The organism is Klebsiella sp. K4 (assembly GCF_014596785.2).
Taxonomy (GTDB): domain Bacteria; phylum Pseudomonadota; class Gammaproteobacteria; order Enterobacterales; family Enterobacteriaceae; genus Klebsiella; species Klebsiella pneumoniae.
On sequence record NZ_CP115021.1, the window covers coordinates 4,683,774 to 4,798,359 of the forward strand.

General features: G+C 56.5%; 103 protein-coding genes, 1 tRNA gene and 2 pseudogenes (1 of these 106 running past the window's edge). 44 read left to right on the top strand and 62 right to left on the bottom strand.

From position 1 onward, the window contains the following. Positions 1 to 194: 194 nt before the first annotated feature. The gene (locus IB144_RS23125; protein WP_032418128.1) at positions 195 to 1,682 is read left to right on the top strand and encodes a HEPN domain-containing protein; all 1,488 of its coding nucleotides are present in this window, start codon (positions 195 to 197) and stop codon (positions 1,680 to 1,682) included. Positions 1,683 to 1,964: 282 nt separating this feature from the next. Here IB144_RS23125 and IB144_RS23130 read toward each other — a convergent pair. The 9 genes and pseudogenes from IB144_RS23130 to IB144_RS23170 form a co-directional block, all read right to left on the bottom strand. Then, positions 1,965 to 3,076, bottom strand: a pseudogene (locus IB144_RS23130) (IS3 family transposase). Positions 3,077 to 3,486: 410 nt separating this feature from the next. Beyond that, complete coding sequence (locus IB144_RS23135; RefSeq protein ID WP_117101816.1) at positions 3,487 to 3,828, bottom strand: TA system toxin CbtA family protein; 342 nt, start codon at positions 3,826 to 3,828, stop codon at positions 3,487 to 3,489. 34 nt (positions 3,829 to 3,862) lie between these two features. Further along, positions 3,863 to 4,213: a type IV toxin-antitoxin system YeeU family antitoxin gene (locus IB144_RS23140; protein ID WP_004129347.1), complete on the bottom strand. Its 351-nt coding sequence runs from the start codon at positions 4,211 to 4,213 to the stop codon at positions 3,863 to 3,865. Positions 4,214 to 4,233: 20 nt separating this feature from the next. Continuing rightward, positions 4,234 to 4,455 (bottom strand): DUF987 domain-containing protein, encoded by a 222-nt coding sequence (locus IB144_RS23145; RefSeq protein WP_004129348.1) that lies wholly within the window; start codon positions 4,453 to 4,455, stop codon positions 4,234 to 4,236. A 15-nt stretch (positions 4,456 to 4,470) separates the two neighbouring features. Continuing rightward, positions 4,471 to 4,944 (bottom strand): DNA repair protein RadC, encoded by a 474-nt coding sequence (radC, locus tag IB144_RS23150; RefSeq protein WP_117101815.1) that lies wholly within the window; start codon positions 4,942 to 4,944, stop codon positions 4,471 to 4,473. A gap of 70 nt (positions 4,945 to 5,014) precedes the next feature. Then, positions 5,015 to 5,833 carry a DUF932 domain-containing protein gene (locus tag IB144_RS23155; RefSeq protein WP_117101814.1) on the bottom strand — a complete coding sequence of 273 codons (819 nt, stop codon included), beginning with the start codon at positions 5,831 to 5,833 and terminating at the stop codon, positions 5,015 to 5,017. Between the two features lie 98 nt (positions 5,834 to 5,931). Beyond that, a complete protein-coding gene (locus IB144_RS23160; protein ID WP_117101813.1) occupies positions 5,932 to 6,609 on the bottom strand; it encodes a hypothetical protein in 678 nt (225 codons plus the stop codon). Positions 6,610 to 6,893: 284 nt separating this feature from the next. Continuing rightward, positions 6,894 to 7,787, bottom strand: a complete 894-nt coding sequence (locus tag IB144_RS23165) for a GTPase (protein ID WP_117101812.1) — start codon at positions 7,785 to 7,787, stop codon at positions 6,894 to 6,896. 98 nt (positions 7,788 to 7,885) lie between these two features. Then, positions 7,886 to 8,983 carry a hypothetical protein gene (locus tag IB144_RS23170; RefSeq protein WP_117101811.1) on the bottom strand — a complete coding sequence of 366 codons (1,098 nt, stop codon included), beginning with the start codon at positions 8,981 to 8,983 and terminating at the stop codon, positions 7,886 to 7,888. Between the two features lie 453 nt (positions 8,984 to 9,436). Between IB144_RS23170 and IB144_RS23175 the strand changes: the two genes are divergently transcribed. From IB144_RS23175 to IB144_RS23195, 5 genes are all read left to right on the top strand, one after another. Then, positions 9,437 to 9,676 (top strand): AlpA family phage regulatory protein, encoded by a 240-nt coding sequence (locus IB144_RS23175; RefSeq protein WP_117101810.1) that lies wholly within the window; start codon positions 9,437 to 9,439, stop codon positions 9,674 to 9,676. Positions 9,677 to 9,953: 277 nt separating this feature from the next. Beyond that, positions 9,954 to 10,532 carry an inovirus-type Gp2 protein gene (locus IB144_RS23180; protein ID WP_117101809.1) on the top strand — a complete coding sequence of 193 codons (579 nt, stop codon included), beginning with the start codon at positions 9,954 to 9,956 and terminating at the stop codon, positions 10,530 to 10,532. A 204-nt stretch (positions 10,533 to 10,736) separates the two neighbouring features. After that, positions 10,737 to 11,042: a hypothetical protein gene (locus IB144_RS23185; RefSeq protein ID WP_117101808.1), complete on the top strand. Its 306-nt coding sequence runs from the start codon at positions 10,737 to 10,739 to the stop codon at positions 11,040 to 11,042. A gap of 9 nt (positions 11,043 to 11,051) precedes the next feature. Beyond that, positions 11,052 to 11,273, top strand: a complete 222-nt coding sequence (locus IB144_RS23190; protein WP_181963547.1) for a hypothetical protein — start codon at positions 11,052 to 11,054, stop codon at positions 11,271 to 11,273. A 98-nt stretch (positions 11,274 to 11,371) separates the two neighbouring features. Continuing rightward, a complete protein-coding gene (locus IB144_RS23195; protein ID WP_117101806.1) occupies positions 11,372 to 11,944 on the top strand; it encodes a hypothetical protein in 573 nt (190 codons plus the stop codon). A 336-nt stretch (positions 11,945 to 12,280) separates the two neighbouring features. Here IB144_RS23195 and IB144_RS23200 read toward each other — a convergent pair whose 3' ends face one another. Both IB144_RS23200 and IB144_RS23205 read right to left on the bottom strand, forming a co-directional pair. Beyond that, positions 12,281 to 14,062, bottom strand: coding sequence for an ATP-dependent helicase (locus IB144_RS23200; RefSeq protein WP_117101805.1), 1,782 nt, complete (start codon positions 14,060 to 14,062; stop codon positions 12,281 to 12,283). Further along, on the bottom strand, positions 14,055 to 15,839 hold the full coding sequence (locus IB144_RS23205) for an AAA family ATPase (RefSeq protein WP_117101804.1): 1,785 nt from the start codon (positions 15,837 to 15,839) through the stop codon (positions 14,055 to 14,057). Before IB144_RS23205 ends, IB144_RS23200 begins: the two co-directional genes overlap by 8 nt. Before the next feature lie 701 nt (positions 15,840 to 16,540). Here IB144_RS23205 and IB144_RS23210 point away from each other — a divergent pair. Next, positions 16,541 to 16,828, top strand: coding sequence for a hypothetical protein (locus IB144_RS23210; protein WP_134894625.1), 288 nt, complete (start codon positions 16,541 to 16,543; stop codon positions 16,826 to 16,828). 298 nt (positions 16,829 to 17,126) lie between these two features. On the opposite strand, the gene IB144_RS23215 is transcribed toward IB144_RS23210, so the two are convergent. From IB144_RS23215 to IB144_RS23235, 5 genes are all read right to left on the bottom strand, one after another. Then, positions 17,127 to 18,383 carry an HNH endonuclease gene (locus IB144_RS23215; protein ID WP_149359020.1) on the bottom strand — a complete coding sequence of 419 codons (1,257 nt, stop codon included), beginning with the start codon at positions 18,381 to 18,383 and terminating at the stop codon, positions 17,127 to 17,129. A 63-nt stretch (positions 18,384 to 18,446) separates the two neighbouring features. Further along, positions 18,447 to 19,379, bottom strand: a complete 933-nt coding sequence (locus IB144_RS23220; RefSeq protein WP_106902696.1) for a DNA cytosine methyltransferase — start codon at positions 19,377 to 19,379, stop codon at positions 18,447 to 18,449. Beyond that, on the bottom strand, positions 19,376 to 20,323 hold the full coding sequence (locus tag IB144_RS23225; protein WP_106902697.1) for a DNA cytosine methyltransferase: 948 nt from the start codon (positions 20,321 to 20,323) through the stop codon (positions 19,376 to 19,378). The genes IB144_RS23220 and IB144_RS23225 overlap by 4 nt, the downstream gene beginning before the upstream one ends. Positions 20,324 to 20,410: 87 nt before the next feature. Continuing rightward, complete coding sequence (locus IB144_RS23230) at positions 20,411 to 21,670, bottom strand: integrase arm-type DNA-binding domain-containing protein (protein WP_117101799.1); 1,260 nt, start codon at positions 21,668 to 21,670, stop codon at positions 20,411 to 20,413. Between the two features lie 199 nt (positions 21,671 to 21,869). Further along, positions 21,870 to 21,954, bottom strand: a tRNA-Leu gene (locus tag IB144_RS23235). 593 nt (positions 21,955 to 22,547) lie between these two features. Between IB144_RS23235 and IB144_RS23240 the strand changes: the two genes are divergently transcribed. From IB144_RS23240 to IB144_RS23275, 8 genes are all read left to right on the top strand, one after another. Beyond that, a complete protein-coding gene (locus IB144_RS23240; RefSeq protein WP_065888770.1) occupies positions 22,548 to 23,228 on the top strand; it encodes a carbonic anhydrase in 681 nt (226 codons plus the stop codon). Then, positions 23,225 to 24,694 (top strand): SulP family inorganic anion transporter, encoded by a 1,470-nt coding sequence (locus tag IB144_RS23245; RefSeq protein WP_065888771.1) that lies wholly within the window; start codon positions 23,225 to 23,227, stop codon positions 24,692 to 24,694. Before IB144_RS23240 ends, IB144_RS23245 begins: the two co-directional genes overlap by 4 nt. A 111-nt stretch (positions 24,695 to 24,805) precedes the next feature. Next, on the top strand, positions 24,806 to 25,825 hold the full coding sequence (locus IB144_RS23250; RefSeq protein WP_065888772.1) for an NAD(P)-dependent alcohol dehydrogenase: 1,020 nt from the start codon (positions 24,806 to 24,808) through the stop codon (positions 25,823 to 25,825). A gap of 130 nt (positions 25,826 to 25,955) precedes the next feature. Further along, positions 25,956 to 26,840, top strand: a complete 885-nt coding sequence (locus IB144_RS23255; protein ID WP_012737244.1) for a sugar ABC transporter permease — start codon at positions 25,956 to 25,958, stop codon at positions 26,838 to 26,840. Then, entirely contained in the window at positions 26,830 to 27,717 is an 888-nt protein-coding gene (locus tag IB144_RS23260; RefSeq protein ID WP_009484068.1) for a carbohydrate ABC transporter permease, read from the top strand. Before IB144_RS23255 ends, IB144_RS23260 begins: the two co-directional genes overlap by 11 nt. Positions 27,718 to 27,727: 10 nt before the next feature. Continuing rightward, positions 27,728 to 28,552 carry a phosphodiesterase gene (locus IB144_RS23265; RefSeq protein ID WP_064839899.1) on the top strand — a complete coding sequence of 275 codons (825 nt, stop codon included), beginning with the start codon at positions 27,728 to 27,730 and terminating at the stop codon, positions 28,550 to 28,552. 5 nt (positions 28,553 to 28,557) lie between these two features. Further along, positions 28,558 to 29,631 (top strand): ABC transporter ATP-binding protein, encoded by a 1,074-nt coding sequence (locus IB144_RS23270; protein ID WP_040025164.1) that lies wholly within the window; start codon positions 28,558 to 28,560, stop codon positions 29,629 to 29,631. Beyond that, positions 29,624 to 30,934 (top strand): ABC transporter substrate-binding protein, encoded by a 1,311-nt coding sequence (locus tag IB144_RS23275; protein ID WP_065888773.1) that lies wholly within the window; start codon positions 29,624 to 29,626, stop codon positions 30,932 to 30,934. Before IB144_RS23270 ends, IB144_RS23275 begins: the two co-directional genes overlap by 8 nt. Positions 30,935 to 31,077: 143 nt before the next feature. Here the strand turns inward: IB144_RS23275 and iolE are convergent, their stop codons facing one another. From iolE to iolD, 4 genes are read right to left on the bottom strand one after another with little or no spacing between them, the layout of a single operon-like run. After that, on the bottom strand, positions 31,078 to 31,977 hold the full coding sequence (gene iolE / locus IB144_RS23280) for a myo-inosose-2 dehydratase (protein ID WP_004192343.1): 900 nt from the start codon (positions 31,975 to 31,977) through the stop codon (positions 31,078 to 31,080). Positions 31,978 to 32,000: 23 nt separating this feature from the next. Next, positions 32,001 to 32,885, bottom strand: coding sequence for a sugar phosphate isomerase/epimerase (locus IB144_RS23285; protein WP_004152193.1), 885 nt, complete (start codon positions 32,883 to 32,885; stop codon positions 32,001 to 32,003). A gap of 41 nt (positions 32,886 to 32,926) precedes the next feature. Next, complete coding sequence (locus tag IB144_RS23290) at positions 32,927 to 33,940, bottom strand: Gfo/Idh/MocA family oxidoreductase (RefSeq protein WP_004152192.1); 1,014 nt, start codon at positions 33,938 to 33,940, stop codon at positions 32,927 to 32,929. A 46-nt stretch (positions 33,941 to 33,986) separates the two neighbouring features. Then, entirely contained in the window at positions 33,987 to 35,927 is a 1,941-nt protein-coding gene (gene iolD, locus IB144_RS23295) for a 3D-(3,5/4)-trihydroxycyclohexane-1,2-dione acylhydrolase (decyclizing) (protein ID WP_004152191.1), read from the bottom strand. A 505-nt stretch (positions 35,928 to 36,432) separates the two neighbouring features. Between iolD and iolC the strand changes: the two genes are divergently transcribed. After that, entirely contained in the window at positions 36,433 to 38,346 is a 1,914-nt protein-coding gene (iolC, locus tag IB144_RS23300; RefSeq protein WP_031590889.1) for a 5-dehydro-2-deoxygluconokinase, read from the top strand. Between the two features lie 151 nt (positions 38,347 to 38,497). Continuing rightward, positions 38,498 to 39,355 carry a MurR/RpiR family transcriptional regulator gene (locus tag IB144_RS23305; protein ID WP_004152190.1) on the top strand — a complete coding sequence of 286 codons (858 nt, stop codon included), beginning with the start codon at positions 38,498 to 38,500 and terminating at the stop codon, positions 39,353 to 39,355. A 1,840-nt stretch (positions 39,356 to 41,195) separates the two neighbouring features. On the opposite strand, the gene iolB is transcribed toward IB144_RS23305, so the two are convergent. Together iolB and IB144_RS23315 are read right to left on the bottom strand one after the other, a co-directional pair. Next, positions 41,196 to 42,005 carry a 5-deoxy-glucuronate isomerase gene (gene iolB / locus IB144_RS23310; RefSeq protein WP_004177654.1) on the bottom strand — a complete coding sequence of 270 codons (810 nt, stop codon included), beginning with the start codon at positions 42,003 to 42,005 and terminating at the stop codon, positions 41,196 to 41,198. 18 nt (positions 42,006 to 42,023) lie between these two features. After that, positions 42,024 to 43,529 (bottom strand): CoA-acylating methylmalonate-semialdehyde dehydrogenase, encoded by a 1,506-nt coding sequence (locus IB144_RS23315; RefSeq protein ID WP_009486529.1) that lies wholly within the window; start codon positions 43,527 to 43,529, stop codon positions 42,024 to 42,026. A gap of 351 nt (positions 43,530 to 43,880) precedes the next feature. Between IB144_RS23315 and IB144_RS23320 the strand changes: the two genes are divergently transcribed. Together IB144_RS23320 and IB144_RS23325 are read left to right on the top strand one after the other, a co-directional pair. Continuing rightward, positions 43,881 to 44,702, top strand: coding sequence for a TIM barrel protein (locus tag IB144_RS23320; protein ID WP_057222665.1), 822 nt, complete (start codon positions 43,881 to 43,883; stop codon positions 44,700 to 44,702). Between the two features lie 98 nt (positions 44,703 to 44,800). Further along, positions 44,801 to 46,303 carry a helicase HerA-like C-terminal domain-containing protein gene (locus tag IB144_RS23325; RefSeq protein WP_002886957.1) on the top strand — a complete coding sequence of 501 codons (1,503 nt, stop codon included), beginning with the start codon at positions 44,801 to 44,803 and terminating at the stop codon, positions 46,301 to 46,303. Between the two features lie 48 nt (positions 46,304 to 46,351). Here the strand turns inward: IB144_RS23325 and lptG are convergent, their stop codons facing one another. Then, positions 46,352 to 47,434 carry an LPS export ABC transporter permease LptG gene (lptG, locus tag IB144_RS23330; RefSeq protein ID WP_002886956.1) on the bottom strand — a complete coding sequence of 361 codons (1,083 nt, stop codon included), beginning with the start codon at positions 47,432 to 47,434 and terminating at the stop codon, positions 46,352 to 46,354. Next, a complete protein-coding gene (gene lptF / locus IB144_RS23335) occupies positions 47,434 to 48,531 on the bottom strand; it encodes an LPS export ABC transporter permease LptF (RefSeq protein WP_002886955.1) in 1,098 nt (365 codons plus the stop codon). The genes lptG and lptF overlap by 1 nt, the downstream gene beginning before the upstream one ends. A 389-nt stretch (positions 48,532 to 48,920) precedes the next feature. Here lptF and pepA point away from each other — a divergent pair, with 389 nt between their 5' ends. The 4 genes from pepA to IB144_RS23355 all read left to right on the top strand — a co-directional run bounded on the left by pepA (position 48,921) and on the right by IB144_RS23355 (position 54,474). Then, the gene (pepA, locus tag IB144_RS23340; RefSeq protein ID WP_002886954.1) at positions 48,921 to 50,432 is read left to right on the top strand and encodes a leucyl aminopeptidase; all 1,512 of its coding nucleotides are present in this window, start codon (positions 48,921 to 48,923) and stop codon (positions 50,430 to 50,432) included. Between the two features lie 119 nt (positions 50,433 to 50,551). After that, entirely contained in the window at positions 50,552 to 50,995 is a 444-nt protein-coding gene (holC, locus tag IB144_RS23345; protein ID WP_002886953.1) for a DNA polymerase III subunit chi, read from the top strand. Continuing rightward, entirely contained in the window at positions 50,995 to 53,850 is a 2,856-nt protein-coding gene (locus tag IB144_RS23350; RefSeq protein ID WP_009486532.1) for a valine--tRNA ligase, read from the top strand. Before holC ends, IB144_RS23350 begins: the two co-directional genes overlap by 1 nt. A 120-nt stretch (positions 53,851 to 53,970) precedes the next feature. Beyond that, positions 53,971 to 54,474: a GNAT family N-acetyltransferase gene (locus IB144_RS23355; protein WP_004152275.1), complete on the top strand. Its 504-nt coding sequence runs from the start codon at positions 53,971 to 53,973 to the stop codon at positions 54,472 to 54,474. Positions 54,475 to 54,734: 260 nt separating this feature from the next. On the opposite strand, the gene miaE is transcribed toward IB144_RS23355, so the two are convergent. Both miaE and rraB read right to left on the bottom strand, forming a co-directional pair. Next, positions 54,735 to 55,499: a tRNA isopentenyl-2-thiomethyl-A-37 hydroxylase MiaE gene (miaE, locus tag IB144_RS23360; protein ID WP_004178389.1), complete on the bottom strand. Its 765-nt coding sequence runs from the start codon at positions 55,497 to 55,499 to the stop codon at positions 54,735 to 54,737. Positions 55,500 to 55,557: 58 nt separating this feature from the next. Further along, positions 55,558 to 55,950 (bottom strand): ribonuclease E inhibitor RraB, encoded by a 393-nt coding sequence (gene rraB, locus IB144_RS23365; RefSeq protein ID WP_149358944.1) that lies wholly within the window; start codon positions 55,948 to 55,950, stop codon positions 55,558 to 55,560. Positions 55,951 to 56,113: 163 nt separating this feature from the next. Here rraB and argF point away from each other — a divergent pair, with 163 nt between their 5' ends. Then, positions 56,114 to 57,118 (top strand): ornithine carbamoyltransferase, encoded by a 1,005-nt coding sequence (argF, locus tag IB144_RS23370; RefSeq protein WP_004178387.1) that lies wholly within the window; start codon positions 56,114 to 56,116, stop codon positions 57,116 to 57,118. A 61-nt stretch (positions 57,119 to 57,179) separates the two neighbouring features. Here argF and IB144_RS23375 read toward each other — a convergent pair whose 3' ends face one another. Beyond that, the gene (locus IB144_RS23375; protein ID WP_016529390.1) at positions 57,180 to 57,632 is read right to left on the bottom strand and encodes a YhcH/YjgK/YiaL family protein; all 453 of its coding nucleotides are present in this window, start codon (positions 57,630 to 57,632) and stop codon (positions 57,180 to 57,182) included. Between the two features lie 194 nt (positions 57,633 to 57,826). On the opposite strand from IB144_RS23375, the gene IB144_RS23380 reads away from it, so the two are divergent. The 5 genes from IB144_RS23380 (at position 57,827) to ridA (ending at position 59,917) form a co-directional block, all read left to right on the top strand. After that, complete coding sequence (locus tag IB144_RS23380; protein ID WP_002886930.1) at positions 57,827 to 57,931, top strand: pyrBI operon leader peptide; 105 nt, start codon at positions 57,827 to 57,829, stop codon at positions 57,929 to 57,931. Next, entirely contained in the window at positions 57,906 to 57,965 is a 60-nt protein-coding gene (locus IB144_RS23385) for a pyrBI operon leader peptide (protein WP_227650304.1), read from the top strand. The genes IB144_RS23380 and IB144_RS23385 overlap by 26 nt, the downstream gene beginning before the upstream one ends. A 2-nt stretch (positions 57,966 to 57,967) precedes the next feature. Beyond that, on the top strand, positions 57,968 to 58,903 hold the full coding sequence (pyrB, locus tag IB144_RS23390) for an aspartate carbamoyltransferase (RefSeq protein WP_002886928.1): 936 nt from the start codon (positions 57,968 to 57,970) through the stop codon (positions 58,901 to 58,903). A gap of 13 nt (positions 58,904 to 58,916) precedes the next feature. Continuing rightward, the gene (gene pyrI, locus IB144_RS23395; protein ID WP_002886927.1) at positions 58,917 to 59,378 is read left to right on the top strand and encodes an aspartate carbamoyltransferase regulatory subunit; all 462 of its coding nucleotides are present in this window, start codon (positions 58,917 to 58,919) and stop codon (positions 59,376 to 59,378) included. Between the two features lie 152 nt (positions 59,379 to 59,530). Beyond that, entirely contained in the window at positions 59,531 to 59,917 is a 387-nt protein-coding gene (gene ridA, locus IB144_RS23400) for a 2-iminobutanoate/2-iminopropanoate deaminase (RefSeq protein WP_040190179.1), read from the top strand. 73 nt (positions 59,918 to 59,990) lie between these two features. Here the strand turns inward: ridA and mgtA are convergent, their stop codons facing one another. Next, positions 59,991 to 62,699 carry a magnesium-translocating P-type ATPase gene (mgtA, locus tag IB144_RS23405; protein ID WP_009309303.1) on the bottom strand — a complete coding sequence of 903 codons (2,709 nt, stop codon included), beginning with the start codon at positions 62,697 to 62,699 and terminating at the stop codon, positions 59,991 to 59,993. Between the two features lie 379 nt (positions 62,700 to 63,078). Between mgtA and treR the strand changes: the two genes are divergently transcribed. The 3 genes from treR to treC all read left to right on the top strand — a co-directional run bounded on the left by treR (position 63,079) and on the right by treC (position 67,282). Beyond that, positions 63,079 to 64,026, top strand: coding sequence for a trehalose operon repressor TreR (gene treR, locus IB144_RS23410; RefSeq protein ID WP_004192384.1), 948 nt, complete (start codon positions 63,079 to 63,081; stop codon positions 64,024 to 64,026). 130 nt (positions 64,027 to 64,156) lie between these two features. After that, positions 64,157 to 65,575, top strand: a complete 1,419-nt coding sequence (gene treB, locus IB144_RS23415; RefSeq protein WP_004186710.1) for a PTS trehalose transporter subunit IIBC — start codon at positions 64,157 to 64,159, stop codon at positions 65,573 to 65,575. 51 nt (positions 65,576 to 65,626) lie between these two features. Continuing rightward, a complete protein-coding gene (gene treC, locus IB144_RS23420) occupies positions 65,627 to 67,282 on the top strand; it encodes an alpha,alpha-phosphotrehalase (protein WP_021463204.1) in 1,656 nt (551 codons plus the stop codon). 55 nt (positions 67,283 to 67,337) lie between these two features. Here treC and celB read toward each other — a convergent pair whose 3' ends face one another. The 3 genes from celB to IB144_RS23435 form a co-directional block, all read right to left on the bottom strand. Beyond that, the gene (gene celB, locus IB144_RS23425; RefSeq protein ID WP_004146783.1) at positions 67,338 to 68,690 is read right to left on the bottom strand and encodes a PTS cellobiose transporter subunit IIC; all 1,353 of its coding nucleotides are present in this window, start codon (positions 68,688 to 68,690) and stop codon (positions 67,338 to 67,340) included. Positions 68,691 to 68,716: 26 nt separating this feature from the next. Beyond that, positions 68,717 to 70,024, bottom strand: coding sequence for a 6-phospho-beta-glucosidase (locus IB144_RS23430; protein WP_004192387.1), 1,308 nt, complete (start codon positions 70,022 to 70,024; stop codon positions 68,717 to 68,719). Positions 70,025 to 70,114: 90 nt separating this feature from the next. Beyond that, on the bottom strand, positions 70,115 to 70,378 hold the full coding sequence (locus IB144_RS23435) for a PTS sugar transporter subunit IIB (protein WP_014908078.1): 264 nt from the start codon (positions 70,376 to 70,378) through the stop codon (positions 70,115 to 70,117). Positions 70,379 to 70,507: 129 nt separating this feature from the next. Here IB144_RS23435 and IB144_RS23440 point away from each other — a divergent pair, with 129 nt between their 5' ends. From IB144_RS23440 to nrdG, 4 genes are all read left to right on the top strand, one after another. After that, entirely contained in the window at positions 70,508 to 70,681 is a 174-nt protein-coding gene (locus tag IB144_RS23440) for a hypothetical protein (RefSeq protein WP_032425422.1), read from the top strand. A 2-nt stretch (positions 70,682 to 70,683) separates the two neighbouring features. Further along, positions 70,684 to 71,427, top strand: coding sequence for a MurR/RpiR family transcriptional regulator (locus IB144_RS23445; RefSeq protein ID WP_002886905.1), 744 nt, complete (start codon positions 70,684 to 70,686; stop codon positions 71,425 to 71,427). Positions 71,428 to 71,783: 356 nt separating this feature from the next. After that, entirely contained in the window at positions 71,784 to 73,922 is a 2,139-nt protein-coding gene (gene nrdD / locus IB144_RS23450) for an anaerobic ribonucleoside-triphosphate reductase (protein WP_004186701.1), read from the top strand. Positions 73,923 to 74,229: 307 nt separating this feature from the next. Further along, complete coding sequence (nrdG, locus tag IB144_RS23455) at positions 74,230 to 74,694, top strand: anaerobic ribonucleoside-triphosphate reductase-activating protein (RefSeq protein WP_032418146.1); 465 nt, start codon at positions 74,230 to 74,232, stop codon at positions 74,692 to 74,694. A gap of 3 nt (positions 74,695 to 74,697) precedes the next feature. Here the strand turns inward: nrdG and IB144_RS23460 are convergent, their stop codons facing one another. The 14 genes from IB144_RS23460 to pmbA form a co-directional block, all read right to left on the bottom strand. After that, positions 74,698 to 74,982, bottom strand: coding sequence for a type II toxin-antitoxin system RelE/ParE family toxin (locus tag IB144_RS23460; protein WP_040216106.1), 285 nt, complete (start codon positions 74,980 to 74,982; stop codon positions 74,698 to 74,700). Then, positions 74,972 to 75,214 carry a type II toxin-antitoxin system RelB/DinJ family antitoxin gene (locus tag IB144_RS23465; RefSeq protein ID WP_002886901.1) on the bottom strand — a complete coding sequence of 81 codons (243 nt, stop codon included), beginning with the start codon at positions 75,212 to 75,214 and terminating at the stop codon, positions 74,972 to 74,974. The genes IB144_RS23460 and IB144_RS23465 overlap by 11 nt, the downstream gene beginning before the upstream one ends. Positions 75,215 to 75,291: 77 nt before the next feature. Continuing rightward, positions 75,292 to 77,202 carry a PRD domain-containing protein gene (locus IB144_RS23470; RefSeq protein ID WP_040216105.1) on the bottom strand — a complete coding sequence of 637 codons (1,911 nt, stop codon included), beginning with the start codon at positions 77,200 to 77,202 and terminating at the stop codon, positions 75,292 to 75,294. Between the two features lie 22 nt (positions 77,203 to 77,224). Then, positions 77,225 to 78,379, bottom strand: a complete 1,155-nt coding sequence (locus tag IB144_RS23475) for a lactonase family protein (protein WP_040216103.1) — start codon at positions 78,377 to 78,379, stop codon at positions 77,225 to 77,227. A gap of 66 nt (positions 78,380 to 78,445) precedes the next feature. Next, positions 78,446 to 79,186, bottom strand: coding sequence for a KDGP aldolase family protein (locus IB144_RS23480; protein ID WP_004186692.1), 741 nt, complete (start codon positions 79,184 to 79,186; stop codon positions 78,446 to 78,448). Further along, entirely contained in the window at positions 79,183 to 80,301 is a 1,119-nt protein-coding gene (locus IB144_RS23485; RefSeq protein ID WP_040216101.1) for a DgaE family pyridoxal phosphate-dependent ammonia lyase, read from the bottom strand. The genes IB144_RS23480 and IB144_RS23485 overlap by 4 nt, the downstream gene beginning before the upstream one ends. Beyond that, the gene (locus IB144_RS23490) at positions 80,285 to 81,418 is read right to left on the bottom strand and encodes an amidohydrolase/deacetylase family metallohydrolase (RefSeq protein ID WP_040216098.1); all 1,134 of its coding nucleotides are present in this window, start codon (positions 81,416 to 81,418) and stop codon (positions 80,285 to 80,287) included. The genes IB144_RS23485 and IB144_RS23490 overlap by 17 nt, the downstream gene beginning before the upstream one ends. 105 nt (positions 81,419 to 81,523) lie before the next feature. Continuing rightward, positions 81,524 to 82,168: a DUF4310 family protein gene (locus IB144_RS23495; RefSeq protein ID WP_004152267.1), complete on the bottom strand. Its 645-nt coding sequence runs from the start codon at positions 82,166 to 82,168 to the stop codon at positions 81,524 to 81,526. A 13-nt stretch (positions 82,169 to 82,181) separates the two neighbouring features. Next, positions 82,182 to 82,958 carry a DUF4311 domain-containing protein gene (locus tag IB144_RS23500; RefSeq protein ID WP_002886897.1) on the bottom strand — a complete coding sequence of 259 codons (777 nt, stop codon included), beginning with the start codon at positions 82,956 to 82,958 and terminating at the stop codon, positions 82,182 to 82,184. A gap of 21 nt (positions 82,959 to 82,979) precedes the next feature. Beyond that, on the bottom strand, positions 82,980 to 83,279 hold the full coding sequence (locus tag IB144_RS23505; RefSeq protein ID WP_002886896.1) for a DUF4312 family protein: 300 nt from the start codon (positions 83,277 to 83,279) through the stop codon (positions 82,980 to 82,982). A 2-nt stretch (positions 83,280 to 83,281) separates the two neighbouring features. Next, complete coding sequence (locus IB144_RS23510) at positions 83,282 to 83,644, bottom strand: SFCGS family glycine-rich protein (protein ID WP_002886895.1); 363 nt, start codon at positions 83,642 to 83,644, stop codon at positions 83,282 to 83,284. 10 nt (positions 83,645 to 83,654) lie between these two features. Further along, a complete protein-coding gene (locus IB144_RS23515; RefSeq protein WP_002886894.1) occupies positions 83,655 to 83,993 on the bottom strand; it encodes a PRD domain-containing protein in 339 nt (112 codons plus the stop codon). Positions 83,994 to 84,282: 289 nt separating this feature from the next. Next, on the bottom strand, positions 84,283 to 84,669 hold the full coding sequence (gene cybC, locus IB144_RS23520) for a cytochrome b562 (protein ID WP_002886893.1): 387 nt from the start codon (positions 84,667 to 84,669) through the stop codon (positions 84,283 to 84,285). A 36-nt stretch (positions 84,670 to 84,705) separates the two neighbouring features. Continuing rightward, the gene (gene pmbA, locus IB144_RS23525; protein ID WP_004152265.1) at positions 84,706 to 86,058 is read right to left on the bottom strand and encodes a metalloprotease PmbA; all 1,353 of its coding nucleotides are present in this window, start codon (positions 86,056 to 86,058) and stop codon (positions 84,706 to 84,708) included. 95 nt (positions 86,059 to 86,153) lie between these two features. Between pmbA and yjgA the strand changes: the two genes are divergently transcribed. Next, positions 86,154 to 86,705: a ribosome biogenesis factor YjgA gene (yjgA, locus tag IB144_RS23530; protein WP_004177664.1), complete on the top strand. Its 552-nt coding sequence runs from the start codon at positions 86,154 to 86,156 to the stop codon at positions 86,703 to 86,705. Positions 86,706 to 87,161: 456 nt separating this feature from the next. On the opposite strand, the gene IB144_RS23535 is transcribed toward yjgA, so the two are convergent. Next, positions 87,162 to 87,260: a hypothetical protein gene (locus IB144_RS23535; RefSeq protein WP_226331121.1), complete on the bottom strand. Its 99-nt coding sequence runs from the start codon at positions 87,258 to 87,260 to the stop codon at positions 87,162 to 87,164. Between the two features lie 202 nt (positions 87,261 to 87,462). Here IB144_RS23535 and IB144_RS23540 point away from each other — a divergent pair, with 202 nt between their 5' ends. Beyond that, positions 87,463 to 88,671 carry an aldose 1-epimerase family protein gene (locus IB144_RS23540; RefSeq protein ID WP_065888775.1) on the top strand — a complete coding sequence of 403 codons (1,209 nt, stop codon included), beginning with the start codon at positions 87,463 to 87,465 and terminating at the stop codon, positions 88,669 to 88,671. A 43-nt stretch (positions 88,672 to 88,714) separates the two neighbouring features. On the opposite strand, the gene IB144_RS23545 is transcribed toward IB144_RS23540, so the two are convergent. Both IB144_RS23545 and mpl read right to left on the bottom strand, forming a co-directional pair. Then, positions 88,715 to 89,242 (bottom strand): GNAT family N-acetyltransferase, encoded by a 528-nt coding sequence (locus IB144_RS23545; protein WP_004177666.1) that lies wholly within the window; start codon positions 89,240 to 89,242, stop codon positions 88,715 to 88,717. Positions 89,243 to 89,310: 68 nt separating this feature from the next. Continuing rightward, entirely contained in the window at positions 89,311 to 90,684 is a 1,374-nt protein-coding gene (gene mpl / locus IB144_RS23550) for a UDP-N-acetylmuramate:L-alanyl-gamma-D-glutamyl-meso-diaminopimelate ligase (protein WP_046654742.1), read from the bottom strand. 175 nt (positions 90,685 to 90,859) lie between these two features. On the opposite strand from mpl, the gene fbp reads away from it, so the two are divergent. Then, entirely contained in the window at positions 90,860 to 91,858 is a 999-nt protein-coding gene (gene fbp / locus IB144_RS23555; RefSeq protein ID WP_002886827.1) for a class 1 fructose-bisphosphatase, read from the top strand. Positions 91,859 to 91,900: 42 nt separating this feature from the next. Here fbp and yjfF read toward each other — a convergent pair whose 3' ends face one another. The 4 genes from yjfF to ytfQ all read right to left on the bottom strand — a co-directional run bounded on the left by yjfF (position 91,901) and on the right by ytfQ (position 96,504). Next, positions 91,901 to 92,899 carry a galactofuranose ABC transporter, permease protein YjfF gene (gene yjfF, locus IB144_RS23560; protein ID WP_002886825.1) on the bottom strand — a complete coding sequence of 333 codons (999 nt, stop codon included), beginning with the start codon at positions 92,897 to 92,899 and terminating at the stop codon, positions 91,901 to 91,903. Continuing rightward, positions 92,886 to 93,911, bottom strand: coding sequence for a galactofuranose ABC transporter, ATP-binding protein YtfT (gene ytfT / locus IB144_RS23565; protein WP_004152011.1), 1,026 nt, complete (start codon positions 93,909 to 93,911; stop codon positions 92,886 to 92,888). Before ytfT ends, yjfF begins: the two co-directional genes overlap by 14 nt. A gap of 10 nt (positions 93,912 to 93,921) precedes the next feature. Continuing rightward, positions 93,922 to 95,424, bottom strand: a complete 1,503-nt coding sequence (gene ytfR / locus IB144_RS23570; RefSeq protein ID WP_002886772.1) for a galactofuranose ABC transporter, ATP-binding protein YtfR — start codon at positions 95,422 to 95,424, stop codon at positions 93,922 to 93,924. A gap of 123 nt (positions 95,425 to 95,547) precedes the next feature. Then, positions 95,548 to 96,504, bottom strand: a complete 957-nt coding sequence (ytfQ, locus tag IB144_RS23575; protein ID WP_002886769.1) for a galactofuranose ABC transporter, galactofuranose-binding protein YtfQ — start codon at positions 96,502 to 96,504, stop codon at positions 95,548 to 95,550. A gap of 403 nt (positions 96,505 to 96,907) precedes the next feature. Between ytfQ and ppa the strand changes: the two genes are divergently transcribed. Beyond that, positions 96,908 to 97,438: an inorganic diphosphatase gene (ppa, locus tag IB144_RS23580; RefSeq protein ID WP_002886766.1), complete on the top strand. Its 531-nt coding sequence runs from the start codon at positions 96,908 to 96,910 to the stop codon at positions 97,436 to 97,438. 74 nt (positions 97,439 to 97,512) lie between these two features. After that, a pseudogene (locus IB144_RS23585) lies at positions 97,513 to 97,683 on the top strand (hypothetical protein); the annotation flags it as partial. A 134-nt stretch (positions 97,684 to 97,817) separates the two neighbouring features. Here IB144_RS23585 and IB144_RS23590 read toward each other — a convergent pair. The 3 genes from IB144_RS23590 to tamA are packed head-to-tail and all read right to left on the bottom strand — an operon-like array spanning position 97,818 to position 103,671. Further along, positions 97,818 to 98,162 carry a gamma-glutamylcyclotransferase gene (locus IB144_RS23590; RefSeq protein ID WP_002886724.1) on the bottom strand — a complete coding sequence of 115 codons (345 nt, stop codon included), beginning with the start codon at positions 98,160 to 98,162 and terminating at the stop codon, positions 97,818 to 97,820. 2 nt (positions 98,163 to 98,164) lie between these two features. Next, entirely contained in the window at positions 98,165 to 101,941 is a 3,777-nt protein-coding gene (tamB, locus tag IB144_RS23595) for an autotransporter assembly complex protein TamB (RefSeq protein WP_102016905.1), read from the bottom strand. After that, positions 101,938 to 103,671 carry an autotransporter assembly complex protein TamA gene (gene tamA / locus IB144_RS23600; RefSeq protein WP_065888777.1) on the bottom strand — a complete coding sequence of 578 codons (1,734 nt, stop codon included), beginning with the start codon at positions 103,669 to 103,671 and terminating at the stop codon, positions 101,938 to 101,940. The genes tamB and tamA overlap by 4 nt, the downstream gene beginning before the upstream one ends. 208 nt (positions 103,672 to 103,879) lie before the next feature. On the opposite strand from tamA, the gene msrA reads away from it, so the two are divergent. Further along, positions 103,880 to 104,515 (top strand): peptide-methionine (S)-S-oxide reductase MsrA, encoded by a 636-nt coding sequence (gene msrA / locus IB144_RS23605; protein WP_065888778.1) that lies wholly within the window; start codon positions 103,880 to 103,882, stop codon positions 104,513 to 104,515. A gap of 28 nt (positions 104,516 to 104,543) precedes the next feature. On the opposite strand, the gene IB144_RS23610 is transcribed toward msrA, so the two are convergent. From IB144_RS23610 to IB144_RS23635, 6 genes are all read right to left on the bottom strand, one after another. Then, positions 104,544 to 105,215 carry a hypothetical protein gene (locus IB144_RS23610; RefSeq protein ID WP_023159538.1) on the bottom strand — a complete coding sequence of 224 codons (672 nt, stop codon included), beginning with the start codon at positions 105,213 to 105,215 and terminating at the stop codon, positions 104,544 to 104,546. Between the two features lie 15 nt (positions 105,216 to 105,230). Beyond that, entirely contained in the window at positions 105,231 to 106,532 is a 1,302-nt protein-coding gene (locus tag IB144_RS23615) for an oxaloacetate decarboxylase subunit beta (RefSeq protein ID WP_134894627.1), read from the bottom strand. A gap of 15 nt (positions 106,533 to 106,547) precedes the next feature. Further along, the gene (gene oadA, locus IB144_RS23620; RefSeq protein ID WP_134894628.1) at positions 106,548 to 108,317 is read right to left on the bottom strand and encodes a sodium-extruding oxaloacetate decarboxylase subunit alpha; all 1,770 of its coding nucleotides are present in this window, start codon (positions 108,315 to 108,317) and stop codon (positions 106,548 to 106,550) included. A gap of 15 nt (positions 108,318 to 108,332) precedes the next feature. Beyond that, complete coding sequence (locus IB144_RS23625) at positions 108,333 to 108,581, bottom strand: oxaloacetate decarboxylase subunit gamma (RefSeq protein WP_188200930.1); 249 nt, start codon at positions 108,579 to 108,581, stop codon at positions 108,333 to 108,335. A gap of 8 nt (positions 108,582 to 108,589) precedes the next feature. Next, positions 108,590 to 109,879 carry an Nramp family divalent metal transporter gene (locus IB144_RS23630; protein ID WP_032418153.1) on the bottom strand — a complete coding sequence of 430 codons (1,290 nt, stop codon included), beginning with the start codon at positions 109,877 to 109,879 and terminating at the stop codon, positions 108,590 to 108,592. Between the two features lie 129 nt (positions 109,880 to 110,008). Next, positions 110,009 to 110,941 carry a dihydrodipicolinate synthase family protein gene (locus tag IB144_RS23635; protein ID WP_032418154.1) on the bottom strand — a complete coding sequence of 311 codons (933 nt, stop codon included), beginning with the start codon at positions 110,939 to 110,941 and terminating at the stop codon, positions 110,009 to 110,011. Positions 110,942 to 111,233: 292 nt separating this feature from the next. On the opposite strand from IB144_RS23635, the gene IB144_RS23640 reads away from it, so the two are divergent. Then, positions 111,234 to 112,256 carry a LacI family DNA-binding transcriptional regulator gene (locus tag IB144_RS23640; protein WP_032418155.1) on the top strand — a complete coding sequence of 341 codons (1,023 nt, stop codon included), beginning with the start codon at positions 111,234 to 111,236 and terminating at the stop codon, positions 112,254 to 112,256. A gap of 105 nt (positions 112,257 to 112,361) precedes the next feature. Here the strand turns inward: IB144_RS23640 and IB144_RS23645 are convergent, their stop codons facing one another. Next, on the bottom strand, positions 112,362 to 113,114 hold the full coding sequence (locus IB144_RS23645; RefSeq protein ID WP_023158563.1) for an oligogalacturonate-specific porin KdgM family protein: 753 nt from the start codon (positions 113,112 to 113,114) through the stop codon (positions 112,362 to 112,364). 518 nt (positions 113,115 to 113,632) lie between these two features. On the opposite strand from IB144_RS23645, the gene IB144_RS23650 reads away from it, so the two are divergent. Then, positions 113,633 to 114,586, top strand: partial view of a hemolysin family protein gene (locus IB144_RS23650; protein WP_002886718.1) — the 5' portion only. Its footprint extends 384 nt past the window's final position; only the first 954 of its 1,338 coding nucleotides appear in the window; the start codon lies at positions 113,633 to 113,635; the stop codon falls past the right edge of the window.

Sequence of the window (114,586 nt, forward strand, 5' to 3'; positions counted from 1 at the left end):
AAGACTGATAATACCAAAGCACTGGCCGTTGATAATTGTTTTTTTGTGAAAAAATCGACTAATTAACACGCTGGTCAAAAGCATATGTTTTTGTAGTAAAATCAATACAATTTGACTCCTAACAAGATATAATGGCTGTTCGTTTTATCTAATAAGTTACTCAAATTATTTTCAGCGGAGTGGATATTCATTAAATGAGCTTACCTGAGGAAAAAATAGCTAAACGAGCACTGAAAGCCATTGAATTTATTTGTCGACAGCTCTCGCGCTTTGCAAAAATGACACCCGTTGAGCTTATGGCTTACTTACGAAAGAATCCCAAAGATGCCTTTTGTAATATTCCCCATCCGAAAGGAAATGGACATATCCATTGTGGTTCTCTTGCCTGGAACAAGCTGAATGAGCTTGTAGACCTCACTATCGAATTGGATCACGGTCTTGGGCGACGAGTAGGCCGCAAACTCGCAAAGGAAGCCGTAATAAATGCTTTTGTTAAAAGAGTATTACAGGAGGCACGTGGAGTTGATCAGGAAACCGCAATGCTGCTTCTTAAAGACGCTTTAACGATTTTGAGAGAAAAGCTTGTAGTTATCGAACATTACCTACCGTGTGTGCTTTTCCCTGGGGATACACCTACTGAATTCAGCGTTGGTCCTGTCACATTCGTCCGTCGCTCCAAGTTCTTCGATGAAAAAAAATCAGTACTAAAACATAGTATTCATGTTAACACGAAGGCGCATATTCAGTGCGTAAAGGAAGCGATTGCTCAAGGTTTCCCACAAGAACGCACGCACACTAAAGATGAATCAAGACAACTAGTGCGTAAATTACAGTCCCGAGCAGTCAAAGCCTACAAAGACTATCCATGGATTGCTTGTGTGAAAGTGAGTGAGTGTGATGAAGCAATCTCTAAAGAACGAGCGATCCAAGCTACAGAGATGGCGCTTCACATCATCCGTATCCTCTTGGGAGCTAAACCGACAAGGGAAATTAGGCTAGCATGGTCACGCAGCGGAGCTCTGCGCTCGGCACATTTGCACGCTGATGTACATGGTGTGATTCACGCAAGTCTCTGCGCTGATTCTTTAGAACCGGTTGGTGTAATAAACTGGCATGAAGCATTGATAAGGGCAAATTTAGAATTAGACATCCTCGGTTCTGCTTTGATACCCATAGTCAATCCAGTAGAAACTACTCACCTTCACCAGCGCCTTATTGACGCTATCAATTGGTTTGGGGACGCGGTTACAGATCCAAATATACATTCGAGTATAGTGAAATACGTTTCTGCAATTGAGCGGTTGTTCTTCGGTAAATTCGAAGCAGGGCGGACAAAATTGTTTGGCGGTCGGGTTAGGGATGTGTTGAAAGCATTCAGTTGTGATGAAGGGGATCGTGTTTATTCTCAAGCTCTGGAACTATACAAAACTCGTTCGACTTTGGTACATGGAGAACAATTTCGTACCGAAGATGAATCCTTTAACATTATTAATCTTGCATCAGAGTTAAGTAGGATGTGCCTTCTATGCTCTGCACAGCTTTACTCCATGATGCTACAAGCATTCGAAAATCCTGATAGTGCAAAATTAGAAGAAATCATGAAGCGCATAAACGATGAAGGGTTGAATTGGCTGGCAGAGGCTGCAGCATTAGGCTGTGCAAAACACTCCCCAATCAGATAAACCATGAACCTTATTAGAAACGGGCGTTCAAAAGCATATTTTTAGCGCCCTGTTATCAATAAACCATTCAGATAAATCATTATATTGAGTCTGTGATATCTTACTTAGTAATTTACATTCCACAGGGCACGGTATCATTCTCCAAAAAGCAATAAAGTAAAGGAACATATCCACAATAGCTATATATAATATAAAATATTCTCAAACAGAAATGTATTCACACCTATAAATGGGCAATATAAAAGATAAAATGCCGAGAGTCGGAATGTAAGCGCACCCGTTTTAGTTCCACGCACTTTTTGAGATTTCCGGGGTTTCAGCCATCAGCCGGTATTCTTCCGGCGTCAGGCTTTTCAGGGATTCATGGGGGCGCTCGCTGTTATATTCAGCCAGCCAGCGCTCTGTAATTTCACGTGCTTCGTTCAGGGTTCTGAACAGATAAAAATCCAGTATTTCTGTCCGGTACGTCCGGTTGAATCATTCGATAAAGGCATTCTGTGTTGGCTTGCCGGGCCTGAGAAATTCCAGCATCACACCATGCTCTTCTGCCCATTGTGCCAGCGTCAGCAAGACCAGCTCCGGACCGTTATCCATCCGCATCTTCAGCGGATATCCGCGGTTTGCCACGATCCTGCCCAGCACTCTGACAACCCGCTGCGCCGGGATATTCAGGTCAATTTCGATCGCCAGCGCTTCCCGGTTATAACCATCCACCACGTTGAAGGTTCTGAAACGTCTGCCGCACACCAGCGCATCGTGCATAAAATCGATGGACCAGCTCTGGTTCATCGCCTCTGGCGTTGCCAGCGGAGCCGGATTGCGCACCGGCAGGTGCTGTTTTCCCTTACGGCGAAAATTCAGTTTCAGCAGGAAGTAAATCCGGTGAACGCGCTTATGGTTCCAGGCGTTGCCCTGCCTGCGAAGGACCTGAAAAAACCTTTTATATCCGTATCGCGGATAGCGTTCAGCCGCCACGGTCAGCGCCATAATGACTGGCTCATCACGTTGCGTATCCGGCTGATAACGAAATACCGTCCTGCTCAGCGACAATATCCTGCATGCCTGACGTAAGCTCATGGCAAACTGCGCGGTCAGATAGCTGACCAACTCACGCTTTATCGCTGATTTTAAAGCTTTTTTTCAATAACGTCTTTCAATGCGCGGCACTCGAGGCTCAGGTCCGCAAACATCTGTTTCAACCGGCGGTTTTCATCTTCGAGGTCCTTCATCTTTTTGATATCAGAGGCTTCCATACCGCCGAACTTCGCTTTCCAGTTGTAGTACGAGGCCTCAGAAATCCCGGCTTCGCGGCACACATCTTTGACGGTGCGTCCGGCTTCGACGGACTTCAGAACGGCGATGATCTGGTGTTCGGTGAATCGGGCTTTGCGTATGGCGATCTCCTCCAAGGATATATTCAGTATGCCGGAAGATCTCTAAATGTGAATGGTCCGGTTTACCGGGATGCTTACAGGTTGACTCAGATTGACTTCTGTTGAAAGGAGAATCGCGAAAAGCCTTGCGTAGCGCGGATTTCAGGCACAAAAAAGACGTCCGTCGACGTCTATTGATGTTCCGATGGTGCGAAGGCCGGACTCGCCGTTCAATGGTAATCAACTGAATTTTAAGTGATTAACAACAAATGAGTTTCATATGTATACTCAGTTGTATACTCAACTACTTTCTTTTGAAAATCAGCGAATAACAAAGTATCAGAATCAACTCAAAGATGATGCAGCGATTATACTGGGTAGAATCATTTCAGCCAGGGATGTTTTAACTATCGGGAGGATGTCTGCAAGTTTCACATTGCTGCAGTGTGGTTGCAGCCTCGCAACAGCCCCATGTCCCGACGCATTCGCAGAATGTCTACAGCTCGCAAGTATGGAGATGGTTCCAACCAGCCAAACGCCCTGCGGTCGATACGAACTAGCTCGTACTTTTCCACCAAGAAGTTAACAGTATCAACGAGTGTAATACCGGCATCGATATGTTCCTGAATGACGCTTTCATCACCGAACGGTGTGTCGTTCAGCGCCAGCCCGTAGTGTTGTTCCAGTAAACGAGTTAGAAACGTTTGCCAGATAGTTACGGGCGATGGGCATAACTGAACAGCCCACTGGTTTATTGCAGGTAAAGTATTCATGAGTTGTTCTCGTAAAAGTGAGTTCTAAAGTTAATTAGCGTTGAGTAGGATAAATGGAGATATAGACGTGACCACAGGAACCCAGCGTATCAGCTTCGCAGGTCAACCCCTTTGCATAGAGGGTGACGCTATGCTGGTGTCGGGGATTCAGTTCGCCGCTAGTAAGCATGAGCTCCGCCTGCTTCAGCAGAACAGGAAATGCCTGGTCAAGATGGAGCAAATCCGCTTTATTGAACTGACCTGTTATGCTGGCGCGGTCAGACAGGTAATGTAGGCGGTTACCTTCCTGGACCAGACGTGCACCAAAACAAGGAATGACATTACGATTCAGCCCCCACCAAGGCTCAGCGGTATCATCATTCACTGTCAGTGTCTTACTCGACATCTGATGCTCCTTTAATAAGGTTAATTGAGAGTGACGCTGCGCAGAGAGACATACGGTCCGTTCCGGTCCTTGCGTCGCTCGGCAAAGACAGCCAGAACACCCTTGATATCCGGAACTTCACGACCGTAGTAATGGCAGACGCTCCCGGACCAGCAATATTTCCCGGTACAGAATTGAAACAATCGGGATTCAGGATGCAGACGATAAATTGCCATCGCCTGACGCTTACTGATGATTTTCATTAGCCCTTCCTCTTCTTATAGCCATCCATGCTCAGCAAACGACAACGCTTCACCATCACCAATGATGAAATGATCCAGTAGCCGGACATCGACCAGACCCAGCGCCTCTCTAATCCTGGACGTAATAGCTCTGTCAGCTTTACTGGCATCGGTAATGCCAGAGGGGTGGTTATGAGAGATGATTACCGCAGCTGCATTATGACGTAGTGCAGATTTCACAATTTCGCGAGGATGAATTTCGGTATGGTTAATCGTGCCGAGGAAGAGCGTTTCATGCTCCAGCAGACGATGTTGATTATCGAGATAGATAACAACAAAGACTTCGCGCTCCTGCTTTGCCAAATAGAGCTGTAACCATTTTTTCGCGAAACTAGCGGCTAGGAACGACTCACTTGGCTGCCGCTGATATTTCTCCAGTAATCGCAGGGCACGACGGATGGTACGTTGTTCATTCATCGGGAAGACCGAAGGTAAAATCAGTTCGGACATGGTGGCTCCTTAAAAGAAAAAGCCCCGTAACAACCAGCTACAGGGCTATAAACAAACACGGAGATATCATTCATGAGACGAGTTGCAGCATATTTTCTGCCATCACCCACAGAGCTCGATTCAGCTTCACATCACCATCAATACCTTTAATTGCACGTGTATGTGTGCGTCCTCCTTTTGCATTGTGACCGTTCAAACCACCTTTGATTAGGTTCTCCTGAATACGCTGATAAGTTGTCCAGAGATCTCCGGACTCATCCTGCCAGCGACGAGGGGCCAATAGCTGTGATTCCGTCACAGGTTGATGCTCCTCGCCAAAGCGATATGTCAGAGCAGCTTTTGCCAGTGCCTGTTGTGCTGGTGGCGGAAGCATTAGTGACTGCATGGCGTCGCGTTTTTCCTCCACCCTGTCAAACACCCCAAGCACCTCGTAAGCCCCTTCGATAACCTTTTCCACCACGTTGCCCTTATGGGGCACTCGCACCTCTCCAAAGCTCTCGCCGCAAATCAGTCCGTTCTGACAGACCGAGCGGAACAGTCCCGGCAGCATCTGGTATGAACTAGAACCGTCATGGCTGTTAAGCAGGATAATTTCCGGCACCTGTTTACCGGTAATCTGCCCTTCGCGGCGCAGACGCAGCATATGTTTGGTGTGTTCCCGCTTGTCGGGGTTACGCACACGGGTCTGGCAGGCAAAGAACGGCTGAAAACCTTCGCGCTGCAGGTTATCCAGCAGAGTGATGGTCGGGATGCAGGTATAGCGCTCGCTGCGCGATTCATGCTTTTCCTCACTGAACACGCTGGGAACATAGTGAGCAAGTTCATCACGGGTTAAGGGGCGGTCACGGCGAACAAGGTTCACCGCACCAAAGCGGGATGCTAATCGCATAACTCACTCCTTTGTGTGTTTATCGGTATAAAAAGAAAAGACCACGCTCCCGAAAGAACATGGCCTTTAACATTAAAAATGGCGTGGCGGATAAGACGTTATTGCCCCATGTATTCAACCCTGGCACCGGTGGCCTTACCATCAGCACCAACGGTCACCACCACCTTATCGTAGGTACGATACCCGGCATTGTAGACCTCATAAACCACAGTATTTCCCTCCACTTTGTAGCTGCCAAAATCAGCGGCCTCAGCCGTGTCACGGTCATACTCTTTCGTGTACGCTTCTTTGGCCGCTTTCATGACTGAGCCTTTGTTAATCTCCGGCGCTCGACTCCCGGCACTGGCATCAAGGGCAGATACGTATTTCGGGCAGACCGTCATCATGTCCCCACGGGTGAATGTCAGTTGCGCACCAAAGACCTGAAGGGTCGATGTTTCCTGACCTGCAATCGAAGCAATTGCCTTTCTGGCGGCTGCAGGAGCCTGCCCACCTTCAACCTCAACAGCCTTAAATCCTGTTTGCTGGTTGCACAACTGAGATGTGGGTACCAGATTGCCGTTTACACTGATGCGACTCCCCATCAGTTCCTGCGGGCCATTGGGGCAGCCCTGCAACTGACCAAAGATGCCAATGGTGTTGTTTTTCAGCATCACCAGTGCCTGACCATTATCGGTCAGCGTCTGGCACCAGCCGTTTTTCACAGCCCAGTTACCCGCCTGAGCAGAAACCGAAATGGCTGACAAAACAAGTGCAATCACGGTCTGAATTTTCATATGTCACCTTATTAATGAATCAGAAGCGGCAACGGAGGACGCGGTACACAGAACCTGATGCATCTTTGTATCCGGACCATCACGTCAACGTCCCTGTTCGTCGTGCTCATGAACACTTTTGAAAAAGAAATATCCCTTTGCTTTGATAGGTAAAAGCGATCAATAGGGGGCTTATACATCGATATTTTAATAGATAAAAACGATCGATATTCTATTATCGATCGTTTTTACAGATCAATATACTGTTTTTTGAATGTGGTAATTGAGGGGTAAAGCGGCAGATTTCAGCCAAATACTCGGTCCCATAATGTCGTGGCAAGTTGCACTAATTTTTGTCGGAGACACCTTAACAGAGCAGTCCAGACAGAAGGCAGGTGGTCAGGATTAATCACCGAGTCAAAAGCCTTACCCGCTGCCTCACCAAACTGCTGCCGTACAGCGGCGTCAGTGTCCGGGGTCTGATGCTCTGGTTTCAGCTGGCAATACACGGCACTGCTGGCCTGTACGGGCAAGGCATGCACAATCAACTCCACCAGGGCGGGCAGGTTATAGCCGGTATGTGCAGAGACAGCCATGACCGGGAAAGAGGACGGCAACTGACCGGCAACCTGCGCACTGACTGAAGCCAGTGAAAGGCATTGCTCAGAAGAAGGTGATGCCTGCCAGGGCTCACCATCCCTGAGGGGTGGAATGCGGTCGGCCTGAGTCAGTACAAACAGGAAACGTGAAGGGTCGGCACCGGCTTCCATCAGTGCCCTGTATGCCGTGATATCCGTTGCCCGGGCACGGTCATCGGCACGCAGCACCCAGATAATCAAATCCAGCTCAACCAGCAACGCCTTATAGAGCGCCAGATATTCCTCGTCGTATTCCGGTGTCTCGCCCACCCCAGGCAAATCCACCAGTGTCATGCTGCGCTCACCAACGGTGAGTAACAGACGCTGGGGTTCCCGGGTGCAGCCTAGCAAATCACTGGTCAGACAGACGGGTTGCTGAAAAAGCGCGTTGCATAATGAACTCTTGCCCGCTCCACTTTTGCCCATGATGCCTATCACGGGTTCATAGTTAATCGCCTCCTTGAGGCGGGACAGAATACGTTCAGTAGCTTGCCGGGGTAAGAGATTGAGACAGGTACGCACCGCATCACTGGTATCCTGCGAATCGGGGATTTGAGGCATGATTTACTCCTGTGAAAAAACTATGCCGGGAAATTTTTCTCCCGGCGACTCACATGAGTAATGTAGGCGTTATATTTTTTGGAGTTATCGTTACCTATTTAGGATGGATTTTTGTAATCAAAAAGCTTGCTTTTATATCTTAGATACTCATCATGAATAAGTTGTTCAATAACTTTAATCTCTTTTTTATCAAGTGCCACTGCTAACACAGATAATTCCTTGCTGGCTTTGGCAGAGATTGTCAAATCATTTTTTCCAGACCTTCTTTTTCGTTGCTTAAAAGAATCACTCATTTTTTTCAGGAGTGCATCTTTGTCATCCAGAAATTTTCTATAATTTCCCACATCCAATTTATTCGGGATGGCCCAGCAATCAATCGCGCCCATTACACCAATATATCGCTCATTAAGATCTGCTGGTTTGAACCATGACAGAACATTTCCTTTTATATCCTTTTTCTTTGACAAATATGACCACGCCCACTCAATGCCTTCATTATCATTTTTCTTTAACCATTTGGGGCTTTGAACCTGGCTATTAAAAACAAGCCAGACACCACGAATATAATCGAATGTTTTCTTACTTTGTTCTGGACTGAGGGAACAAGAAAGTTCATTCATGAAGGTAATAATCACCCGGCTTCTTTCAGCTGAACTAGTTGGATTACCAGGGAGTCTGAAAAAAGAGTATAAGTTTTCCTCTTTTCGATCCCATTCCGGAATTAACCCCGCAGTGTTTTCAGGTAAACAAAGCTCCCGCGCAGAGGCTTTTCGTATATACGCCCAAAACCAAAAAATAGCACGTGAATTAACCGCCCCCTTCAACCACTTTAAATCGACGTCTTGTAGACATGAAGAATCTCCACCATGAAGACTTTTACTTTTAACATTGCGTTTTTCCCCAGCCTGTATATTTTGCATCAAACGCTTAATAGCTTCATCAGCCCCAGTGGCGTTTTTGCTGCTTTCAGATATCGGATTGCCTGAGGCCGTTTCTCCTGTCCTGTCTTCAATATCACAATCCTCGGCTGCCTGCGCAGACTCGTCTTCTGGCAAAGAATCGACACTAAATTTGCTCTCAGGACTGGTAAAGCGGTTCCCTCCCTCATAAGGAGATTCTTCTGGCCTTGCTAATTCTTCAGCGCCCAGTTTACCAATCCTTTTTAGATAATAATTCTCATTATCACCATCGCTCACCGTTACCTCCTGTAGTAAAATCCACCATAAATAGTACTTACAATGAATCGATTATGAAGTAAACAAGTTTTCATTTTGAATGAAAATAGCTCGAAAACTGTAAGTTTTTTGTAAGAGTAAAATCGACGCTAACCTCTAAAAAAAGGACTTTCAGCGGTTTGCCGGGTAAAAATGATCATTCATAAAACTTGTACAGCATACAGAAATTTGTAGCAGGCATTCACTATGTTTTACATTGTCACATGCTCCGCGAACGTAGCTCACGGCAGTTCTGTTCTTATTATCAGACGTTACAGAACCGGACACGTTATGTACTGATAGCACTACTAGCTGGTGAAAACCAGCTGATGTAATTTTCTACTTATCAGCTAATGGTATGAGAAGGATGCCCGTTCCTCCATTGATGGCAACAGGCCCTCTCCCGACATCACTCTAAATTGCGGGAGCATTTCCATGACAAACAAAACTCATCCGATATCATCCAGCACCCAGACAACCACATCTTTACTGAATGATCAGCTCGTTGATATGACGTTCATCACCGCCTATACAAACATGACAGACAAATGGTTCTACCGATTAATTTCAGAGAATGCGTTCCCTGCACCAATTAAACTGGGTCGCAGTTCACGCTGGCTAAAAAGCGAAGTGGAAAAATGGATACTGGATAGAATACAAGCATCTCGAGGTTAGAACCTTTAGTGTTGGTGTTTTACACAGGAAGGTTACGTAATTTAATATAGGTTTTTAATATAATTATACTCACTCTCATTTGTTCTTATATTCACCGCTTACTGTCAATGTCTCTTTTAAACACCCTCGCAAATACTATTGGAACAACCAGTCTCGTCTTTAAAGCAATAATTAATTTAAGTATCAGCTCAGCATTACCTTAAAGAAAAGTCTTGCATGAAACATCATTAACTTAGTGCTTGCACTGGCCTCTCTCATCATCAGCAGTGGAATAATTATGCTCAAAAATTCAGATAGAAATTTTAATGAAGACTGGTTCCTGGCTTCAGTTCTTAATGCACACATCGATGAAATGATAAACAGATACTCATGCCTTTTGGCATTACGTATGGATTTTTTCTACCAAAAGGAAAGTGCCAGGTATTCACACTTAAATCACCAAACACTTGAACATGACTTGCGTGAACTAATGGAAAAAATGACAAAAGAGAAAGGTGTGGTGGGCTATTTCTGGGTTGTCGAATGGACTGAACGACATAGATACCATGCGCATGTCGTATTCTGGCTGGACAGACAAAAAACACAGCACTCTTATCCCTTTGCCCTTACAGCAAATACACTTTGGGAGGAAATAACGCACCGGGACGGCGTATCGCACCGATGTGAATATCGGCCGCAGTATTCTAGAAATATCAATATACCTGTTCGGTATAACGATCCGGAAAGCATTAACAATATCCGTCATGTTCTGAGCTATCTGGCTAAGGAAGAACAAAAAGAAGGTTTGTGTGCATACGGCTGTAATGACGTTCCTCCACGCTCAGCGGCAGGGCGTCCACGTAAGCCAGGCCCCTGATGCTACGGCTACGCAACTGGCTCTGCATCCTGTACAAACCCCGTTATTACGGCGACAAATAATGTCCTCGCAGTCGTGACTAAACCTGCCCCTGGAAGCCTGACGTTCCGACCTTTACTGAATCAACTATTCCACAACTCCATTTATTCCCGGCAGCTCACCTGTCGGGTATTTCTCATACCTGTCAAACAAGGGAAATCAAAAATGAAACAGCCAGAGAACACAATCGCGGTAAAAGTGGCGGAATACCGTTTACACATCACCCGGCTAAGGATCTGCCGGGATAGCCTGGCTGGATGTTGCAGTGATGCCGAGCGGCGTGGCTGGCGTTTGAGAGCTCTTGAGCAGTTAAGTAAAGCCTCACTGCTCTACTGCCGATGGGCAAGTTCTGCCGATACCTGCAAGTTTCAACAGGCCTGTGAAGGTCTCCAGCAACACATCAGCAGAGTTTTACCAGAAGGCCAGTGGTGCGGTGATTTGCCTGCATCCCCTGCCCAGGCAAAATTTTAAGGTATCGGTATGAAACAACAACCTGCTAAATGCGCGGTCGATGAATGGGGGAATCTGGTCAATGCAGAAGATTTTCGCTCTCCCTCATTCTGGAAACTGTACTGCTTCCACTGCAAGAGTCCGGTAGTACTGGTTCTTGCCCCGAACGGGCAGGCATCGCATTTTCTGCATGATGAAACCTTTATGGCATCAGCAGATTTCATTGCATGCCCGAACGTGGAATGTTCCTAACCGCAGTAACCCGCGTCAAAAGCAGAAAACGACTTATCTGGCTTGCCTTACTCCTTTTAAAAAGCCAACCCTAACTTACATTTTTGAAAGAGAAACCGATGAATAATTACGCTGAAAATGGTGTGTCGAGGACAAACTCTGGTGGTAACGATGTCATGCTTATCCGTGGTGTGTTGAAGCAGGCGACTGATCATTATCCACGGCTGGCTGCGCTGGGTTTTACAGTTCAGGAGAGTAGTACCTGTTTCTGTGACAAAGTACGACATGATAGTGCCCAATTATTGCGTTTTCATGCTGAAACGTATTGCATTATAAGCGACTACTCAAAGAAGCGTATCGAAGCGGGTAAACCGTCTCAGCCTACGCTTCTTCGCTGGTTATGGGAGGCTGGAAGTATTTCAACATGTCGGATGATGATGCTATTCAATCAGGCTGTTTGCAGTCATCCCCGACATGACTCTTCAGCAATGTATGGAATTCAGGAAGTCATGTCGTTGCTGGTGGCTGCATGGCGTGAAGTAGAACCGGGCGGGGAATTAACGGAAATAAAAGCACATCGGGCAGAGAGAACGATGCCAGCAGCTTTCGATAAACGTTATGCAGAGTTACGAGATGCAGCATTGCAAATGACCTCACCTGTTGCTTTTGCCAAGAGTTGTTCGACAGTGTAATTATTACATCCCATTTTTTCTGAGTTCGAAGTTCTACCCCTTATGTATCGAGCTTTTTCTTATTTGACTTTAAAGATCACTTGTTGAGTGATTCAGATCCTGTTTAACGTCTGCTTTGTGCCAAAAGCGGAGGTTGTTACTGCGGTTAGTCTTAGCCAATGGGGAACAGGTCAATCGCTATCTGAGTCAAACAATAACTGTCCTCATTTGGCACCTTCGTCACGCAGCAGTTTCATGGCGATAAAGAGCCGTACACACAGATGAACCACTGCACGGCACTCACGATGATTCGTAAGCTATGTCTTATAACGACTGAACAACGCGTCAGACCGGATGCTACGTCTGCTGGCTTCGATGATAGAGTTCAGCAATCCAAGGGGAATGTTCACCTTTTTTATAAACCATGTGCAACTCTTTGCGTGGGCGCGTAACGCCTACATAAAACAGCCGCCGAGCCTCACGTAATGCATTATCTGAAACAAGGTCGCGTTTACCCGGAAAATCATACTTGTTGACGCCAAACATAATGGCCACATCAAATTCGCGGCCTTTTGCACTGTGAAGAGTGCTCAGCGTAACTCGTCTGGCACTTTCCTCCTTTCCGGCAAATACGATCAGAGCCATATCCAGCTTTAATGCAGGATCGGTTCGTTTCAGTAACTCAGTAACGACGTCCCACTCCACCTGGGGATTCTGCGCGATAATCCGCCAGCTGGAAATAAGTTCTTTGTCGAATCGCCGAAGCCATTCATGGGCAGTTTCAGCCTGATCAATTCCGCTTCGTAAAAATGTGATGAGTTGTACGGTGAGCAGTTGTTCTTCAGTACTGCTTGCACGGCGGCCATAAACTACAGAAAGTGCCTGACCCAGCAGCAAATTAAATGCAGGGGACGCCTCTTTCCATCCCCCTGTAACCCACTGGCTGCAGGCTTCAATGAAGCGGGCAAGGCGTGAATTGCGTTTTATTAACGCATTAGTATCGGTACGGATGAAGGCGATGCTTTCGGCCTTAAGCGCATCCGCAACTTTATCTCCGAGCCAGGCTGCCCGGTAGAGTACTCCGATGCGTTCAGGCTTAAATCCCCGGGCTGTCAGCGAGGGGATTAAATCCTGAGCGATATAACGCGCCTGTGTTTCATAATCGCCTATGACTCCGTGAAATCCTATTTCCCCTTCTGCCGTTCCGTCTGGTCCACGATAATCACGCTCTTCTCCCAACGCCCCCATTGATGCCCTGATGATTTTCGCGCCGGACCGATAGTTGAAACGAAGACGGAACGTTTTCACCTCATCCCGTAAAACAAGGCTGTCCAGTAACCGCGGATTTGCACCATTGAATCCATAAATGGACTGGTCGGCATCACCAACCGCAAACAGCCGTATTCCACCGTTAAAGCACAGCAGCAGCACTAGTTCATGAAGGGCATGCCCTAGATCCTGATATTCGTCTACGAATAAGACGGGATAGCGCGACCGGATAGCATTACGGATCCAGTCATGTTCCCTGATCATACGAAAGGCTATGAGCGGCATATCATCAAAATCAATAAGACCTAAACGCCGAAGATGTGCTTCATACGTTTCGATGAAATCTGCCAGCTCCGGGTTGTTATTTCGCCACGAGGGTAACAGTCGGTTCACGTCCCGACGCCGTTTTTCTTCTGCAAACTTCCATCGGGCATGAGGCTCCCCGTTTGCACCGAATTTTGCCAAATAAGCAGCCTCAACTGCGGCACGGCACTCATCTCGGGTCGCTACCCGAAAGCCATTGGGTAGCAAGTCTGGTATACAACGCGAGTAGGGGATTAAAACCTGGTTTAAAGCAAAGCTGTGCACGGTACCAATAAAGTTTCGTTCGCTGCTGGCTATGCTAAAGTAGACCAGACGTTCCTCGAGTTCAGTTGCACACTCATTATTGTAGGTAATGCAGGCCACACCACGAGGGTCAGTCACGTCATCCATGAGGGCGCGAGCCATGGCGGTCGTCAGTGTTTTAGTCTTTCCACTCCCAGGCCCGGCAATGACAACGCAGTGTCCTCGCTCGGTTGCAGCGCCGTACTGCTCTTTGTTCGGTAAGAGCTCACTTAACGCCATTGACAGCGCGTGCCGGTCAGACATTGGACACCACATACTGAATTGCTGCTGCGATGTATTCCGGTGGTACAAGCCCGGGAGCTTTTTTCTTGAGTTTCGCTGCCAGCCGACCTTTGCCAATATCAGATATCATCGCGAGGAGTTGAGCAGGGTCAGGAGTCTGGCCGGCTCGCCAGGATGCAATTCTTGAGGAGCGAAGTGATCCAAAACCCTGTTCATCGAGAATATTAAGCAGTGCGTCTTTTAGTCTCGGGGTATTTGCTACAGAAACTTCAAATGTTTGTGAACTAAGAAATATACCAGCTGTTTTCCATACATCGCTACACTCATCAAAACCTTTATCCACAAACCAGGTCCTCTCATCAGCAGTCAGCTTGTGTATATCAGGACGGACAGCACAGATTGAATCCCAGATACTAATAGCTCGTGCTTTACCCAAAGGTGGTTTGCTTCCGTCGAGTGGGTCCCAGTCAGTGATAACAGCAATGCTGATCCCCAAACTTCCTGCCAGCTTAACGTAAGGTTCAAAATTCACCCCTGCAACGCTGCATACAGTGATACCAAGCTCGTCAAGATTGATCCCCATGGCTTCCGCGAAGCCCGGAATTAAAACCTCCTCGGCATCTCCTTCCACAAATATAACTCCCTTTGCAAAAAGTAGTTCTGCTCTGGTTGCAGTGAGGTATCGCTCAATGTCATCGAGTTCATCACTGGTTACAGGAAGTTTAGCCAAAGAAAAAGCCCTAGTGCGCCCATCCTGATCCCTGCAAAGACGTACAACGGAACGGAGAGGAGCAATACTTGCCAGAGTGGGGGAGTGGCTTGTTACAATCAAGGACTGCGTTTCATCGGCATTATTGAAGAGCTTATTAAAAACAGCCCGTTGAAGCTGAGGGTGCAGGTGTGCTTCAGGTTCTTCAATACAAAGTAGTGAGAAATTTCGTTCGTTCTTGGCGCGGCGCCAGGCAAACTCAGCCAGTTTAAGAGAAATTAATGCCACATTAGCAGATCCAAGACTTGCTTCAGTAATTCCTCTTTTTCCATCATCAATGAACATTGATATTGAGCGCATCAATCTGAGCGGGTCTGTCGGTGCAAAACGAAGACGTGCATCAAGATCGTGGGCAGTACCGGCAAGATTAAGTATGCCGCCACGCAGAGATTCCTCAAGCTCCTTAATAGGTGGGAATGTCTCCATTGTCTCCGTTGCGGATTCAAGGGCGCTGGCAACTCTGTTCAGATCTACACGGCTCAATGACGCGAACGCATCTTCAAGTAAAGGACGTAGCGGAGAGCTACGCCATGATGCGAGTTGTGCTTCAGCGTCTCGTAAGGCATCCAGCATATCTATGGCTATCCGACGACGAACGCGACTAGCGATGGCACGTGATTCCTGACCTCCGCCATATACGATAAACTCACAATCCTCACTCGAGCTAGGTTCTCCGGCAATATCATCCTTCTTTCGAAAGACGTAGCTGAGTCTTGCCAAGTCTGGGTTTTCTGCGATACGAAAATCGGTCAGCAGAGCTGAGAGTGAGGGGTCACTGTCAAAATCGGCGAACTCAAGATGTATCTCAATTTGAGGGGCCGTGGATAAATCGCAGCCATCCCAGAAATCTGACAGCTTTAGCTGTCTGGCTGAATCAGGCAATGTGGGGTCAATCACCAGGCGGATAGCGAACAGCAGATTGCTCTTACCTACTCGATTTTCGCCCAGCAAAACAATGTTACCACTCAGGGGAATGTCTACCGTCTCGAAATTTCGGAAGTTGGCTATCCTTAAATTAGACAGATACATTATGATCCTTTTTTCAGTAAGTAAGGTTCTCGTGCAATTGCTCTTCACACTATTGCTAGCGCCTAGTTCAAGACGCATTGTTGACCTGTCCTGATAAGCTCCCGGCTGGCACTTGGCGAATTATTCGGGCTGGCGTTTTTAGCCCATACACGTTTCAGGTACGTCTGGCTGCTTAACCAAGAGCAGACTGCTACTATAAAACCTCATCAAATGCCGAATTCCCCCCACTCAGGCTCTAGCCCTCGGAGAAAACAATATTTATTATCACTTCTTCCACGACGCTATCCACCTTGGCGGAATGAGCTTCACACTATTACGCCATCGCTCTGAGAGCACGGCCTGAAACCAGTCGTCCTTGAGGTCAGCATGCCCCATGACGATTATGTATAAATCAGGCGTGAGCGTTTGCACTGCGTGGCTTATCAGGCAGAACGACTGGTTTACAGCGTTTATCCACTTGGTACCTATATCGCCTCCTCGGCAACAGGATACTCAGCGGGCGACGAAGTATTTATTAATATTATTCTGGCAGACTTGCGTGTCAACGATAATCTGGACCGTAAGTTAGTCATGTAGTAGTTGGAGTTGCGAACTTCTGCTCCTCGCTCATAGCGGACCTTCAGCTCAGGTAACTTGTCCACTTCGTGCCAGGAGCCGACGTTGCCAACATCTACCTGCATCAATCTGTGGGGAGCAGGTCAATGCCCCTTTGTACCATGGTTGAATATTGTAATGCACTAAGTGAGGCGCTTGAGCATCAAGGGGAGTTTCGAGGATGGGTAGCGGCGATGCTGTACAAAGATAAGCTATATGGTACATTTGAGCGCAAAGATGAAGAGCCAGGCCCATTTAAAGTATTTGCATATTTACTTCTTGAAAAATGGTTTATATCACCGGAAGGAGATGTATTTAAAACCGATACCGAAGTTCAAGCTAAGTTAAATGAAGAGATAATCAAATACAACCAAAATAAAATCAGACCGCGATGATTTCCTTGGGACAATTAAAAACTGGTATGACGCAAAAAACTCAGACTTCAAAACACTAATAAATAGACTTATTGAAAAATAATTACAAATACTTTTAAGCATCCAAAAGCAACTAATTATAAAAACACTTTTCATCTAATTGTTTTTGTTTTGTAAATTCCCCCCAGGATACTACCTAACAACCACTTTGCCTTCACATTCATTGACAAATAATATTTAAGCAATATGCAAAACTTAGCTAAAACCACAAATGCTATTCATTTACAATGACTAACATTTGTGGCTCTCTATATACATATCACATATTGTATTCATTCCTAATTCGTATGTTTTCAATATTAAGGAATGACGGTAACTTTATCTTACTGGGTAAGGTTTTTCTGTAAAAAGTGTCTTTTTTCAAGTAATCAGATAATGTAACGGTGCCATCTTCATGTATTTTTATATGGCCTGAATCGTATAAAAGATGGAGATCAGAGCGCAAAATAAAACCATTTTCAACAGAATCATTACCACTGTTTTTCACAGGGATAATATGGCATGCCTGAAGTACCTCACTTACACTTGCATTAGACAATAAACATTTCCCTGAATATGCCTCCATCAGCTTTCTTCTGAACTCAGCCTGTTTTGGTCGTAAAGTGATTTCTGTGAGAACTCGTTTTCTAGCGATTACCTCTGTAGCTTCTGCAAGTTTCGGTACAGCTTGTTCAGGCGACATTGATTTATATGATATTTCAGGAGAATCAATGAGTGATTTAGCTAAAGAACACTGGTCGTCTGTTAGATAAAACTCTTGATTTAGATTGGTTGCCCTTTCATTCTGAGATTGTCTCGAATTTAAATATCCATAATTTTCGAGAAAAAGCAGAAACTCCCTGGCTATTCTTTTATCATTAGATTTTTCATTAGCTATCCAAGAATCAGGTCCTAAAGTTGTGCCATGTCGACAATCAAGTATTACTTTAAAGATGTCATAAGCGGTGGCTTTGTTACCAGCCATTGGTATCACTATTTCAATTAACTCTTTAGTGGTTAAATATCCATGTTCGCATTTGAAATTGTAAAGGTGATAAATAATACATAAAATTAGTTCTAATGGTTTAATCTTAACACCTTCATGATACCACTCAGAAATAACTTCATCATCTTCAATAAATGGATTAGGAAGCTCCATACTCTTAATTACAATAGCAGAAAATTCATCTTTAGTAATTAGCCCTGAAGAATAAGAACGCCCAAAATCAGTCAGTTCTATTCCATGTTCTGTGCTTAACAGGGTACCCGTATTTTTCCAATACTGACCGGAGTTTCTAAAAAGGTTCCTGTTTTCAGAACGTGCTAATGACACGTTTAAGTCATTATAATCCTTAATATCTTTTTCTACTTGTTGTAGTAATTCAAAAACATGTTTACTGTTTACATGTTCACCTTCATTCAATGAAAGAACACGTAAACAGCCAAAGTAGACTTCTGGAATATTCAAACTTTCGGATGGTGTCATCGAAGCCCATCTCCAACGATATTGAGGAAATGGTTTAACAAAAGAATACATAAGTCCCCCTCCTTGACTAAACACTTGTTGAGACTATCAGACAAGGAAGGGAAAGGGCAATTGCTATTCTATCGTTTTATGATGCTCAGTTAACATTTTACCTAAGGCTAAACCTAGTTTTGGTGGGACAGCATTAGCGATTTGTCGATATCCAGACGTCTTACTACCACAGAAAAAGAAGTCATCCGGGAATGATTGAACTGCCGCAATTTCTCTGACAGTCATTCTTCTCTCATTATTAGGGTGGTGTAATACAACTACACCACCTTTCTCATCTCCACGACCTGTTACTGTCGGAGCTGGTTTATCCGGATCCATAAACCTATGTCCTAGATGCCCATTGAATGTAAGCTTATACAACGAATGCTCATGATTTTTGAACTCACTATTCCCCCCCGGCTCAGTAAACCTTTTCAAGGCTTGGCCTACAGAAATCCATTTAGGTAGATTTATCCCATCTTTTTCATGAGTCTTAGGCGGTGGAAAGTTTTCAATATCAGGCAAATCTTTCCTTACGCCTAATATAATAACTCTCATTCGAGTTTGTGGAACACCATAATCAGCACAATTTAGAAGACTGTATTTAACATTATATCCTAACGATTCAAAATCACTTGTTATCTTTTGTATAACAAGACCTTTATCCAAGGATAAAATACCTTTTACATTTTCAGCTATAAAATATGATGGTTTCTTATCTCGAATAATACGAACCATTTCTAAATATAATTTATTCCGAGGATCTTCAGACTTTCTATTCATATTTGCGACAGAGAATCCCTGACATGGAAATCCGCCAACCACAATATCGCAATTCGGTATCTCAGATGAACTGATATTGGATACATCACCCAGAACAATATGCTCACCTATATTTTTCTTATAGGTATCTACTGCATCTTCATAGATATCATTTGCCCAGATAATATCTAGCCCAGACAGTTTTAAACCAAGGTCTAATCCCCCTGCGCCTGAGAACAATGAAACAACTTTCATTTATTATCACCTACAATAATATTTTTTAAACTCTTGGCTAAAGACTCAGCAAATAAAACAGGAACAGCATTACCAACCTGCCGATAGCAAGATGTCATACTTCCCACAAACTCATAATCTAAAGGAAATGTTTGTATTGTTGCTGATTCTCTAACAGACATTCTACGGTGATTTTTGGGATGCTGAATAGCACAAACCCCACCTTTACCGTTACCTCTTGCAAGAATTGTAGGCGAAGGTTTACTTGGATCTGTTTCCCTATGACCTGTGAAATTCCTATTTGTTATTTTATAGGCTGAGTATACATGATTCAATAAATCACAATTAGAATCGGGTTCGGGAATGCCATTAAGAGCATCACCGATGTTTACCCAAGGAGCTAACCCCATTTTATTAACTTTTTTAGGAGAGGTATGCGTTGGCAGTGGATACATATACTCTATATTTACATCGTTTCTAACACCAACGATAATAACTCGGTATCGCATCTGAGGCACACCATAATCAGCCACATTGAAGAGCTGTTTTTTAACTTTATAGCCTAACGCTTTAAAATCACTTTCGATTTTTTCTATAGCCGTACCATTATCTAGGCTTAAAATACCCCGTACATTTTCCGCAAAAAAGAACTTAGGTTTTTTAGCGTCTACAACCCTAAGAAACTCTAAATATAATTGATTCCTTTCATCATCTTTATTTCTTAAGAGATTAGCTTGAGAAAATCCCTGGCAAGGAAACCCCCCGATAACAACATCACAATCAGGGATATCATTCATATCAACCTGAGACAAATCTTTTAGAACAATATGATCGCCAATATTTTTTTTATATGTTTGTACAGCGTCAGAGTCAATATCATTTGCCCAGACGATTTGAAAACCGGCGTTTTTAAAACCAAGGTCAAGACCGCCAGCTCCTGAAAATAATGAAACAACTTTCATCATACTCTCAACTCCAAAAATTTAACCCGATAAATTAACACAAAGCGCTTCCAACTGGAACTACTTTATAGAATAAAGGTAAGTAAGATTTCAAAAGACCTTAAGTTTCTTGAACTCATATGGATTCGTTGCTTTGAGTCTATTGGAGTCCAAGAGATCTGCCCACCACTGCAACATCAAACGGCGCTCATCCAAGTGTTCAGCCTTATGAATATACGCAGCCCGTACAGAGTTACGTTCCATATGGCTCATCTGCCGCTCTACTGCATCCTTCGACCACAATCCCGATTCAATCAACGAACTACATGCCATGGTCCTGAATCCATGCCCACAAACCTCCACCTTGGTGTCATACCCCATAACACGCAACGCCTTGTTCACCGTGTTTTCACTCATCGGTTTACGAGGGTTATGATCGCCAACGAAAACAAAATCACGCTCACCACTAAGCTTGTGAACCTGTTTAAGGATTTCTAATGCCTGGCGAGACAGCGGTACTAAATGAGGCGTACGCATTTTCGAGCCACGCTGTGAATGCTTCACTCCTTCAATAGCTTCTCGTTCAGCCGGTATTGTCCACATTGCCGTTTCAAAATCGATTTCAGACCAACGCGCAAAGCGCAATTCACTGGAACGAATGAAGATCAATAAGGTGAGCTCAACGGCCAAGCGGGTCAAAGGGCGTCCCGTGTAACCGTCAATTCGGCGGAGTAGTTCAGGTAGACGTTTCAGCTCAAGTGCAGGGCGATGGACACGGTTACTGGAAGCAACTGCTCCAGCCATCTCTTGGGCCGGGTTGTAATCAATCAAGCCACATTGCACTGCATAGCGCATGATTGCTGTGGTTCGCTGCTGAAGACGAGAAGCGACTTCAAAGCGGCCTGTAGCCTCTACGATTTTAATGGGTGCAAGCAGGTCTCGAGTCTTCAGCTCTTCAATGCTCCGCTTGCCAATAGCGTGAAACAGATTATCTTCTAGGCTCTTCAGTACCCGTCGACTGTGATCCTCTGACCATTTCTTGTTAGTTGCGTGCCACTCTCTGGCAACTGACTCAAAGGTAATAACCTCTTTCGCCTGCTCTTCTTTTACTGCCCGCTTGTGCTCGCGAGGATCGATACCTGCAGCAACAAGCTTTCTGGCCTCTTCTCTCTTTTGACGAGCACCAGCCAGTGAAGTTTCAGGGTAAACCCCAAAAGCCATCAGGTGCTGCTTACCACCAAAACGAAAGCGGAAGCGCCAGTATTTTGAGCCGTTAGGGTGAATAAGCAAAAACATGCCATCCCCATCGACAAGGGTGTACTCCTTTTCCTGCGGTTTCGCAGAACGTACTTTAGTATCTGTCAGAGCCATAAAAGTTCTCCTTCCATGTGCCGCTGTGAGTATACAACCATTATCGAACCAGCATATATACTCGGTTCTATACTCACAAGCAACTTGATGTGGGTTGACTCAGATTGACTTCTATTGAAAGGAAAATCGCGGAAAGCCTTGTGTAGCTCGGATTTTAGGCACAAAAAAAGACGTCCGTTGACGTCTATTGATGTTCCGATGGTGCCGAAGGCCGGACTCGAACCGGCACGTATTTCTACGGTTGATTTTGAATCAACTGCGTCTACCGATTTCGCCACTTCGGCACTGAAGGGGATGCGGAAACGTTCTGGATTATACCTGTCGGCGGCGGTCATGCAAGCGACAGCGTGTCGTCATTACGCTAAGTGTTGAAAAAAACAGCGCTATCCTGCGCGGCGTCACCTTTTACGACCGTTCCACAGCGCGACTGCCACCTGCAACCCTCCTCTCACAACCCCCACAACCCCAACTCCACCTGCCAGCCACTCCCCTTTCCCCTTGCTCCCCCCAAACCCCACTCAATTTTATCTCAACTTGTTCTCACCTCACTCTCACCTGCATCCCCATCACAATCCATCTCTCCTCAAACAAATGCCCAATATTCACTCCCCAACTATTCCACCAACCCCACCCACCACCATTCCCATATATTCCAGAAAGTTTTAGCCAATGCTTTTTTGTTATTCATCCGCTCCGCGGCAAGACATTAATTTCATTAATATTTTTATAACTTTACATTAATGAAAAGTTTTCTTTTTGCCGTTTATTCCAGGATTTTCCTCAGGCGTGAAGGGTTCCGGTAAACACTATTTTTACTAGTCGCTGTACGAGTCTTGATGGACATATTCACTCGATGAATTAACTCAGGAGAATACTTGTGACGACGTTAAAACCTTTGCTGGCCCGCAACCGCAGCTGGGCGCTGCAGAAGTGTCAGCATGACCCGGACTATTTCGAAAAATGGGTCGACGGGCAGCGGCCCCACTCGCTGTGGATCGGCTGCTCCGACAGCCGCGTGCCCGCCGAGGTGCTCACCGGCAGCCAGCCCGGCGAGCTCTTTGTCCACCGCAATATCGCCAACATGCTCGACCCCGCCGACGACAACGTCATGAGCGTCCTGCAGTATGCCCTCGACTACCTTGAGGTGGAGCGGGTGGTGCTCTGCGGCCACTACGGCTGCGGCGGGGTGCAGGCGGCACTCTCCCTGCCCACCCTGCCGCTGGCGCACGAGTCCTCGGCGCTGGCTCGCCGCATCGGCCAGCTGCGCCACACCCTGCATCACGAAATTGCGCAGATTGCCGATGGGTGTGGTGTTGCGGCCTCCCCCGGCGCCAGCGCCAGCGCCAGCGCCGACGCGGAGCGTTCTCGCCATGCGCTGGACGCCCTGGTGGAAGCCAACGTTCGCGCCCAGTTCGCCCGTCTGCTGGAGAGTGAACCGGTGCAGACGGTGCTCGCCAGCGGGCGACCGCTCAGCCTGCACGGCTGCGTCTACGATCTGGCTTCCGGCCATTTAACCACCCTCGTCGAACACCTCTCACCGCAGGAGCACGCCCCATGAACACGCTTCGTCAGGACTCTCTCGCCGGCATCGTCGTCTTCCTTGTCGCCCTGCCGCTGTGCCTCGGCATCGCCCAGGCCAGCGGCTTACCGCCCTTCGTCGGCCTGCTGACCGGCATTATCGGCGGCCTGGTCGTCACCGCTCTCAGCCCCTCCCGCTTCGCCGTCAGCGGCCCCGCCGCCGGACTGGTCACCATCGTCGTCGCCGCCATTGAATCCCTGGGTTCCTTCTCCCTCTTCCTGATGGCGCTGGTGCTGGCCGGCGTGCTGCAGCTGCTGTTCGGGATCCTGCGGGCCGGGCGCTTTATCTCCCTCGTTCCCGCCAGCGTCATCAAAGGCATGCTGGCGGCGATCGGCATCCTGCTGATTATGCAGCAGATCCCCGTCGCGCTCGGCAGCGCAGAAGAGACCGGGCTCGTTGATATCGTGAAGGGTAACGCCACCTTCTCCCTCAGTGCTATCGCCGTCGCCGCGGGCGGCCTGCTGGTGCTCTGGCTGTGGGGTTCGCCGCTTATCCGCCGGGTGAAGAGCCTACGCTGGATCCCCGGCCCGCTGATCGCCGTCCTGCTCGGTTGTGTCACCACCGTATTAATGACCCAGGCCGCGCCGCAGCAGCTGGCCGCTCTGCCGCGCATCACCCTGCCGGCGTTCGGCAGCCTCGGCGATCTGCTGGGCGAGCTGGAGTCTCCCGCATGGAGCGCGTGGCGCAATCCGTCGGTGTGGGTGGTGGCGGTAACCCTGGCGCTGGTCGCCAGCCTTGAAACCTTGCTGAGCCAGGAGGCGCTGAAAAAGCTGCGCCCGCAAAATCCGCCGCCTTCGCCGAACCGCGAAATGGTCGCCCAGGGCGTGGGCAACCTGCTCTCCGGCGTGCTGGGGGCGATGCCGATCACCGCGGTGATCGTCCGCAGCTCGGTGAACGTCAGCAACGGCGCGCAGAGCAAACTGTCGATCTTTATCCACGGCGTCCTGCTGTTAATCTGCGGCCTGTGGTTCAGCGGCCTGCTAACCTTAATCCCGCTCGCCAGCCTCGCCGCCGTGCTGCTGTATACCGGCTATAAGCTGGCGACCCCGCGGCTGTTCATCGAGCAGTTCCGCCAGGGGGCGGCGCAGTACGTCCCGTTCCTCGCCACCATCGGCGGGATTATCGCCTTCGGCATGCTGGCGGGGATCGGGATTGGTCTTGCCACCCAGATGGCATTCAGTCTCTGGCGCAGCCATCGCCACTCGCTGCAGCTGGCGCGCTACGATGACCACTACGTGCTGCGCATCCAGCAGAATCTGACCTTTATGCACAATCCGCATCTGCTGGCCCTGCTGGCGAAGATTCCGGAAAAGAGCGTGGTGATCGTCGAGCACGACAGCGTCGGCTACCTCGACCCGGATGTGCGGGCGGTGCTGGATGATTTTGCCGAGAACGCCCCGCAGCGCGGCATCCGCCTTAATCAGTGGCCGCTGGCCAGCCGCTGACCTTAACGGGCGGCTGGTCCGCCCGCTTCGCGACCCCTCCGATTGCCAAGCGCCGGGGAATACCATGCTCTACACTTTCTGGGTTATCACGCCAACCCCAAGGAAATGAACATGAGCATCATTAAAAGCTACGCCGCCAAAGAAGCGGGCGCCGATCTGTCACTGTGGGAATACGATGCCGGCGAGCTGCAGCCGGAAGATGTCGAAGTTGAAGTGGAGTACTGCGGGATCTGCCATTCGGACCTGTCGATGATCGACAACGAATGGGGGATGTCGAGCTACCCGCTGGTGGCCGGTCACGAGGTGATTGGCCGGGTGGCGGCGCTGGGCAGCGCGGCGCAGGATAAAGGGCTGAAGATTGGCCAGAAGGTCGGCATCGGCTGGACGGCGCGCAGCTGCGGCTATTGCGACGCCTGCATCAGCGGCAATCAGATCAACTGCCTGGAAGGCTCGGTGCCGACCATTCTCAACCGCGGCGGCTTCGCCAATAAGCTGCGCGCCGACTGGCAGTGGGTGATCCCCCTGCCGGAGAGCATCGATCTGGCGTCCGCCGGCCCGATGCTGTGCGGCGGCATCACCGTCTTTAAACCGCTGCTGACCCACCACGTGACCGCCACCAGCCGCGTCGGGGTGATCGGCATCGGCGGCCTCGGCCATATCGCCATTAAGCTGCTGCGGGCGATGGGCGCGGAAGTGACCGCCTTCAGCTCCAACCCGGCCAAAGAGCAGGAAGTGCTGGCGATGGGCGCCGATCGCGTGGTCAACAGCCGCGATCCTGAAGCCTTAAAAGCGCTGGCCGGTCAGTTCGACCTGATCATCAACACCGTGGCGGTGGACCTCGACTGGCAGCCGTACTTCCAGGCGCTGGCTTACGGCGGCAATTTCCACACCGTCGGCGCGGTGATGAAGCCGTTCCCGGTACCGGCCTTTACCCTGATCGGCGGCGACCGCAGCATTTCCGGCTCGGCGACCGGTAACCCGTCCGAACTGCGCACGCTGATGAAGTTTGCCGGGCGCAGCAAAGTGGCTCCGACCACCGAGCTGTTCCCGATGTCGCACATTAACGAAGCGCTGAAGCACGTTCGTGAAGGCAAAGCCCGCTACCGCGCGGTGCTGAAAGCCGACTTCTGATCCTTCTCTCCCGCCGGGCGGCCCGCTCGCCCGGCGTTTTCCCCGTCGCTTCATCAAACCGTCATCTCCCCGCCATGCCTCTGTAGTCATTGCTTCCCACAATCCGGGCTTCGATAAATGGCTGAACGAGATGCGCGTCACCATGAGAAAGACCTGGCTTCCCTGGCTGATCCTGTCGCCTTCCCTGCTGTTTTTACTGCTGTTTACCTGGTTCCCGCTGGGGCGTTCGGTGTATGACAGCCTGTTTGATACCCGCATGGCCAGCGACGGCGCACAGTACGTCGGGCTGGATAACTTCGCCCGCCTGTTTGCCGACGGCGTTTTCTGGCAGTCGCTGGTCAATAATCTGCTCTATATCCTGCTGACGGTGGTGCCCGGGGTGACCCTCGCCCTGCTGCTGGCGGTCGCCCTGAGCGAGAACCATCGCGTCAACCGCTGGCTGCGCACCGCCTTTTTCTTCCCGATGATTATCCCGATGGTCAGCGCCGCCGCGCTGTGGCTGTTTATCTTTATGCCCGGCCTCGGCCTGCTCGACCACTATCTGGCAAAGCTGTTCGGGCCGATGAACAACAACTGGCTGGGGCGCAGCAACAGCGCGCTGCTGGCCCTGGCGCTGATCGGCGTGTGGAAGTTCGCCGGCTACTACATGCTGTTTTTCCTCGCCGGGCTGCAGAGCATTCCGGCCTCGACGCGGGAAGCGGCGCTGATGGAGGGGGCTACCCGCACGCAGGTCTTTTTTAAGGTCACGCTACCGCTGCTGCGCCCGACCCTGAGCTTTGTGATCACCACCGCGCTGATCTACTCCATCACCCAGATCGACCACGTGGCGGTGATGACCCGCGGCGGGCCGGACAACGCCACCACCGTGCTGCTCTATTACATCCAGAATCTCGCCTGGGATACCCACGACCTCGGTAAAGCCTCCGCCGCCACCTTCCTCACCCTGGCCGGGCTGTTCGCCTTCTCGCTGATTAACCTGAAACTGCTGGAGAAAGGAGCCCACTATGAGCGCTGAAATCTCGCCGCTGCTGGTCCGCACGCCCGCCGCCGCCCGTCCGCTGTGGCTGCGCCTGCGCCGCTCGTCGCCCTTTACGCTCACAGTATTGATGTGCTGCATGGCGCTGCTGTGGGTCAGCCCGTTTATCTGGATGCTGGCGACCTCGTTCAGCGCTACCACCTTCGGCGACGATATGGCGTCGCTGCTGCCGCGCCTGCCGCTGACTCTCGATAACTTCCGCGACGCCTGGCAGAGCGCCGACTGGCTGAGCCTGTACGCCAACACCCTTATCTTCACCTTCGGCACCTTCTTCGTGCAGCTGTTGACCATCACCACCGCCGGGTACGTCTTCGCCTGCCACGAGTTTCGCGGCAAGCAGACGCTGTTTCTCCTGTTCCTGGTGCAGCTGATGATCATGCCGGTGGTGATGATGGTGCCGAACATGCTGACCCTGAAAACCTTCGGCCTGCTCAACACCCTCACCGGGGTGATGATGCCCTACTTCACCTCGGCGTTCGGCGTGTTCCTGATGCGTCAGGCGTTCCTCGCCATTCCGAAAGAGCTGGAGGAGGCGGCGCTGATGGAGGGCTGCCGCTGGTGGCAGGTGCTGTTCCGCGTGCTGCTGCCGATGTCCTGGCCGTCGGTGCTGGCCTTCGCCACCGTCAGCATTACCTACCACTGGAACGAGTACCTGTGGCCGCTGATGATGCTCAACGATCCCGATAAGCAGGTGCTGACCGTCGGGCTGGTCTCTTTCGCCATGGGCGCCGAATCCGGCGGCCAGTGGGGCACCATCGGCGCCGGGACGCTGATGGTCTGCCTGCCGCTGATGCTGGCGTTCATCCTTTTTCAGAAACAGTTCCTGCGGAGCTTCGGCTTCTCCGGGATCAAATAAGGAGTGATTCATGCTGTTAGCGCACATTTCCGATACCCATTTCCGCAGCCGCGGCGAGAAGCTGTACGGCTTTATCGACGTCAATGCCGCCAACGCCGACGTGGTCTCCCAGCTTAACGCGCTGCGCGAGCGCCCGGACGCGGTGGTGGTGAGCGGGGATATCGTCAACTGCGGCCGCCCGGAGGAGTATCAGGTGGCCCGCCAGATCCTCGGCAGCCTGAACTATCCGCTGTATCTGATCCCCGGCAACCACGACGACAAAGCCCATTTTCTCGAGCATCTTCACCCGCTGTGCCCGCAGCTGGGCAACGATCCGCAAAATATGCACTATGCGGTGGATGACTTCGCCACCCGCCTGCTGTTTATCGACTCCAGTCATGCCGGCACGTCAAAAGGCTGGCTGACCGACGAGACCATCGGCTGGCTGGAGGCCCAGCTGTTCGAGGGCGGCGACAAACCGGCAACGATCTTTATGCACCACCCGCCGCTGCCGCTGGGGAATGCGCAGATGGACCCTATCGCCTGCGAAAACGGCCACCGTCTGCTGGCGCTGGTGGAGCGTTTCCCGTCACTGACGCGCATCTTCTGCGGCCATAACCACAGCCTGACCATGACCCAGTATCGCCAGGCGCTGATCTCCACTATCCCTGGCACCGTCCATCAGGTGCCGTACTGCCACGAAGATACCCGGCCCTATTACGACCTTTCTCCTGCCTCGTGTCTGATGCACCGCCAGGTCGGCGAGCAGTGGGTGAGCTACCAGCACTCGCTGGCCCACTACGCCGGGCCGTGGCTGTACGACGAAAACATCAGTTGTCCAACGGAAGAGCGCTAATCGCCATGCTCAGTCTGCAAAACATCAGTAAACGTTTCGACGGCAAGCCGGCGCTCAGCGCCCTGTCGCTGGATATTCACGAAGGCGAATTCGTGGTGCTGGTCGGCCCGTCGGGCTGCGGAAAAAGCACCCTGCTGCGCCTGCTCGCCGGCCTGGAGCCGGTCAGCGAAGGCCAAATCTGGCTGCATGATGAGAACATCACCGCCACCACGCCGCGCGAGCGCAACTTCGCGATGATCTTCCAGAACTATGCCCTGTTTCCGCATCTGTCGGTGCGCGACAACATCACCTTCGGCATGAAGGTGCGCAAGGAAGAGAAAAGCAGCTGGCAGCCGCGGGTGGACAAAGTGGCGCAGATGCTGCAGCTGGAGGCGCTGCTCGACCGCAAACCGGCGAAGCTCTCCGGCGGCCAGCGCCAGCGGGTGGCGATGGCCCGGGCGATTGTGCGCAATCCGCGGCTGTTCCTGATGGACGAGCCGCTCTCCAACCTCGACGCCCGCCTGCGCAGCGAAGTGCGCGACAGCATTATGGCGCTCCACCAGCAGCTGAAAACCAGCACCATCTATGTGACCCACGATCAGACCGAGGCGATGTCGATGGCCGACCGCATCGTGGTGATGAACGGCGGCCACGTGCAGCAGGTCGGGCGCCCGGAGTATCTGTACGCCAACCCGGCCAACCTGTTCGTCGCCGGGTTTATCGGTTCGCCGGCGATGAACCTGCTGTCGCTGGCCTGCGCCAACGGTGAAGTACTGTTGGGAGAACAGCGCTATCCGCTGCCGCCGCGCCACCGGGATCAGACCCGCGTCTGGCTGGGCGTTCGCCCGGAACATATTACCGACCGCGTGGAGGAGGGCCATCTGCGCCTCCCGGCCACCGTTCTGCAACGAGAACTGATGGGGGCCGATTACCTGCTCCACGTCAGCACCCCGATCGGCACCCTGCGCTTTAGCCGCCGCCACCGCGGCACGGTGCCGGAGAAAGGCGAGTCGCTACTGGTTGGCTTCTCACCTGCCGATGTGCATCTTTTTCATGCTGAGACCCAGCATAATTTGTTGATGGAGTGTAATCATGTTTAAACCTTTTACGCTAGTCGCGGTTGGCCTCAGCCTTGCCCTGAGCGGCGCGGCGCTGGCAAAAGAGAAAATAGACTTCATGTTCCCGGCGCCGGTGGACGGCAAGCTGACCATGGAGATGACCCGCGTCATTAAGCAATTCAACGACTCGCAGCAGGATGTCGAAGTGCGCGGCATCTTCACCGGCAACTACGACACCACCAAGATCAAAGCCGAATCGGCGCAGAAGGCCGGCCAGCCGCCGGCGCTGGTGATCATGTCCGCTAACTTCACCACCGATCTGGCGCTGAAGGATGAGATCCTGCCGATGGACGAGCTGTTTAAATATGGCGATCAAAAGGCTGGCGATTTTCTGCACAAGGAATTCTGGCCCGCGATGCATAAGAACGCCCAGGTGATGGGCACCACCTATGCGATCCCGTTCCATAACTCGACGCCGATCCTCTACTACAACAAGACGATGTTCGATCGGGCCGAGATCAAACAACCGCCGCAGACCTGGGCCGAGCTGCTGGCCGATGCCAAAAAGCTGACCGACGAGAGCAAAGGCCAGTGGGGGATCATGCTGCCGTCGACCAACGACGACTACGGCGGCTGGATCTTCTCGGCGCTGGTGCGCGCCAACGGCGGGAAATACTTTAACGAAGACTATCCGGGCGAGGTCTATTACAACTCGCCGACCGCCATCGGCGCTCTGCGCTTCTGGCAGGATCTGATCTACAAGGACAAGGTGATGCCGTCCGGGGTCTTGAACTCGAAGCAGATCAGCGCCGCGTTCTTCTCCGGCAAGCTCGGGATGGCGATGCTCAGCACCGGCGCGCTGGGCTTTATGCGCGAGAACAGCAAAGATTTTGAGCTTGGGGTAGCGATGCTGCCGGCCAAAGAGCAGCGTGCGGTGCCGATCGGCGGCGCCAGCCTGGTGAGCTTTAAAGGCATCAACGAGGCGCAGAAGAAAGCGGCGTATCAGTTCCTGACCTATCTGGTGAGCCCCGAGGTGAACGGCGCGTGGAGCCGCTTCACCGGCTACTTCTCGCCGCGCAAGGCGTCATACGATACGCCGGAGATGAAGGCCTATCTGCAGCAGGATCCGCGGGCGGCGATCGCCCTTGAGCAGCTGAAGTACGCCCATCCATGGTACTCCACCTGGGAGACCGTGGCGGTGCGTAAGGCGATGGAGAACCAGCTGGCGGCGGTGGTCAATGATGCCAAAGTGACGCCGGAAGCGGCGGTGCAGGCGGCGCAGAAGGAAGCCGACGCGCTGATGAAACCGTATGTGGATAAGACCGCGCTGGCGGAAGTGAAGTGACGCTTTACCCGTCATCGCCATCCTCACCCTGGCCCTCTCCCTGAGGGAGAGGGAACTGTCCGGCGCTGTGGTTAAGCCCTGGGTCCGGTTGTGAAAGGAAAAAAGCAGGCCATACCCGGTATGGCCTGAAAATGTCACAACGATTAGATCCCTGCCGTTTCGCGAATATATTTGCGCGCTTTGACGGCGTATTCGAAAGGATTGGCCAGAGCAGGATCCTGCTCGGCTTCCACTACCATCCAGCCTTTATAGCCAAAGTCGTCCAGCAGCTTGAACACCGGACGGAAATCGATCACCCCGTCGCCCGGGACGGTGAAGGTGCCTTTTTTCACGCCGTCGAGGAACGACAGGCCGTCGCGGCGCACCTGGTCGATCACCGGCGGGCGGACGTCTTTCAGGTGAACGTGGTTGATGCGCGGCAGATACTTTTTGAGGATCGCAAGCATCGGCGCTTCGCCGCCTTCGGAATACCAGGCATGTCCGGTGTCGAACAGCAGGAAGACGCGTTCGTCCACCAGCGACATAAATTTGTCGATTTCCGCGGTGGTCTGAATGCCGGTGCCCATGTGGTGGTGCAGACAGACCTGCATCCCCTTCTCCGCCGCCAGGCGGCCGAGGGTGTTGTAGCCTTCCGCTACCCGCTGCCACTCCTCTTCGCTGAAGCACGGCTTCGCATCGCCGAGGATCGGTTTATCCAGCCCCTGGATGCTGCCGCTCTGCTCGGAGCAGCCAATCACTTTCGCGCCCATCGCATGAAGGAAGTTCATGTGATTGACGAATTCATCAATGGTTTTTTCCCGCTGGCCGTTGGCGAAAAAGGTGCTGAACCAGGCGTTGCAGATCTGAATGCCGCGGATATCCAGCATCGGCTTGAGGACCGCCGGGTCGCGCGGATATTTGCTGCCGACTTCGCTGCCGGTAAAGCCGGCCAGCGCCATTTCGCTGACGATCTGCTGGAAAGTGTTTTCGCTGCCGAGCTCCGGCATATCATCGTTAGTCCAGCCAATCGGGGCGATAGCCAGTTTGACGTTATCTTTGTTCATAGTAGGGCTCCTGCCGCTGCGCCTTACCGGCGCAGCAATTCACGTTCAATAAGTTCACGGGTTTCCACTGCCTGGTATTTCATTTTTTCCGGGTAGCCAAACAGCGAGGTGGCGACAATCGGCTCCCCGCCGACCTTGAAGGTCTGCTCGGCGAATTTCATTTCGCGCAGGGTGCGGAACAGCGCGTCGAAATCCACATCCCCTTCCCCGACGCCTACGTGCTGGTGCACCACGGCATCCACGCCCGGCGGGTTAACGATATAGCGGCAATGTTTCGTATGATTGCGGGTGTCCGCAATCAGGACATGGGAGAGATCGCTCCCGGCATAGCGCAGCATGCTCGCCACGTCGCCGACGCCTTTGTCGTAGAAAAAGGTGTGCGGCACGCTGTAGACGTACTTCACGTTATCGCTGCGGAACGACTTCACGATATCGACGGTTTCATTGTTCTCTTCGCAGAAATCCCAGGGATGCGCCTGGATCTCCACGCGGATGCCTTCCCGCTCAAAAATCGGCAACAGCTCTTCCATTGAGCGATAGAACATTTCATCGCAGATTTCGGGCTGATTCGGATCGCCGGAGAACTCGGTGTTGATCACCTGAACGCCCATCTCCACCGCAATTTCCACCAGCCGTTTCCAGTTTTTCACCGCCGCCTGACGGCGCAGTTCGTCCGGGCCGGACCAGCGGTAGACGCAGATAAACGACGACAGCTCAAGGCCGGTATCTCGCAGCGCCTGCTTGTACTCCGCCATGATCTCCCGGCTGGCGCGCGGGTGCTTGTAGAACGGGTTAATCTGCGGGTGCGGCGACTGTTCAATGTACTTGTAGCCCCACTCCGCTACCTGATGGACCATGCGGGTGATCCCGAGGTCCTTAATGACATCCACATCAAAGGCAATTTTCATCGTCGTTACCTGTGCAAAGAAGTTCCGTCAGCAAAACGCGCTTAACGTTTGTAGAATGCCGGGCACTCAGGCAGCGTCACTTCAACCGGCTCGCTGGTTCCCTGCGCTTTAATGCAGGCGTCCGCCGCCACCGACGCCGCGTAGCCGTCCCAGGCCGACGGGCCGTGCAGCTGACCGGCTTTGACGTCGTTGATAAAGGCCTGCAGCTCGACGTCGTAGGCTTTGATAAAGCGGTCTTTCCAGTCGGTGAGAATGGCGGTCGACAGGCTGGCGGACTTGCGCATCTGGACGGCCGACGGCTCCGGCAGACGGGCAATCCCGGTTTCGCCGACCACTTCGCACTGGATGTCATACCCGTACTGGCAGTTCACGAACACTTCGACGTCGATCAGGGTGCCTTTTTTGGTTTCAAAGGAGACGATCTGCGGATCTTTCAGGCGCGCATGGGTGTGCGAGGTGGAGCGCGGGAAGCGCACCTGCACGGAACGGTAGTCATCGTTCAGCAGCCAGCGCAGCACGTCCAGCTCGTGGATCAGGGTGTTGGTGATCGCCATATCGGTGGTGTAGTTCTCGCCGACTGACTGGTTGCGGTGGGCGCAGCGCAGCATCAGCGGCGCGCCGATATCGCCATCGTCGATCACTTTTTTCAGCGCCAGATAGCCTTCGTCGTACGGGCGCATAAAGCCAACCTGCACCAGACGACGGCCGGCCTTCATTTCGGCATCGACGATGCGGCGGCAGCCTTCCGCAGACATCGCCAGCGGTTTTTCGCAGAACACCGGCTTACCAGCGGCGATGGCGGCCAGGGTGTACTCTTCGTGGGTCGGGTCCCAGGAGGTGACCAGGATGGCATCGACATCGCTGGCGTTAATCACGTCGTGGCCGTCGGCGTAGACTTCCGCCTGCACGCCCGGCAGCGCGACCGCCGCGCGGGCGTTGTCGGCATTGATATCAGACACCGCCACGACGGTGGCGCCCTGCAGAACCTGGGTGCAGCGACGGATGTGTTCTTTACCGATAGCGCCAGCGCCGATGACACCTAATTTGAGCGACATAATGGTTTTCTCCGTAAGTCTGTAGGATTCAGGGTAGAGGTTCGTTTTAGTAATCACGCGCCTGGGCGCGCTTTTCATTAATCATTTGCGCCACCTTGCGGATCCGCTCAGAGAGCGCCGTCTGGGCGACCCCAACGTTCCACCAGCTGCCGTATTTGTGCACCATGGTCTTCGGTAGCACTTTAATATCAATCAGGGTGCTGACCGTTTCGCGACGGGCGGCGTCCAGCGCATGGCGCAGTTCGTCCAGGGTAGTGACGCGCCAGGTTTTGCAGCCGTAGCCGGCGGCGATGGTGGCGAAGTCCACCGGCACCAGGCCGCCCTGCAGCTGGCCGGTTTCCGGCTGACGGTAGCGGAACTCGGTGCCGAAGCTGTCCATCCCGTGCTCCATCTGCAGGTTGTTGATGCAGCCGTTGGCCATGTTGTCGAACAGCACGACGTTGATCTTCGCCCGCTCCTGCAGGGAGGTGACCAGCTCAGAGTGCAGCATCATGAACGAGCCATCGCCGACCAGGGAGTAGACTTCGCTCTGCGGCTGCGCCAGCTTCACGCCCAGCGCCGCGTTGACTTCATATCCCATGCAGGAGTAGCCGTACTCCACGTGGTAGGTGTTTTCCGCGCGGTTGCGCCAGACGCGCTGCAGATCGCCTGGCAGGCTGCCCGCCGCCGCGACGATCACCGCCTCGGCCGGCAGCGTTTCATTCAGTACCCCAAGAACGCTGCTCTGGGTCAGGGTGGAGTCGGTGATCTGGCGGAACTCGCGATACACCGATTCGCGATCGAGATGATCGTCGATCTCCGGCACAAAGGATTTCTCCTGCCACACCGCCTGGTAGACGCGCTGGGTCTCTTTTAACTGACGGCTCTGCACGCTCTCGATCTGCGCGCCCCAGCCGGCCTGCCAGCCGCTGTCCGCCAGCGCCGCGTCGAGGGCGGTCATCGCTTCCCGGGCGTCCGCCAGCATGGCAATGCCGTCCAGCTTCCAGGCGTCGAAGTTGCTGACGTTAATATTCAGGAAACGCACCTCCGGGTGCTGGAAAATCCATTTAGAGGCGGTGGTAAAATCGCTGAAACGGGTGCCGACGCCGATCACCAGGTCGGCCTCTTTCGCCAGCAGGTTCGCCGCCAGGCAGCCCGTCTCGCCGACGCCGCCAACGTTCAGGGGGTGAGACGAGACCACCGTCCCCTTCCCGGCCTGGGTTTCGGCGAAAGGCACCCCGTAGCGCTCGGCGAAACGGGACAGCGCTTCACCCGCGCCGGAGTATTTCACCCCGCCGCCGCAGACGATCAGCGGTTTACGGCTGGCTTTGATGGCCGCCACGGCGTCCGCCAGCTGCGCGGCGCTGGCCGGGCGGCGGTCGAGACGGTGCACGCGGCGCGCAAAGAAGGATTCCGGGTAGTCCCAGGCTTCGCCCTGCACGTCCTGCGGCAGGCACAGCGTCACCGCGCCGGTTTCCGCCGGGTCGGTCAGGACGCGCATGGCGTTGATGCAGGCGCTCATCAGCTGTTCCGGGCGGGTAATGCGGTCCCAGTATTTGCTGACTGCGCGGAAGGCGTCATTGGTGCTGATGCTGAGATCGTAGCTCTGTTCAATCTGCTGGAGCACCGGATCCGGCTGGCGGGTGGCGAAGACATCGCCCGGCAGCAGCAGCAGTGGGATGCGGTTGGCGCTGGCGGTGCCGGCGGCGGTGATCATGTTGGCCGCTCCCGGACCGATGGAGGAGGTGCAGGCGATAATCTGCCGGCGCAGGGCCTGGCGGGCAAAACCGGTGGCCGCGTGGGCCATCCCCTGCTCGTTGCGCCCCTGATAGACGCGCATATCGCCGCTGTCCTGCTCCAGCGCCTGCCCCAGCCCCAGGACGTTGCCATGGCCGAAAATCGCGAAAATGCCTTTCACGAACTTCAGCTCTACGCCATCCACTTCCAGGTACTGGTTATCGAGGAACTTCACCAGCGCCTGCGCCGTTGTCAGTCTCAGTTTGCCCATGATGCACAATCCTTATTGTTCAGTATTTGTGTGTGGCGTCGCGCCGATGCCGCCGGGGCCGTCGTTCACGTCACTGGAATACCTGTGGATTATAGGCAAACATTTTTTTCATTAAATACAAATACAGAAGAAATATTTCATTTTGCGAGAAGGATCAAACTCTCTACCCATTTCATACGTTTCACTTACATTCCAGACACGTTTTCGGGCCCTTTTTTGCCGCGCCAGACGGCAACATCCCCTTAAAAATCATAGGTAAATGGATGCCATTTGGCGTTTCATTTTCCCCCGGGTCGACAGAGAGGGCGATCCGCGCTCGCGCGAGGCTCAGTGCGGCAGAGTGGTAGATCCCTCACACTTTTGGTTTTTTAATTTCGAACGAGTTTGCAAATGAAATATTTATTTCTCAAACTAAGGGTAACCAATAACCCTCAGGCTGTTCACGGAGTCGACGTCGGGATCCCGACCCTTCCAGGCAGCAGACACCAAAAAGGAAATCCTAGCTATGAATGCAGCAGTAAAGCGGCTCGACGTCATCTGTATAGGTCGGGTGGCCGTCGACCTCTATGCCCAGCAGATTGGTTCGCGGCTAGAAGACGTTGCCAGTTTCGCGAAATATCTCGGCGGCTCCTCCGGCAACGTGGCCTTTGGCACCGCGATTCAGGGGCTGAAATCGGCCATGCTGGCGCGCGTTGGCGATGAACACAACGGCCGTTTCCTGCGCGAAACGCTCAACCGCGCCGGGGTGGATACCGAGTATCTGATTACCGACAAATCTCGCCTGACCGCGCTGGTGATGCTGGGGATTAAGGATCAGGAGACCTTCCCCCTGATTTTCTACCGCGATAACTGCGCCGATATGGCCTTAACGCCTGACGACATTAGCGAGGAGTATATTGCCTCCTCCCGGGCGCTGGCGGTGACTGGCACCCACCTGTCGCACGCCAACACCCGCGCCGCGGTGCTGAAGGCGCTGGAGTACGCCCGCCGTCACGGCCTGCGTACCGCGCTGGATATCGATTACCGTCCGGTGCTGTGGGGGCTCACCTCGCTCGGCGATGGCGAAACCCGTTTCATTGAGTCCGGACCGGTCACCAGCCAGCTGCAGGAAGTGCTGCATCTGTTCGATTTGGTGGTGGGAACCGAAGAAGAGTTTCATATTGCCGGAGGCAGCACCGATACCCTGACCGCGCTGAAAAATGTGCGCAATGCCACCAAAGCCACCCTCGTCTGCAAGCGCGGGCCGATGGGCTGCGTGGTGCTGGAAGGCGACATCCCGGACAGCTGGGACCAGGTGCCGCTGCAGCAGGGCGTGCGCGTGGAGGTTCTCAACGTGCTGGGCGCCGGAGATGCCTTTATGTCGGGTCTGCTGCGCGGCTGGCTCAACGACGAAGGCTGGGAGCAGGCTTGCCGTTACGCCAACGCCTGCGGAGCGCTGGTGGTCTCCCGCCACGGCTGCGCGCCGGCGATGCCGACCAAAGTCGAACTCGATGACTACCTGCAGCGCGCCGAATCGGTGCCGCGCCCGGACGTCGACGAGCGCCTCAACCACCTGCACCGGGTCACCAGCCGCCGTCAGCAGTGGCCGGAGCTGTGCATTTTCGCCTTTGACCATCGTAAACAGCTGGCCGACCTGGCGCGGGAGACCGGGCGCGACGAAGCCTGCATTCCGCAGCTCAAGCTGCTGTTGTTGGCCGCGGCCGAAGCGGCGGCGCAGGAGGCAGGTCTCGATCAGCGCAGCGGCATTCTGGCCGACGGCACCTACGGCCAGCGTGCGCTCAACGCCATTACCGGCAAGGGCTGGTGGATCGGCCGCCCTATCGAACTGCCCAGCTCGCGACCACTGCGTCTGGAGCATGGCAACATCGGCTCGCAGCTGATCGACTGGCCGCTGGAGCATGTCGTCAAATGCCTGGTCTTCTATCACCCGGACGACCCGGCGGCGCTGCGTGCAGAGCAGGACGCCCTGCTGCTCGAGGTCTGGCAGGCCTGTAACAAGTCAGGCCATGAACTGCTGCTGGAGGTGATCCTGCCGGAAAATGGCCCGGACAAAGACGAGCGCCATTACCACACTATGCTGGAACACTTTTATCAGCTGGGGATCAAACCGGACTGGTGGAAGCTGCCGCCGCTCTCCAGCGCCAGCTGGCAGCAGATCACCGCCCTCATCGAGCGCGAAGATCCGTGGAGCCGCGGGATCCTGATCCTCGGGCTTGACGCGCCTTCCGACAAACTGCGCGCCGGTTTCGCCGAGGCGGCCGCACACCCGATGATCAAAGGTTTCGCCGTCGGGCGCACCATCTTTGGCCAGCCGTCGCGGCGCTGGATGCAGGGTGAGCTCAGCGATGAGGCCCTGATAGAGGAAGTGAAACACAACTACCTGACGCTCATTGGCTACTGGCGCGAAGCCCGCCGCTGATCCCCCGACGCCCGTCTCCGTCACCTTGCGGAGCGGGCGTTTTTCTGTTTCTTCGTGAAATGAATCGCGTATTTCGTCGCAATAAATGAAAAATTCGCTTCATTTGGTACACTGGAAGCCATATTCCTTCCATTTTCTCAGAGCGCACTCTATGGCCAATAACCCAACACAGCTGACCATCCTGCAGGATGAAATCAGGCGTCGCTACGATACGTTAAGCAAACGCCTGAAACAGGTCGCCCGCTATATCCTTGATAACAGCAATAGCGTGGCTTTCGATACCGTGGCCTCCATTGCGCAACAGGCGGATGTTCCCCCTTCCACGTTGATTCGTTTTGCCAACGCCTTCGGCTTCAGCGGCTTTAACGAAATGAAACAGATGTTCAAGCAACATTTGATGGAAGAGACCGCCAACTATACCGAGCGCGCCCGTCTGTTCCGCCAGACCACCAGCGATGAGTCCAGCCCGCCGGAAACGCCGACGGAAATCCTCAATATGTTCACGATGGTGAACAACCAGGCGTTGCAGCAGTTGGCGATGCAGACCTCCAGCGATGATCTGGAGCGCGCGGTGGCCCTGCTGGGCGAGGCGGAAAATATCTACGTCATTGGTCTGCGCCGGTCGTTCAGCGTCGCCTCCTATCTGACCTATGCGCTGCGTCACCTCGATCGCAAAGCCTTTCTGATCGACGGCCTCGGCGGCATGTTCACCGAGCAGCTGAGTCTGGTCGGCCCGAAAGACGTGGTGGTGGCGGTGAGCTTCTCGCCGTACGCCCGGGAAGTGGTCGAGCTGGTGGAGCTGGGCGCGCAGCGCAAAGCGCGGCAGATCGCCATTACCGACAGCCAGGTCAGCCCGCTGGCGGCCTTCAGCGATGTCTGCTTTGTGGTGCGTGAAGCGCAGGTGGATGGCTTCCGCTCGCAGGTTGCTTCCCTGTGTCTGGCCCAGACGCTGGCGGTTTCGCTGGCGCTGAACAGCAGCCAGGAGTCCGAGGCCAAGCAGAAGGCGTGAGATAGGCTGCCTGGCGTTTGTTACTCGGCGGCGCAGTATAAGCCTGCGGGAGGATCCCGTAGGCCGGATAAGGCCTTTATGCCGCCATCCGGCACAAGACGGGTACAGTGCCGGAGGTTCCTCCCCGGCGGCGCTGCGCTTGCCAGGCCTGGGGTATATGGGTTTACGGGAGGCTCCCGTAGGCCGGATAAGGCGAAGCCGCCATCCGGCACAAAGGCGGGTATGGCGCCGGTGGTGTCCTCCCCGGTGGCGCTGCGCTTGCCGGGCCTGGGGTATATGGGCCTGCGGGGTGCCGGAGATAATGTTATTGGTATGCAACTCTATTAATCCGGGTAAAGCGTTTGTCGCATGTGATTTCAGCGCACATTGCGCTCCCGGTTAATCGTCTGCGTTATGCCTGGCATGGCGCAGGGAGCGCACAGGGGGCGGCCAGTCGCCGCCGCCCCCTGTACCCCCGGGCTCCGGCCAGCAAAATCGCCGCTACGCGGTCCCTTCGACTTATCCCTGCAGGCTTCGGGTCGGGCCGAGGCAGCGTCCGTGCAAAACACGGCCCTCAGCCCGCATCCATGCGGGCTGCCCCGGCCTTCCGGGAACGTCTCAGCGATTTTGAGGCCGTCAGCACCGGCAGTTTCAGCAACAATGGTGAATAAATTAACGGCAGGTCGCACGAACCGTATGCCGGGCAAGGCGTGAGCCGCCGCCCGGCATAAAAGCAGCGCCGTGCCTGTGGTCATCGCCCGGCGGCGCTGCGCTTGCCGGGCCTGGGGTATAGGAGCTTACGGGAGGATGCCGTAGGCCGGATAAGCGTAGCGCCATCCGGCACAAAAACGGGTACGGTGTCTGCGGTGTCCTGCCCGGCGGCGCTGCACTTGCCGGGCCGACGGTATAGGGGCTTACGGGATCCTCCCGTAGGCCGGATAAGGCGAAGCCGCCATCCGGCACAAAGGCGAGTATGGCACCGGTGGTGCCCTCCCCGGCGGCGCTGCGCTTGCCGGGCCTGGGGTATATGGGCCTGCGGGGTGCCGGAGATAATGTTATTGATATGCAACTCTATTAATCCGGGAAAAGCGTTTGTCGCATGTGATTTCAGCGCACATTGCGCTCCCGGTTAAGCTTCTGCGTTATGCCTGGCATGGCGCAGGGAGCGCACAGGGGGCGGCCAGTCGCCGCCGCCCCCTGTACCCCCGGGCTCCGGCCAGCAAAATCGCCGCTACGCGGTCCCTTCGACTTATCCCTGCAGGCTTCGGGTCGGGCCGAGGCAGCGTCCGTGCAAAACACGGCCCTCAGCCCGCATCCATGCGGGCTGCCCCGGCCTTCCGGGAACGTCTCAGCGATTTTGAGGCCGTCAGCACCGGCAGTTTCAGCAACAATGGTGAATAAATTAACGGCAGGTCGCATGAACCGTATGCCGGGCAAGGCGTGAGCCGCCGCCCGGCATAAAAGCAGCACCGTGTCTGTGGTCATCGCCCGGCGGCGCTGCGCTTGCCGGGCCGACGGTATAGGGGCTTACGGGAGGCTCCCGTAGGCCGGATAAGGCGAAGCCGCCATCCGGCACAAAGGCGGGTATGGCGCCGGAGGTGTCCTGCCCGACGGCGCTGCGCTTGCCGGGCCTGGGGTATATGGGCTTACGGGAGGCTCCCGTAGGCCGGATAAGGCGAAGCCGCCATCCGGCACAAAGGCGGGAATGGCACCGGTGGTGTCCTCCCCGGCGGCGCTGCGCTTGCCGGGTCGGGGAGTGGGATTCCGCGGAGCGTTTCGCGAAAAAACACCCGCCGCTCTCAAACAGGAAGGCCGGTTAGCATCGCTAACCGGCCTTCTTTATCCGCTTCTGCACCGCGCATCAGTCGTGGCGCGGGTACTCCGGCGTGTTGATCCAGGCGTGGTCATCTTCCCAGGTGAACAGCCATTTCCGGTCCGGCCCGGCCATCACGTTCAGATAGTAGCTATCGTAACCGGCAATCGCTGCCACCGGATGGTAACCGCGCGGCACCATCACCACATCGTGGTTGTAGGGCGCCATACAGGCGTCCAGGCTGCGGTCGTCGGTGTAGACCCGCTGGAAGGCAAAGCCCTGCGGCGGATCGAAGCGGTGATAGTAGGTTTCTTCCAGCTGCGTCTCTTTGCCCGGCTGGGCGGTATCATGCTTATGCGACGGCCACGAGCTGGTGGCCCCCTCGTCGGTATACACTTCCACCACCAACAGGCAGTCCGCCTCGGCGCTGTCCGGCAGAATATTATGCACCCGACGCTGGTTGCGCCCTTTCCCACGGTGCTCTACCCCGACGTCTTCCGGCCGAATGAGGCGTGCCGGGAAGCTGCCTTTGCCCGGCGCGCTGCATACCGCCAGTTCCAGATCGGAATCGGCAGTCACCTCGACTTTATCCTGCGGCGGGACGTAGACCGACCACGGCGGGGTGCGTTCAAACGGCGACATCCGTTTACCGAGATTCGGGAAATCGGCATGTTGCGTTTTCACCGACGCCAGCCCGGCGACCAGCACCAGGCACAGCTCGCGATCGCCGCTCTCCAGCGTCACGGTCTGTCCTTTTTTCAACATCCAGACATCAAAGCCGATATAGCGCCAACCGGCGCTTTGCGGCGTAATATGCTGGATCTGTCCCTCTTTTCGCGATTTAGCCAGTAACGACATGGCGCTCTCCTTCGCCGATTAACCTAACGTCGGCATGCTGAATTCAGATACGGTCTGCTGCCCTGCCGGCCAGCGTACGGTGGCGGTCTTCATACGCGTGTAGAAGCGCACGCCGTCCGGCCCGTGGACGTTCAACGCGCCAAACACCGAGCGCTTCCAGCCGCCGAAGCTGTGGAACGCCATCGGCACCGGGACCGGCACGTTCACCCCAACCATCCCCGCCTGCACGTCGTGGACGAATTCACGCGCGGTGTGGCCGTTGCTGGTGAAAACGGCGCTGCCGTTGCCAAACTCATGGCTGTTGACCAGCTCAAGGGCGCTGTTATAGTCCGCCGCGCGCACAATCCCCAGCACCGGGCCAAAGATCTCTTCGCGCCAGATGGTCATCTCCGGGGTGACGTGATCGAACAGGGTGCCGCCGACATAGTAGCCCGCGTCGTAACCCGGCACGCGCAGTTTGCGGCCATCGACCACCAGTTTTGCCCCTTCGCTTTCGCCTTTATCAATATAGCCGAGCACTTTTTTCTGGTGGGTATCAGACACCACCGGTCCCATCTCGTTCTCTTCCTGACCACGCATGCAGCCCGGGCCTACTTTCAGCGCTTCCACCAGCGGCTTCAGGCGGGCGATCAGTTTGTCGGCGGTTTCATCTCCCACCGCCACCACCACCGGCAGCGCCATACAGCGCTCGCCTGCGGAGCCAAAAGCGCCGCCCATAATGGCGTTAACGGTAGCGTCGAGATCGGCATCCGGCATCACAATCGCGTGGTTTTTTGCGGCGCCAAAGGCCTGCACGCGCTTGCCGTGGGCGCTGGCGGTCTTGTAGATATACTCCGCCACGCCGGAGGAGCCGACGAAGCTCACCGCCGCAATACGCGGGTCAGTGTACAGCTGCTCGGCATCTTCATTGCTGCAGTGCACGACGTTAAACACGCCGTCCGGCAGACCGGCCTCTTTCAGCAGCTCTGCCAGACGCACAGCGGCCGTCGGCGCCAGCGCGGGCGGCTTGAGGACGAAACTGTTGCCGCAGGCCAGCGCCAGCGGGAACATCCACATCGGCACCATCGCCGGGAAGTTAAACGGGGTGATCCCTGCCACCACGCCCAGGGGCTGCATCAGCGAGTAGCTGTCGACGCCGGTGCCGACGTCAGAGGAGTATTCGCCTTTAATCAGGTGCGGGATCCCGCAGGCGAATTCGACCACTTCCATACCGCGGGTCAGCTCGCCCAGCGCATCCGACCACACCTTACCGTGCTCGCTGACGATGATCCCCGCCAGCTCTTCCACGTGCTGCTCCAGCAACATTTTGAAGTTGAACAGCACGCGGGCGCGGCGCAGCGGCGTGGTACGGGACCAACTGTCAAACGCATCGCGAGCAACCTGAATCGCCTCGGAGACTTCCTGCGCGGTTGACACCGTGACTTCGCGCACCGCTTTGCCCGTCGCCGGGTCGTACACCGGCATCGTTTCGTTGCTGCTGCTAATAACGGTTTTCCCGCCAATAAAGTTTCCTGTGATCGTCATGTTCTCGCCTCATAGTGAAGGGGGCCAGCGCACACCGGCCCGTCGCTGATTCTGCTGTGCTATAACCGTAGTAAAATGAAATTTATATTTCAACATTGTTGTGAAATGAAATTTCATTTTGGTGATAACAGTCGCATTTTGCGCTAACCGGTCGCCTGTGCGCTTCCCGCATCGCGCCTCGTTGCCTTCGACGCCAGGCTTCCCGCCGCTGTCGCGCCGGCAGTCGGTGCCGGTGATATTTTGCGAGACAGCTCAAACATTCATCATTTCCATTCTTGCTAATTTTGGAATAAACGTTTTGACTGTTAGCCAATTGAACGAACCTACCCCCTCTTCCGTCAGGAGTGTCCTATGGCCATCGCAATGCAACGTTTTTGTATTAACCGCAAAATCGCGCCAGCGCTCAGCATTGAAGCGTTTTTCCGTCTGGTGAACCGTCTGGGCCTGAATAAGGTCGAGCTGCGCAACGATTTACCCAGTGGAAAAGTGACCGACGATCTGAGCCATCAGCAGGTGCGCGAGCTGGCGGCGCGCTACCACATCGAGATCCTGACGATTAACGCGGTCTACCCCTTTAACCGTCGTAGCGAAGAGGTGCGGCAGTTGACCGAATCGCTGCTGAAAGAGGCCCAGGCCATCGGCGCCAAATCGCTGGTGCTCTGTCCGCTCAACGACGGCAGCGAGGTGCCGGCCAGCGAAACCCTGGGCGCCCTGCGCGACCTGGCGCCGCTGTTCGCCTTCTATGGCATCCACGGCCTGGTGGAGCCGCTGGGCTTCCCGCAAAGCTCGCTGCGTTCTGCGCACCAGGCGCAGACGCTGATCCACGACGCCCGCGTGCCGTTTAAGCTGCTGATCGATACCTTCCATCACCATCTTTACCCGCAGGCGGCGGACGAGTTCAGCCAGGTAGAGGTGGCGGATATCGGGCTGGTGCACCTTTCAGGAGTGGACGATAGCCGTCCGCGCGAGCAGCTCACCGATGCCGAGCGCATCATGCTAACCCCGCAGGATCGTCTCGGCACCTGCGAGCAGGTTAAAGCGCTGCAAGCCCGCGGCTATCAGGGGGTGTACGCTTTTGAGCCCTTCGCCCCCGAGCTGGCGCAATGGAGCGAAGCGGATATCGAGCGCGAAATTGAGCAGAGCATCGCGCTCATCCAGCGCCACTGCGCCTGAGCCCCTCACGGTACAGCGTGCGCGGCGCGTGACGATTTTCCCAACGCCGGACGACGAGGTTGCCTATAATCGTCGCAGGATAAATGGAGGAATCGACCATGAGCTCACCCCTGTTGATTGCGCGCACGCTGGATAACGCGCTCTATTTACTGCCCGCGATGGCCAACCGCCATGGGCTTATCACCGGTGCGACCGGCACCGGTAAAACCGTCACCCTGCAGAAGCTGGCTGAGTCGTTCTCGGAGATTGGCGTGCCGGTATTTATGGCCGACGTCAAGGGCGACCTGACCGGCATTGCCGCCGCGGGGCAGAGCTCAGAGAAACTGCAGGCGCGGCTGGAGAAGATCGGCGTCAGCGACTGGGAGCCGCACGCCAACCCGGTGGTGCTCTGGGATATCTTTGGCGAGAAGGGCCACCCGGTGCGGGCGACGGTCTCCGATCTCGGCCCCCTGCTGCTGGCGCGCCTGCTCAATCTCAACGAGGTGCAGAGCGGCGTACTGAACATTATTTTCCGCATCGCGGACGACCGCGGCCTGCTGCTGCTCGACTTCAAAGACCTCCGCGCCATCACCCAGTTTATCGGCGATAACGCCAAGTCTTTCCAGAACCAGTACGGCAATATTAACAGCGCCTCGATCGGCGCCATCCAGCGCGGGCTGTTGACCCTGGAGCAACAGGGCGCCGAGCACTTCTTCGGCGAGCCGATGCTGGATATTGCCGACTGGATGCGCGTCGATGCCAGCGGTAAAGGGGTGATCAATATCCTTAGCGCCGAAAAGCTCTACCAGATGCCGAAGCTGTACGCCGCCAGCCTGCTGTGGATGCTCTCCGAGCTCTACGAGCGCCTGCCGGAAGCCGGCGACCTCGATAAACCGAAGCTGGTGTTCTTCTTCGATGAGGCGCATCTGCTGTTCAACGACGCGCCGCAGGTGCTGCTGGATAAAATTGAACAGGTGATCCGCCTTATCCGCTCCAAGGGCGTCGGCGTCTACTTTGTCTCGCAGAACCCGGCGGATATTCCCGACGCCGTGCTCGGCCAGCTGGGCAACCGCGTGCAGCATGCCCTGCGCGCCTTTACGCCGAAGGACCAGAAGGCGGTGAAAACCGCCGCCCAGACCATGCGCGCCAACCCGGCCTTCAGTACCGAGCAGGCGATCCAGGAGCTGGGCACCGGCGAGGCGCTGATCTCCTTCCTCGATGAGAAAGGCAGCCCGTCGGTGGTCGAGCGGGCGATGGTTATCGCCCCCTGCTCGCGAATGGGGCCGGTCAGCGATGACGAGCGCAATGGTCTGCTGAACCACTCGCCGCTGTACGGTAAGTATGAGGAGGAGGTGGACCGCGAGTCGGCTTTCGAAATGCTGCAGCAAGGGGTGCAGGTCGCCACCGGGCAGCAGTCGGCTCCGCCGGCGAAGGGCCAGCAGAACGGCGATGACGACGGGCTGCTTGGCGGCCTGAAAGATATCCTGTTCGGCAGCACCGGCCCGCGCGGCGGAAAACGCGATGGTATCGTGCAGACCGCAGCGAAAAGCGCGGTTCGCCAGGTCACCAATCAGATCGTCCGCGGCATGCTGGGCAGCCTGCTGGGCGGACGCAAGCGCTAAAAAAAAGCCCCCTCATCGCTGAGGGGGCTTACGTTTCAGGCTTACCCGCTAGGCCTTGCGCATCATCAGCCAGAGGCTTATCAGGAAGAAGCTGGCGCTCGGCAACAGCGCGCCGATGATCGGCGGTATGCCGTAGACTAGGGTCAGCGGGCCGAAAATCTGGTCGAGGACATAGAAGATAAAGCCGAAGCTAATCCCCGTCACCACCCGCACGCCCATCGGCACGCTACGCAGCGGGCCAAAGATAAACGACAGCGCCATCAGCATCATCACCGCCACCGACAGCGGCTGGAAGATTTTGCTCCACATATTGAGCTGGTAGCGTCCCGGATCCTGGCCGCTGGACTTCAGGTATTTCACATAGTTGTGCAGCCCGCTGATCGACAGCGCATCCGGATCCAGGGCAACCACGCCCAGTTTGTCCGGCGTCAGGTTGGTTTTCCAGGTGCCGCTCACCATCTGCGACCCGGTCACCTGCTTTGGATCGGTCAGGTCGGATTCATCCACCTGCGACAGACGCCACACTTTATTTTCGCTATCGAATTTTGCCGAAGCGGCATAGCGCACCGACTGTAAACGACGCTCCGGGTTGAAGGCATAGATGCTGACGCCCCCCAGCTCATCGTTGCCTTTTACGCGTTCGATATAGACAAAGTTGTGGCCATCTTTCGCCCACAGCCCCTGCTGGGTTGAGAGCAGCGAGCCGCCGTACATCTGCTGGGCACGGTAGTTGCGCGCCATCTGTTCGCCCTGCGGCGCCACCCACTCGCCGATGGCCATGGTCAGCAGCACCAGCGGGATCGCGGTTTTCATTACCGCCAGCGCTACCTGCAGCCGGGTGAAACCGGATGCCTGCATCACCACCAGTTCGCTGCGCTGGGCCAGCATCCCCAGCCCCAGCAGCGCGCCAAGCAGCGCCGCCATTGGGAAGAAGATCTGGATGTCCTTCGGCACGCTGAGGATGGTGTAGAGACCAGCGCCCAGCGCATCGTAGCTGCCCTGCCCGGACTTTTTCAGCTGATCGACAAACTTGATAATGCCGGAGAGCGACACCAGCATGAACAGGGTCATCATGATGGTGTTGAAAATCGTCTTACCGATATAACGGTCAAGTACGCCAAACGCCTGCATCAGGCCGCTCCTTTATTAAAACGGGCGCGGAAGCGGCGCATCGGCACCGTGTCCCACAGGTTTAACAGCACCGCCAGCGCAAAATAGAGCAGGTTAATCGCCCACATCCAGATAGCCGGGTCCATTTTGCCTTTGCCGCCGTTCGACTTAATCGACGTTTGCAGCAGGAAGAACACCAGGTAAAGCAGCATCGCCGGCAGCATCGACAGCACACGGCCCTGACGCGGGTTCACCACGCTGAGCGGCACCACCATCAGCGCCATAATGAAGACGGTCGCCACCAGCGTGAAGCGCCAGTGCAGTTCGGCGCGCGCGCGGTCGGTGTGGGTTTTCCACAAGGTGCGCATATCCATCTGTTCGGTGTCGTCCGGATCGGCGCTCACCGCCTGGTGGCCGATAATAGCCTGATAGTTATTGAAGTCGGTAATGCGGAAGTCGCGCAGCATCGCGGTGCCTTCAAAGCGGGTGCCCTTGTTGAGGGTCACCACCTGCGAGCCGTCTTTCTGCTGCGACAGCTCGCCGGAATCCGCCACCACCACCGAGGGGCGCGCATTGCCTTTCGGACGCAGCTGGGCAAGGAAGACGTCATGGAAGCGGTTGCCGTTGACGCTTTCGATAAACATCACCGCGTTACCATCGCTGGCCTGCTGGAACTGGCCCTGGGCCAGCGCCGCCATACCGGGGTTAGCTTTAGCTTCGGCCAGCACTTCGTCCTGATGGCGCGACGACCACGGCCCCGCCCACATAACGTTGACCGCCGCCACCGCGCCAGTGAACAGCGCAAGGATCATCGCCGCCTTGATCAGCACGGCTTTGCTCAGGCCGCAGGCGTGCATCACCGTAATTTCACTTTCGGTGTACAGCTTGCCGAGGGTCATCAGCAGGCCAAGGAACAGACTTAACGGCAGGATAAGCTGCGCCATCTCCGGGATGCCGAGCCCCAACAGCGAGAGCACCAGATTGGTTGGGATATCGCCATCCACCGCGGCGCCGAGGATCCTGACTAATTTCTGACAAAAGAAAATCAGTAACAGGATGAATAGGATCGCCAACTGGCTTTTCAGCGTCTCACGAACCAGATATCTTATGATTATCACTATAAATACGCCCGTAAAAACCCGTTTTAGTGCAGGAAAATTGCTTGTTTCATGGCTTAAACGTCATTTATTCTCTTTGGTCGTCGAAAACGTCGCTAAGATTAAATGACTCATCGGTTCTGCATGTCAGGATCTTTTCTGACGAACCCAGGCCTTAATAACGTTAAGATTAACACGAAGTCACCGCAACAGCGGATATGAGTTACGAAAGCTTGCAATTATATACTCAATGGATTTCGAGTTGTAAGAAGGCAGCAGGGCTGTGGCCCCTGGCGCGCACAATGTGCCACGTCAGGGTAAGCAGGCGCAGCCGGCGCATCTGCAACTTGAAAGGCGACGAGTATAGCCGTAGCCACCACTGTTGTCTTTAAGATTCAGGAGCATAGTGCATGGAGTTCAGTGTAAAAAGCGGTAGCCCGGAGAAGCAGCGGAGCGCCTGTATCGTGGTCGGCGTCTTTGAACCACGTCGCCTCTCCCCCATCGCCGAACAACTCGATAAAATCAGCGACGGCTACATCAGCGCCCTGCTGCGTCGCGGCGAGCTGGAAGGCAAACCTGGCCAGACGTTATTGCTGCACCATGTGCCAAACATTCTGTCTGAGCGCATTCTGCTGATTGGCTGCGGCAAAGAGCGCGAGCTGGATGAGCGTCAGTATAAGCAGGTCATCCAGAAAACCATCAATACCCTGAATGATACCGGCTCAATGGAAGCCGTCTGCTTCCTGACCGAGCTGCACGTCAAAGGCCGTAACAACTACTGGAAAGTTCGCCAGGCGGTTGAAACCGCCAAAGAGACGCTGTACAGCTTCGACCAGCTGAAGACCAACAAAAGCGAGCCGCGTCGCCCGCTGCGTAAAATGGTCTTTAACGTGCCGACCCGTCGCGAGCTGACCAGCGGCGAACGCGCCATTCAGCATGGCCTGGCGATTGCCGCCGGCATCAAAGCGGCGAAAGATCTTGGCAATATGCCGCCGAACATCTGTAACGCCGCCTATCTGGCTTCCCAGGCGCGTCAGCTGGCCGATACCTACAGCAAAAACGTCATCACCCGGGTGATCGGCGAACAACAGATGCGCGAGCTGGGGATGAACGCCTACCTCGCCGTCGGCAATGGGTCGCAGAACGAGTCGCTGATGTCGGTCATCGAATATAAAGGCAACCCGGCTGAGGACGCGCGCCCTATCGTGCTGGTCGGTAAAGGCCTGACCTTCGACTCCGGCGGTATCTCCATCAAGCCTGCCGAAGGCATGGACGAGATGAAGTACGACATGTGCGGCGCGGCGGCGGTGTACGGCGTGATGCGGATGGTTGCCGAACTGCAGCTGCCGCTGAACGTCATCGGCGTGCTGGCGGGCTGTGAAAACATGCCTGGCGGCCGCGCCTATCGTCCGGGTGACGTCCTGACCACTATGTCCGGCCAGACGGTGGAAGTGCTGAACACCGACGCCGAAGGCCGCCTGGTGCTGTGCGACGTTCTGACCTACGTTGAGCGCTTCGAGCCGGAAGCGGTTATCGACGTGGCGACGCTGACCGGGGCCTGCGTGATTGCCCTCGGCCATCACATCACCGGCCTGATGTCGAACCATAACCCGCTGGCCCATGAGCTGATCGGCGCCTCCGAACTGGCGGGCGACCGCGCATGGCGTTTGCCGCTGGCCGACGAGTTCCAGGATCAGCTGGAGTCCAATTTTGCCGATATGGCGAACATTGGCGGCCGTCCTGGCGGCGCGATCACCGCCGGCTGTTTCCTGTCGCGCTTCACCCGCAAGTACAACTGGGCGCACCTCGACATCGCCGGTACTGCCTGGCGTTCCGGTAAGGCCAAAGGCGCGACCGGTCGTCCGGTGGCGCTGCTGTCGCAGTTCCTGCTCAATCGTGCGGGTTTTAACGGCGAAGAGTGATGTGACATGCCGGGTAGCGGCGATGCCTTACCCGGCTTACAAACGGCAGCACACTGTAGGCCGGGTAAGCGTAGCGCCGCCCGGCTTTGCATTTAAATCCACAACAAGAAGCCCCATATATGAAAAACGCAACGTTCTATCTTCTGGACAATGACGCCACCGTCGACGGCCTGAGCGCCGTCGAGCAGCTGGTGTGTGACATTGCCGCAGAACGTTGGCGCAACGGCAAGCGCGTCCTGATCGCCTGCGAAGATGAACAGCAGGCGATTCGTCTCGACGAGGCGCTGTGGTCGCGGCCGCCGGAGAGCTTTGTGCCGCATAATCTGGCGGGCGAAGGCCCGAGAGGCGGCGCGCCGGTAGAGATTGCCTGGCCGCAAAAGCGCAACAGCAGTCCGCGGGATATTCTTATCAGCCTGCGGCTAAACTTTGCAGATTTTGCCACCGCTTTCACAGAAGTGATAGACTTTGTCCCTTACGAAGACAATCTGAAACAACTGGCGCGCGAACGCTATAAGGCGTACCGCATGGCTGGTTTCAACCTGAACACGGCAACCTGGAAATAATGGAAAAGACATACAACCCACAAGATATCGAACAGCCGCTTTACGAGCACTGGGAAAAGCAGGGCTATTTCAAACCGAATGGTGATGAAAGCCAGGAGAGCTTCTGCATCATGATCCCGCCGCCGAACGTCACCGGCAGTTTGCATATGGGTCATGCCTTCCAGCAAACCATCATGGATACCATGATTCGCTACCAGCGCATGCAGGGCAAAAACACCCTATGGCAGGCAGGTACCGACCACGCAGGTATCGCTACCCAGATGGTGGTTGAGCGTAAGATTGCCGCTGAAGAAGGGAAAACCCGCCACGACTACGGCCGCGACGCCTTTATCGACAAAATCTGGCAGTGGAAAGCGGAATCCGGCGGCACTATTACCCGTCAGATGCGCCGTCTCGGCAACTCCGTGGACTGGGAGCGCGAGCGCTTCACCATGGACGAGGGGCTTTCCAATGCCGTGAAAGAAGTCTTTGTTCGCCTGTACAAAGAAGACCTGATCTACCGCGGCAAACGCCTGGTTAACTGGGACCCGAAACTGCGCACCGCCATTTCCGACCTCGAAGTGGAAAACCGCGAATCGAAAGGTTCCATGTGGCACATCCGCTACCCGCTGGCCGATGGCGCGAAAACCGCTGACGGTAAAGATTACCTGGTGGTCGCCACCACCCGTCCGGAAACCCTGCTGGGCGATACCGGCGTGGCCGTTAACCCGGAAGATCCGCGCTACAAAGATCTGATTGGCAAATTCGTGGTGCTGCCGCTGGTTAACCGCCGCATCCCGATCGTGGGCGACGAACACGCCGACATGGAAAAAGGCACCGGCTGCGTGAAGATCACCCCGGCGCACGACTTTAACGACTACGAAGTGGGTCGTCGTCACCAGCTGCCGATGATCAACATCCTCACCTTTGACGGCGACATCCGCGAAAGCGCGGAAGTCTACGACACCAAAGGCAATGAATCCGACGTCTACTCCAGCGAGATCCCGGCGGAGTTCCAGAAACTGGAACGCTTCGCGGCGCGTAAAGCCGTTGTTGCGGCAGTTGACGCCCTCGGCCTGCTGGAAGAGATCAAACCGCACGACCTGACCGTCCCTTACGGCGATCGCGGCGGCGTGGTGATCGAGCCGATGCTGACCGACCAGTGGTACGTGCGCGCGGACGTGTTGGCCAAGCCAGCAGTCGAAGCCGTTGAAAACGGCGACATTCAGTTCGTGCCGAAGCAGTACGAAAACATGTACTTCTCCTGGATGCGCGATATTCAGGACTGGTGTATCTCCCGTCAGCTGTGGTGGGGTCACCGCATCCCGGCATGGTATGACAACGACGGCAACGTCTACGTAGGCCGTAGCGAAGACGAAGTGCGTCAGGAAAACAACCTGAGCGCCGACGTTGCCCTGCGTCAGGATGAAGACGTTCTCGATACCTGGTTCTCCTCCGCGCTGTGGACCTTCTCCACCCTCGGCTGGCCGGAAAACACCGACGCCCTGCGTCAGTTCCACCCGACCAGCGTGATGGTGTCCGGCTTCGACATTATCTTCTTCTGGATCGCCCGCATGATCATGATGACCATGCACTTCATCAAAGATGAAAACGGTAAACCGCAGGTTCCGTTTAAGACCGTCTACATGACCGGTCTGATCCGCGATGACGAAGGCCAGAAGATGTCCAAGTCCAAGGGTAACGTCATTGACCCGCTGGATATGGTTGACGGTATCACCCTGCCGGAGCTGCTGGAAAAACGTACCGGCAACATGATGCAGCCGCAGCTGGCGGATAAAATCCGCAAGCGTACCGAGAAACAGTTCCCGAACGGCATCGAGCCGCACGGCACCGACGCCCTGCGCTTCACCCTGGCGGCGCTGGCCTCTACCGGCCGCGACATCAACTGGGATATGAAGCGTCTGGAAGGTTACCGTAACTTCTGTAATAAGCTGTGGAACGCCAGCCGCTTCGTGCTGATGAACACCGAAGATCAGGATTGCGGCTTCAACGGCGGCGAAATGGTGCTCTCCCTCGCCGACCGCTGGATCATCGCGGAATTCAACCACACCGTGAAAGCGTATCGCGAAGCGCTGGATAACTTCCGCTTCGATATTGCCGCCGGCATCCTGTACGAGTTCACCTGGAACCAGTTCTGCGACTGGTACCTGGAGCTGACCAAGCCGGTTATGAACGGTGGCAGCGAAGCGGAGCTGCGCGGGACTCGCCATACGCTGGTGACCGTGCTGGAAGGTCTGCTACGCCTGGCGCATCCGATCATTCCGTTCATTACCGAGACCATCTGGCAGCGCGTGAAAGCGATCTGCGGTATCACCGCCGACACCATCATGCTGCAGCCGTTCCCGCAGTACGATGCTTCTCAGGTGGATGACGCGGCGCTGGCCGACACCGAATGGCTGAAGCAGGCGATCGTCGCCGTGCGTAACATCCGTGCGGAAATGAACATCGCTCCGGGCAAACCGCTGGAACTGCTGCTGCGCGGCTGCAGCAAAGAGGCCGAGCGTCGTGTGAACGACAACCGCAGCTTCCTACTGAACCTGGCGCGTCTGGAAAGCATTACCGTGCTGCCTGCCGATGATAAAGGTCCGGTCTCGGTGACCAAGATTGTCGACGGCGCCGAGCTGCTGATCCCGATGGCGGGCCTCATCAATAAAGAAGATGAGCTGGCGCGTCTGGCGAAAGAAGTGGCCAAAATCGAAGGTGAAATTGGCCGCATCGAGAGCAAGCTGGCCAACGAAGGCTTTGTCGCCCGCGCGCCGGAAGCAGTGATCGCTAAAGAGCGCGAGAAGCTGGAAGGCTACGCGGAAGCGAAAGCGAAGCTGATTGAGCAGCAGGCGGTGATCGCCGCGCTGTGATCCTCCCGCCCCTTGCCACCCGGCAAGGGGCGTTTTTTATGAAACATCCTCGCTTGCGCTTTCCCCTGTCGCGATGTTATTAACATCATCATTCGTCTTTTTTGGGTAATGAGTCATTGTATGAATACGAGCGTCCCCGCGGCGACGTTGCTGCGTCGCATTACGGCGGCAGACAATGCCGCCATCGCCAGGGTCATCCGCCAGGTCTCGGCTGAATATGGCCTGACCGCCGATAAAGGCTATACGGTCGCCGACCCGAATCTCGATGAGCTGTATGAGCTGTACAGCCAGCCGGGCTCCGCCTACTGGGTGGTGGAGCAAGAGGGGGAAGTGGTTGGCGGCGGCGGCGTCGCGCCGCTCGCCTGCAGCGAGCCGGATATCTGCGAGCTGCAGAAAATGTATTTTATGACCAGCGCCCGCGGCCAGGGGCTGGCGAAGAAGCTGGCGCTGCTGGCGCTGGACTACGCCCGCGAACAAGGGTTTAAGCGCTGCTATCTGGAAACCACCGCCTTCCTGACGGAGGCGATCGGCTTATATGAACATCTCGGCTTCGAGCACATTGACGGACCGCTGGGCTGCACCGGCCACGTGGACTGCGAAGTACGGATGCTGAAAACGCTGTAGCGCCTCGATATCGCAGGCGTCCCCGGTAGCGCTACGCTTACCGGGGCTACAGTTCGGTAGCCCGGCTAAGCACAGCGCGAGCCGGGGTATGTCCCGGATGGCACCGCTGGCACCTTACCCGTGCTCGCGGTGCCGTTTTTTTGTCGGGTGGCGGCTAACCTTACCCGACCTACGGCCCGTACCATTGCGAGCTGAAGCTCTCAACGCTATCTCTCTTGAAACTGCCGGTGTTAGTGACTACCGGGCCCGAATATCGTGGGTTACGCCGCTACCGGCACACCGCTGTGAAAGCGGAACTCGGCCTCCGGACGGAGGATCAGCGCCGCTTCCGCCTCGCCGAGCTGGCGCACCCGCTCGCTGATATCTTCTCCGGCAATCTTCTGCGCCAGATCCAGATAGTCCTGATAGTGACGCGCCTCGGAGCGCAGCAGCGACAGGTAGAACTTTTGCAGATCGTCGTCCAGCCACGGCGCCAGGGCGGCAAAGCGTTCGCAAGAGCGGGCCTCGATATAGGCGCCGCAGATCAGCTTATCGATCAACATCACCGGCTCATGCGAGCGCACTTCGCGCCGCAGGCCGCGGGCATAGTTGCTGGCGGTGATTTTGACGTAGGGGATATCGCGCGCCAGCATCATCTCCCGCACCTGCCAGAAATGATGCAGTTCCTCTTTAATCAACAAAATCATGCTGTCCAGCAGCTGGCGGCCCCACGGGTCGTCGGTCTGCGGCATGGCGCTTTTGTTGATCCGTTTATGCAGGGTGACAAAATCCGGCTCCGGCCCCCGGCGGTAGGTGAAGTCTTCGTACGGCTTCAGGCAGGCCAACAGTTCGTCGGCGTCAGCTTTATCCGCGACGTAGCGACGCACCAGCAGCATGGCGTTCTGCGCCGCTTTCAGCTCGCACACCATATGGTCGGTCAGCAGCAGCGGCAGGTTTTCCGGCTTGCGGGCTTCGTCAATCCACGCCTGCGGCGTCGGGCAGTGCAGGAAGTTGATAATCGGGGAAAGAATCTGCGGGTAATCCATGGAGGTTCCTTGCTATACGGCGGCAGGCGCCGCCGTATCCATCTACGACATTTGCGACTTAGTGGCGAACACCATCGTCGTCGCCGTCTTCACCGTTCGGGTCCTCATAATAGGTGCCCCAACCGTCATACTCGACGTCATATTTTTCTGCCAGCGTCATCAGCTGTTCCACCTGGGCATCGATCAGGTCTGCGTTCAGCGCGCATTCGCTCAGAATATCGCAGCAGATGACCATGTCACCCTCTTCCACTTCCAGCTCTTCGGGCTCGGTCACTTCGTAGCCCAGCTTGAACGCTTCCACCGCCACTTTCTCCAGGGTTTCGAAATCGTCTGCAGAGAGGTGATGCTCAATCGTGTACAGTGCGTCCGGATCGCTGCCATCTTCCAGCAGCTCTTCGATAATCAGACGCGTCTCTTCACGCTGTTCTTCCAGGTGTTCCGGGTTTGCCATGGCTCGTTCCTCATAATGTGCGGCAGTTATCCCTATTGTCACATACCGCCGTCATTGCCTCCACTTCTCAGTGAAAGATTTCGATCACAGACTTGCAAATGAATATTCATACATATAAATTGAATTTTAATTCAATTAGTGGCCTATGCCAGGTGAGGGAACCATGTCTGCGTTTTACCAGAAGCATTTTTTAAAGTTACTCGATTTTACGCCTGCAGAAATCACCGCCCTGCTCGAGCTGGCGGCAAAGCTGAAAGCCGATAAGAAAAACGGTATCGAAGTCCAGAAACTGGCAGGAAAAAACATCGCGCTCATCTTCGAAAAAGACTCAACCCGTACACGATGCTCTTTCGAAGTTGCCGCATACGATCAAGGCGCCCGCGTGACCTATCTGGGGCCCAGCGGCAGCCAGATTGGCCATAAAGAGTCGATCAAGGACACCGCCCGCGTGCTCGGACGGATGTACGACGGCATTCAGTACCGCGGCCACGGCCAGGAAGTGGTAGAGACCCTGGCGCAATACGCCGGCGTGCCGGTGTGGAACGGCCTCACCAACGAGTTCCACCCCACCCAGCTGCTGGCGGACCTGCTGACCATGAAAGAGCATCTGCCGGGCAAAGCCTTTAACCAGATGACGCTGGTCTACGCCGGCGACGCGCGCAACAACATGGGCAATTCGATGCTGGAAGCCGCCGCGTTGACCGGTCTGGATCTGCGCCTGGTGGCGCCATCGGCCTGCTGGCCGGAGGCCGCGCTGGTGGAGACCTGCACCGCGCTGGCCAAACAGCAGGGCGGCAACATCACCCTGACGGAAGATATCGCCGCAGGGGTGAAAGGCGCCGATTTTATCTATACCGACGTCTGGGTCTCAATGGGCGAGGCGAAGGAAAAATGGGCCGAACGTATCGCCCTGCTGCGCGACTATCAGGTTAACAGCGCGATGCTGGCGCTGACCGGCAACCCGCAGGTCAAGTTCCTCCACTGCCTGCCGGCGTTCCACGACGACCAGACCACGCTGGGCAAACAGATGGCTGCCGATTACGGCCTGCACGGCGGCATGGAGGTGACTGACGAGGTGTTTGAGTCGGCGGCGAGCGTGGTCTTCGACCAGGCGGAAAACCGGATGCACACCATCAAAGCGGTGATGGTGGCGACGCTGAGCAAATAGCCCCTCGCTCGCGGCTGTGTCCCGGATGGCACGGCGTTCATCCGGGATTCGGTTCGCCATTTTACGCCATCAGCATCTTCACCACCGCTTTGCGCACCTTCGCCGGGGCGCCTACGGCGCACAGCGGTTTATGCACTTCGCCGGGATAAAACACCACAAAGTCCCCTTCGTTAAGGATCACCGTTTTCTCCTGCTGGCCTTCGGCAAGAAAAGCGATGTCTTTCTCCGCCAGCCAGTCGGTCTGCGGCTCTCCTGGCGGCAAGGTGCTGAAGGTCATCCCCTCGCTGCCGCGGAGCACAATCTGGATATCGAGATAGCGAGCATGGTATTCCGCGCGGCGCGCGGCCTGCGGCTCGGTGGTGTCTTCAGAAATCAGATAAAACAGGTTGTCGCCGTCGATATCGTGTTTACCCAGCGGCGTCGCCTCGCTGACCTGAGCGATAACGTGTTCGATAGCCTCGCGCAGCGCGGCAGGCAGCCATGGCTGCAGATGGTGGATATTGCCAATAATCATTGCTTACCTCAAATATAAAACAGCATTTCATTTTATCGTGTTATACCCCCATCGCGGCTGCCATACCAGTACAGTTTCACGCTTCTTTGCGCTGGCGCACTTTTCGACAGGCAAACGATTACCTGTTTGTGAATGAATCGCTTGATCGTCATAACGGTCTGCGTATAATGCCAGTCGTTTTGCCGGGAGGAAGCATGGCCAATTGCGTACGACATTCTGTCTTAGCGCGTCTCAATGCAGACGCTGGCCTGCCGTTTTTCTTTCCGTTGCTCATTGGATTCCCGAAGCCCCTTATTTAAGGGGCTTTTTTTTTGCCCAGGCGTCAGGAGATAAGCATGGCTAACCCGCTATATCAAAAACATATCATTTCCATAAACGATCTCAGCCGCGAAGACCTCGAACTGGTGCTGGCGACGGCGGCAAAGCTGAAAGCCAATCCACAACCCGAGCTGCTGAAGCATAAGGTTATCGCCAGCTGTTTCTTTGAAGCCTCGACCCGCACCCGCCTCTCTTTTGAAACCTCGATGCACCGCCTGGGCGCCAGCGTGGTCGGCTTTTCCGACAGCGCCAACACCTCACTGGGCAAAAAAGGGGAAACGCTGGCGGATACCATCTCCGTCATCAGCACCTACGTCGACGCCATCGTGATGCGTCATCCGCAGGAGGGCGCCGCGCGCCTGGCGACCGAATTCTCCGGCGGCGTGCCGGTACTGAACGCCGGCGACGGCGCTAACCAGCACCCGACCCAAACCCTGCTCGACCTGTTCACCATTCAGGAGACCCAGGGCCGCCTCGAAAACCTCAACGTGGCGATGGTCGGCGATCTGAAGTATGGCCGTACCGTCCACTCCCTGACCCAGGCGCTGGCCAAATTCAACGGCAACCGCTTCTACTTCATCGCCCCGGACGCGCTGGCCATGCCGCAGTACATCCTCGATATGCTCGATGAAAAAGGCATCGCCTGGAGCCTGCATAGCGCCATCGACGACGTGATGGCGGAAGTGGATATTCTGTACATGACCCGCGTGCAGAAAGAGCGTCTGGATCCGTCGGAATACGCCAACGTCAAAGCGCAATTCGTCCTGCGCGCCGCCGACCTCGAAGGGGCGCGCGCCAACATGAAGGTGCTGCATCCGCTGCCGCGCATTGACGAAATCACCACCGATGTCGATAAAACACCGCACGCCTGGTACTTCCAGCAGGCCGGTAACGGCATCTTCGCCCGCCAGGCGTTACTGGCACTGGTACTGAATAGCGAGCTGGCACTGTAAGGGGGAATGAGAGATGACACACGACAATAAACTGCAGGTAGAAGCGATCAAACGCGGCACCGTGATTGACCATATCCCGGCGCAGGTCGGCTTTAAGCTGCTCACCCTGTTCAAACTGACCGAAACCGACCAGCGCATCACCATCGGCCTGAACCTGCCCTCCGGCGAGATGGGCCGCAAGGATTTGATTAAAATCGAGAACACCTTCCTGACCGACGAGCAGGTTAACCAGCTGTCGCTGTACGCCCCGCAGGCGACGGTAAACCGCATTGATGATTACGAAGTGGTGGGCAAATCCCGCCCGAGCCTGCCGGATCGTATCGACAGCGTGCTGGTCTGTCCGAACAGCAACTGTATCAGCCACGCCGAACCGGTTTCTTCCAGTTTTGCAGTGAAAAAACGCGCTGATGACATCGCACTCAAATGCAAATACTGCGAAAAAGAGTTTTCTCATTATGTGGTGCTGGCCAACTAAATGCGGTTGGTATTGGTGGTAGGCCTCCCTATAATGGCTACCACCCTACGCTTCGTCCTTCAGGCGGCGTCTGCGCCGGCGATACAGCGCTTACCGCCTGGCGGCAACCTGAATGATTTTGCGTAACATTACTCAGTTCATCTGGAGATAACATGAGCAAAACTATTGCGACGGAAAATGCACCAGCGGCGATTGGCCCCTACGTTCAGGGCGTTGACCTCGGCAGCATGATCATCACCTCTGGCCAGATCCCGGTCGACCCGAAAACCGGCAGCGTCCCGGAAGACGTGTCCGCGCAGGCGCGCCAGTCGCTGAACAACGTGAAAGCGATCGTTGAAGCCGCTGGCCTCACCGTCGGCGATATCGTCAAGACCACCGTATTCGTCAAAGATCTCAACGATTTCGCTACCGTTAACGCCACTTACGAAACGTTCTTCACCGAGCATAACGCCACCTTCCCGGCGCGCTCCTGCGTTGAAGTCGCACGTCTGCCGAAAGACGTGAAGATCGAGATCGAAGCCATCGCCGTGCGTCGCTGATCGCTCTCGTCGGCATGAAAAAAGGCAGCCCGCAGGCTGCCTTTTTTACGTGGGTCAGCCGAAAACGCGTCCCTCACTGCCAGCCGTAGCGGCGGCTGTAGAAGCCCTTCACGGCCTGGGTCAGCACCATATAGCCCGCCAGGATCGCTACCAGCCATGGGAAGTAGCTCAGCGGCAGGGCCTGCAGCTGCAGGTAGCTAGCCAGCGGCGAGAACGGCAGCGCGATCCCCACCGCCATCACCACCAGGGTCATGGCGAACAGCGGCCAGGCGGCCCGGCTCTGAACGAACGGAATGCGCCGGGTGCGGATCATGTGCACAATCAGCGTTTGCGACAGCAGCCCTTCGATAAACCAGCCGGACTGGAACAGGGTCTGCATCTCCACGGTATTAGCGTGGAACACCCACCACATCAGGCCGAAGGTGAGGATATCGAAAATCGAGCTGATCGGTCCAAAGAAGACCATAAAGCGCCCGAGATCGGCCGGGTTCCAGCGCTGCGGTTTGCGGATCTGCTCATCATCGACGTTATCAAACGGGATCGCCACCTGGGAAACATCGTACAGCAGGTTCTGAATCAACAGGTGCAGCGGCAGCATCGGCAGAAACGGCAGGAAGGCGCTGGCCACCAGCACGCTGAAGACGTTGCCGAAGTTGGAGCTGGCGGTCATTTTGATGTACTTGAGCATGTTGGCGAAGGTGCGGCGGCCTTCGATTACCCCCTCCTCCAGCACCATCAGGCTCTTCTCCAGCAGAATGATATCCGCCGCCTCGCGGGCGATATCCACCGCGCCGTCGACCGAGATGCCGATATCCGCCGCGCGCAGCGCCGGGGCGTCGTTGATGCCGTCGCCCATAAAGCCCACCACGTGACCTTCGCGTTTCAGCAGCGTCACGATACGCTCTTTATGCAGCGGCGCCAGGCGGGCGAACAGCGTGGTGCGTTTGGCCAGCGCCGCCAGTTCGTCGTCGCTCATGGCTTCGATCTGGCTGCCAATCACCACTTCGCCAGCATCCAGTCCCACTTCATGGCACACCTTCGCCGCCACCAGCTCGCTGTCGCCGGTGAGGATCTTCACCGTGATGCCGCTGGCCTTCAGCGCCTTCAGCGCCGGGGCGGTGGTCTCTTTCGGCGGATCGAGGAAGGCGATGTAACCTTCAAGGATCAGGTCCGACTCATCGGCGCGCTGGTAGTCGCCTTCGCGGGCCGGCAGGTATTTGGTCGCCACCGCCACCACCCGCAGTCCCTGACGGTTGAGGGTATCGGTCACCCGGCGAATGCGGCGCAGCATGGTGTCGTCCAGCGGTACGATATCGCCGTTGTAGCGCACCTGGGTCGAGACGTTGAGGATCTCCTGCAGCGCCCCTTTGCAGATCAGCTGATGCGCGGCGTCATCCTCCTTCACCACCACCGACATGCGGCGGCGTTCGAAGTCGAAGGGGATCTCATCTACCTTCTGCCAGCGTTCCGCCAGCCCGCGGGCGGCATCCAGCTCAACCCCGTCCAGCACCGCGGTGTCGAGCAGGTTTTTCAGGCCGGTCTGGTAGTGGCTGTTGAGCCAGGCGGCATGCAGTACCCGCTCGCAGACCTTGCCGGAGACGTCGGTATGGTTCTCCAGCACAATCTTATCCTGGGTCAGGGTGCCGGTTTTATCAGTGCAGAGGATGTCCATCGCGCCGAAATTCTGAATGGCGTCGAGGTGCTTCACGATGACCTTTTGCTTCGACAGCTTCACCGCCCCGCGCGCCAGCGTCGAAGTGACGATCATCGGCAGCATCTCCGGCGTCAAGCCGACCGCCACCGACAGCGCGAATAGCGCCGCCTCCCACCAGTCGCCTTTGGTGTAGCCATTGATCAGCAGCACCACCGGGGCCATCACCAGCATAAAGCGGATCAGCAGCATGCTGACCCGGCTGATGCCTTTCTGAAAGGCGTTCGGCTCGCTCTCCTGTTCACTGACGCGGCCGGCCAGCTGGCCAAACCAGGTGCGGCCGCCGGTGGCGAAGACGATGGCCTGCGCCGAGCCGCTCACCACGTTGGTGCCCATAAAGCACAGGGTGTCGCACTCCAGCGGGTTTTGCTGCAGCGGATCGCGGCTGCGGGCCACTTTCTCCACCGGCAGCGATTCGCCGGTCAGCGAGGCCTGGGCGACGAATAAATCCCGCGCCTGCAGGATACGCAGGTCCGCCGGGATCATATCCCCCGCCGACAACCGGATAATGTCGCCCGGCACCAGCTGGTCGATAGGCAGCTCCAGCCAGCGGCTCTCCCCCTGCTCGTTCACCACCCGCAGCACGGTGGCGGTGTTGCTCACCATCGCCTTCAGCGCATCCGCCGCTTTGGTCGAGCGCGCCTCCTGGATGAAATTGAGCAATGTCGAGATCCCCACCATCAGGGCGATAACCCCGGCGGCGAACAGATCCTCGGTGGAATAGGAGACGATGCCGAGCACGGTCAGCAGCAGGTTGAACGGGTTGCGATAGCAGGTCCACAGATGCACCCACCACGGGGAGGGCTTCTGCGCCGGGATCTGGTTGTCACCATGTTTGAGAATTTTCGCCGCCACTTCGCCTTCATTGAGCCCTTCAGGGTGGCTGTCAAAGGCGCGCCAGATCTCCTGGTCGTCCATCGCCGCCACGTTCAGGCAATGCTGACCAAGCGATTCAGGAATGGGGCCACTCGCCAGATGGCGGGCGTCCGGCAGCGGATCGCGCTGGACTAAACGACGTGGCAGATGGCGGCTAAGCTGCGCGAACAGCTGCCGGGTATAATTTTTCAGCATAAACAGTCCCTCCGCGCTCGCCAAAGCGAACGCAGCGTTGCCGACGGGCGTAGCAAAACCTACCTGTCAGGCATGTTATTTTTATGGCAGGGACATCAAGGACGTCACTGCTTTACGCTTTCCGGTAAAGCAGTGTTAAACAGGCTTACCGGAAAGAAAGGTTGCTCCGTCGAGGATGAGGAGTGGGATCGGGGTCCATAACTATCTCCGGTAAGTGAATATAAACGGCGCGAATTATAGCGCCCTCGCTGAGGATTGTGTGGCAATAATGGCGATGATAAACCCGCGCAACTAAACCGAACGTAAACCAGACTTTGCTCATTGCGGTTTGGTTGAGTAGCATTAGGCTCACTTCTACCATCCCTGACGAGAATTCCGCATGCAGAACCGGCTGACCATCAAAGATATCGCGCGCTTAAGCGGCGTAGGGAAATCGACGGTATCCCGCGTCCTTAACAACGAGAGCGGGGTCAGCGAACGGACCCGCGAGCGCGTCGAAGCGGTGATGCAGCAGCACGGTTTCTCGCCCTCCCGTTCCGCCCGCGCCATGCGCGGCCAGAGCGATAAAGTGGTGGCGATTATCGTCACCCGTCTCGATTCGCTGTCGGAAAACCTTGCCGTGCAGACCATGCTGCCCGCCTTTTATGAGCAGGGTTACGATCCGATTATGATGGAGAGCCAGTTCTCCCCGGCGTTGGTGGAGGAGCATCTCGGCATGCTCGCCCGGCGCAATATTGACGGCGTGGTACTGTTCGGTTTTACCGGCATCGACGAAGCGATGCTCGCCCCCTGGCGCGACACCCTGGTGCTGATGGCCCGCGACGCTCCCGGCTTCGCCTCGGTGTGCTATGACGACGAGGGGGCCATCACGCTGCTGATGCAGCGGCTCTACGATCGCGGACACCGCCACATCAGTTTTCTTGGCGTACCGCACAGCGACGTCACCACCGGCGAACGCCGCCATCTGGCCTACCTCGCCTTCTGTAAAAAGCATCGTCTGACGCCCACCGCCGCCCTGCCGGGGCTGGGCATGAAGCAGGGATATGACACCGTCGCCAGCGTGCTGACGGCTGAAACCAGCGCCCTGGTCTGCGCGACGGATACCCTCGCCCTCGGCGCCAGCAAGTACCTCCAGCAGCAGGGTCGCGATGCGCTGCAGCTCGCCAGCGTCGGCAGCACGCCGCTGATGAAGTTTCTCCACCCGGAAATCTTGACCGTCGATCCGGGCTATGCCGAGTCCGGACGCCGGGCCGCCCGGCAGTTGATCGAGCAGATCGCCGGCAGCGTCGATCCCCGCCAGATCGTGATTCCCGCCGCCCTCAATTAATCTCGCTCGGGCGATTTATGTGATCGTCGCCGGGTTTCGGGAACGTTCCCATTTTGCAAATTAAGCGGAACGGTTAGGATGCCCTCAAGGTAAAAACGGCATCTCTCCCCTCTGTTTTTGAGGCTTCATCATGAGCAAAGTAAACCAGCAGGACATCGATAAACTGATCGAACTGGTGGGCGGGCGCGGTAACATCGCCACCGTCAGCCACTGTATTACCCGTTTGCGCTTTGTGCTGAACGACCCGGCCATCGCCAGACCAAAAGAGATTGAGCAGCTGCGCATGGTGAAGGGATGCTTCACTAACGCCGGCCAGTTCCAGGTGGTCATCGGCACCGAGGTGGGCGATTACTACAAGGCCCTGCTGGCGACCACCGGCCAGACCTCCGCCGACAAAGAGCAGGTCAAGCAGGCCGCGCGGCAAAATATGAAGTGGCATGAACAATTAATCTCGCACTTCGCCGAGATCTTCTTTCCCCTGCTGCCGGCCCTGATCAGCGGCGGTCTGATCCTCGGTTTCCGCAACGTTATCGGCGACCTGCCCATGAGCAATGGCCAGACGCTGGCCCAGATGCACCCGTCGCTGAAAACCATCTATGACTTCCTGTGGCTGATTGGCGAGGCGATCTTCTTCTATCTGCCGGTGGGGATCTGCTGGTCAGCGGTGAAGAAGATGGGCGGCACGCCGATCCTCGGGATCGTCCTTGGCGTCACCCTCGTCTCCCCGCAGCTGATGAACGCCTATCTCCTCGGCCAGCAGGTGCCGGAGGTGTGGAACTTCGGCCTGTTTACCATTGCCAAAGTCGGCTACCAGGCGCAGGTGATCCCGGCCCTGCTGGCTGGCCTGGCCTTAGGCTTTATCGAGACGCGCCTCAAGCGCATTGTGCCTGACTACCTCTACCTGGTGATTGTCCCGGTCTGCTCGCTGATCCTCGCGGTGTTCCTCGCGCACGCCATTATCGGTCCGTTCGGCCGCCTGATCGGCGACGGCGTGGCCTTCGCGGTACGCCATCTGTTAACCGGCAGCTTCGCGCCGATCGGCGCCGCGCTGTTCGGCTTCCTCTACGCGCCGCTGGTGATTACCGGTGTCCACCAGACCACCCTCGCTATCGATATGCAGATGATCCAGAGCATGGGCGGTACCCCGGTATGGCCGCTGATTGCGCTGTCGAATATTGCCCAGGCGTCGGCGGTGGTTGGCATCATCATCGCCAGCCGCAAGCAGAATGAACGTGAAATCTCGGTACCGGCGGCGATCTCCGCCTATCTCGGGGTCACCGAGCCAGCGATGTACGGTATCAACCTGAAATACCGCTTCCCGATGCTGTGCGCAATGATTGGCTCTGGCCTCGCCGGCCTGCTGTGCGGCCTGAACGGCGTGCTGGCGAACGGCATCGGCGTCGGCGGCCTGCCGGGGATCCTCTCCATCCAGCCTACCTACTGGCAGGTGTACGCCATGGCGATGGCTATCGCGGTGGTGGTGCCGATTATCCTCACCAGCGTGGTGTATCAGCGCAAGTACCGTCAGGGCACCTTGCAGATTGTCTAACTTCTTCTTTCGGGGCGCCTTTGGCGCCCCTCGTTGCAGCAGGAAAGTACTATGAATCATCTCCCCCACTGGTGGCAAAACGGCGTTATTTATCAAATCTATCCGAAGAGTTTTCAGGATACCACCGGCAGCGGTACCGGCGACCTGCGCGGCGTCACCTCCCGCCTCGACTATCTGCAAAAGCTTGGGGTCGACGCCATCTGGCTGACGCCGTTCTACGTCTCACCGCAGGTGGATAACGGCTACGATGTGGCGAACTACACCGCCATCGATCCCTCCTACGGCACGATGGCCGACTTTGACGCCCTGGTGACGGAGGCAAAGGCCCGCGGCATCCGCATCGTGCTGGATATGGTGCTGAACCACACGTCGACCGAACATGAATGGTTCCGTCAGTCGCTGAATAAGGAGAGTCCCTACCGCCAGTTCTATATCTGGCGCGATGGCGAACCGGACGCCCTGCCGAACAACTGGCGCTCTAAATTTGGCGGTAACGCCTGGCAGTGGCACGCCGACAGCGGGCAGTATTATCTGCACCTGTTCGCCATTGAGCAGGCGGATCTCAACTGGGAGAATCCGGCGGTGCGCGCCGAGCTGAAAAAGGTCTGCGAATTCTGGGCTGACCGCGGCGTCGACGGTCTGCGCCTCGACGTGGTCAACCTGATCTCAAAAGACCAGACCTTTCCCTGCGATCTGGACGGGGATGGCCGCCGCTTCTATACCGACGGCCCGCGGGTGCATGAGTTCCTGCAGGAGATGAGCCGCGATGTCTTCACCCCGCGTAACCTGATGACCGTCGGCGAGATGTCCTCCACCTCGCTGGAGCACTGCCAGCAGTACGCCGCGCTGGACGGCCGCGAGCTGTCGATGACCTTTAACTTCCACCATTTAAAAGTCGATTATCCCGGCGGAGAGAAATGGACCCTCGCCCGCCCGGACTATGTGGCGCTGAAGGCGCTGTTCCGCCACTGGCAGCAGGGAATGCACAATCGGGCGTGGAACGCGCTGTTCTGGTGTAACCACGATCAGCCGCGCATCGTGTCGCGCTTTGGCGACGAAGGCGAGTACCGGGTGACGGCGGCGAAGATGCTGGCGATGGTGCTGCACGGCATGCAGGGCACGCCCTATATCTACCAGGGCGAAGAGATCGGCATGACCAATCCGCACTTCAGCAGCATCAGCGATTACCGTGACGTCGAAAGCCACAATATGTTTATCGAACGTGCGGCGCAGGGGCAAAGCCCGGACGAACTGCTGGCGATCCTCGCCAGCAAGTCGCGCGACAACAGCCGCACGCCGATGCCGTGGCACGCCGGCGAGAACGGTGGCTTCAGCGACGGTGAGCCGTGGATCGGCCTTGGCGATAATTACCAGGAGATCAACGTCGAGGCGGCGCTGGCGGACCCCGATTCGGTGTTTTATACCTATCAGCAGCTGATTACGCTGCGTAAAACCCTGCCGCTACTGACCTGGGGTGATTACGAGGATCTGCTGCCGGAGCATCCGTCGCTGTGGTGCTATCGTCGTCAGTGGCAGGGGCAAACGCTGGTAGTCGCCGCTAACCTGAGCCGCGAGCTGCAGGCCTGGCAGCCCGCTGAGGCCCCGGGCGAGTGGAAGATGATCATCAGCAACTATGCCGAGACCACCCCGCGCCCGACCGGGCTGACGCTGCGGCCGTTCGAAGCGATATGGTGGCTGCAGGGATAACGCTTTTCCCCGGTGGCGCAACGCTCACCGGGGCTACGATTCGTCAGGCTGGAAGTTATGCGCGGTCGGCATCAGCAATCGCAGCGCTCGCTTGTGGTTGCGCCGAGGCGTGCTCTTCTTTTGCCTTTAGCCGATCCCAGGCGCGGAAGAACGGATAGTAGACCACCAGCGAAATCGCTAAATTCACCACCTGCAGCACCGTGCCGGAGATATGCCCTCCGGTCGCCAGATAGCCGCTGATGAAGATCGGCGTGGTGAACGGCAGCGCGATTCCGGCGGGCGGCGCCACCAGCCCGGTCGCCATCGCGGTATAGGACACGATCACCAGCAGCACCGGCGTTAAAATAAACGGCAGGAAAAAGTACGGGTTCATCACCAGCGGGATGCCAAACACCATCGGCTCGCTGATGTTAAACAATGCCCCGGGCGCGGCAATTTTCCCCAGCTGCTTCATCTGCTGGCTACGGCTACGCAGCAACATAAAAATCACCAGCCCCAGCAGCGCGCCGGTACCTCCGGGGGCAATCCACAGATCGTAAAACTGCTGAGTAATGATATGCGGGATCGGCTGACCGTTCTGGAAGGCCGTCAGGTTCTCGGACATATTCGACAGCCATACCGGCTGGATAAACACCAGTACGATCGCGTCGCCGTGCAGGCCCAGGGTCCACAAAATACCAATCAAAATGACTGAAATAATCATGCCCGGCAGCGTACCGCCGACGTGGTGCATCGGAATACCAATCAGGGTGGCGATCATACTGTTGATGTCGCCGAACGGCGAGGCCTCGACCGCCAGGCGCAGCGCCAGCACCACCGCCAGCACGCAGAAGCCGGGGATCAGGGCGAGGAATGATTTCGCCACTGCCGGCGGCACGCCGTCCGGCATGCGGATAACGAGATTGCGGCTGGCGACCAAACGATAAATCTCCGTCGACAGCAGCGAAATGACAATGGCGACAAACAGCCCCTGGCTGCCGACCATACTCACCGGGATCACCCCTTTAATCACCTCCGCCGCGCCGTGTACCGGCGTAAACAGCGTGTTCTGCGGGATCGTCATCATGAAGGCCACCAGCGACATCGCTCCAGCGCTCAGCGGATCGAGAGTGCGATACTTCTCCGCCAGCCGGTAGGCGATGCCGAAGCTGGAAATCAGCGCCATGATGTCGTAGGTCGCTTTCACCGGGTACAACATTTTATCGCGCCAGACCTCGCCAAACAGGCTGCTCATCATATCGGCATAGCCGGGGATCGGCAGGTAGGCGAAAATCAGGAAGAATGAGCCAATCAACATAAACGGCATATTGAGAATGATGCCGTCGCGCACCGACAGGACGTGCTTTTGCCCGGCGATTCTCAGCGCCGCCGGCATGACGTAACGTTCAATCCAGCTTGTATTCGACATGGTGTGCTCCCGAGGGGAAATAGCGGTCAGTTAAATTGCGTCAGCCATTGACGGTTGATGGTTAATACTTCATCCAGCAGCGCCTGGGCATCGGTGACGTTACCGACCAGCGGGTTGGTCACCAGCGCCAGCAGTGCGCTTTCGCGACAGCCGTGTACCGCGGCTTCAATCGTCAACCGCTCGAAGGCTTTCACCTGCTGGGTCAGGCCGTTCATCGCCGGCGGCAGCGGGCCGAACGCCAGCGGCCGCGCCCCTTGCGCATCAATAATGCTGTTGGTTTCCACCACCGCATCATCATCCAGACCATGAATCGCGCCGTTGTTGCGGGTATTCACCACCATCTCCGCGCCCAGGTTGTTGTAGATCGCGTTGATAAGCTCGACGGCCACCTCCGAGTAGTAGGCGCCGCCGCGAAAGCTCAGTTGCTCCGGTTTTTCTTCCAGCTGCGGGTCGGCGTACAGCGCAAACAGCTCCTGCTCGACTTTCATCACCTGTTCGGCGCGGGTGCCCTTGGTTTTCGCCGCGGCGATCTCTTCCGCCAGCATCGCCGGCGTCAGCCAAAAATAGCGATGATAGGGGCACGGAATCGCCTTCAGCGCGCGCAGGAATTCCGCCGGCCACGGCAGCTCTTTAATGTTGTTCATCGACAGCGCCTTACCGTCGCACAGCATGTCGATCACCTTGCCGGTGACATCCTCGCGCCCCTGTAGCACCTTATGCACCCAGACCATATGGTTGAGCCCGGCAAAGCGCAGTTTTACTTCGGACTCCTGGGCGCCCAGCATCCCGACGATCATGTGCTGCATGTTGATCGGCACGTTGCACAGGCCGATGATCTTCGCCTTGCTGTAGCGGCTGACCGCCTCGGTGACGATCCCCGCCGGATTAGTAAAGTTGAGAATGAACGCTTCCGGCGCCAGCTGTTCCACTTTGCGCGCCACCTCAAGGATCACCGGGATCGTCCGCAGCGCCTTGGCAAAACCGCCGACGCCGGTGGTCTCCTGGCCCAGCAGGTGGTACTTGAGACCCAGCCGCTCATCGGCGGCGCGCGCCGCCAGCTGTCCGACACGCAGTTGGGTCAGCACAAAGCTGGCGCCGCGGATGGCCTCATCGAGCGTAAAGTGGACGCTGACCGCCACCTGCTCCAGCCCTTTATGTTTCAGCATCCGCCGGGTCAGCGCGGCGATGATCTCCACCTTTTCCCGGCCGGATTCGACATCTACCAGCGCCAGCTCTGTGACCGGAAGCTGCTCGTAACGAACGATAATCCCTTCAATAAGCTCCGGCGTGTAGCTGCTGCCGCCGCCGATAACGGCAATTTTCAGTGCTTGCATAGTGTCCTCTTTTCGGATTTTCGGCATACAGAGCGCCGCGCGCGATCGCCAGAACCGCACGTGATGATGATGAAAAACGGGATGAGAAAATTAGTGTTCGAGCAGGGCTAGCGCTTTATCCAACACCGCGGCGCCGCGCATCATGCCGTAGTCAGCCATATCGATCACCGCCACCGCCTTGCCCTGCGGCGCGGCCAGCGCGGTTAGCCGTCCGGCTTCATATTTAACCTGCGGCCCGAGCAGGATGACGTCGGCGTTTGGCAATTCGCGTTCAAATTCCGCCACCGCCACCGCATAGATTTCCAGCGCCAGCGCACGCTGCTGGGCTTCTGCTTTCATTTTGTTCACCAGCATGCTGGTCGACATGCCTGCGGCACAACAGAGTACGATTCGTGGCATTGCGCTTCCCCTTTACGTGTTATCGCTTCAGCCCTCAGGGCCTGGACGACTATATTGTTAATATTGTGTGATAGTGAAGGCTATATGAAAATAATTTTCACCGATGTGATCGAGGCTCAATTTTTGCGCATTTTTATCGCCAAGGCGTCACCCTTTACTGCTCTGACCATAGGAAATATGCGTCGTGAGTGCTATAAAGAGAGACAGTCGATAATTGAAAAATATTTTCAAATGCGGGTTTTGCCAAAGGGAACATGAGGATGGATATCGTAGGTCAGCTGCAGGAAGGAATGCGCCGCTTTAGTGCCCAGGAGTCGCGCGTCGCCACCTTTATTCTACAAAATCTAAGCTTTACCGCCAGCGCCTCTATTGACGAGCTGGCAGCCAGCGCGGGGGTCAGCCCTGCCACCATTACCCGCTTCGCCCGCTCGGTGGGCTGCGATGATATTCGTGATCTGCGTAAACAGCTGGCGCAGGCCAGCGAACGGCGCGCCAGCTGGCTTACGCCGGACAGCGCCGCCCTGCCCGTCGCCTGGCGCGACAAACTTAGCAGCCTTGGCGTTACCCTAACTCGTCAGCTCGGCCATACCGCGGAAGCGGCGGTGGAAAAGTGTAAATCGCGCCTGCTGAGCGCCCGTGCGGTACACTGCTTCGCCCTTGGCGCCCAGGACGTGACGCTGGCCGCGCTGCTCCAGCATCAGCTACTGCCCTCCGGCATCGCGATTAATCTCTGTCAGGATGCGGCGCTGATGCGGCTGACCGCCAGCACCCTCAATGACGATCATCTGCTGCTGGTGCTGGCCACTGCCGAGGCCAACCCTGTGTTGCAAAGCGCCACCTTGCAGGCGCGCACGCAGGGAGTGACCATTATTGCTCTGACGCCGGAACAGCACGCCCTTGGCGATATGGCCAGCGCCATCCTGCCGCTGCCCGCTGACCCGCAGCAGGCTCGCTATGCCCTGCTACTGCTGGTCGATCTGCTTAACGATACGTTGATTGCCTGAATATTTGCCCGTTTCATGCCTGAACGGGCTCGATTTTTGCTTATATTTTAAGCGCCTAAATTTACATTTATCGCCAGCGCCCATCATCCGTACTCTCACCTTTTTACCTTGTTCTGGGTCAATAAAATCGCAAACATCTTTGATGCAAATCACTACATATAGAACTTAAAATGCGCCTCGGCCCAACATGTTGTATTAATCGTCTATTATGTCACCATATCTTGTCGATGTCTGGCGGTGATGAGATGTGGATAAAACGGGCCGGATCCGAAGGTAAACAGCACGAGCCGTAGCGTGCAGCGCCTTCGGGATAACCTCCGCCTCTGTGGATAACCTGTTCTATATATGGAGTGATCATGACACCGCATGTGATGAAACGTGATGGCTGTAAAGTGCCGTTCAACTCAGAGCGCATTCAGGAAGCAATTCTGCGTGCAGCTAAAGCAGCGGGAGTCGATGACGCAGACTATTGCGCCACCGTCGCAGAAGTCGTTAGCCAACAAATGCAGGGCCGCGCCCAGGTCGACATCAACGAGATCCAGACCGCGGTGGAAAACCAGCTGATGTCCGGCCCCTATAAGCAGCTGGCGCGCGCCTACATTGAGTATCGCCATGACCGCGATAGCCAGCGTGAGAAGCGCGGCCGCCTCAATCAGGAGATCCGCGGCCTCGTCGAGCAGACCAACTCCGCGCTGCTCAACGAAAACGCCAACAAGGACAGTAAAGTCATCCCGACCCAGCGCGACCTGCTGGCCGGGATCGTCGCCAAGCACTACGCCCGGCAGCACCTGCTGCCCCACGATGTGGTGATGGCTCACGAACGCGGCATGATCCACTATCATGACCTCGATTACTCGCCCTTCTTCCCGATGTTCAACTGCATGCTGATCGACCTGAAAGGCATGCTGACCCAGGGCTTTAAGATGGGCAACGCGGAGATCGAGCCGCCGAAGTCTATCTCTACCGCCACCGCGGTGACGGCGCAGATCATCGCCCAGGTCGCCAGCCATATTTACGGCGGCACCACCATCAACCGCATCGATGAAGTGCTGGCGCCGTTCGTCAGCGAAAGCTTCAAAAAGCATCGCAAAATCGCCGAAGAGTGGCAGATCCCGGATGCCGAAGGCTATGCCCGCGCCCGTACCGAAAAAGAGTGCTACGACGCCTTCCAGTCGCTGGAGTATGAGGTTAACACACTGCATACCGCCAACGGCCAGACGCCGTTCGTCACCTTCGGGTTCGGCCTTGGCACCAGCTGGGAATCGCGGCTGATCCAGCAGTCGATTCTGCGCAACCGCATTGCCGGCCTCGGTAAAAATCGCAAAACTGCGGTGTTCCCGAAACTGGTGTTCGCGATCCGCGACGGCCTGAACCATAAGTTCGGCGACCCGAACTACGACATCAAACAGCTGGCGCTGGAGTGCGCCAGCAAGCGCATGTACCCGGATATCCTCAACTACGATCAGGTGGTGAAAGTCACCGGGTCGTTTAAAACGCCGATGGGCTGCCGCAGCTTCCTCGGGGTATGGGAAAACGAGAACGGCGAGCAGGTGCATGATGGACGCAATAACCTCGGCGTGATCAGTCTCAACCTGCCGCGCATCGCCCTGGAAGCGAAAGGCGATGAAGCCGCCTTCTGGGCGCTGCTGGACGAGCGCCTGCAGCTGGCGCGCAAAGCGCTGATGACCCGTATCGCCCGCCTGGAAGGAGTGAAGGCTCGCGTGGCGCCGATCCTGTATATGGAAGGCGCCTGCGGCGTGCGGCTGAAAGCCGACGACGACGTCTCCGAGATCTTCAAAAACGGCCGCGCGTCCATTTCTCTGGGCTATATCGGTATCCATGAAACCATCAATGCGCTGTACGGCAACCAGCATATGTACGACAGCGAGGCGCTGCGTGAAAAAGGCGTAGCCATCGTCCAGCGCCTGCGCGACGCCGTCGATTTGTGGAAGGAAGAAACCGGCTACGGCTTTAGCCTGTACAGCACGCCGAGCGAAAACCTGTGCGATCGCTTCTGCCGTCTCGACACCGCCGAGTTTGGCGTGGTGGAAGGGGTAACCGACAAAGGTTACTACACCAACAGCTTCCACCTCGACGTGGAGAAGAAGGTCAACCCGTACGACAAGATCGATTTCGAAGCGCCGTACCCGCCGCTGGCCAACGGGGGGTTCATTTGCTACGGCGAGTACCCGAATATCCAGCATAACCTCAAGGCGCTGGAAGACGTGTGGGATTACAGCTATCAGCACGTGCCGTACTACGGGACCAATACGCCGATCGATGAGTGCTACGAGTGCGGTTTTACCGGCGAGTTCGAGTGCACCAGCAAGGGCTTTACCTGCCCGAAATGCGGTAACCACGACGCCGCCCGCGTTTCCGTTACCCGCCGGGTGTGCGGTTATCTCGGCAGCCCGGACGCGCGGCCGTTCAACGCCGGCAAGCAGGAAGAAGTGAAGCGCCGCGTGAAGCACCTGGGTAATGGGCAGATTGGTTAATTCCAGCTGGTTTAGCCCCTCACCCTCTCCCCAACGGGGAGAAGGGACCGGCCCCGTAGCCGTTTGGCCACTAAGGAGCCGTTCCCGGATAGCGGCGCGCAGCGCCTTATCCGGGCTACCACTACCACTGTTGTAGCCCGGCCGAGCGCAGCGACGCCAGGAAATGGCCGCATTCCTCCGTTTTCGCAAAGCAATTAACGTCAGAGCAAGGCGGCAAACGAAGGAATCCCCAGGAGCGTACATTCAGTACGTGACTGGGATGAGTGAGCGCAGCCAACGCCGCTCTGGCGTTAATTGAGAAGCGAAAATGAATTATCACCAGTACTACCCCGTCGACATCGTCAACGGCCCCGGCACCCGCTGCACCCTGTTTGTCTCCGGCTGCGTCCACGAGTGCCCCGGCTGCTACAACAAAAGCACCTGGCGGGTGAACTCCGGTATGCCGTTTACCGCTGAGATGGCCGACCGTATCATCGCCGACCTCAACGACACCCGCATCAAACGCCAGGGGCTTTCGCTCTCCGGCGGCGATCCGCTGCATCCGCAGAACGTCACGGATATTTTAAAGTTGGTTCAGCGCGTGCGCGCCGAATGCCCCGGCAAAGATATCTGGGTCTGGACCGGCTATAAACTTGATGAGCTGAATGAGGCGCAAATGCAGGTGGTGAACCTGATTAACGTGCTGGTTGACGGTAAGTTTGTGCAGGATTTGAAAGATCCGGCGCTTATCTGGCGCGGCAGCAGCAACCAGGTCGTACATCATTTGCGATAGCGTTTAGAGCCGTTTATTCGCCTGATGATAAACGGCCGCTTTCTCTCTTTTGCCAATGGCAATAACGTAAACCACCACCACACTATCTCGTACTTGATACACCAACCGATAACCTGACGCCTTAAGCTTGATTTTGTAGCAATCCGGTAAATCGCTCAGCCTGGTCGACTCAATTCGCGGATTCTGCACAATCTGCTGGAGCTTATTTTTGAACTGTTTTTTGACCGTCTCGCCAGGCTTCTGCCATTCGCGCCAGGCTCGTGGATCAAACGCCAGTTCATAGGTCATCCAGACTCACCTTAACCCCCGGCCGTGGGTTTTCCAGCCGTTCGCGAACGGTGCGTAATAACGCCGCTTCGCCATCACTGATGGTCATACTTTTCACCGGCATGCGGCCATTTTCCGCAATGTATTGAAACAGCAGGCGTACCGCCTCCGTTGGTGTCATATCGAGTTTCTCCAGCACGGCATAAGCCTCTTTTTTGAGTTTATCGTCCAGTCGAACATTGAGCGTGGCCATTATGCCTCCGGAAAGGGGAATTTTGTAATGCAGTATAGCATTACATTTGAATTACACTCGAATCTGGAAAACGCCTCTCAAAACCGGCTGACGCACTCCATCGCCACCGTTTTAAACTCATCGAAGCTGCGGGTCGCGGCGAGGCGACTCATGGCGCGCTCGCGCAGGAAAGTCACGAAAATATCGTAGATCGCCATCGCCTCTTCATACTCGCGCTTGCTGATAGCGAGCAGGAAGATGAGATGGGCGGTTTCGTCGCCCCAGGCGATGCCCTGCGGGGCGATAACGGTATAAACCACCGTCTTTTTCGCCAGCAGCCCCAGGGAGTGCGGCAGCGCAATGCCATCCCCCAACATGGTGCTGACGATCGCTTCACGTTCCACCACCGAAGCATGAAACTCCGCATCGACAAAACCTTCTTGCTCCAGCTGCTGGCACAGCTCGGCGAACAGCGTTTGCTGATCCATCGGCTTATCCACCACCCGGAAGTGGGCGGCATCGAAGTACTTATTCAGCATCCACGGACGGGTACGGTCCACCAGCACCAGCTTGCCGATTTGATCCAGCTGATAGTCGGTGGGGAACGGCGCGATAGTCACCACCGGCTTGTCTTTTTCGCCGATCCGCACCGTTGAGATAACGAAATCCGCCTCGATCGCGTCCCGCTGTTCGTACTCGCGCTGGGAGATGGTAGCGGCGATCTCCAGCTGCGGATATTTACGCTGCAGGATCGCCTCGATCATCCGTACCATCGCATTGCTGGTATCGCACACCAGCAGCACCTGCGGCTGACGCTGGTAGCCGATGTTGTAGTGGCGCTCCAGCCCAACGCCGATATGCAGTACCAGAAAGCCGATTTCGTTTTCGCTGATGGTGTACGGAGTATATTTCCCCCAGCTGGAGACCGCGGCCAGGGTCATATCCCAGGCCATCGGGTAGTGCTGTTTGATGTTATCCAGCAGCGGATTGGGGATCATGATCTGGTAGCGCACCCGGGTGATCATGGTTTTAATGTGGGTCAGCAGATCGGCATGCAGCTGGGCGTCGTCCAGCAGGTTGTAGTTATACTGGCTGTTGATGTAGCGCAGGATGTAATTGACCAGCGCTTCATCATCGTCGGCGCTGATAGTTTCCGGATCGACATCCTGCACCTGACGGGCCGCGATATGCACGCATAGCCACTCTTCTTCGGCGGGCGATAAAGGTTTCCCGGCCAGCCGCTGCAGCTCACCCGTCAGCTCGCGCGCGGCGTCGCGGACGTTCTGCGCCACATCTTCAGCGCTGAATTCGGCCAGCGGGTAGCCTTCGCTGACGCGGCGCACCACCACCGCGCCATACAGGCAGACAAAGCGCTCGCCGGCGTCGGTGAGGCGAATATGATGCCGCGTGAGCGTCTCCTGCAGCACCGGCTCCAGCAGCGCTGGCACCTCCGCCGCAAAGGCCTCGGCGCCGATCGGCGGCGCGATATCGCCTTGCTGGGTCAGCTCCCACAGCAGGTCGGTCAGGCAGGCGCGAATTGACACCTCGCTGCCGAACAGCTTCATGCCGTGGCGCGGGCGGGTTTCAAGAGTCAGCTGATAGCGCTGGAAGCGCTCGCGCACCTCAACCATGTCATTTTGCAGCGTGGCGCGGCTGACGAACCACTCATCCGCCAGATCTTCCAGCTTGATAGAGAACGCCGAGGTCAGGAAACGCACCAGCAGAAACGTGATGCGATCCTGGGCGGTACGCGGCACGTGCTGCGCCTTCGGCGCGGTCTCCTCCAGCGCCTGGAAACTCGTCGGATTATCTATCTTCAGCTGATAACCGCTGCCGCGGTTAAGGATAAACTGCGCGCCATATTGCGCCAGCAGCGTATTCAGGGCGGTAATATCGGCGCGCACGGTACGGGTGGAAACCGACAGGCGTTGCGCCAGCTCATCCTGCGGCAGCGTTTCATTTCGCAGCAGGGTGAAGAGTTGCGCTAAGCGTTGGTTGGGAAATCGCATGTCAGTTCCTTGTAATTACGGCTCAGGGTTGGGCGGATATCACCATCTGCGATGGGCTACCGACCGGCGTATAGTCGGAGGCAAAGGTTAATTTGCCATCCTTCGGCGCCACGCTGAAGCGGGTAATATTATCGCTACGCTGGTTCATGACGTACAGCCACTGTCCCTGATTATCCAGCGTCAGAGTGCGGGGATAATCGCCACGCGTCCAGATATCTTCCTGGTGACTCAGCCTGCCGTCGGCCAGCACCGTGAAGTGGGCAATGCTGTTATGCAGGCGGTTGGCGACATATAGCTGTTTGCCATCGTTGCTCAACACAAGTCCGGCGGCAAAGCTGGTGCCTTTATACCCTTCCGGCAGCGCGGAGACAGTTTTGCCTTCACGCAGCAGGCCGCTTTGCTTATCCAGATGATAGAAGGTCAGCGTCGACGCTTCCTCGTTAATCAGCCACAGGCCGTCGCCCTGTGGCGTAAAGACGAAGTGGCGCGGGCCGGCTCCCGGCGACGAGGCGGCGATAAACGGCGGATCGTTCGGCGTTAGCTTGCCGCTGGCGCTATCCAGCCGATACTGATAGATCCGATCCAGCCCCAGATCGGTAGAGTAAACGTATTTCCCGCTGGGATCGGCGGCGATCATATGGGCATGCGGGCCGTTGTGATCGCTGATGGCGAAGCTGCCCTCGACGGCCGCCGCCGGGCGTTCGGCGCCTGCCGGGCCTTCATCCTGATGCCTGTCCACCGCCTCAGCCAGGCTACCATCTTCTTGCACCGGTAGCACGGCGATACTGCCGCTGACATAGTTAGCCACCAGCAGATGCTTACCGTCCGGCGTCAGGGAGAGATACACCGGCCCGGCGCCGCCGGAGGCGACCTGGCTGAGCGCGGTCAGCTCGCCGTTCTTTTCAATGCGCCACGCCTGCACCACGCCTTTTTCGACTTCACTGGCGGCATACAGCGTTTTGCCATCGCGCGACACGGTTAACTGCGCGACATTCGGCAACGAGCTCACCAGCGTCTTATCGCGCAGGGCGCCGGTTTTGGCATCGACGGTAAAGCGATACAGACCTTCGCCATTGGGGTTATAGGTGCCTACCCAGGCATAGTGGGTTTGCGCGGCGCCCGCGGCGGCGGCAAACAGGGACAGTGAAGCGACAAGCAGATGACGAGCGACAGGCATAGCAACTCCTTGATGGTTCAGTGGGATAAGCTGCTCCTCACCCTTTGAGGGTGAGGGGCAAGGGCACTACTTCACTAACTGTTTTGTCATCTCCAGCAGCTGGCGCACATCGGCCGGGCGGGTGTTGCCGCTGGCTTTATCGATAATCGAGCTGTAAATATGCGGGATGATTTTGCTCACCCCGGCATCGAGGGCGATTTTCAGGATCTCGCTGTAGTTTTCCAGATCGATACCGCCGGTCGGCTCGAGCCAGAAATCGTGCGCGGCGCAGGCTTTAGCGACGGCTTCGAATTCGACGCGGTGCTTCAGGCCGCCCATCGGGAAGTATTTGATGGAGCTGCCGCCCATGTCTTTCAGCAGCGCGATGGCGGTTTCCAGCGGCACAATGCCATCCGCCGCGCCGCTGCTCAGCGGGCCGGTGGAGATCTTAACCATTCCCGGCGTACCGGTGGGAGAGACCAGGCCGTTGACCACCGTCTCGTTCTGCCCGAGCAGCGCGCGGCTGGTAGCCACGCCGGTGAAGACCTGGTTGACGTGCTGCGGCTGCACCTGGCGAGAAATCTCGCTCACCATCGCCGACTGGTTTGGATCGCCTGCCCCCAGCCCGACGGAGAGCGCGTTATCAATCAGCTTCGCGTAGTCGCGCATATCGGCCACCGCGCTGGCGACGTCCGGATAGTTTTTGGAGAGCACGCCGACCAGGACGTGACCTTCCGCCGCGTCGTAAATTTCACGGGCGTTGTCTTTGCTGCCCGCCAGGACGTTCAGGCACACGCGGTCACGGTAAAAGTTTGGGGTCAGTTTCATGCTTGTTTCTCCTTATTCAGAACTTCTGCGATGCGGCGAGCGACCACCGCCAGCTGCTCCGCGTTTACGCTGCGGACATCGGCTTCGATAATGCCTTCATTCGCTTTATAGCCGCGGAAGTAGATGGCGTATTCACCCTGCTTCAGCGCGTTAACCAGATCGCCGGTCTTCACACCGGTCGTGACTTCATCAAATTTAATTTCGGCGCGGGCGATATCACGGCCCGCGCTGTCCCACACCACCCGCGCGGTCACGCCGTTGAGAGTATTGAGCTGTTCGATAAACGGCGTCATCTTGTCCACCATCTGCTCGCCGCTCTCTTTGCTCGCCGTCAGGTAGTGTTCAATGGCGCAGGTCAGGCCGAGAATGCCCTCTTTACCCACTTTCATCGCCCGGCCAATGCCCATCGACTGGCGCTTAACCCACTCGACGTACTGCGTTTTGCCGATCACCAGCCCGCTGGTCGGCCCTTCAATCGCTTTCGCGCCGCTGTAGATAACCAGGTCGGCGCCCATGCGGTAGTAGCACTGCAGATCTTCTTCCGCCGCCGCATCGACGATCAGCGGCAAGTTATGCTGGCGCGCCACTTCCGCGGCCTGCGCCACGTTGAGCATGCTTTTCTGCACGCAGTGGTGGGATTTGATATACAGAATCGCCGCGGTGCGCGGAGTGATCGCCGCCGCCAGCTGCTGGGCAGAACATTCGTTGGCGTAGCCCGCTTCCACCAGCTTACCGCCGCCCAACGCCACCATGGTGCCAACCGGCGCGCCGAAGTTGACGTTGTGGCCCTTCGGCAACACGATTTCGTTATTTTCAATCGGCGTAACGTGCAGGTTCTCCAGCAGCCAGTCGCTGTCTTTCACCAGCACCGCCGCTACCGACTGGGCAATCCCCGCCGACGCGCAGGAGACAACGGTCGCCCCTTCCACATCCAACAGTTTGGCGATGTACTCGCCGGTTTTATTCACCAGGTCTTTCATTTCAAAGTACTGGTTCATACCGGCCATCGCGGCTTCAACCACTTCCGGGCGCGGCGTGGAAACGCCCAGCGCCGTCATGCGGCCAGAAGTATTAATCACCTGTTTTAAATGGTATTTCTCAAAAATCGAAGGCATGTTCCGCGCTCCCTTGTTCGGTCAGATAGCCTTTGCCCGCGCGGATCGCGGCCAGCGGCACCAGAATGTTGTCAGCCTGCAGGCTCTCTTTTTCGGCATCCACCAGCAGCGTGGGCCGGTGCTCCAGGCTAAATAGCGTTAAATCGGCGTCGAAGCCCACTTCCAGCCGCCCTTTACGCGACAGGCGCAGCCCTTCGGCGGCGCTGACGGTCACGCAGTCAATCACCTGCGGCAGCGTCATGCCGATGGCGAGGAATTTCGACATCACCAGCGCCAGCGAGCGCACCGGGCCGTCGATGCGGTTGCGGCAGTAAATATCGGAGCTAATGGTGTGCGGCAGAATGCCCAGCGCAATCGCCCGCCGCGCCACCTCAAAGCTGAAGCTGGCGGTGCCATGGCCGACATCGAGACGCACGCCGCGCTGCAGAGCGCGAGTAATAGAGCTGCGCAGCTCGCCGGCAGGATTCAGAATGCGGTTCGGCTTGCCGTTATAGCAGTGGGTAATGATGTCGCCGCTGCTCAGCAGATCGGCGATTTCATCGAGGTTCGGCGGGTTATTGCCGATGTGCACCATCAGCGGCAGATCGTCGTTTTCCTGCTGAATGGCCTTGGCGCGCGCCAGCGGCGTAATGCCGTTTTCGCCCACCACGCTGCTGCTCATCCGCGCCTTCAGGCCGACGATAAAGTCGGGATGACGCTGCACCGCCTGCTTCACCGCGGCGGCGTCGATATTGGCCATATTGGCCAGCTCATTCTGCGCAATCAGTCCGACGCGGGAGATGTTGAGCAGCGCATAAACTTCCGTCGCCGCTTTACGGGTCAGTTGATAGAAGTCATCGACGTCGTCGGCGCCGGTGCTGCCGGCATCGATCACGGTGGTGACGCCGGTGGCGATGCCGACGCTATCCGGCTCATCGTGATAAATCGGTGAATTCGGGTAGCAGTGAACGTGAGAGTCAATCCAGCCAGCGCTGACGTAAACCTTGCCGTTCAGCTCAATGGTTTTACGGGAGGGCGCGCTAATCTCGCCCAGCGCCGCGATTTTCCCGTCCTGAATGGCGATATCAGTCAGGGTATCGTCGACGAGGCGCGCGCGGCGCAGGAGTAAATCAAACATAGCTATCTCCTGATGAAAAGAGTGTACGGATGGCGGCGTACCGCCTTATCCGGCCTACAAACCGCGCTGGCTTGTAGGCCCGATAAGCGCAGCGCCATCGGGCGCTTAGCTAATCGCCACCGGGAAGATGGAACCGAGGATCATCGCCCCGAGGATGGCGCCGCCGGTGATCGGTTTCTGCCAGATGTAGAACAGCAGTGCGCCAACCAGCGAGCCAATCCCGATAGGAATCGAGGCGGTCATTGCGCTGAGGATGATCAAGGGACCGAGGAAGCGGCCGGAGGCGTTACCGGCCCCCATCATCACGTCGGCGCCGTAGGTGGAATCGCTCTGGTTGATGGTGAACTTACGCGCCAGAATGATGATGTAGCCCACCGCCAGGCCGAGGACCAGGCCGGTGACCAGCGACGCGGCGAAGTTCGCCACCGGGAAGACAAAGCCCGCGCCGAGCAGCAGCGCCGGCACGCCAAGACCGATACCGGTCTGTATCGCGCCGCCGATATCGAGGATCCCTACCAGCGACCCTTCGATGATGCGGGCGAAAAGGAAGCTGGCGCCAAACGCCGCCACCGCGCCGTAAACGCCGGTATCAATCCCCGACTTCAGCATCGCCACGAAGGCCACTTCGTTAAAGGCGCCGATGCCGTACAGGTAGTACATGTGGGTCCCGGCGAAGACGCCGGAGGAGAGCAGGCCAACAAAGATCGGGAACGACCAGTCGGCATACCAAAAACCTTTATTCTGTTCCATTATCCGGCTCCCGTTACTTGCCGCTGAGTGAGTTGTGGATCATGTCCAGCCAGTTCGGCACGGTCAGATGGAAGGATTCGATCATCTTCATGTCGAAGCCACGGAAGAAGCCGCTGAGGACAAACAGCGCGACGATGGCCACCATCATCACTTTAGTCACCCGGTTCCAGCCGCTCTCTTCGACGCCTTTACCGATCAGGATCCCCAGCACCAGACCCGGTACGGCGTTACCCATAATCAGCTGCGCGGCGCCGCCGAAAATCGTCGCCCAGAAGCCTGATTTTTTACCGGCATCGATCGCCGCCAGCCAGAAGATCACCGGCATCACGGTGTTTACCAGCAGGTTTGCCGCCGGCACCAGTACCTTAACGGCGGTCACCTGCAGCGCTTCCGGTACGGACGAGGCGGTCAGGTTGAGGAAGGCGACGACAATCATGCCGATGATGCCGCAGGAGATGGCCATTTTTTTCGGATCGTGCAGCGTTTCGCCGACGTTACGATTTTTCAGCATCAGCGCCGCCGCGCCCCAGTTGGGTATAATGCGGTGGTCAACATCCTGGGTGAAGGAGCCTGCTGCAACGGAAGAGGCCCAGGCGTTAAAGAAGAAGCCAAGGCCAAAGGAGAAGTGGGAGGCCGGATCGCCCTCACAGGAATTCAGCTCGCCCAGGGTTCGAAACGCCCCCATCCCCTGCGTGGTGGGGGCATGAAACATGCGTGCCGCTCCGGCGCCCACGCCGACGCCGACCAGGCCGCCGATGATAAGCGATTTTATTAAAATTATCAGGAACATAGTCAGACCTTTTGCTAACAATCAGGTTTGCGTGACGAAATCCACTTTATCGAGATCGATGGCGGTCACGTTGACGGTGACGTCCAGCTCCACGCTGTAGGTCCGTCGTTCACGGCGCAAAAAGAAGAACAGAAACGCCTCTTTTCGTACCGCTTCGCGCGCATGAACAACCGTCACGTCCTGTGGCTCAATACGCAGTAGGATGCGCGAGGATGATTTCATCACCGCAGCCTGCACATGGTTCAGGGCATCGGCGAAGGCCCGTGATTTGCTTTCGCCTTTGCCGGCAACCCTCACCGTGGTGGTGAATTGCTCTTTCATACTTATGCGCCGTATTTCTTTTTCCAGGCTTCTACCAGCCGCTCGCCCAGCTCTTCTTTATCCATAAAGCCGAAGCCCAGCACGTTGCAGCCTTCGTTGATAGCGGTGACGCCCTCATCAATAGAGCGCATGCCATATTTTGCTTTGTAGCCGTATTTGGTCTGGGCGGTGATGGCGCCAGCGCCGCCGCTGCCGCAGAAGGAGATGCCGAAGGTGGCGTTTTCCGCTTTCATTATGTCGCCAAGCTTCATGTCGGCCGCAACGCCAGGGACGACCACAGCACGTGCGCCCGCTTTTTCAGCGCCTGCGGCGACTTTTTGGCCTTTACCCAGACGGTCGCCAATGACTACGGTGATTTGTTCCATGTTTTGCTCCTTACAGGTTATCTTTCGCGACTTCGAAGTGGACGGAGAGCAGCCAGGCCTCTTCATCAGGCAGGTTGCCGAACTGTGCGACCACTTCGCGGGCCAGCATCATTGAATCTTCAGAAATTTCTTCGAACAGACTGGCATCCACTTCCGGTAGCGGTTCGCCGCTGATTGACCGGTGGGCCATGGCCCGCACGTGGGAAGTCAGCATTTGCTCCTGAACGTCGTTAGGGACGATGTCGTGACGGCTTAACAGGGCGAAAACCTGCTGTAACATCTTGTCAGCCAGGCGTTCGGTCTGCGCCGCCTGCTCCCCTACGTCGTTTATTACCGCTCCGTTATTCACTTGTGTTACCCCGCTGATGTCTCTGGAAATCAAGGTAGCGCCGGGGGACAGGAGTTTGTAGCGAGTTGTTTTCCACTTCGAAGTGGAAAGGGAGAAGGCTTAGGTGATCGACTCCACATATTCGCCGGATAAATGTAAAAACAGGCGATATGACGTGATGCGCATCACAACAATGATCGAGGTTTAGCGGAAAACGACCGCAGAAAGACCGGAAAAAGAAAAGGGAAAAATGTGATATCGGTAGGCTTTCAGGTGGGAGGCATCGGCTGATGCCTCCCGAAAAGAACGGTTAGCGGTACTTCTTATGATAGGTGTTGCGGGTGGTTTTAAACTCCTCCGCGGCGGCCTGCGCCTCTTTCACCTTGCCTTCGTTCGCCAGCTTCAGCGCACCGTCGATCTGGCCGATCAGAATATCCAGACCGTGACGGTAATCTTTCATCTCAGCGCTGTCGGCCGCTTTGCCTTCCAGCTTCGGCGGGGTCTCTTTCTGAGCATCGACCGCGGCGGTACGCATCTTATTCAGCGCCGCTTTCAGCTCGCCGGCGTCGGAGGTCTTCTGTACCACTTGCAGGTTTTCTGCCAGAGTGTCCATGTCTTCGCCCAGGTCGGCGAAGGCCGACGCTGAACCGAGCGCAAAAGCAGAGACAGCCAGCATCGCTAACAGTTTTTTACGCATTGCTCACTTCCTTTTTATTATTTAAGCAAACAGGTGTTATTGCCCGGCGATTTTCATCTCCGGCAGCAGCACAGAACCGCACTGAATGTTGCTGCGCGTTTCAATATCATCGCCAATGGTCACGATATTACGCCACATTTCTTTCAGATTTCCTGCAATGGTGATCTCACTGACAGGATATTGAATTTCGCCGTTTTCTACCCAGAAGCCGGATGCGCCGCGTGAGTAGTCGCCGGTGACGCCACTGACACCCTGCCCCATCAGTTCGGTAACCACAAGACCGGTGCCCATCTCTTTAAGCATCTTTGCAAAACTCAGGCCGCGGCCGTTAATGCGCCAGTTGTGGATGCCCCCGGCGTGGCCGGTGCTTTTCATCCCCAGCTTGCGGGCGGAGTAATTGGTCAGCAGCCACTGGGTCAGCACGCCGTCTTTGACGATATCGCGACGTTCGGTGCGCACGCCTTCGCTGTCGAACGGCGTGGAGGCCAGCCCTTTCAGCAGGTGCGGATGCTCTTCAATGGTCAGCCACTCCGGCAAAATTTGTTTGCCCAGCGAATCGAGCAGGAAGGTCGATTTACGGTAGACCGCGCCGCCGGCAATCGCTCCGACCAGGTGGCCAAACAACCCGGTCGCCACTTCGTTGGCGAAAATGACCGGCGCCTTCATGGTCGACAGCTTACGCGGCGCCAGGCGCGACAGGGTGCGGCGGGCGCACTCTTCCCCGACCCATTCCGGGGACTGCAGATCCTCGATCGCCCGGCCAATGGTGTAGGCGTAGTCGCGCTCCATATCGCCGTCATCTTCCGCAATGACGCAGCTGGAGAGGGAGTGGCGAGTCGAGCAGTAGCTCTGCAGCATGCCATGGCTGTTGCCGAACACTTTAATGCCGTAGTGGCTGTTAAAGCTGCCGCCTTCGGTGTTGGTGATGCGTTTATCGGCCTTCAGGGCCGCTTGCTCCGCGCGGGCGGCCAGTTCGATAGCGTCGTCCGGGGAGACCTCCGCCGGGTGGAACAGGTCCAGATCCGGGGCGTCAAAGGCCAGCAGATCTTTATCGGCTACGCCGGCAAACGGGTCCGGGGAGGTATAGCGGGCGATATCCAGCGCCGCCTGCACGGTGCGGGCGATGGCGTCCGGGCTAAGATCGGTGGAGGAGGCACTGCCCTTGCGGTTCTGATGGTAAACCGTGATGCCTAATGCCCCATCGCTGTTGAATTCTACATTCTCCACTTCGCCATAGCGGGTGCTGACGCCGATGCCCGTGGTTTTGCTGACGGAAACTTCCGCACCGTCAGATTTACCTGCCGCCAGTTCCAGTGCCGTGGTAACGGCTTCTTCCAGCGTCTTACGCTGCTGTGCAACTTGAGAGATGACTTTCATTGCTAATGCCATAATGTAAGAAGGAGTTAACTGAAGTCTAACAGAGAACCGTTTTTCAGTGCGCGCCTTAACTGGTAACATTAGCCTCTTTTTTTAAGGAGCCTGAGATGACAAAGCAGCCCGAAGACTGGCTCGACGACGTGCCCGGTGATGACGTTGAAGATGAAGATGATGAAATCATCTGGGTCAGTAAGAGTGAAATTAAGCGCGACGCGGAAGAACTGAAGCGTCTTGGCGCGGAACTCGTTGACCTGGGGAAAAACGCGCTGGATAAAATTCCGCTGGATACCGACCTGCGCGACGCCATCGAACTCGCCCAGCGAATCAAAAAAGAGGGTCGCCGCCGCCAGCTGCAGCTTATCGGTAAGATGCTGCGCAACCGCGATGTCGATCCGATTCGTCAGGCGCTGGACAAGCTGAAAAACCGTCACAACCAGCAGGTTGCGCTGTTCCACAAGCTGGAGCAGATCCGCGATCGACTGATTGACGACGGGGATGACGCCGTCGCTGAAGTGCTGAACCTGTGGCCAGATGCTGACCGTCAGCAGCTGCGTTCGCTGATCCGCAATGCGAAGAAAGAGAAAGAAGGCAACAAGCCGCCGAAATCGGCGCGCCTGATCTTCCAGTATCTGCGTGAACTGGCGGAAAACGAAGGCTAAGTCCCGCTGTTTTTGCCCGCAATAGTCTCCCGGATGGCGGCGCGCTGCGCCTTATCCGGGCTACGGTTCCCTATATCAAACGGTTACTCAACACCGTAGGCCCGCGCAAGCGCAGCGCCGCCGGGCAAGCTGTACCAGACTCCGTTCCCGTCATTGTGCCGGATGGCGGCTACGCCTTATCCGGCCTACAGAGCCCTGTATATCAAACGGTTACTCACACCGTAGGCCCGCGCAAGCGCAGCGCCGCCGGGCAAGCTGTACCAGACTCCGTTCCCGTCATTGTGCCGGATGGCGGCTAACGCCTTATCCGGCCTACGGAGCCCTGTATATCAAACGGTTACTCAACACCGTAGGCCCGCGCAAGCGCAGCGCCGCCGGGCAAGCTGTACCAGGCTCCGTTCCCGTCATTGTTCCGGATGGCGGCTACGCCTTATCCGGCCTACCTTCACCCCAGCTCTAAGGCTTGCGCCAGCAGGGGGATTCCCGTCGTATCGCCTGAATCCCCTCATCCACACGACGATACGTTTGTTTATAGCCTGATTTATCAAGCTGAATCGTTAAAGCTTAAAACAATATTGATCACATATCCTGGTAATAAATACGTATTACTTAGCAAAATAATACGACTTTCATCTCATTTAACATCATAAAAACGGCCACTTTCTCACCAGGTGAGGCGCTTCACATTTTAATCACCCCCATGCCGGTAGATTTCACACGTCAATGACACAATCGATTCAGCAAAAAGGGAATAAAAATGAAAAAGACATTGGTTCTGACGACGATCGCCCTGCTGGTTTCTGGCTCGGCCGCGGCAAAAACATGGGTGCTGACGAACGCTGAAGAGGGGATAGATAAAGGAAACTGGCAGATCAAAAGCGATCAGCTGAAGGTGAAAGATCATGCGTTCAGCATTGAGCAGAAAGTCCTGCACGGCGGTAAGCAGGAAGGCAGCAAAATCCTTACCATTCACAGTAAAGACGGCCTGACCATTACCCTGAGCCCGACACGCGGCATGAACTTACTGCGTATTGAGGGTTTCGGCAGCCGGATGGGCTGGGATTCGCCGGTTAAAGAGGTCGTCAACCCGGCGTTTATCAACCTGGAAAGCCGCAATGGCCTCGGCTGGCTGGAAGGATTCAACGAGATGATGGTCCGCTGCGGCTATGAATGGACCGGCCATCCGGTGACCGCGGACGGGCAAATTTATACCCTACACGGCAAGGCGGGCAACACGCCGGCCTCTCTGGTGGAGGTGGAGGTGGCCGACAGCGCGCCGTATGAAATCCGCATCCGCGGGCTGGTGAAAGAGAGCACCTTTAAAAAAGCCGATCTGCAGACCCTGACCGAACTGCGCTACGTCCCGGGCAGCAACAGCTTCAGCCTGCATGATGTCTTAACCAACCATGCCGACTATCCGCATGATTATCAGATCATCTACCACAGCAACTTCGGCACCCCGATCCTCGAAGAAGGCGCGCGTTTCCTCGCCCCGATGTCCAGCATCAGCCCGTTCAATGATTACGCGAAGAGCGGGTTAAAAACCTGGCAGACCTATCAGGGACCGACCAAAGATTTTGACGAGATGGTATTTAATATTCAGCCGCTGGCCGATGAAAATCATCAGACCCTGGCCGCGGTGGTCAACAAAGCGGGCGATAAAGGGGCCTCTATTCAGTTTGATACCCGTCAGCTGCCGGTCCTGACGCTGTGGAAAAACACCGATACCGTCAAGCAGGGCTATGTCACCGGTATCGAGCCGGGGACCAGCTACGCCTATCCGGTGACCATTGAACGCGAGCAAAAACGCGTGAAGCAGCTGCAGCCGGGCGCCAGCGCGCAGTTTGATCTAACCTACACCCTGCTGCACGATAGCGCCCAGGTAGCCGCCGTTGAGCAGAAAATCGCGCAGATTCAGGGCGATAACAAAGTCGCGGAGAACGAGACGCCGATCGCCAAAGAGTAACAGCGCCGCCAGTCGAATGCCCGGAGCGGTACGCCGAGCCGGGCTACTCCCGCCCCATCACCTCGTGCCCGAGATCCCGGGCAAACTGCTGATACTGCCGCTCACCGATCGGCTGTGGATAGCTGAGCACCAGCAGCTCATGATCCGCAATGCCCTGATGATAGGTCGGATGACGATGCGCCCAGGGATTAGCATGGAACCCCATCGACTGATAAAAGCGCAGCCGTTTATGGGCGATGGCCGTGGTTAGCGGATCGATTTCCAGAATGGTCAGCGGGGCGCGCGTCAGGATCTGCGCCAGCAGCTGTTTACCATAGCCGCGGGAGCGCAGCGTGTCGTCGATCGCCAGATGTTCGATATAACCGTAGCCGGCAAACTGCCAGCAGCCGCTGAGGCCGACAAAGACGCCTTCATCGAACCATGCTTCCAGCGCGTAGCGCGGGTGGCTCAGCGCCTGACGTTTGGCCTCGCTTTCGCGCTGCTCGTGCCACGGAAAGGCGCGCGCGTAAAGCGCGTCCAGCATGGCGAAATGGGGCGAGTCGGTAGAACGTACGCTTTCGCAGGTCAGCATCACACAATTCCTGGTAGCTAAAACAAAACTGCCCTCACGCGGAGGGCAGTGACCGGAGGCGTACGCGCTTATTCAGCCGCGGCCGCTTTTTGCGCCAGCTTATCCAGCAGCTTCTGATGAATGCCGCCAAAGCCGCCGTTGCTCATCACCAGGATATGGTCGCCCGGGTGGGCGGTTTTGACCACCATCTCCGCCAGGGTATCGACGTCGGCGCTCCAGTGGGCCGGCTGGACGCAGGCTTCCGCCACTTCCGCCACCTGCCACGGAATATGCTGCGGCTGCAGGAGGAACACTTCATCGGCGCGGCCGAGAGACGGCGCCAGATCGTCCTTGCAGACGCCCATTTTCATGGTGTTAGAGCGCGGCTCCAGCACGGCGAGAATGCGCGCGGTACCGCCTACTTTACCGCGCAGCGCCTGTAGCGTGGCGAGGATTGCCGTCGGATGATGGGCGAAATCGTCATACACGGTGACGCCGTAGGCTTCGCCGCGCAGCTCCAGGCGACGGCGGGCGTTGATAAAGCTGCCCAGCGCGTTCGCGGCATCCGCCGGCAGCACGCCGACGTGACGCGCCGCGGCAATCGCCATCAGGCCGTTATGCATATTATGCTCGCCGACCAGCGCCCACTTCACTTCGCCGACCTTTTCGCCGTCGAGTAAGACTTCCCACTGCGAGGCGTCGGCGTTCAGTTTTTTCGCCTGCCAGTGGCCCTGCTCGCCCACCAGCTCCTGCTCGCTCCAGCAGCCCATCGCCATCACCTGCTTCAGGTTGATGTCGTTCTCCGGCAGGATAATTTTGCCTTTGCCCGGCACGATGCGCACCAGATGGTGGAATTGTTTCTGAATCGCCTTCAGGTCATCAAAGATGTCCGCGTGGTCGAACTCAAGGTTGTTGAGGATCAGCGTCCGCGGGCAGTAGTGAACAAACTTGGAGCGCTTGTCGAAGAAGGCGCAGTCATATTCGTCGGCTTCAATGACGAAGAACGGGCTGTCGCCCAGGCGCGCGGAGACGTCGAAATTGCCCGGAACGCCGCCAATCACGAACCCCGGTTTATAGCCGCAGGCTTCAAGGATCCAGGTCGCCATGCCGGCAGTGGTGGTTTTGCCGTGGGTCCCGGCGACGGCCAGCACCCAGCGATCGCGCAGCACGAAGTCGTGCAGCCACTGCGGGCCGGACATATAGGGAATATTATTTTCCAGCACCGCTTCAACGCACGGGTTGCCGCGAGTCATGGCGTTACCGATGATCACCAGGTCCGGCCGGGGCTCCAGCTGGCTGGGGTCATAGCCCTGAATTAAATCAATCCCCTGGTTTTCCAGCAGGGTGCTCATCGGCGGATAGACGTTAGCATCCGACCCCGTTACCTCATGACCGAGGGAGCGCGCCAGCATGGCCAGCCCCCCCATAAACGTGCCACAGATTCCTAAAATATGAATGCGCATTCGTCATTTCCTTTTCTTATCCGGGGCACATTTTACCCATATCCCGGGCCCTGGCGAAATGCATTTCAGGCGAATCTGTATTTTGCTGGCGCGATTCACCTGTGCGCACTTTTTTGATTCTTTGTTAAGATTGTTGCGTTCGTTTTACTCAACATAAAAATGCAGGGAACGAGTTATGAAAACGTTAGGTGAGTTTATTGTTGAAAAGCAGCACGAGTTCTCCCACGCCACCGGTGAGCTGACTGCTTTGTTGTCAGCAATAAAGTTGGGCGCCAAGATCATCCACCGCGATATCAACAAGGCCGGTCTGGTCGATATCCTGGGTGCCAGCGGTGCTGAAAACGTTCAGGGCGAGGTTCAGCAAAAACTCGATCTGTTCGCTAATGAAAAATTAAAAGCCGCACTGCGAGCACGCGATATTGTTGCCGGGATCGCCTCTGAAGAAGAAGATGAGATTGTCGTCTTCGAAGGGTGTGAACACGCCAAATACGTGGTGCTAATGGACCCTCTGGATGGCTCCTCTAACATCGACGTTAACGTCTCTGTCGGTACGATCTTCTCTATCTACCGCCGCGTGACGCCTGTCGGCACGCCGGTGACAGAAGAAGACTTCCTGCAGCCGGGCAACAAGCAGGTGGCCGCGGGCTATGTGGTCTACGGATCGTCGACGATGCTGGTGTATACCACCGGCTGCGGCGTTCACGCCTTCACCTACGACCCGTCCCTTGGCGTCTTCTGTCTATGCCAGGAGCGCATGCGCTTCCCGGAGAAGGGCAATACCTACTCCATCAACGAAGGCAACTACATCAAATTCCCGCAGGGCGTGAAGAAGTACATTAAGTACTGTCAGGAAGAGGACAAAGCGACTCAGCGTCCTTATACCTCACGCTATATCGGCTCGCTGGTGGCGGACTTCCACCGCAACCTGCTGAAAGGCGGCATCTATCTCTATCCGAGCACCGCCAGCCACCCGGAAGGCAAGCTGCGCCTGCTGTATGAATGCAACCCGATGGCCTTCCTCGCCGAACAGGCGGGCGGTAAGGCCAGCGACGGTAAAGAGCGTATTCTGGATATTATCCCGGAAAGCCTGCATCAGCGTCGCTCCTTCTTCGTCGGCAACAACCACATGGTAGAAGACGTCGAGAACTTTATTAAAGCGTTCCCGGACGCCTAAGCGCCCTGCCCGCTCCTCCCGCGCCTGCGGGAGGAGCATTTCTTAGCGACTCCCCGCCCCGCTCACCCGCGTCACCGCCGCATTTTGCCGATTTTCCCACAGCACGGTCAGCCCACGCTGCAGCGCGATAAAGATAAACAGCAAAATGCCGATGGCGATTTTCGTCCACCATGAGCTGAGGGTGCCGTCGAAGTTGATATAGGTCTGAATCAGCCCCTGGATCGCCACCCCGAACAGCGTTCCCAGCACGGTACCGACGCCACCGCTGAGCAGCGTACCGCCGATCACCACCGAGGCAATCGCATCCAGCTCGACGCCGACGCCCGCCAGCGCATAGCCCGCCTGGGTATAAATGGAAAAGACGATCCCAGCCAGCGTCGCCAGTCCGGTGGAGAGCATATAGATACGGATCGTGGCGCTGCGAGTCGAAATCCCCATCAGATTCGCCGACGTGGCGTTGCCGCCGATGGCATACACCTGGTTGCCAAAGCGGGTGCGATGGGCGACAAAAATACCGGCCACCACCACCAGCAGCATCAGCAGTCCCATGGCGCTGAGACGACCGCCGCCGGGAATGGTCCATGCCAGCCCGGACAGGGTGTCGTACACTGGGTGGTTAATCGGAATCGACTCCTCTGACACCAGATAGCTCACGCCGCGCAGGAAGAACATGCCGGCGAGGGTGATGATAAAGGCCGGGATCTTCAGGGCGTCAATCAGCAGCCCCATAAACGCGCCGAAGGCGCAGCCCATCACCAGCACCAGCGGAAAGGCCACCAGCGGCGAGATTCCCCAAAAGCCAATCGCTTTGGCGAGGAAGACGCCGGTAAAGGCGATCACCGACCCCACCGACAGATCGATCCCGCCGGAGAGGATCACGAAGGTCATGCCCACGGCGATGATCCCGAGGAAGGCGTTATCCGTCAGGATATTGCAGATCACCCGCGTTGAGGCAAAACCGGGGAACTGAGTCAGGCAGTAGAGGTAGCCCAGCACAAACACCGCAAGGGTGATCATCAATGGTAAATTACGTTTTATCATGGCCGCGTACCCCTTTCAGTAAACCGATAAAGCGCGGCGACTGGACAATCAGTACGCACAGCACCACCACCGCTTTCACCACCTGGTTGAGCTCCGGCGGGAAGCCGGAGAGCAAAATCCCGGTGTTCATTCCCTGGATAATCAGCGCCCCCACCACCGAGAGCAGCAGGTTAAAGCGCCCGCCCATCAGCGAGGCGCCGCCGATGACCACCGCCAGAATGGCGTCCAGCTCAAGCCATAGCCCGGCGTTATTGGCATCCGCGCCGCGAATGTCCGCCGCCACGATGATCCCGGCGATCGCCGCGCAGACGCCGCTCAGGACATAGGCCAGCATCACCACGATGCGGGTATTGACGCCGGCGTTTTTCGCCGCGCGGATGTTGATCCCTACCGCCTCAATAAACATGCCCAGCGCCGTTTTACGGGTAAACAGCCAGAACAGCAGCAGCGTAGCGGCGGCGACGATCACCGGCGTCGGAAACAGCAGAAACGATCCGCTGCCGAGCCACGCCAGGGCCGGGGAATCAAAGGTGACGATCTGCCCGGCGGTGATCAACTGCGCCACCCCGCGCCCGGCCACCATCAGGATCAGCGTCGCCACAAAGGGCTGGATCTTAAGGACCGCCACGAGGATGCCGTTCCACAATCCGGCCAGCGCGCCCGCGGCCAGCGCGGCCAGCAGCACCACCGGCAGGCTGTGCCCGGCGACGGTCATCGAAGCGGCCGTCGCGCCGGCAATCGCCATCACCGCCCCTACCGACAGGTCGATGCCGCCGGTGGCGATCACCAGCGTCATGCCAATCGCCAGCAGCGCCACCGGCGCGGCGCGGTTGAGAATATCGATCGGGCTGCCAAACAGGCGGCCATCCTGGAGCACCACCTGATAAAAATGGGGCGCCACCAGGCTGTCTACCAGCAGAACCAGCAGCAGGGCAATAATCTGCGGGGTGCCCTTCGGCCAGGTGAAGCGTCGCTTCTCCGGGCCGGTTTGCGAAAGAGATCGAGGCATCATGGGTTACTCCTTATGCCGCAATAGCGTTCATGATCGCCGGAACAGAGAGCTCGGCGAGCGGGATCTCCGCCACCTGTCGGCGATCGCGCAGGATAATGACCCGATCGGCGTAACCCACCAGCTCCTCCAGTTCAGAAGAGATAACCAGCAGCGCCAGGCCATCGGCGCAGAGGGTTTCAATCAGGCGAATAATTTCCGCATGGGCGCCGACGTCGATGCCGCGGGTCGGCTCATCGAGGATCAGGAACTGCGGTTTGGTCAGCAGCCAGCGGGAGAGCAGCACCTTCTGCTGGTTGCCGCCGGAGAGAAACTCGATCGGCTGCTCGGCGCTCGGGGTACGGATCCCCAGCTGGCGAATAAAGCGCTCGGCGATCTCGTTCTGTTCACGCCGGGGGATCGGCCGCAGCCAGCCGCGCTGCGCCTGCAGGGCCAGAACGATATTTTCCCGCACCGAAGCGGCGGCGATAATGCCGTCGGTTTTGCGATCTTCAGGACAGAAGCCGATCCCGAGGCAGGAAGCCTGATGCGGGGAGCGCAGGGTCTGCGGTTTGCCTTTGATCCACGCCTTCCCGCTGTCCGCCGTTTTAATGCCGAAGATCACCTCGGCGGTTTCCGTGCGTCCGGAACCCAGCAGGCCGGCGAGGCCTACAATTTCTCCCGGGCGGACCTGCAGGTCGAACGGGGCGATGGTTCCTTTTTTACCGTAGCCTTCAAACGCCGCTACCGGTTTATCGCTCAGCAGGGTACGGCCCGCCCGCTGCAGGGCATTATGGTCCAGTTCGCGACCCAGCATCATTTTCACCAGCTCAATCTGCGGCAGCTCGCGGGTCTCGCGGCAGCCGACGAAGCTGCCGTTACGCAGCACGGTGATGCGGTCGCTGACCGCATAGACCTGGTCGAGAAAATGGGTGACGAAGATCAGGCTGACGCCGTTATCCCTGAGCTGGCGCATCAGGGTGAACAGCATCTCCACCTCCTGGGTATCGAGGCTGGCGGTGGGCTCGTCGAGGATCAGCACCTTGGCCGACAGGTCGATGGCCCGACAGATAGCGACGATCTGCTGCATCGCCACCGAAAAGCGGTTCAGCGGCTCGCGCACGTCGAGGGAAAAGCCGTAGGAGGCCATCAGCGCCGTCGCCCTGGCCTCCATCTCTTTACGTCGCAGCAGACCAAACCGCCGCGGTTCACGGCCGATGAACAGGTTATCCGCCACCGACATATTAGGCAGCAGGTTCACTTCCTGGTAGACGGTGCCGATCCCCAGCTGCTGGGCATGGGCGGTATTTTTGGGCGAAATAGCCTGGCCTTCCAGCCAGATAGTGCCGCGATCGGCATGGTAAACGCCGGTCAGCGCTTTGATCAGCGTCGATTTTCCGGCGCCGTTTTCGCCCAACAGGGCCATGATTTCGCCGCGCCGCAGGCTAAAGTTGACGTTATCCAGCGCCTTAACGCCGGGGAAGAATTTACTAAGTCCTTCGGTGCGAAGGATCTCCTGGTGTGCCTCGGCGCTCATAATCGATGTCACCTTCAAATGATGTCAGGTTACCCCGGGTCGCGCTGGGCTTCCCGGGGTTTCTGGAACGCTGCTTTTTACCCTCTCCCACCGGGGAGAGGGATGGAATGAGGGGCTCCCCACTCAGTAGCCCATATTTTTCTTCTTCTCTAACTCTTCTTTCGCCGTATCCGGCAGGTACAGCGTCGATTTGGTAATGGTCAGCTTCTCCGGCAGGGTGCCGTCTTTTTTGTATTTCTCCAGCGCATCGAACGCCGGGCCGGCCATATTTGGCGTCAGCTCGACGCTGGCGTTGGCTTCTCCGGCGATCATCGCTTTATAGATATCCGGCACGCCGTCGATGGAGCCGGTCAGAATATCTTTGCCCGGCTTCAGGCCAGCTTCTTTAATGGCCTGGATAGCGCCGATGGCCATATCGTCGTTATGAGCGAACACCATGCAGATGTTTTTGCCGTTATTCTCAGCTTTGATAAAGCTCTCCATGACCTCTTTCCCTTTACTGCGGGTGAAGTCGCCGGACTGGGAGCGGATAATTTTGATATTCGACGCTTTGGCAATCGCGTCGGCGAAGCCTTTCTTACGATCGATGGCCACGCTGGCCCCAACGGTGCCCTGCAGTTCAACGACGTTACACGGCTTACCGTCGACGGTTTTCACCAGCCAGTCGCCAATCAGCTGGCCTTCCAGCACGTTGTTGGCGGTCACGGTGGTCATGTAGAGATCTTTATCTTTAACATCAATGGAACGGTCGAGGAGGAAAACCGGGATCTTGGCCTCTTTCGCCTCTTTCAGCACCGGTTCCCAGCCGGTGGCCACCACCGGCGCAATGAAGATCGCGTCGACCCCTTGAGCAATAAAGGAACGCACTGCTTTGATCTGGTTTTCCTGTTTTTGCTGACCATCAGCGATCTTCAGGGTGATACCGCGCTTGGCGGCCTCCTCTTTCGCGACGCTGGTTTCCGCCGCACGCCAGCCGGATTCAGAACCGACCTGCGAAAAACCTACGGTTAGCGGGGCAGCTATCGCCATAGACGACATAGCTGCGGAAACTGCTGTGACAAGAAGTAAGCGCTTCCACATAAGGGTATCCTCGTAGGGTTATTGTTGGTTAAAGTCTCACCTGCGGACAAACTATAGACAATCGGTGATGTAACTGAATGCGTTACATCACACTTCAAAAAAGTAAATGAGATGTTAATGTCGGCCCTACTGCCCAGCGGAGAGCCGATAAGGCTTCACAGGGAGCGCGGCTGTTGCGGTTTATGACGTTTTTTTAAGCAGTATGATAAATCAATCACATGCAATGAAAACGGTTACATAAATTTATTCATGATGTGGCTATGTTTATGGATTTTCATGTCATTATTACGCGAAAAATTCGGAGCACTCTGCGGCGATATCGGGAAAAAGAAGCGAAGACTTTCGATGTGAGTTGGCTATAATACCGAGCACTTGTTTGCCATACATTTTAAAGGAAACAGACATGAGCTTACTCAACGTACCTGCGGGCAAAGATCTGCCGGAAGACATCTACGTCGTGATCGAAATCCCGGCGAACGCAGATCCTATCAAATACGAAGTCGACAAAGAGAGCGGTGCACTGTTCGTTGACCGTTTCATGTCCACGGCAATGTTCTATCCGTGCAACTACGGCTACATCAACCACACCCTGTCCCTGGACGGCGACCCGGTTGACGTGCTGGTCCCGACTCCGTACCCGCTGCAGCCGGGCTCCGTGATCCGCTGCCGTCCGGTTGGCGTTCTGAAGATGACCGACGAATCTGGTGAAGATGCGAAACTGGTTGCCGTACCGCACACCAAGCTGAGCAAAGAATACGATCACATCAACGATGTGAACGACCTGCCGGAACTGCTGAAAGCCCAGATCACTCATTTCTTTGAGCACTACAAAGATCTGGAAAAAGGCAAGTGGGTTAAAGTCGACGGTTGGGACAACGCGGAAGCGGCGAAAGCCGAAATCGTTGCCTCTTTCGAGCGCGCTAAGCAGAAGTAATTCTGTCTCAGGCAGGGTCATCCCCTGCCTGATTGCGGCACGGATAGCCGCGATAACACCATGGAGGGTGTCCCGTGAAAAGCGTTCGCTATTTCACCCTTAACTTTTCTGGCTTCACGACCGCCGCCTGTGAAAAACAGGGGTATCTGCGCCTTATCGCCGGCGACCATGTCTTTTATACCGAAAAACGCTATTTTAACGACCCCTCGCTTTTTGACCACCTGACGATCAATCAGCCTTTGCATCCTGGCGCCCGTAGCTATTGCTCGCGCTGACGATGCTGGCTTCCGTGAAGTGGATGGTGAAGGATTATCTTCCGCTCTGGTAAGAAGGTGGGCGCAGGAAAAAACAACGCCACCCGAAGGTGGCGCTGTCGTGGTTAATACTGGTCGCGATCCAACCAGTTGCCGTTCGCTATCAACGTACAACCCTCAACGGAACGTTGATAGACATACATCCATGCGCTGCCGTAAGGCGTCTGAATCAGGTGGCGCGCATACTCGCCCCCCTTGGTGCGCAGCGCATCCAGTTCGGCCAGCGTCGATGCATCAATACGATAAACTTCACCATGTACTGTGCCTTCGCCGGGCACCGCGCCTGGATAGTGGCCCAGGCTGTACAGCTGATAATCGTCGACACTATGAGCGCCCAGCCACTGGGCGTTGGTCATCCAGTGGCTGTTGCCTTGTTTGCGTCGTAAACTGCCGTAAACAAATATTCGCATTGCTAAAACTCAAACTGATAGAGCAAATCGAGCGCCTGGTCGATGCCAGACACCGCTTCCACATATAGCTTAGGCATCAGGCGATAACGTAAAGTCAGCGTCGCCAGGGAATCGAAGATACCGACCCCGTATTTTACCTGCAGACCCGGCAGTACATAGCCGCTGACCACCACCTGGGAAGAATCGCCTACCCCTTCGGTGTCCAACGCCAAGTTGCTTACGCCAAACGTCTCGCCGATTTTACCCACAACCTGACCACTTTGTGCAACCCCCATACCAATAAGCATTGAGGTCATCGCGGCGCTATCGCTCTGACCACTACTCAAACCCTGGCCGCGCAGCAGATAAGACAGCGCTTCCTGCTGGGACATAACCGGATCAGAGAAGATCTCCGCTTTCGGCTGATCGGCGGAGCCGGTGACGCGAACGCCGGCGATCACATCGTCTTCGGTGGCATCCGGGTTACGAATCGCTTCGATATTCAGCAACGGCTGATCCGGCGGACCGGAGAACAGCAGCTCCCCTTTGCGGACAATCAAGTCCTGACCATAGGCGTGGAAACGGCCGTCAGGAATATTAATCTGCCCGTTGAGGCCCAGCCCCTGCTTGTCCTGCGCCACTTTCAAATCACCGGTCAGACGCGCTTTCAGGCCGAAGGCTTCCAGACGAACGTTGTTGCCGACGTGAATGGTCAGGTTGCTGTTGATCGGGATGCTGGCGCTCTGCTGCTTAATCGGCTTGAGGTTTTTATCCAGCATCACTTCATCAGAGGAGACGCCGACCGCGCTCTCCGGCACCTCGTTGACCACGATCCGCGCCCAGGGCACATCCACTTTGCCGTCGAGATTGAACAGGCTTGGCGTGGCGGTAAACACCACATCCGGCGATACATCGAGACGCACCATCGGCGGCACCGTGATCCGCACCCGGCTGCCTTTCGCCGCAATTTGCGCCCGCCAGTTATCGATCTGCGTCCAGTCGGCGTTACCGCTGAGGGCGATTTGCCCCTGGCGGGTGTTCACCGTCCCCTGCAGGGTCGAGCGCGTGCCGTTGAAGTTCATCGCCAGCTGGCTCGGCTGCATATCAAACGGCATAAAGTTGCCGTCGATATCCACCCCGCTCAGCTGCATCTGGCCGAACAGCTGCGGACTTTTCACATTGCCGCCCAGACGCAGACGGGCGTTGAGCCTTCCCTCTGCCTTTTCACCACGAGCGAAAATCGGGTTGATCATCGCCAGCGAGAAGTTGCTGATATTGACGTTGCCGCCGAGGTTACGCCGCCCCTGCGGGTCGGTAACCTGCACTTGCCCATCCAGTTGACCATTGTTGGTCAGGCGGATAAGCCAGCCCAGCTCGGCGCGATTGTTGTGCAGGTCGGCGCTGAGGTTCAGCGTATCGAACGCCACCGGCAACGGCGCGTCGTTGACGACCTGGGTCACCTTGACGTTGCGCCCGCTGAGGGTCACTTTGCCCTGCGGCAGTCCCTCTTTGGTGGTGTCCCAGCTCACATCGGCATTACCAGTAAACACGCCGCTGGCCTGGGTCGCCTCCGGCATAAACGGCTTGAGCATCGCCAGATCGAAGCGGTTGAGATTCAACCGCGCCCGTCCGCTGGCGCCCGCGTCAATGGTTTCAGGCACGCAGAGCTCGGCGTTCGGGTTGGTCCAGCAGTGTGGCCCGATGCTGATTTTCTGCTCCAGATTGCGATAGTCCAGCGCAATGCTGCGCGTCAGCGCTACCGGCCCCACCGGCGTCTGGAAGCGGGTATCGCTCAGCGAGCCCTTCCAGCGTTCGGCCTGACGATCGAAGCTGCCTGCCAGCGCCAGCTGGCCGGAAACCGGATCGCCCTGCACGCGTAGCCGCAGCTCATGCTGTTTCTCTGTACCTTTGGCATTGAGCTGCACCAGGCTGATATTGACCCCCGGCTGGCTGATGCGATCCACCCGCACGTCCAGGTTACCGCCAATCTGATCGGTGGATTTCACATCCCCTTTGACGTTGACCTGGGCGATGGTCAGCTCCTGCCAGCGCAGCGCCCGGGCGGTGATGTCGGCCAGCAGCTGCGGCGCATCGACAGTGCCGCGCACTTTTACCAAGCCCTTCGCCGTCCCGCCGAGCCCCGGCAGCGCATTATCCAGGTGCGGCGCATCGATGGTGGCGTCGAGATTAAGATCCTTCACCCCCAGCTCGCCTTTGATATCAGCGCTGTTCGGGCCTAACGCCAGATGCAGTCCCGGGATTTTCCACTGCAGATAGCTGTTACCCTGCAGCGAGCCCGCCACATCCACTTTGTTCTGCTTCACGTTGCCGGTAATTTTCAGCTCCGGCACCGACATCTGCCAGCTGCCGCCGTACAGGCTGCCCTGGGTCTTGATCCGGCCGTTAAGCTTTGACGGCCAGTCCGGCACCTCTTTGGCGGTGTTGATGCCGTCGAGGGTCAGCTCGCCGCGCCAGCTGATCGCCTGCTGCCAGTCGAGCAGCGCCTTCAGCTCGGTTTTCCCTTCCAGGGCATTGACCGTCAGCTTGTCGAGATTGATCTGCCGTTCATTGCCTTTGGCGTTGAGGGCGATTTTCGCCGGCGGCAGCGATTGACCTTTCACCGCGGTGGAGAAGGCCAGCGCATAGTCGGTCATTTTGCCGCTGAACTTCAGCTGGACATCGTCGGCCTGAAACTGCTTCTCGCCGCTGAACGGCCAGGCGAGCTGCTTACTCTTCAGCTCCATATTGAGCGGCAGCCCTACCTCCGCCAGCTGCGCATCCGCGCGCAGCGTGGCCGCGACCGGCCCGCTTAAGTCCACTCCGACTTTGAGCGTTTTACGCACTTCGCCGCCCACCTTCAGCTGCACCTTCTCCCCTTTCATTGGGTCGACGTTCAGGGTTCCGGCGAGGGTAATGTCCACCGGCCAGTTATCCTGCAGCTGCGCGCTGCCCGAGGCGCTAACCTTGCCCTGATCGGAGTCGATATCAAGGGCGTCGAGCTTCATCTGGCCGTCGATACTGCTGACTTTCAGCAGCAGGTTATACACGGTGATATCGGTATCGCCGGTCAGGCGCAGCTGCTCGCCGCGGAACGCCTGAATATTGAGGTTCAGCGGCAGATGGACATCGGTCATCGCCGGCAGCACCGGCTGCGAGAAGAGGTCGGTCATCGTCTCGCCAAGCGGTTTTTCCTGCGGCTGCGGGTTGTCAATTTTCGGCTCAACCACCTGCTCCTGCGCCACTTTCGCCACCTTAGGCAGGGCGATCAGCAGCCCCTGCAGCGAGGTCGGCGTCAGGGTCAGATTTTTCTCCTGCCAGTTCAGGCCGGTGGAAAAGTCGCGTACGGAGACCGCGGTATCATCGATTTTGACGTTGACGTTATGCAGCGCGACGCGGCTGAGGGTGATCGGATAAGGAGTGGAGAGATTCAGCGGCCCGCTGTCCTCTTCCTCGACCGGCGCTGAGGGCGGCATCTTCTTGGTATCGACGGCGACGTAAATATCGCGCAGCGCGATGTCGTTTACGCACAGGCTGCTGTCCCAAAGGCAGCGCAACCTGACGCTGAGGTGAAACTGACCGGCGGTGACCGCCACCCCGGGCTGCTCGTAACGGACATTATCGAGGGTTAAATCACGCCAGCCACCGGTGACTTTGCCGATTTCCAGCCCCGGTACCCAGCGATCCGCCGCCTTGAACACCAGATGCAAGCCGGTGGTGGTCCCCACCAGGAACCCGACGGTTCCCAGCAGGAGCACCAACACGATTAAGACGCCGAGGCTTATCTTCTTCCATAAACTCATAATTCAGGCCCCAGACCGATGTAAAACTGTAAACCATGCTCTTCTTTGTCGCCGATCGGCCGGGCGATATCCAGCTTGATCGGCCCCACCGGCGACTGCCAGCGCACGCCTACCCCGGCGCCGGTTTTGAAATCGCTCTCGCGAATATCGCTGACCGCTTCGCCGCTATCGACAAACACGGCGCCCCACCATTTACCACTGACGTTGTACTGATACTCCAGCGAGCCGGTCGCCAGCTTCGAGGCCCCGATCAGCTTGCCGTCATCGTCCTTCGGCGAGATAGATTTGTATTTATAGCCGCGAATACTGCGATCGCCCCCGGCGAAAAAACGCAGATCTGGCGGCACCTTGTCAAAGTTGTCCGCTTCGATCCAGCCAAGGTTGCCGCGCACCACAAAGCGGTGGCGGTCATAGAGGGTACGGATCCAGACGTCCTGGGCCTGCATAACGATGAAGTTGATGTCCGAGCCCCACATGGTGTTGGAGTAATCCACCGAGTAGCGCTGGGAATCGCCCCAGGTAGGCATCAGGCCGCCGCGGGAGCGAGTGCGGTTCACCGAGACCCCAGGATAAATCAGCATGGTGGTGTTGGTGACGTTCGCCTGGGTAAAGTGATCCAGGCTCCAGCGCAGGTTAATCGCTCGCTGCCAGCCGCTCGACATCTCCCAGAAACGCGAGACACCCAGGGTGGTAGAGTCGGCCTGGGTATCATTGAGGTCGGTACGCTTAAAACCGCCCTGCATCAGATAATACTGTTCAAGGGGGCTCTTCAGCAGTGGGACTTTATAGGTAAAGTCGAACTGCTGCTCCGGGGCGGAGAGGCTGACGCTGGAGGTCAGGCTGTGACCATACGAGTTGACCCATGGTTTTTTCCACGTGGCTTTCACCCGCGGACCGACGTCTGTGGAATAGCCGACCCCGGTTTCCACGGTGTTCTCTTTGCGAGGCGAGACAACGCCCTGCAGAGGCAGCACCTTGGTTTTCCGCGACTTAGCAAAATCAGGCGCCACCACCACCGAACTGAACCAGCCGGTCGCCGCCAGGCGGCGGTTTAGCTCGGCCAGGTCCTGTGAGGTGTAGTAGTCGCCCTCTTTAAACGGCACGAGGTTTTGCAGGTATTCATCGCGGATTTGCGAGCCAGAGAAAGTGACGTGGCCAAAGCGATAGCGTTCGCCGCTGTCGTAATCGATATCCCAAAACGCCTGATGACGGTCGAGGGAGACCCCGAGCTGGCTCTTAAGAAACTCGCTGTCAAAGTAGCCTTTGCGCAGGGCGACGCGGGTCAGCGAGCTCTTGAAGCCGTCGTAATCCCCGTGATTGAGCACCGTCCCGATGGCCGGGCGCGTTTTCAGCAGCGCCAGGTAGTCGCTATCGGTGCGGGCGCCGCCGCGCAGAATCACCTCGGTTCCGCCAATGCGCACCGGTTCTCCCGGGGTCACTTTGGCGAGCAGCACCTGACGTCCCCTTTTCGGCGGCGGACGCAAATCAAATTCAATCGTCGGCTCGTAATAACCCAGCGCTTTCAGACCTTCGCGAATGGCGTCATCGACGCGCGCGCGAAAGCGACGATCCGGCGTGACTTCATCGCTCTGGATGGTGGAAAGCTGGGCGCGAACGTTTTTCTCCAGCTCCCCGGATAATCCCTCAACCTGCAAACGCACATTCGCTGCGCTGGCGACCCCGCTGACCAGCAAAAGGCTGGTGACACATAACTGGCGGATTTTTAGCACATTTTCTCCTGAATATCCCTGTTTCCTCTACAGGAAACACTGGCGCCGCTCCACGGCTTAACAAAACCCTAACAACATAGGGTTGAAAAAGTGGCAATAACCCAAATAATTCTTATGTATTAATCTAGACGTATTACGCGTATTTATTGTGTTAAAAGACACGCTTCGTTACAACCTTAACGACGATTTCTGTATTGAGAGGCCAACCGTGAGTCTATTTGATAAAACGCATCTTGTCGCCCAGGCGGATGCGCTGCCTGGACGCAATACCCCCATGCCAGTGGCGACGCTCCACGCAGTTAACGGCCACTCGATGACCAACGTCCCGGCGGGGATGGAAGTGGCGCTGTTCGCCATGGGCTGCTTCTGGGGAGTTGAGCGCCTGTTCTGGCAATTGCCGGGGATTTACAGCACCGCCGCAGGTTACACTGGCGGCTATACGCCCAATCCGACCTATCGCGAAGTATGCAGCGGCCAGACCGGTCACGCGGAAGCGGTACGCGTGGTTTATGATCCGCAGGTGATTAGCTATGAGCAGTTATTGCAGGTGTTCTGGGAAAATCACGACCCGGCGCAGGGTATGCGGCAGGGTAACGACCACGGCACCCAGTACCGCTCGGCGATTTACCCGCTGACCCCGGAACAGACGGAGGCGGCAAAGGCCAGCCTCGCGCGCTTCCAGGCGGCGATGAACGACGCGCACGATACCCGTCACATCACCACCGAGATCGCCACCGCCAAACCGTTCTACTATGCCGAGGACGATCACCAGCAGTATCTGTATAAAAACCCGCACGGCTATTGCGGCATCGGCGGCATTGGCGTCTGCCTGCCGCCTCAGTAAGCGCGCATCGTCTGGCCGCGAGCGCGTATTAATCAGAAAAGACCGGGCCCGCAGGGAAGTGGGCCAGAAATGCCGTCACGGTTAACAACTCACGCAGAGACGGGAATGTTATCTCTTTTTCTGCCAACGCGTGGTCAAAGGCGATCAGCGAATCTATCCCACCCCGCCCGAATACGCCCCCTGCCCAGAGCATTCTTTGCGCCTGGTCACGCGCCCATGCGCTTTCACTACGCCAGGCAAGGATATGCAGCAGAGCCTGTAATAAAGAGGCGACGTGGGTACGCTGCTCTTTAACCAGCCGGCGGTAAACCGGCAGAGCAATGCTTCTTATCACATCAAAGCTCTCCCAGGCCGCATCATCTTTAAGCAGCTTTCCCGCCTCTTCGCACAGGCGGTTGTGAGTAAGAGTCTCTCTTTTTTCCACTGCCTTTCCAGCGGCCATCACCACCCCACCCAACAAATAGAGCGACTCGGGTAATAGCGGCAATACTATCCGCCGGTCCATGGCAAGCTGCTGTCCGGCATAAAGACAAGTCACTAATATTTTCTGCACATTGTACTGTTCGCTGAGGCTCTCAATGATGCCTAGCGCCGGTGTCAGGTGATTCACTAAATCAATCGCCCGTATCGACCTGAGAATAATATTGCTCTGTTCGGAGGTCTGTATTCTTTGGATATCCAGTAATACGGTTTCTTCCATTGTCTTATTCCTCTGTTACATCGCCAGCACGTACTTGAGCATCACCCCGGCGGCGATCGCCGAGCCGATCACCCCCGCCACGTTCGGGCCCATGGCGTGCATCAGCAGGAAGTTCTGCCCGTCCGCTTCCAGACCCACCTTGTTCGACACCCGCGCCGCCATCGGCACCGCCGACACCCCCGCCGAGCCGATTAGCGGGTTGATTTTGTGCCGGCTGAACACGTTCATCAGCTTCGCCATCAGCACCCCGGCGGCGGTCCCCACGCAGAAGGCGATCACCCCCAGCACCAGGATCCCCAGCGTCTGCGGCTGCAGGAACTTGTCCGCCACCAGCTTGGCCCCCACCGACAGCCCGAGGAAGATGGTGACGATGTTGATCAGCGCGTTCTGCACCGTATCGCTCAGCCGCTCCACCACGCCGCTCTCGCGCATCAGGTTGCCGAAGCAGAACATCCCAAGCAGCGGCGCGGCGTCCGGCAGCAGGAGCGCCACCAGCAGCAACAGCACCGCCGGGAAGAGGATCTTCTCCCGCTTACTCACCGTGCGCAGCTGCACCATGCGGATCTTCCGCTCCTTATCCGTGGTCAGCGCCTTCATGATCGGCGGCTGGATCAGCGGCACCAGCGCCATATAGGAGTAGGCCGCCACCGCGATGGCCCCCAGCAGCTCCGGCGCCAGCTTGCCCGACAGGTAAATCGCCGTCGGGCCGTCGGCGCCGCCGATGATGCCGATGGCCGCCGCCTGCGGCAGGGTGAAGCTGATGATGCCGAAGTAGTTCAGCGTCAGCGCCCCGAGCACGGTGGCGAAGATCCCGAACTGCGCCGCCGCCCCCAGCAGCAGGGTGCGCGGGTTAGCCAGCAGCGGGCCGAAATCGGTCATCGCCCCGACGCCCATAAAGATGACCAGCGGCGCGATGCCCGAGCCAATCGCCACCTTATAGAAGATGGCCAGCACCCCGGCGGAGTAGCTCATGTCCACCGCGAGGCTCTCCATCTGCCCCTGTACCGACGGCAGGGCCAGGGCCAGCGCCGCCTTAATGGCGTGGACGTCCGGCGCGCAGTGGAGCTTCGCGGCAATCACCGCCAGCTGCGCCGGGTCGTGGTGAGCCAGCAGGCTCTCCAGGGCGGTGAGCGCCAGCCCGGCCTCCGGGATATTGGAGAGCAGGCCGCCGAAGCCAATCGGCAGCAGCAGTAACGGCTCGAACTTCTTCGCAATCGCCAGCCAGAGCAGCAGCAGGTTGACCAGCAGCATGATGGCCTGGCCGGCGCCGAGGTGCATCAGCCCCATGCCCTGAATCAGGGCGTTCAGACTTTCCATTTCCGCTCCTCGTCCTTACGCCAGAGTCATCAGGGTGTCGCCGACCGCCACCGCGTCGCCGGCTTTCACCGCGATACCGCGCACGGTCCCGGCCTGCGCGGCGCGGATTTCGGTTTCCATCTTCATGGCTTCCAGAATCAGCAGCACCTCGCCTGCGGCCACCGTCTGGCCTTCGCTGGCCAGCACCTTCCAGATGGTGCCCGCCAGCGGGGCGGTCACCGGGGTGCCGGCGCCGGCCGGGGCGGCAGCCTGAACCGGTGCGGAAGACGGGGTGGCCGCCGTCAGCTGGCTGACGTCGCCGCCGTCGCTGACCTTGACCACAAAGGCTTTGCCTTCCACCTCCACGGTGTAGACGCCGGAGGCGGCAGGTTTTTCTGCTTTTGCCACTGGCTGCGCGGCTTCCGCCTGCGGTACCGGCTCAAAGGCCGCCGGGTTGTGGCGGTTTTCGAGGAACTTCAGGCCGGGCTGCGGGAACAGCGCCACGGTGAGCACGTCGTCGATGGCGTTTTCGGCAAGCGTGATGCCCTTCTCCTGCGCCTGGCGTTTCACATCCGCTTCCAGCTGCGCCAGCTCCGGCTTCAGCAGGTCGGCCGGGCGGCAGGTCACCGGGTCGGCGCCGTCGAGCACCCGCGCCTGCAGGGCGGCGTTCACCGGGGCCGGGGTGCGGCCGTACTCGCCCTTCAGGATACCGGCGGTCTCCTTCGCGATGGTTTTGTAGCGCTCGCCGCCCAGCACGTTGAGCACCGCCTGGGTGCCGACAATCTGCGAGGTCGGGGTCACCAGCGGGATGAAGCCGAGGTCCTCGCGCACGCGGGGGATTTCCGCCAGCACTTCATCCAGACGGTGGGCGGCGCTCTGCTGCTTCAGCTGGCTTTCGAGGTTGGTGAGCATCCCGCCCGGCACCTGGGCGACGAGGATACGGCTGTCGGTGCCCTTCAGCTGGCCTTCGAAGGCGTGGTACTTCTTACGCACCTCGCGGAAGTAGGCCGCGATGCTCTCCAGCCTGTGGATATTGAGGCCGGTGTCGTAGGGCGTGCCAGCGAGGGTGGCGACCAGCGCCTCGGTGGCCGGGTGGCCATAGGTGGCGCTCATCGAGGAGATGGCGGTATCGACGCCGTCGACCCCGGCTTCAATGGCCTTCAGCAGGGCCATCTCCGCCATCCCGGTGGTGGCGTGGCAGTGCAGGTGCAGGGTGACGTCATAGCGCTTCTTGATTTCACTGACCAGCTCAAAGGCGGCATGCGGGGTGAGGATGCCGGACATGTCCTTGATGGCGACGGAGTCAACGCCGGTCTCCAGCAGCTGTTCGGTGAGGTCGAGCCAGGTCTGCAGGGTGTGGGCCGGGCTGGTGGTGTACGAAAGCGTACCCTGGGCGTGGGCGCCGTGGCGGCGGACCGCCTGCAGGGCGGCCTGCATGTTGCGCGGGTCGTTCATGGCATCGAAGACGCGGAAGACGTCCATGCCGTTTTTGACGGCGCGCTCCACGAAGCGCTCCACCACGTCGTCGGCGTAGTGGCGGTAGCCGAGCAGGTTCTGGCCGCGGAGCAGCATCTGCAGCGGGGTCTTGGGCATCGTCTTTTTCAGCTCGCGCAGGCGGACCCACGGGTCCTCGCCGAGAAAGCGGATGCAGGCATCAAAGGTGGCGCCGCCCCAGCACTCAAGGGAGCGGTAGCCGACGTCGTCCAGCTGAGCGGCAACGGGCAGCATATCGTCGAGACGCAGACGGGTGGCGAACAGGGACTGGTGGGCGTCGCGCAGGACGACATCGGTAATGGCAACGGTCATGAATTCCTCCGTGAATTAAGGGTGAAGACGGCGATGGTGGTGAATGGCGGCGACAATCGCCGGCTTCAGGCGGGCGAAATCGTCGGCGGGCGCGACGGCGGCCGGCGCCGGTTTGGGGGCGGCAGGCGGCTCGGGAAACAGGCGCTTGACGGCGAGGGACATTCCCCGGATGGCAAAGATGAGCAGCAGCAGGAACACCAGCACAAAGCCCATGCCGAGAAACATCAGGGTGAAGCCTTCGCCTAACAGGATGGCATTAGTCATACCCCACCTCAAAACATGGAAGAAAGAGAGGACATAAATTTAGGTAAGGTGTTAATCAGGGCGACGAGAGTGAGTAACAAACAAAAGAGATAGCTGACCGCCATACATATTTGTAATAACCTTGGCGTCTTATATCCTTTATTAATATCCTTTCGCCACAGCAGCAGGCAGATAAACAGACCCGCGACAGGCGTCGACACCGCCGTTGCGACATTCGCTAAGTAAATTAACTGCACCGGAGATCCGCCGAAGCTAAAACAGATTAACCCCGCAATCACCAGCACTACCATGGATCCCCACTGGACCGCTTTACTCTCCAGCGCAGTAGATTTATTGAACCCCGAGTTAAGCAGGACAACCCCACGCTGAGTATTCCCCAGTAAAGATGAGAAACCCGCGCCCAATAATGCGATCCCCATAATGTATTTTGCCGCGCGTCCCATGCTTGGCGTTAATAAATCAGCCAACTGCGTCGGCGTATTGATTGATATTCCTTGAGGAAAAAGCACAATCGCCCCTACCAGAATAATAGCCCCACTGATCAGCAGCACACCGATAATATGGGCTACGGTATCCGCCACCATCACGCCATTAAAGAGATCATCTTTTTTCCATTTTTTCTCTTTGCCAAGGTAAGTACCGTAGATCCCGGTCGTCAGGGAGGCATTGGTACTGATAAAGCCCAGCGCGGTGACTAAACTCCCCGCAGGAAAGATCCAATGCGTTAATCCTTCCCCGCTGGCTTTCCAGTCTGGCCCCCCCGTTCCCACCAGTGTGATATAAAAGGCGATAATCATTGCCACAATACAAATAGTGATCCCTTTTTCGACTTTGGAATAAACGCCTTTAGAGAAATAGCAATAGATCATCACTGCAATCATAATTAACGCACCGAGCTTCCAGTCAATGCCGAAAACAAGGTTCATGCCGGCCCCGGTACCCGAGATATTCCCCATGGTAAAAAAAAGACAGGCTAAAAAAGTGGCCACGCCTACAAACCCCGCGGCGACTTTACCGTAATAGTGACGTATCGCCTCTATTGACGGCATCCCGGTGAGCATGGAGATACGATAGGTCGTCAACATAAACGTGATCCCCATAAAGGCAATGGGGATCAGCAGCCATAGTAGGGAATAGCCATAGTCCGCCCCTAACATCGACGCGGTGGTAATAGCGCCGGGGCCAATCACGACTCCGGTAAGCACAATCCCCGGACCGATGCGGCGAATTAATTGAGAGAAGGGAAGTCTTTCTATTTGTGCGGGTACAGCGGTAGATGTTTTTTCTAAATTACTCATGACAGCCTCATTATAGTATCTTTATAAAATATTATACGGCCACACTGATATACTGAATAAAACCTGACTATCCTTATTAAAACCAACCCGTATTCATAATGAATACGGGCTTGGTATTCAAATAATAAATTAAATAACCGCTTTTTTAATGCCTGCGGCACGGATAGCCGCTTTGATCTCTTCTTCTGCGCCCGGTTCCAGCGGCAACAGAGGTGACCGAACGGTAGCGTGTTCCAGAATGCCACGTTCAACCAGAGCATGTTTCAACGCCACGGTACCTTCCATATGCGAGCCGCGGTGATAAACGGCCTTAGTAACCGGCAGCAGACGGTCGTGAACCGCTTTGGCCTTCACATAATCCTGCGCTTTACCGGCCTCCAGCAGTTCCAGCAGGAGTTCAGGGGCAATATTGCCATATCCCACCAGGAAACCATCAATATCGAAGGCGGTATGCAGCAGGTATTCATCATGACAGCTGAGGATCTGTAAATCAGGGCGTTCGCGACGAATAACCGGAATTTCCGTATCCCAGCGGCGCATATTACGCACCCCATTTTTCATCGCAAAGACCCCCGGTTGCGCGGAAATATCCAGCATCGTTTCAAGGTTATAAGTGGCTTTAGTGACATCCGGATACTGGAAAAGAATAAGAGGCAATCCACTCTCTTCATATACCACGCGATAACGATCCTGAGGCGCCCCTTTTTGGTAGCCAAAACGCAGCCAACCGTGTGAAGGATATAGCAGACCTGCGGAGGCCCCGGCTTCCACGGCGCGCTGCGCTTCCAGCGCCGCCACTTCCGTCCCTTCGCCAGTAATCCCGGCGATGACCGGTACACGGCCGTCGGTTGAGTCAACAAAACTACGGATAACGTCAGCCTGTTCCTGCTGAGTCAGGAAGGTGCCCTCCCCGGCATGTCCCAGAACCACCAAGCCTTTCACGCCTTTTACGCTACCCAGCCAGGAACCTAAACGTTTGATGGCTTTATGATCGATACGTCCATCGCGGGTGAAAGGGGTAACCGGTGCTGGAACAATTCCACGCAAATCAAGTGCTTTCATGTTAACTCCTTACAAATTTCAACAGATAAAGATGATAAACTCTCTTTCTTGAAATCGATTGCAGGAACGATTGCAAGTGAATTGAAATGTCTTCCCTTTACTTCACAAGATCAAGGGGACTCCGCTAATAAATGCAATTGGAATCACAAAAATGGGCGGGTTAAACATTTATCAAGTTACATTACGTGATCTATTTCCCACATTGCGTCTGGCGCTCCTCTACGCCATTTAAGTTGCGTGGAAGAAATAACTACGAATACAATCGCAACTGAATTTAAACAGGAAATCGGTCATGGGAAATCAATCATCTCAAGAGCACAATGGAAGAACCATTACGATGCAGGATGTGGCTCGCGCCGCCGGCGTGAGTGTTTCAACTGTTTCGCGCGTGCTGGATGAACGTCTCCCCCCGTCCCGCAGCCCTTCGGCTGAAAAAATACGGGAAGCGGCGAAGCAGTTGGGCTACCGACGTGACTACGTGGCGTCCAGTTTGCGCCGTGGCGATACGGGCACGATAGGCGTTCTGGTCCCGAGATTGACCGATACCGTCACGGCGATGTTCTATGAAGCGGTCTCTCAGGCCGCCGCGCGTCAGGGCTATTTCACGGTGGTGGCAACCTGCGGCAACGATCCAGACACGGAAGAGCGCGCCACACAATCTTTGCTGGATCGCCGGGTCGATGGCCTGATCCTCTCCACCTGTCGCCTGGATGACCGCCTGCCTCAGCAATTGCGGGAGAAACAGATCAACCATGTTCTGGCGCTGCGTACCGACGGTATCAGCCCATCCGCTATTGGTGATGACGAACTGGGAGGCTATCTGGCAACCCGCCACTTACTGGATCTCGGTCATCGGGAAATCGGTATTATTGCCGGCCCCAATTTTTCATCGAGCACCTTAAACCGGCAAAAAGGATTTTTGCGTGCCATGCAGGAAGCGCAGGCCGAGGTGAATCCGCAATGGTGGCGAGATTCCGACTTTACCATTGTGGCCGGTGAAAACGCCGGTTATGAAATCCTGAATAGTCCGGCGCGCCCCAGCGCCATTTTCGCCGTCAATGATGACCTGGCGATCGGCGTGATGGCGGCTGCACACCGACTCGGGCTGGAGATAGGCCGCGACGTTTCACTGGTAGGCTATAACGACATTCCGTTAGTCAGTCGCCTGCCGATCCCTTTGACCTCCGTGAAGACACCGCTCGATCAGCTTGCCAGCCATGCCGTTGAATTGCTGCTAGGTCATCATGTGGAAAACCCCCAACGCTACTCTTTACCCACCCTGATTCCGCGCGCTTCCACGCGGCCTTATCGCTAAGCGGCGCACGTTCCCGACCCGAAGGCGTGCCAGGGCCGGGAACGTATTCAATATGGTTCCAGCAAATGTCAGCAGATATTGTTTCCTGCTCGTCAGGGCGAGATTTTATAGCGTAAACGTCATACCGATACGATATCGTGATTCTGAAATTTTATTTTTGCCATCATGGTAACCCTGTTTATCAAGGTAATCATATTCGATATAGGGACTAAACCAGTCATTCCATTTATAGCGTAGCGTTACGGCGTTTTCTGTCGCCGAAGATTTATCATTATTATATTTATAGTCATCGTTGACATGTCGATAGACCGTGCCTTGATACAGGGCACTCCATTGGGCATTAAATTTATAATTAACATATAAATCCAGGCGGTTGACGCTGTCGCGATGTGACTCGCCGACGCTATTAACCGTTTCGTAAGTGTTGTAGTCATAGCGATAACGTAGTCCAAAGGTGAGATCGGGAGTCGCTTTATAGTTAATACGAAAATAAGGCCGTAGCTGGGTGCCTTTACTGCTCCAGTGATAGATACCGCCTGGCTGCAAGGCCCATTTTTCCGCGAATGGCCAGCTATAGTTAACCTCGATTTCATTATAATCGACTGTACTGTCGCCAAAGGAGTGGGACGCATCCGTTTTATCTGTGCCATTTTTTCCCTGGTGGTTATTTTTGTTGTTTTTATTATCCATCTCCATACTCGCCCACCAGCCATTCTGCCACCCCTGACTCACCTTATAGCGAGATTCATAAGAGTGACTTCCCGCCCGATATCCTCCTCTGACATCGAAAGTCAGCGCGTGACCAGCGGCGGGTATCCCCAGGGCGACACATACTATCAAAGCTATTTTCTTATGCATATTTTATCCCTAAAATTAATCATTTTTAAATGAAACGGAAAATAATATGACGGTATTTAAATATTTTAAAAATGAATGTGAAATCGTTCGCGGTATCGTTTTCAAACGCGGTTATCATTCTATTACTGAAGTGAGGTGGTCAAGCCGCTAAAAATACCAATGCTATTCTCATCACACATTTCCCCCGGTTTTTATTCTGGCGTATGTATTTTTGTGATCCACTCCGCGCCCGTTATTACCGCGGCCGGGCGGCACTTTCCTCTGGCCGCACCTCGTTTTCCGGTGAAAATAACCAGGTGCGCCCTGTCCGCATAAGTACGCTTTTACTACGACCTCTAGTGGTGAGATAACCGTGTAATTAACAATGATTAATCAATGCTCTGGCGATTTTGCTGACTGTTACGCTATACTAGCCTCTGAAATTGCCCGCCTGCGTCTGTGGGCGGGTGTTCAAGTAGCTTCCTTATAGTTCGATCAACTTCCCTTCCGAGGATCTGGCCTCAACGGTCAGAAAAGATATGTTAAACAGTATTTTAGTAATACTCTGTCTGATAGCCGTCAGTGCGTTTTTTTCGATATCGGAAATTTCACTGGCCGCCTCACGTAAAATCAAACTGAAACTGCTGGCCGATGAAGGCAACGTCAACGCACAGCGGGTGCTGAAGATGCAGGAGAACCCGGGCACCTTCTTTACCGTCGTGCAGATTGGCCTCAACGCCGTCGCCATTCTTGGCGGTATTGTGGGCGACGCGGCTTTCTCACCGGCGTTTCATAGCCTGCTCAGCGGGTATTTGTCGCCGGAGCTCTCCGAGCAGCTGAGCTTCATCATCTCTTTTACCCTGGTCACCAGCTTGTTCATCCTGTTTGCTGACCTGACTCCGAAACGCATCGGTATGATTGCGCCCGAAACAGTGGCCCTGCGCATCATCAACCCGATGCGCTTCTGCCTGTTAGTCTTCCGCCCGCTGGTGTGGTTGTTTAACGGCATGGCCAACATGATCTTCCGCATCTTCAAACTGCCGATGGTGCGGAAAGACGATATCACTTCCGATGATATCTATGCCGTGGTCGAGGCCGGCGCGCTGGCCGGGGTGCTGCGCAAGCAGGAGCATGAGCTAATTGAGAACGTGTTCGAGCTGGAGTCCCGCACCGTTCCTTCCTCCATGACCCCGCGTGAAAGCGTCATTTGGTTTGATTTGCACGAAGACGAGCAGAGCCTGAAGAATAAAGTGGCCGAACATCCGCACTCGAAGTTCCTCGTCTGTAATGAAGATATCGACCACATTATCGGTTACGTCGATTCAAAAGATCTGCTGAACCGCGTGCTGGCGAACCAGAGCCTGGTGCTGACCGGCGGCGTACAGATCCGCAACACATTGATCGTGCCGGACACCCTGACCCTGTCGGAAGCGCTGGAAAGCTTCAAAACCGCCGGGGAAGACTTCGCGGTGATCATGAATGAATACGCGCTG

What these genes read in the sequence shown, in the direction of transcription:
- IB144_RS23125 (WP_032418128.1), top strand. Translation starts at nt 195, where the DNA reads ATGAGCTTACCTGAGGAAAAAATAGCTAAACGAGCACTGAAAGCCATT.
- IB144_RS23135 (WP_117101816.1), bottom strand. Translation starts at nt 3,828, where the DNA reads ATGAATACTTTACCTGCAATAAACCAGTGGGCTGTTCAGTTATGCCCA.
- IB144_RS23140 (WP_004129347.1), bottom strand. Translation starts at nt 4,213, where the DNA reads ATGTCGAGTAAGACACTGACAGTGAATGATGATACCGCTGAGCCTTGG.
- IB144_RS23145 (WP_004129348.1), bottom strand. Translation starts at nt 4,455, where the DNA reads ATGAAAATCATCAGTAAGCGTCAGGCGATGGCAATTTATCGTCTGCAT.
- radC (WP_117101815.1), bottom strand. Translation starts at nt 4,944, where the DNA reads ATGTCCGAACTGATTTTACCTTCGGTCTTCCCGATGAATGAACAACGT.
- IB144_RS23155 (WP_117101814.1), bottom strand. Translation starts at nt 5,833, where the DNA reads ATGCGATTAGCATCCCGCTTTGGTGCGGTGAACCTTGTTCGCCGTGAC.
- IB144_RS23160 (WP_117101813.1), bottom strand. Translation starts at nt 6,609, where the DNA reads ATGAAAATTCAGACCGTGATTGCACTTGTTTTGTCAGCCATTTCGGTT.
- IB144_RS23165 (WP_117101812.1), bottom strand. Translation starts at nt 7,787, where the DNA reads ATGCCTCAAATCCCCGATTCGCAGGATACCAGTGATGCGGTGCGTACC.
- IB144_RS23175 (WP_117101810.1), top strand. Translation starts at nt 9,437, where the DNA reads ATGACAAACAAAACTCATCCGATATCATCCAGCACCCAGACAACCACA.
- IB144_RS23180 (WP_117101809.1), top strand. Translation starts at nt 9,954, where the DNA reads ATGCTCAAAAATTCAGATAGAAATTTTAATGAAGACTGGTTCCTGGCT.
- IB144_RS23185 (WP_117101808.1), top strand. Translation starts at nt 10,737, where the DNA reads ATGAAACAGCCAGAGAACACAATCGCGGTAAAAGTGGCGGAATACCGT.
- IB144_RS23190 (WP_181963547.1), top strand. Translation starts at nt 11,052, where the DNA reads ATGAAACAACAACCTGCTAAATGCGCGGTCGATGAATGGGGGAATCTG.
- IB144_RS23195 (WP_117101806.1), top strand. Translation starts at nt 11,372, where the DNA reads ATGAATAATTACGCTGAAAATGGTGTGTCGAGGACAAACTCTGGTGGT.
- IB144_RS23200 (WP_117101805.1), bottom strand. Translation starts at nt 14,062, where the DNA reads ATGTCTGACCGGCACGCGCTGTCAATGGCGTTAAGTGAGCTCTTACCG.
- IB144_RS23205 (WP_117101804.1), bottom strand. Translation starts at nt 15,839, where the DNA reads ATGTATCTGTCTAATTTAAGGATAGCCAACTTCCGAAATTTCGAGACG.
- IB144_RS23210 (WP_134894625.1), top strand. Translation starts at nt 16,541, where the DNA reads ATGCCCCTTTGTACCATGGTTGAATATTGTAATGCACTAAGTGAGGCG.
- IB144_RS23215 (WP_149359020.1), bottom strand. Translation starts at nt 18,383, where the DNA reads ATGTATTCTTTTGTTAAACCATTTCCTCAATATCGTTGGAGATGGGCT.
- IB144_RS23220 (WP_106902696.1), bottom strand. Translation starts at nt 19,379, where the DNA reads ATGAAAGTTGTTTCATTGTTCTCAGGCGCAGGGGGATTAGACCTTGGT.
- IB144_RS23225 (WP_106902697.1), bottom strand. Translation starts at nt 20,323, where the DNA reads ATGATGAAAGTTGTTTCATTATTTTCAGGAGCTGGCGGTCTTGACCTT.
- IB144_RS23230 (WP_117101799.1), bottom strand. Translation starts at nt 21,670, where the DNA reads ATGGCTCTGACAGATACTAAAGTACGTTCTGCGAAACCGCAGGAAAAG.
- IB144_RS23245 (WP_065888771.1), top strand. Translation starts at nt 23,225, where the DNA reads ATGAACACGCTTCGTCAGGACTCTCTCGCCGGCATCGTCGTCTTCCTT.
- IB144_RS23250 (WP_065888772.1), top strand. Translation starts at nt 24,806, where the DNA reads ATGAGCATCATTAAAAGCTACGCCGCCAAAGAAGCGGGCGCCGATCTG.
- IB144_RS23255 (WP_012737244.1), top strand. Translation starts at nt 25,956, where the DNA reads ATGCGCGTCACCATGAGAAAGACCTGGCTTCCCTGGCTGATCCTGTCG.
- IB144_RS23260 (WP_009484068.1), top strand. Translation starts at nt 26,830, where the DNA reads ATGAGCGCTGAAATCTCGCCGCTGCTGGTCCGCACGCCCGCCGCCGCC.
- IB144_RS23265 (WP_064839899.1), top strand. Translation starts at nt 27,728, where the DNA reads ATGCTGTTAGCGCACATTTCCGATACCCATTTCCGCAGCCGCGGCGAG.
- IB144_RS23270 (WP_040025164.1), top strand. Translation starts at nt 28,558, where the DNA reads ATGCTCAGTCTGCAAAACATCAGTAAACGTTTCGACGGCAAGCCGGCG.
- IB144_RS23275 (WP_065888773.1), top strand. Translation starts at nt 29,624, where the DNA reads ATGTTTAAACCTTTTACGCTAGTCGCGGTTGGCCTCAGCCTTGCCCTG.
- iolE (WP_004192343.1), bottom strand. Translation starts at nt 31,977, where the DNA reads ATGAACAAAGATAACGTCAAACTGGCTATCGCCCCGATTGGCTGGACT.
- IB144_RS23285 (WP_004152193.1), bottom strand. Translation starts at nt 32,885, where the DNA reads ATGAAAATTGCCTTTGATGTGGATGTCATTAAGGACCTCGGGATCACC.
- IB144_RS23290 (WP_004152192.1), bottom strand. Translation starts at nt 33,940, where the DNA reads ATGTCGCTCAAATTAGGTGTCATCGGCGCTGGCGCTATCGGTAAAGAA.
- iolD (WP_004152191.1), bottom strand. Translation starts at nt 35,927, where the DNA reads ATGGGCAAACTGAGACTGACAACGGCGCAGGCGCTGGTGAAGTTCCTC.
- iolC (WP_031590889.1), top strand. Translation starts at nt 36,433, where the DNA reads ATGAATGCAGCAGTAAAGCGGCTCGACGTCATCTGTATAGGTCGGGTG.
- IB144_RS23305 (WP_004152190.1), top strand. Translation starts at nt 38,498, where the DNA reads ATGGCCAATAACCCAACACAGCTGACCATCCTGCAGGATGAAATCAGG.
- iolB (WP_004177654.1), bottom strand. Translation starts at nt 42,005, where the DNA reads ATGTCGTTACTGGCTAAATCGCGAAAAGAGGGACAGATCCAGCATATT.
- IB144_RS23315 (WP_009486529.1), bottom strand. Translation starts at nt 43,529, where the DNA reads ATGACGATCACAGGAAACTTTATTGGCGGGAAAACCGTTATTAGCAGC.
- IB144_RS23320 (WP_057222665.1), top strand. Translation starts at nt 43,881, where the DNA reads ATGGCCATCGCAATGCAACGTTTTTGTATTAACCGCAAAATCGCGCCA.
- IB144_RS23325 (WP_002886957.1), top strand. Translation starts at nt 44,801, where the DNA reads ATGAGCTCACCCCTGTTGATTGCGCGCACGCTGGATAACGCGCTCTAT.
- lptG (WP_002886956.1), bottom strand. Translation starts at nt 47,434, where the DNA reads ATGCAGGCGTTTGGCGTACTTGACCGTTATATCGGTAAGACGATTTTC.
- pepA (WP_002886954.1), top strand. Translation starts at nt 48,921, where the DNA reads ATGGAGTTCAGTGTAAAAAGCGGTAGCCCGGAGAAGCAGCGGAGCGCC.
- holC (WP_002886953.1), top strand. Translation starts at nt 50,552, where the DNA reads ATGAAAAACGCAACGTTCTATCTTCTGGACAATGACGCCACCGTCGAC.
- IB144_RS23350 (WP_009486532.1), top strand. Translation starts at nt 50,995, where the DNA reads ATGGAAAAGACATACAACCCACAAGATATCGAACAGCCGCTTTACGAG.
- IB144_RS23355 (WP_004152275.1), top strand. Translation starts at nt 53,971, where the DNA reads ATGAATACGAGCGTCCCCGCGGCGACGTTGCTGCGTCGCATTACGGCG.
- miaE (WP_004178389.1), bottom strand. Translation starts at nt 55,499, where the DNA reads ATGGATTACCCGCAGATTCTTTCCCCGATTATCAACTTCCTGCACTGC.
- rraB (WP_149358944.1), bottom strand. Translation starts at nt 55,950, where the DNA reads ATGGCAAACCCGGAACACCTGGAAGAACAGCGTGAAGAGACGCGTCTG.
- argF (WP_004178387.1), top strand. Translation starts at nt 56,114, where the DNA reads ATGTCTGCGTTTTACCAGAAGCATTTTTTAAAGTTACTCGATTTTACG.
- IB144_RS23375 (WP_016529390.1), bottom strand. Translation starts at nt 57,632, where the DNA reads ATGATTATTGGCAATATCCACCATCTGCAGCCATGGCTGCCTGCCGCG.
- IB144_RS23380 (WP_002886930.1), top strand. Translation starts at nt 57,827, where the DNA reads ATGGCCAATTGCGTACGACATTCTGTCTTAGCGCGTCTCAATGCAGAC.
- pyrB (WP_002886928.1), top strand. Translation starts at nt 57,968, where the DNA reads ATGGCTAACCCGCTATATCAAAAACATATCATTTCCATAAACGATCTC.
- pyrI (WP_002886927.1), top strand. Translation starts at nt 58,917, where the DNA reads ATGACACACGACAATAAACTGCAGGTAGAAGCGATCAAACGCGGCACC.
- ridA (WP_040190179.1), top strand. Translation starts at nt 59,531, where the DNA reads ATGAGCAAAACTATTGCGACGGAAAATGCACCAGCGGCGATTGGCCCC.
- mgtA (WP_009309303.1), bottom strand. Translation starts at nt 62,699, where the DNA reads ATGCTGAAAAATTATACCCGGCAGCTGTTCGCGCAGCTTAGCCGCCAT.
- treR (WP_004192384.1), top strand. Translation starts at nt 63,079, where the DNA reads ATGCAGAACCGGCTGACCATCAAAGATATCGCGCGCTTAAGCGGCGTA.
- treB (WP_004186710.1), top strand. Translation starts at nt 64,157, where the DNA reads ATGAGCAAAGTAAACCAGCAGGACATCGATAAACTGATCGAACTGGTG.
- treC (WP_021463204.1), top strand. Translation starts at nt 65,627, where the DNA reads ATGAATCATCTCCCCCACTGGTGGCAAAACGGCGTTATTTATCAAATC.
- celB (WP_004146783.1), bottom strand. Translation starts at nt 68,690, where the DNA reads ATGTCGAATACAAGCTGGATTGAACGTTACGTCATGCCGGCGGCGCTG.
- IB144_RS23430 (WP_004192387.1), bottom strand. Translation starts at nt 70,024, where the DNA reads ATGCAAGCACTGAAAATTGCCGTTATCGGCGGCGGCAGCAGCTACACG.
- IB144_RS23435 (WP_014908078.1), bottom strand. Translation starts at nt 70,378, where the DNA reads ATGCTGGTGAACAAAATGAAAGCAGAAGCCCAGCAGCGTGCGCTGGCG.
- IB144_RS23440 (WP_032425422.1), top strand. Translation starts at nt 70,508, where the DNA reads ATGAAAATAATTTTCACCGATGTGATCGAGGCTCAATTTTTGCGCATT.
- IB144_RS23445 (WP_002886905.1), top strand. Translation starts at nt 70,684, where the DNA reads ATGGATATCGTAGGTCAGCTGCAGGAAGGAATGCGCCGCTTTAGTGCC.
- nrdD (WP_004186701.1), top strand. Translation starts at nt 71,784, where the DNA reads ATGACACCGCATGTGATGAAACGTGATGGCTGTAAAGTGCCGTTCAAC.
- nrdG (WP_032418146.1), top strand. Translation starts at nt 74,230, where the DNA reads ATGAATTATCACCAGTACTACCCCGTCGACATCGTCAACGGCCCCGGC.
- IB144_RS23460 (WP_040216106.1), bottom strand. Translation starts at nt 74,982, where the DNA reads ATGACCTATGAACTGGCGTTTGATCCACGAGCCTGGCGCGAATGGCAG.
- IB144_RS23465 (WP_002886901.1), bottom strand. Translation starts at nt 75,214, where the DNA reads ATGGCCACGCTCAATGTTCGACTGGACGATAAACTCAAAAAAGAGGCT.
- IB144_RS23470 (WP_040216105.1), bottom strand. Translation starts at nt 77,202, where the DNA reads ATGCGATTTCCCAACCAACGCTTAGCGCAACTCTTCACCCTGCTGCGA.
- IB144_RS23475 (WP_040216103.1), bottom strand. Translation starts at nt 78,379, where the DNA reads ATGCCTGTCGCTCGTCATCTGCTTGTCGCTTCACTGTCCCTGTTTGCC.
- IB144_RS23480 (WP_004186692.1), bottom strand. Translation starts at nt 79,186, where the DNA reads ATGAAACTGACCCCAAACTTTTACCGTGACCGCGTGTGCCTGAACGTC.
- IB144_RS23485 (WP_040216101.1), bottom strand. Translation starts at nt 80,301, where the DNA reads ATGCCTTCGATTTTTGAGAAATACCATTTAAAACAGGTGATTAATACT.
- IB144_RS23490 (WP_040216098.1), bottom strand. Translation starts at nt 81,418, where the DNA reads ATGTTTGATTTACTCCTGCGCCGCGCGCGCCTCGTCGACGATACCCTG.
- IB144_RS23495 (WP_004152267.1), bottom strand. Translation starts at nt 82,168, where the DNA reads ATGGAACAGAATAAAGGTTTTTGGTATGCCGACTGGTCGTTCCCGATC.
- IB144_RS23500 (WP_002886897.1), bottom strand. Translation starts at nt 82,958, where the DNA reads ATGTTCCTGATAATTTTAATAAAATCGCTTATCATCGGCGGCCTGGTC.
- IB144_RS23505 (WP_002886896.1), bottom strand. Translation starts at nt 83,279, where the DNA reads ATGAAAGAGCAATTCACCACCACGGTGAGGGTTGCCGGCAAAGGCGAA.
- IB144_RS23510 (WP_002886895.1), bottom strand. Translation starts at nt 83,644, where the DNA reads ATGGAACAAATCACCGTAGTCATTGGCGACCGTCTGGGTAAAGGCCAA.
- cybC (WP_002886893.1), bottom strand. Translation starts at nt 84,669, where the DNA reads ATGCGTAAAAAACTGTTAGCGATGCTGGCTGTCTCTGCTTTTGCGCTC.
- pmbA (WP_004152265.1), bottom strand. Translation starts at nt 86,058, where the DNA reads ATGGCATTAGCAATGAAAGTCATCTCTCAAGTTGCACAGCAGCGTAAG.
- yjgA (WP_004177664.1), top strand. Translation starts at nt 86,154, where the DNA reads ATGACAAAGCAGCCCGAAGACTGGCTCGACGACGTGCCCGGTGATGAC.
- IB144_RS23540 (WP_065888775.1), top strand. Translation starts at nt 87,463, where the DNA reads ATGAAAAAGACATTGGTTCTGACGACGATCGCCCTGCTGGTTTCTGGC.
- IB144_RS23545 (WP_004177666.1), bottom strand. Translation starts at nt 89,242, where the DNA reads ATGCTGACCTGCGAAAGCGTACGTTCTACCGACTCGCCCCATTTCGCC.
- mpl (WP_046654742.1), bottom strand. Translation starts at nt 90,684, where the DNA reads ATGCGCATTCATATTTTAGGAATCTGTGGCACGTTTATGGGGGGGCTG.
- fbp (WP_002886827.1), top strand. Translation starts at nt 90,860, where the DNA reads ATGAAAACGTTAGGTGAGTTTATTGTTGAAAAGCAGCACGAGTTCTCC.
- yjfF (WP_002886825.1), bottom strand. Translation starts at nt 92,899, where the DNA reads ATGATAAAACGTAATTTACCATTGATGATCACCCTTGCGGTGTTTGTG.
- ytfT (WP_004152011.1), bottom strand. Translation starts at nt 93,911, where the DNA reads ATGATGCCTCGATCTCTTTCGCAAACCGGCCCGGAGAAGCGACGCTTC.
- ytfR (WP_002886772.1), bottom strand. Translation starts at nt 95,424, where the DNA reads ATGAGCGCCGAGGCACACCAGGAGATCCTTCGCACCGAAGGACTTAGT.
- ytfQ (WP_002886769.1), bottom strand. Translation starts at nt 96,504, where the DNA reads ATGTGGAAGCGCTTACTTCTTGTCACAGCAGTTTCCGCAGCTATGTCG.
- ppa (WP_002886766.1), top strand. Translation starts at nt 96,908, where the DNA reads ATGAGCTTACTCAACGTACCTGCGGGCAAAGATCTGCCGGAAGACATC.
- IB144_RS23590 (WP_002886724.1), bottom strand. Translation starts at nt 98,162, where the DNA reads ATGCGAATATTTGTTTACGGCAGTTTACGACGCAAACAAGGCAACAGC.
- tamB (WP_102016905.1), bottom strand. Translation starts at nt 101,941, where the DNA reads ATGAGTTTATGGAAGAAGATAAGCCTCGGCGTCTTAATCGTGTTGGTG.
- IB144_RS23610 (WP_023159538.1), bottom strand. Translation starts at nt 105,215, where the DNA reads ATGGAAGAAACCGTATTACTGGATATCCAAAGAATACAGACCTCCGAA.
- IB144_RS23615 (WP_134894627.1), bottom strand. Translation starts at nt 106,532, where the DNA reads ATGGAAAGTCTGAACGCCCTGATTCAGGGCATGGGGCTGATGCACCTC.
- oadA (WP_134894628.1), bottom strand. Translation starts at nt 108,317, where the DNA reads ATGACCGTTGCCATTACCGATGTCGTCCTGCGCGACGCCCACCAGTCC.
- IB144_RS23625 (WP_188200930.1), bottom strand. Translation starts at nt 108,581, where the DNA reads ATGACTAATGCCATCCTGTTAGGCGAAGGCTTCACCCTGATGTTTCTC.
- IB144_RS23630 (WP_032418153.1), bottom strand. Translation starts at nt 109,879, where the DNA reads ATGAGTAATTTAGAAAAAACATCTACCGCTGTACCCGCACAAATAGAA.
- IB144_RS23635 (WP_032418154.1), bottom strand. Translation starts at nt 110,941, where the DNA reads ATGAAAGCACTTGATTTGCGTGGAATTGTTCCAGCACCGGTTACCCCT.
- IB144_RS23640 (WP_032418155.1), top strand. Translation starts at nt 111,234, where the DNA reads ATGGGAAATCAATCATCTCAAGAGCACAATGGAAGAACCATTACGATG.
- IB144_RS23645 (WP_023158563.1), bottom strand. Translation starts at nt 113,114, where the DNA reads ATGCATAAGAAAATAGCTTTGATAGTATGTGTCGCCCTGGGGATACCC.